The sequence below is a fragment of the endosymbiont of unidentified scaly snail isolate Monju genome (genome assembly GCF_000801295.1).
Taxonomy (GTDB): domain Bacteria; phylum Pseudomonadota; class Gammaproteobacteria; order Chromatiales; family Chromatiaceae; genus MONJU.
On record NZ_AP012978.1, the window covers coordinates 1,932,111 to 2,045,063 of the forward strand.

The 112,953-nt window shown below is 64.3% G+C and carries 108 protein-coding genes, 2 tRNA genes, 7 pseudogenes and 1 other annotated feature (2 of these 118 running past the window's edge); of the genes and pseudogenes, 54 read left to right on the forward strand and 63 right to left on the reverse strand.

The window, feature by feature from the left end:
* The 8 genes from dsrK to dsrA form a co-directional block, all read right to left on the reverse strand.
* Nucleotides 1-683, reverse strand: partial view of a sulfate reduction electron transfer complex DsrMKJOP subunit DsrK gene (gene dsrK / locus EBS_RS09245; protein ID WP_043108391.1) — the 5' end (the start) only. 862 nt of this gene lie to the left of the window's left edge; only the first 683 of its 1,545 coding nucleotides appear in the window; its start codon is at nt 681-683; its stop codon lies off the left edge, out of view.
* A gap of 21 nt (nt 684-704) precedes the next feature.
* Nucleotides 705-1,445 carry a respiratory nitrate reductase subunit gamma gene (locus tag EBS_RS09250; protein WP_171816232.1) on the reverse strand — a complete coding sequence of 247 codons (741 nt, stop codon included), beginning with the start codon at nt 1,443-1,445 and terminating at the stop codon, nt 705-707.
* Nucleotides 1,446-1,518: 73 nt separating this feature from the next.
* Complete coding sequence (locus tag EBS_RS09255) at nt 1,519-1,851, reverse strand: TusE/DsrC/DsvC family sulfur relay protein (protein ID WP_043108392.1); 333 nt, start codon at nt 1,849-1,851, stop codon at nt 1,519-1,521.
* Between the two features lie 47 nt (nt 1,852-1,898).
* Nucleotides 1,899-2,204, reverse strand: a complete 306-nt coding sequence (gene tusB / locus EBS_RS09260) for a sulfurtransferase complex subunit TusB (RefSeq protein ID WP_043108393.1) — start codon at nt 2,202-2,204, stop codon at nt 1,899-1,901.
* 9 nt (nt 2,205-2,213) lie between these two features.
* Complete coding sequence (gene tusC / locus EBS_RS09265) at nt 2,214-2,621, reverse strand: sulfurtransferase complex subunit TusC (protein ID WP_043108395.1); 408 nt, start codon at nt 2,619-2,621, stop codon at nt 2,214-2,216.
* A gap of 13 nt (nt 2,622-2,634) precedes the next feature.
* Complete coding sequence (tusD, locus tag EBS_RS09270; protein ID WP_043108397.1) at nt 2,635-3,027, reverse strand: sulfurtransferase complex subunit TusD; 393 nt, start codon at nt 3,025-3,027, stop codon at nt 2,635-2,637.
* Nucleotides 3,028-3,053: 26 nt separating this feature from the next.
* Nucleotides 3,054-4,127, reverse strand: a complete 1,074-nt coding sequence (dsrB, locus tag EBS_RS09275; RefSeq protein ID WP_043108398.1) for a dissimilatory-type sulfite reductase subunit beta — start codon at nt 4,125-4,127, stop codon at nt 3,054-3,056.
* Between the two features lie 93 nt (nt 4,128-4,220).
* Nucleotides 4,221-5,471 carry a dissimilatory-type sulfite reductase subunit alpha gene (gene dsrA, locus EBS_RS09280; RefSeq protein WP_043108400.1) on the reverse strand — a complete coding sequence of 417 codons (1,251 nt, stop codon included), beginning with the start codon at nt 5,469-5,471 and terminating at the stop codon, nt 4,221-4,223.
* 383 nt (nt 5,472-5,854) lie between these two features.
* Here dsrA and EBS_RS09285 point away from each other — a divergent pair, with 383 nt between their 5' ends.
* The 5 genes from EBS_RS09285 (at nt 5,855) to EBS_RS09305 (ending at nt 8,850) form a co-directional block, all read left to right on the forward strand.
* Nucleotides 5,855-6,751 carry a TauD/TfdA family dioxygenase gene (locus EBS_RS09285; protein ID WP_043108401.1) on the forward strand — a complete coding sequence of 299 codons (897 nt, stop codon included), beginning with the start codon at nt 5,855-5,857 and terminating at the stop codon, nt 6,749-6,751.
* A gap of 14 nt (nt 6,752-6,765) precedes the next feature.
* Nucleotides 6,766-6,954: a hypothetical protein gene (locus EBS_RS09290; RefSeq protein WP_043108403.1), complete on the forward strand. Its 189-nt coding sequence runs from the start codon at nt 6,766-6,768 to the stop codon at nt 6,952-6,954.
* Between the two features lie 12 nt (nt 6,955-6,966).
* Nucleotides 6,967-7,683 (forward strand): hypothetical protein, encoded by a 717-nt coding sequence (locus EBS_RS09295; RefSeq protein WP_043108404.1) that lies wholly within the window; start codon nt 6,967-6,969, stop codon nt 7,681-7,683.
* Between the two features lie 15 nt (nt 7,684-7,698).
* Nucleotides 7,699-8,397, forward strand: a complete 699-nt coding sequence (cas6, locus tag EBS_RS09300; RefSeq protein ID WP_043108406.1) for a type I-MYXAN CRISPR-associated protein Cas6/Cmx6 — start codon at nt 7,699-7,701, stop codon at nt 8,395-8,397.
* Nucleotides 8,398-8,499: 102 nt separating this feature from the next.
* Nucleotides 8,500-8,850, forward strand: a complete 351-nt coding sequence (locus EBS_RS09305) for a TusE/DsrC/DsvC family sulfur relay protein (protein ID WP_043108407.1) — start codon at nt 8,500-8,502, stop codon at nt 8,848-8,850.
* A 125-nt stretch (nt 8,851-8,975) separates the two neighbouring features.
* Here EBS_RS09305 and EBS_RS09310 read toward each other — a convergent pair whose 3' ends face one another.
* Together EBS_RS09310 and EBS_RS14880 are read right to left on the reverse strand one after the other, a co-directional pair.
* The gene (locus tag EBS_RS09310) at nt 8,976-9,464 is read right to left on the reverse strand and encodes a Fe2+-dependent dioxygenase (protein ID WP_331711268.1); all 489 of its coding nucleotides are present in this window, start codon (nt 9,462-9,464) and stop codon (nt 8,976-8,978) included.
* 11 nt (nt 9,465-9,475) lie between these two features.
* Nucleotides 9,476-9,643 (reverse strand): hypothetical protein, encoded by a 168-nt coding sequence (locus tag EBS_RS14880; RefSeq protein ID WP_331711226.1) that lies wholly within the window; start codon nt 9,641-9,643, stop codon nt 9,476-9,478.
* Nucleotides 9,644-9,740: 97 nt separating this feature from the next.
* Between EBS_RS14880 and EBS_RS14400 the strand changes: the two genes are divergently transcribed.
* From EBS_RS14400 to EBS_RS09340, 6 genes are all read left to right on the forward strand, one after another.
* Entirely contained in the window at nt 9,741-10,340 is a 600-nt protein-coding gene (locus EBS_RS14400) for a hypothetical protein (RefSeq protein WP_043108408.1), read from the forward strand.
* Nucleotides 10,340-10,723 (forward strand): hypothetical protein, encoded by a 384-nt coding sequence (locus EBS_RS09320; protein WP_043108409.1) that lies wholly within the window; start codon nt 10,340-10,342, stop codon nt 10,721-10,723. Before EBS_RS14400 ends, EBS_RS09320 begins: the two co-directional genes overlap by 1 nt.
* Nucleotides 10,720-11,655 carry a 4-hydroxy-3-methylbut-2-enyl diphosphate reductase gene (gene ispH, locus EBS_RS09325; RefSeq protein ID WP_043108411.1) on the forward strand — a complete coding sequence of 312 codons (936 nt, stop codon included), beginning with the start codon at nt 10,720-10,722 and terminating at the stop codon, nt 11,653-11,655. The genes EBS_RS09320 and ispH overlap by 4 nt, the downstream gene beginning before the upstream one ends.
* Nucleotides 11,656-11,738: 83 nt before the next feature.
* Complete coding sequence (locus EBS_RS14785) at nt 11,739-12,050, forward strand: GspH/FimT family pseudopilin (RefSeq protein ID WP_052199465.1); 312 nt, start codon at nt 11,739-11,741, stop codon at nt 12,048-12,050.
* Nucleotides 12,037-12,261 carry a GspH/FimT family protein gene (locus tag EBS_RS14790; RefSeq protein WP_043108413.1) on the forward strand — a complete coding sequence of 75 codons (225 nt, stop codon included), beginning with the start codon at nt 12,037-12,039 and terminating at the stop codon, nt 12,259-12,261. The genes EBS_RS14785 and EBS_RS14790 overlap by 14 nt, the downstream gene beginning before the upstream one ends.
* Nucleotides 12,258-12,452 (forward strand): type IV pilus modification PilV family protein, encoded by a 195-nt coding sequence (locus tag EBS_RS09340; protein ID WP_043108414.1) that lies wholly within the window; start codon nt 12,258-12,260, stop codon nt 12,450-12,452. The genes EBS_RS14790 and EBS_RS09340 overlap by 4 nt, the downstream gene beginning before the upstream one ends.
* Nucleotide 12,453: 1 nt before the next feature.
* Here EBS_RS09340 and EBS_RS09345 read toward each other — a convergent pair.
* Nucleotides 12,454-13,673 (reverse strand): IS3 family transposase gene (locus EBS_RS09345; protein ID WP_148307722.1). Its coding sequence is split into 2 segments (ribosomal slippage): nt 12,454-13,391 and nt 13,391-13,673, totalling 1,221 coding nucleotides; the frame shifts between segments, so codons are not numbered across the junction.
* Nucleotides 13,279-13,395: a sequence feature (AL1L pseudoknot), on the reverse strand. (Overlaps the previous gene by 117 nt.)
* Here EBS_RS09345 and EBS_RS09355 point away from each other — a divergent pair.
* The 5 genes from EBS_RS09355 to EBS_RS09375 all read left to right on the forward strand — a co-directional run bounded on the left by EBS_RS09355 (nt 13,608) and on the right by EBS_RS09375 (nt 17,764).
* On the forward strand, nt 13,608-14,972 hold the full coding sequence (locus EBS_RS09355) for a hypothetical protein (protein WP_148307723.1): 1,365 nt from the start codon (nt 13,608-13,610) through the stop codon (nt 14,970-14,972). The two genes, EBS_RS09345 and EBS_RS09355, sit on opposite strands and share 66 nt — an antisense overlap.
* A 41-nt stretch (nt 14,973-15,013) precedes the next feature.
* On the forward strand, nt 15,014-15,445 hold the full coding sequence (locus EBS_RS14625; protein WP_081999910.1) for a type IV pilin protein: 432 nt from the start codon (nt 15,014-15,016) through the stop codon (nt 15,443-15,445).
* A gap of 215 nt (nt 15,446-15,660) precedes the next feature.
* Nucleotides 15,661-16,761: a glycine oxidase ThiO gene (thiO, locus tag EBS_RS09365; RefSeq protein WP_043108417.1), complete on the forward strand. Its 1,101-nt coding sequence runs from the start codon at nt 15,661-15,663 to the stop codon at nt 16,759-16,761.
* Nucleotides 16,762-16,779: 18 nt separating this feature from the next.
* Nucleotides 16,780-16,855, forward strand: a tRNA-Thr gene (locus EBS_RS09370).
* A 21-nt stretch (nt 16,856-16,876) separates the two neighbouring features.
* Nucleotides 16,877-17,764 carry a 6-pyruvoyl trahydropterin synthase family protein gene (locus EBS_RS09375; RefSeq protein WP_052199467.1) on the forward strand — a complete coding sequence of 296 codons (888 nt, stop codon included), beginning with the start codon at nt 16,877-16,879 and terminating at the stop codon, nt 17,762-17,764.
* A 121-nt stretch (nt 17,765-17,885) separates the two neighbouring features.
* Here the strand turns inward: EBS_RS09375 and EBS_RS09380 are convergent, their stop codons facing one another.
* The 3 genes from EBS_RS09380 to hisI are packed head-to-tail and all read right to left on the reverse strand — an operon-like array spanning nt 17,886 to nt 20,426.
* On the reverse strand, nt 17,886-19,223 hold the full coding sequence (locus EBS_RS09380; RefSeq protein WP_043108418.1) for a dihydroorotase: 1,338 nt from the start codon (nt 19,221-19,223) through the stop codon (nt 17,886-17,888).
* The gene (gene gloB / locus EBS_RS09385) at nt 19,220-20,008 is read right to left on the reverse strand and encodes a hydroxyacylglutathione hydrolase (protein WP_043108420.1); all 789 of its coding nucleotides are present in this window, start codon (nt 20,006-20,008) and stop codon (nt 19,220-19,222) included. The genes EBS_RS09380 and gloB overlap by 4 nt, the downstream gene beginning before the upstream one ends.
* The gene (gene hisI, locus EBS_RS09390) at nt 19,998-20,426 is read right to left on the reverse strand and encodes a phosphoribosyl-AMP cyclohydrolase (protein ID WP_043109618.1); all 429 of its coding nucleotides are present in this window, start codon (nt 20,424-20,426) and stop codon (nt 19,998-20,000) included. Before hisI ends, gloB begins: the two co-directional genes overlap by 11 nt.
* A gap of 244 nt (nt 20,427-20,670) precedes the next feature.
* Between hisI and EBS_RS09395 the strand changes: the two genes are divergently transcribed.
* Together EBS_RS09395 and EBS_RS09400 are read left to right on the forward strand one after the other, a co-directional pair.
* Nucleotides 20,671-20,988, forward strand: a complete 318-nt coding sequence (locus tag EBS_RS09395; protein ID WP_043108421.1) for a DUF1820 family protein — start codon at nt 20,671-20,673, stop codon at nt 20,986-20,988.
* 3 nt (nt 20,989-20,991) lie between these two features.
* Nucleotides 20,992-21,945 carry a PDC sensor domain-containing protein gene (locus tag EBS_RS09400; RefSeq protein ID WP_043108422.1) on the forward strand — a complete coding sequence of 318 codons (954 nt, stop codon included), beginning with the start codon at nt 20,992-20,994 and terminating at the stop codon, nt 21,943-21,945.
* 208 nt (nt 21,946-22,153) lie between these two features.
* Here EBS_RS09400 and EBS_RS09405 read toward each other — a convergent pair whose 3' ends face one another.
* From EBS_RS09405 to EBS_RS09415, 3 genes and pseudogenes are all read right to left on the reverse strand, one after another.
* Complete coding sequence (locus tag EBS_RS09405; RefSeq protein WP_043108424.1) at nt 22,154-22,384, reverse strand: BolA family protein; 231 nt, start codon at nt 22,382-22,384, stop codon at nt 22,154-22,156.
* Nucleotides 22,385-22,625: 241 nt separating this feature from the next.
* Nucleotides 22,626-24,206 (reverse strand): peptide chain release factor 3, encoded by a 1,581-nt coding sequence (locus EBS_RS09410; protein ID WP_043108426.1) that lies wholly within the window; start codon nt 24,204-24,206, stop codon nt 22,626-22,628.
* A 175-nt stretch (nt 24,207-24,381) separates the two neighbouring features.
* A pseudogene (locus EBS_RS09415) lies at nt 24,382-25,511 on the reverse strand (NAD(P)/FAD-dependent oxidoreductase).
* 217 nt (nt 25,512-25,728) lie between these two features.
* On the opposite strand from EBS_RS09415, the gene EBS_RS09420 reads away from it, so the two are divergent.
* A complete protein-coding gene (locus EBS_RS09420; RefSeq protein WP_043108427.1) occupies nt 25,729-27,345 on the forward strand; it encodes an ATP-binding protein in 1,617 nt (538 codons plus the stop codon).
* Between the two features lie 79 nt (nt 27,346-27,424).
* Here the strand turns inward: EBS_RS09420 and secF are convergent, their stop codons facing one another.
* The 5 genes from secF to queA all read right to left on the reverse strand — a co-directional run bounded on the left by secF (nt 27,425) and on the right by queA (nt 33,062).
* The gene (gene secF / locus EBS_RS09425) at nt 27,425-28,357 is read right to left on the reverse strand and encodes a protein translocase subunit SecF (RefSeq protein ID WP_043108428.1); all 933 of its coding nucleotides are present in this window, start codon (nt 28,355-28,357) and stop codon (nt 27,425-27,427) included.
* Nucleotides 28,358-28,373: 16 nt separating this feature from the next.
* Nucleotides 28,374-30,227, reverse strand: coding sequence for a protein translocase subunit SecD (gene secD / locus EBS_RS09430; protein ID WP_043108429.1), 1,854 nt, complete (start codon nt 30,225-30,227; stop codon nt 28,374-28,376).
* A 40-nt stretch (nt 30,228-30,267) separates the two neighbouring features.
* Nucleotides 30,268-30,597, reverse strand: a complete 330-nt coding sequence (gene yajC, locus EBS_RS09435) for a preprotein translocase subunit YajC (RefSeq protein ID WP_043108430.1) — start codon at nt 30,595-30,597, stop codon at nt 30,268-30,270.
* Nucleotides 30,598-30,701: 104 nt separating this feature from the next.
* Nucleotides 30,702-31,817 (reverse strand): tRNA guanosine(34) transglycosylase Tgt, encoded by a 1,116-nt coding sequence (gene tgt / locus EBS_RS09440; RefSeq protein WP_043108431.1) that lies wholly within the window; start codon nt 31,815-31,817, stop codon nt 30,702-30,704.
* Between the two features lie 192 nt (nt 31,818-32,009).
* Entirely contained in the window at nt 32,010-33,062 is a 1,053-nt protein-coding gene (gene queA / locus EBS_RS09445) for a tRNA preQ1(34) S-adenosylmethionine ribosyltransferase-isomerase QueA (protein ID WP_043108432.1), read from the reverse strand.
* A gap of 196 nt (nt 33,063-33,258) precedes the next feature.
* Here queA and EBS_RS09450 point away from each other — a divergent pair.
* From EBS_RS09450 to EBS_RS09470, 5 genes and pseudogenes are all read left to right on the forward strand, one after another.
* Nucleotides 33,259-33,345 (forward strand) — tRNA-Leu (locus tag EBS_RS09450).
* A 480-nt stretch (nt 33,346-33,825) separates the two neighbouring features.
* Nucleotides 33,826-34,912: pseudogene (locus tag EBS_RS09455) on the forward strand (IS5 family transposase).
* Between the two features lie 288 nt (nt 34,913-35,200).
* Complete coding sequence (trpD, locus tag EBS_RS09460) at nt 35,201-36,547, forward strand: anthranilate phosphoribosyltransferase (RefSeq protein ID WP_081999911.1); 1,347 nt, start codon at nt 35,201-35,203, stop codon at nt 36,545-36,547.
* Between the two features lie 5 nt (nt 36,548-36,552).
* Nucleotides 36,553-37,269: an indole-3-glycerol-phosphate synthase gene (locus EBS_RS09465; RefSeq protein ID WP_043109622.1), complete on the forward strand. Its 717-nt coding sequence runs from the start codon at nt 36,553-36,555 to the stop codon at nt 37,267-37,269.
* Nucleotides 37,266-37,961, forward strand: coding sequence for a phosphoribosylanthranilate isomerase (locus EBS_RS09470; RefSeq protein WP_043108433.1), 696 nt, complete (start codon nt 37,266-37,268; stop codon nt 37,959-37,961). Before EBS_RS09465 ends, EBS_RS09470 begins: the two co-directional genes overlap by 4 nt.
* Before the next feature lie 456 nt (nt 37,962-38,417).
* Here the strand turns inward: EBS_RS09470 and EBS_RS09475 are convergent, their stop codons facing one another.
* From EBS_RS09475 to EBS_RS09550, 16 genes and pseudogenes are all read right to left on the reverse strand, one after another.
* Nucleotides 38,418-40,145 carry a TolC family outer membrane protein gene (locus tag EBS_RS09475; RefSeq protein WP_171816233.1) on the reverse strand — a complete coding sequence of 576 codons (1,728 nt, stop codon included), beginning with the start codon at nt 40,143-40,145 and terminating at the stop codon, nt 38,418-38,420.
* A 498-nt stretch (nt 40,146-40,643) separates the two neighbouring features.
* Nucleotides 40,644-41,264, reverse strand: coding sequence for a protein-methionine-sulfoxide reductase heme-binding subunit MsrQ (locus EBS_RS09480; RefSeq protein WP_043108434.1), 621 nt, complete (start codon nt 41,262-41,264; stop codon nt 40,644-40,646).
* Nucleotides 41,264-42,226 (reverse strand): protein-methionine-sulfoxide reductase catalytic subunit MsrP, encoded by a 963-nt coding sequence (msrP, locus tag EBS_RS09485; RefSeq protein WP_043108435.1) that lies wholly within the window; start codon nt 42,224-42,226, stop codon nt 41,264-41,266. Before msrP ends, EBS_RS09480 begins: the two co-directional genes overlap by 1 nt.
* 74 nt (nt 42,227-42,300) lie before the next feature.
* Complete coding sequence (locus tag EBS_RS09490) at nt 42,301-42,480, reverse strand: hypothetical protein (protein WP_043108438.1); 180 nt, start codon at nt 42,478-42,480, stop codon at nt 42,301-42,303.
* Nucleotides 42,481-42,669: 189 nt separating this feature from the next.
* Nucleotides 42,670-42,870 carry a SlyX family protein gene (locus tag EBS_RS09495; protein ID WP_043108439.1) on the reverse strand — a complete coding sequence of 67 codons (201 nt, stop codon included), beginning with the start codon at nt 42,868-42,870 and terminating at the stop codon, nt 42,670-42,672.
* Nucleotides 42,870-46,736, reverse strand: a complete 3,867-nt coding sequence (gene purL, locus EBS_RS09500; protein ID WP_043108440.1) for a phosphoribosylformylglycinamidine synthase — start codon at nt 46,734-46,736, stop codon at nt 42,870-42,872. The genes EBS_RS09495 and purL overlap by 1 nt, the downstream gene beginning before the upstream one ends.
* Nucleotides 46,737-46,792: 56 nt before the next feature.
* Nucleotides 46,793-48,028 (reverse strand): methyl-accepting chemotaxis protein, encoded by a 1,236-nt coding sequence (locus tag EBS_RS09505; protein WP_043108442.1) that lies wholly within the window; start codon nt 48,026-48,028, stop codon nt 46,793-46,795.
* A 117-nt stretch (nt 48,029-48,145) separates the two neighbouring features.
* Nucleotides 48,146-48,919, reverse strand: coding sequence for an MBL fold metallo-hydrolase (locus EBS_RS09510; RefSeq protein ID WP_070104736.1), 774 nt, complete (start codon nt 48,917-48,919; stop codon nt 48,146-48,148).
* Between the two features lie 13 nt (nt 48,920-48,932).
* Nucleotides 48,933-50,081, reverse strand: a complete 1,149-nt coding sequence (gene bamC / locus EBS_RS09515; RefSeq protein ID WP_043108443.1) for an outer membrane protein assembly factor BamC — start codon at nt 50,079-50,081, stop codon at nt 48,933-48,935.
* Between the two features lie 37 nt (nt 50,082-50,118).
* Complete coding sequence (dapA, locus tag EBS_RS09520; protein WP_043108444.1) at nt 50,119-51,003, reverse strand: 4-hydroxy-tetrahydrodipicolinate synthase; 885 nt, start codon at nt 51,001-51,003, stop codon at nt 50,119-50,121.
* A 64-nt stretch (nt 51,004-51,067) separates the two neighbouring features.
* On the reverse strand, nt 51,068-51,589 hold the full coding sequence (locus EBS_RS09525; protein ID WP_231892793.1) for a GlcG/HbpS family heme-binding protein: 522 nt from the start codon (nt 51,587-51,589) through the stop codon (nt 51,068-51,070).
* Nucleotides 51,590-51,609: 20 nt separating this feature from the next.
* Complete coding sequence (gene ispG, locus EBS_RS09530) at nt 51,610-52,827, reverse strand: flavodoxin-dependent (E)-4-hydroxy-3-methylbut-2-enyl-diphosphate synthase (RefSeq protein ID WP_043108445.1); 1,218 nt, start codon at nt 52,825-52,827, stop codon at nt 51,610-51,612.
* A gap of 213 nt (nt 52,828-53,040) precedes the next feature.
* Nucleotides 53,041-54,321, reverse strand: a complete 1,281-nt coding sequence (locus EBS_RS09535) for an NAD(P)/FAD-dependent oxidoreductase (protein WP_043108446.1) — start codon at nt 54,319-54,321, stop codon at nt 53,041-53,043.
* A gap of 292 nt (nt 54,322-54,613) precedes the next feature.
* Nucleotides 54,614-55,138 (reverse strand): DUF302 domain-containing protein, encoded by a 525-nt coding sequence (locus EBS_RS09540; RefSeq protein WP_043108448.1) that lies wholly within the window; start codon nt 55,136-55,138, stop codon nt 54,614-54,616.
* A gap of 83 nt (nt 55,139-55,221) precedes the next feature.
* Nucleotides 55,222-56,922: a potassium channel family protein gene (locus EBS_RS09545; RefSeq protein ID WP_043108449.1), complete on the reverse strand. Its 1,701-nt coding sequence runs from the start codon at nt 56,920-56,922 to the stop codon at nt 55,222-55,224.
* Nucleotides 56,923-56,937: 15 nt separating this feature from the next.
* Nucleotides 56,938-57,257, reverse strand: a pseudogene (locus EBS_RS09550) (DUF6394 family protein).
* A 112-nt stretch (nt 57,258-57,369) separates the two neighbouring features.
* On the opposite strand from EBS_RS09550, the gene EBS_RS09555 reads away from it, so the two are divergent.
* From EBS_RS09555 to EBS_RS09565, 3 genes are all read left to right on the forward strand, one after another.
* A complete protein-coding gene (locus EBS_RS09555; RefSeq protein ID WP_043108451.1) occupies nt 57,370-58,236 on the forward strand; it encodes a DMT family transporter in 867 nt (288 codons plus the stop codon).
* Nucleotides 58,237-58,353: 117 nt separating this feature from the next.
* A complete protein-coding gene (gene acs, locus EBS_RS09560) occupies nt 58,354-60,297 on the forward strand; it encodes an acetate--CoA ligase (protein WP_043108452.1) in 1,944 nt (647 codons plus the stop codon).
* 46 nt (nt 60,298-60,343) lie between these two features.
* Nucleotides 60,344-60,580: a hypothetical protein gene (locus tag EBS_RS09565; protein ID WP_043108453.1), complete on the forward strand. Its 237-nt coding sequence runs from the start codon at nt 60,344-60,346 to the stop codon at nt 60,578-60,580.
* Between the two features lie 145 nt (nt 60,581-60,725).
* On the opposite strand, the gene EBS_RS09570 is transcribed toward EBS_RS09565, so the two are convergent.
* Nucleotides 60,726-61,439 (reverse strand): hypothetical protein, encoded by a 714-nt coding sequence (locus tag EBS_RS09570; protein ID WP_148307726.1) that lies wholly within the window; start codon nt 61,437-61,439, stop codon nt 60,726-60,728.
* A 284-nt stretch (nt 61,440-61,723) separates the two neighbouring features.
* Between EBS_RS09570 and nifJ the strand changes: the two are divergent.
* The 3 genes and pseudogenes from nifJ (at nt 61,724) to EBS_RS09585 (ending at nt 66,802) form a co-directional block, all read left to right on the forward strand.
* A pseudogene (nifJ, locus tag EBS_RS09575) lies at nt 61,724-65,222 on the forward strand (pyruvate:ferredoxin (flavodoxin) oxidoreductase).
* A gap of 56 nt (nt 65,223-65,278) precedes the next feature.
* Nucleotides 65,279-66,229 (forward strand): annotated as a pseudogene (locus tag EBS_RS09580) (dihydroorotate dehydrogenase-like protein); the annotation flags it as partial.
* 48 nt (nt 66,230-66,277) lie between these two features.
* Nucleotides 66,278-66,802, forward strand: a complete 525-nt coding sequence (locus EBS_RS09585; protein WP_052199471.1) for a putative 2OG-Fe(II) oxygenase — start codon at nt 66,278-66,280, stop codon at nt 66,800-66,802.
* Here the strand turns inward: EBS_RS09585 and EBS_RS09590 are convergent.
* Nucleotides 66,780-67,271 carry a hypothetical protein gene (locus tag EBS_RS09590; protein ID WP_148307727.1) on the reverse strand — a complete coding sequence of 164 codons (492 nt, stop codon included), beginning with the start codon at nt 67,269-67,271 and terminating at the stop codon, nt 66,780-66,782. The two genes, EBS_RS09585 and EBS_RS09590, sit on opposite strands and share 23 nt — an antisense overlap.
* 29 nt (nt 67,272-67,300) lie before the next feature.
* Between EBS_RS09590 and EBS_RS09595 the strand changes: the two genes are divergently transcribed.
* Together EBS_RS09595 and EBS_RS09600 are read left to right on the forward strand one after the other, a co-directional pair.
* Nucleotides 67,301-67,957, forward strand: coding sequence for an ankyrin repeat domain-containing protein (locus EBS_RS09595; RefSeq protein WP_052199472.1), 657 nt, complete (start codon nt 67,301-67,303; stop codon nt 67,955-67,957).
* A 308-nt stretch (nt 67,958-68,265) separates the two neighbouring features.
* Nucleotides 68,266-68,556 carry a hypothetical protein gene (locus EBS_RS09600; RefSeq protein WP_043108458.1) on the forward strand — a complete coding sequence of 97 codons (291 nt, stop codon included), beginning with the start codon at nt 68,266-68,268 and terminating at the stop codon, nt 68,554-68,556.
* A gap of 253 nt (nt 68,557-68,809) precedes the next feature.
* Here EBS_RS09600 and sbcB read toward each other — a convergent pair whose 3' ends face one another.
* The 5 genes from sbcB to rpsP all read right to left on the reverse strand — a co-directional run bounded on the left by sbcB (nt 68,810) and on the right by rpsP (nt 72,371).
* A complete protein-coding gene (gene sbcB, locus EBS_RS09605) occupies nt 68,810-70,252 on the reverse strand; it encodes an exodeoxyribonuclease I (protein ID WP_043108459.1) in 1,443 nt (480 codons plus the stop codon).
* 112 nt (nt 70,253-70,364) lie between these two features.
* Nucleotides 70,365-70,718, reverse strand: a complete 354-nt coding sequence (gene rplS / locus EBS_RS09610) for a 50S ribosomal protein L19 (RefSeq protein ID WP_043108460.1) — start codon at nt 70,716-70,718, stop codon at nt 70,365-70,367.
* A gap of 51 nt (nt 70,719-70,769) precedes the next feature.
* Nucleotides 70,770-71,516 carry a tRNA (guanosine(37)-N1)-methyltransferase TrmD gene (gene trmD / locus EBS_RS09615; RefSeq protein ID WP_043108461.1) on the reverse strand — a complete coding sequence of 249 codons (747 nt, stop codon included), beginning with the start codon at nt 71,514-71,516 and terminating at the stop codon, nt 70,770-70,772.
* 13 nt (nt 71,517-71,529) lie between these two features.
* Nucleotides 71,530-72,078 carry a ribosome maturation factor RimM gene (rimM, locus tag EBS_RS09620; RefSeq protein WP_231892794.1) on the reverse strand — a complete coding sequence of 183 codons (549 nt, stop codon included), beginning with the start codon at nt 72,076-72,078 and terminating at the stop codon, nt 71,530-71,532.
* A 32-nt stretch (nt 72,079-72,110) separates the two neighbouring features.
* On the reverse strand, nt 72,111-72,371 hold the full coding sequence (gene rpsP, locus EBS_RS09625) for a 30S ribosomal protein S16 (protein ID WP_043108462.1): 261 nt from the start codon (nt 72,369-72,371) through the stop codon (nt 72,111-72,113).
* 121 nt (nt 72,372-72,492) lie between these two features.
* Between rpsP and EBS_RS09630 the strand changes: the two genes are divergently transcribed.
* Nucleotides 72,493-72,978 carry a DUF2452 domain-containing protein gene (locus tag EBS_RS09630; RefSeq protein ID WP_081999913.1) on the forward strand — a complete coding sequence of 162 codons (486 nt, stop codon included), beginning with the start codon at nt 72,493-72,495 and terminating at the stop codon, nt 72,976-72,978.
* Here EBS_RS09630 and EBS_RS09635 read toward each other — a convergent pair.
* The 3 genes from EBS_RS09635 to ffh form a co-directional block, all read right to left on the reverse strand.
* Nucleotides 72,923-73,153, reverse strand: a complete 231-nt coding sequence (locus EBS_RS09635) for a hypothetical protein (RefSeq protein WP_148307728.1) — start codon at nt 73,151-73,153, stop codon at nt 72,923-72,925. The two genes, EBS_RS09630 and EBS_RS09635, sit on opposite strands and share 56 nt — an antisense overlap.
* 82 nt (nt 73,154-73,235) lie before the next feature.
* Nucleotides 73,236-73,967, reverse strand: a complete 732-nt coding sequence (locus tag EBS_RS09640; RefSeq protein WP_052199473.1) for an OmpA family protein — start codon at nt 73,965-73,967, stop codon at nt 73,236-73,238.
* 10 nt (nt 73,968-73,977) lie between these two features.
* Nucleotides 73,978-75,351, reverse strand: coding sequence for a signal recognition particle protein (ffh, locus tag EBS_RS09645; protein ID WP_043108465.1), 1,374 nt, complete (start codon nt 75,349-75,351; stop codon nt 73,978-73,980).
* Nucleotides 75,352-75,470: 119 nt separating this feature from the next.
* Here ffh and EBS_RS09650 point away from each other — a divergent pair, with 119 nt between their 5' ends.
* Both EBS_RS09650 and EBS_RS09655 read left to right on the forward strand, forming a co-directional pair.
* Nucleotides 75,471-76,301 carry a cytochrome C assembly family protein gene (locus EBS_RS09650; RefSeq protein WP_052199474.1) on the forward strand — a complete coding sequence of 277 codons (831 nt, stop codon included), beginning with the start codon at nt 75,471-75,473 and terminating at the stop codon, nt 76,299-76,301.
* Nucleotides 76,298-76,642, forward strand: a complete 345-nt coding sequence (locus EBS_RS09655; RefSeq protein ID WP_081999914.1) for an AF1514 family protein — start codon at nt 76,298-76,300, stop codon at nt 76,640-76,642. The genes EBS_RS09650 and EBS_RS09655 overlap by 4 nt, the downstream gene beginning before the upstream one ends.
* Before the next feature lie 7 nt (nt 76,643-76,649).
* Here EBS_RS09655 and EBS_RS09660 read toward each other — a convergent pair whose 3' ends face one another.
* The 4 genes from EBS_RS09660 to EBS_RS13710 form a co-directional block, all read right to left on the reverse strand.
* The gene (locus tag EBS_RS09660; protein WP_043108466.1) at nt 76,650-76,958 is read right to left on the reverse strand and encodes a flagellar protein FliT; all 309 of its coding nucleotides are present in this window, start codon (nt 76,956-76,958) and stop codon (nt 76,650-76,652) included.
* Entirely contained in the window at nt 76,955-77,380 is a 426-nt protein-coding gene (gene fliS, locus EBS_RS09665) for a flagellar export chaperone FliS (RefSeq protein ID WP_043108467.1), read from the reverse strand. Before fliS ends, EBS_RS09660 begins: the two co-directional genes overlap by 4 nt.
* A gap of 115 nt (nt 77,381-77,495) precedes the next feature.
* Nucleotides 77,496-78,845, reverse strand: a complete 1,350-nt coding sequence (fliD, locus tag EBS_RS09670; RefSeq protein WP_043108468.1) for a flagellar filament capping protein FliD — start codon at nt 78,843-78,845, stop codon at nt 77,496-77,498.
* Between the two features lie 15 nt (nt 78,846-78,860).
* The gene (locus EBS_RS13710) at nt 78,861-78,971 is read right to left on the reverse strand and encodes a flagellar protein FlaG (RefSeq protein ID WP_081999915.1); all 111 of its coding nucleotides are present in this window, start codon (nt 78,969-78,971) and stop codon (nt 78,861-78,863) included.
* A gap of 23 nt (nt 78,972-78,994) precedes the next feature.
* Here EBS_RS13710 and EBS_RS13065 point away from each other — a divergent pair, with 23 nt between their 5' ends.
* Nucleotides 78,995-80,995: a putative bifunctional diguanylate cyclase/phosphodiesterase gene (locus tag EBS_RS13065; protein WP_052199476.1), complete on the forward strand. Its 2,001-nt coding sequence runs from the start codon at nt 78,995-78,997 to the stop codon at nt 80,993-80,995.
* On the opposite strand, the gene EBS_RS09680 is transcribed toward EBS_RS13065, so the two are convergent.
* Complete coding sequence (locus tag EBS_RS09680; protein ID WP_043109644.1) at nt 80,964-81,551, reverse strand: NUDIX hydrolase; 588 nt, start codon at nt 81,549-81,551, stop codon at nt 80,964-80,966. The two genes, EBS_RS13065 and EBS_RS09680, sit on opposite strands and share 32 nt — an antisense overlap.
* Before the next feature lie 257 nt (nt 81,552-81,808).
* Between EBS_RS09680 and EBS_RS09685 the strand changes: the two genes are divergently transcribed.
* From EBS_RS09685 to EBS_RS09705, 5 genes are read left to right on the forward strand one after another with little or no spacing between them, the layout of a single operon-like run.
* Nucleotides 81,809-83,311: a Ppx/GppA phosphatase family protein gene (locus EBS_RS09685; RefSeq protein ID WP_043108469.1), complete on the forward strand. Its 1,503-nt coding sequence runs from the start codon at nt 81,809-81,811 to the stop codon at nt 83,309-83,311.
* Nucleotides 83,311-84,219, forward strand: coding sequence for a hypothetical protein (locus EBS_RS09690; RefSeq protein WP_043108470.1), 909 nt, complete (start codon nt 83,311-83,313; stop codon nt 84,217-84,219). Before EBS_RS09685 ends, EBS_RS09690 begins: the two co-directional genes overlap by 1 nt.
* 35 nt (nt 84,220-84,254) lie before the next feature.
* Complete coding sequence (gene hemH / locus EBS_RS09695) at nt 84,255-85,328, forward strand: ferrochelatase (protein ID WP_043108471.1); 1,074 nt, start codon at nt 84,255-84,257, stop codon at nt 85,326-85,328.
* Nucleotides 85,328-85,771 carry a methyltransferase family protein gene (locus EBS_RS09700; RefSeq protein WP_052199477.1) on the forward strand — a complete coding sequence of 148 codons (444 nt, stop codon included), beginning with the start codon at nt 85,328-85,330 and terminating at the stop codon, nt 85,769-85,771. Before hemH ends, EBS_RS09700 begins: the two co-directional genes overlap by 1 nt.
* Nucleotides 85,772-86,158, forward strand: a complete 387-nt coding sequence (locus tag EBS_RS09705) for a gamma-butyrobetaine hydroxylase-like domain-containing protein (RefSeq protein WP_043108472.1) — start codon at nt 85,772-85,774, stop codon at nt 86,156-86,158.
* 118 nt (nt 86,159-86,276) lie between these two features.
* Here the strand turns inward: EBS_RS09705 and EBS_RS09710 are convergent, their stop codons facing one another.
* The gene (locus EBS_RS09710; protein WP_043108473.1) at nt 86,277-86,936 is read right to left on the reverse strand and encodes a hypothetical protein; all 660 of its coding nucleotides are present in this window, start codon (nt 86,934-86,936) and stop codon (nt 86,277-86,279) included.
* A 167-nt stretch (nt 86,937-87,103) separates the two neighbouring features.
* Here EBS_RS09710 and EBS_RS09715 point away from each other — a divergent pair, with 167 nt between their 5' ends.
* From EBS_RS09715 to EBS_RS09725, 4 genes and pseudogenes are all read left to right on the forward strand, one after another.
* The gene (locus EBS_RS09715) at nt 87,104-88,138 is read left to right on the forward strand and encodes a cytochrome-c peroxidase (protein WP_081999917.1); all 1,035 of its coding nucleotides are present in this window, start codon (nt 87,104-87,106) and stop codon (nt 88,136-88,138) included.
* Nucleotides 88,135-91,533 (forward strand): response regulator, encoded by a 3,399-nt coding sequence (locus EBS_RS13070; RefSeq protein WP_052199478.1) that lies wholly within the window; start codon nt 88,135-88,137, stop codon nt 91,531-91,533. Before EBS_RS09715 ends, EBS_RS13070 begins: the two co-directional genes overlap by 4 nt.
* A 15-nt stretch (nt 91,534-91,548) precedes the next feature.
* On the forward strand, nt 91,549-92,055 hold the full coding sequence (locus tag EBS_RS13075) for an Hpt domain-containing protein (RefSeq protein ID WP_269446349.1): 507 nt from the start codon (nt 91,549-91,551) through the stop codon (nt 92,053-92,055).
* A 3-nt stretch (nt 92,056-92,058) separates the two neighbouring features.
* A pseudogene (locus EBS_RS09725) lies at nt 92,059-92,391 on the forward strand (response regulator); the annotation flags it as partial.
* On the opposite strand, the gene EBS_RS14885 reads toward EBS_RS09725, so the two are convergent.
* On the reverse strand, nt 92,373-92,978 hold the full coding sequence (locus tag EBS_RS14885) for an MBL fold metallo-hydrolase (RefSeq protein WP_081999920.1): 606 nt from the start codon (nt 92,976-92,978) through the stop codon (nt 92,373-92,375). The pseudogene EBS_RS09725 and the gene EBS_RS14885 overlap by 19 nt on opposite strands.
* Nucleotides 92,890-94,110: an argininosuccinate synthase gene (locus tag EBS_RS09735; protein WP_043108476.1), complete on the reverse strand. Its 1,221-nt coding sequence runs from the start codon at nt 94,108-94,110 to the stop codon at nt 92,890-92,892. Before EBS_RS09735 ends, EBS_RS14885 begins: the two co-directional genes overlap by 89 nt.
* A 260-nt stretch (nt 94,111-94,370) precedes the next feature.
* Between EBS_RS09735 and EBS_RS09740 the strand changes: the two genes are divergently transcribed.
* The 6 genes and pseudogenes from EBS_RS09740 (at nt 94,371) to EBS_RS09765 (ending at nt 101,397) form a co-directional block, all read left to right on the forward strand.
* On the forward strand, nt 94,371-95,090 hold the full coding sequence (locus EBS_RS09740) for an efflux RND transporter periplasmic adaptor subunit (protein ID WP_052199482.1): 720 nt from the start codon (nt 94,371-94,373) through the stop codon (nt 95,088-95,090).
* Nucleotides 95,087-95,666 (forward strand): annotated as a pseudogene (locus tag EBS_RS09745) (ABC transporter ATP-binding protein). Before EBS_RS09740 ends, EBS_RS09745 begins: the two are co-directional and overlap by 4 nt.
* Nucleotides 95,653-96,858 (forward strand): ABC transporter permease, encoded by a 1,206-nt coding sequence (locus tag EBS_RS09750; protein WP_043108478.1) that lies wholly within the window; start codon nt 95,653-95,655, stop codon nt 96,856-96,858. Before EBS_RS09745 ends, EBS_RS09750 begins: the two are co-directional and overlap by 14 nt.
* Before the next feature lies 1 nt (nt 96,859).
* Nucleotides 96,860-98,059: an ABC transporter permease gene (locus tag EBS_RS09755; protein ID WP_043108479.1), complete on the forward strand. Its 1,200-nt coding sequence runs from the start codon at nt 96,860-96,862 to the stop codon at nt 98,057-98,059.
* An 83-nt stretch (nt 98,060-98,142) separates the two neighbouring features.
* A complete protein-coding gene (locus EBS_RS09760; RefSeq protein ID WP_052199483.1) occupies nt 98,143-99,684 on the forward strand; it encodes a bifunctional aminoglycoside phosphotransferase/ATP-binding protein in 1,542 nt (513 codons plus the stop codon).
* Nucleotides 99,685-99,699: 15 nt separating this feature from the next.
* Nucleotides 99,700-101,397 (forward strand): ribonucleoside-diphosphate reductase, encoded by a 1,698-nt coding sequence (locus EBS_RS09765; protein WP_052199484.1) that lies wholly within the window; start codon nt 99,700-99,702, stop codon nt 101,395-101,397.
* A gap of 24 nt (nt 101,398-101,421) precedes the next feature.
* Here EBS_RS09765 and typA read toward each other — a convergent pair whose 3' ends face one another.
* From typA to EBS_RS09785, 4 genes are all read right to left on the reverse strand, one after another.
* A complete protein-coding gene (gene typA, locus EBS_RS09770) occupies nt 101,422-103,233 on the reverse strand; it encodes a translational GTPase TypA (protein ID WP_043108480.1) in 1,812 nt (603 codons plus the stop codon).
* A gap of 263 nt (nt 103,234-103,496) precedes the next feature.
* Entirely contained in the window at nt 103,497-103,991 is a 495-nt protein-coding gene (locus EBS_RS09775; protein ID WP_052199485.1) for a tetratricopeptide repeat protein, read from the reverse strand.
* Between the two features lie 341 nt (nt 103,992-104,332).
* Nucleotides 104,333-106,408: a methyl-accepting chemotaxis protein gene (locus EBS_RS09780; RefSeq protein WP_081999921.1), complete on the reverse strand. Its 2,076-nt coding sequence runs from the start codon at nt 106,406-106,408 to the stop codon at nt 104,333-104,335.
* 81 nt (nt 106,409-106,489) lie between these two features.
* On the reverse strand, nt 106,490-106,939 hold the full coding sequence (locus EBS_RS09785; RefSeq protein WP_043108482.1) for an antitoxin Xre/MbcA/ParS toxin-binding domain-containing protein: 450 nt from the start codon (nt 106,937-106,939) through the stop codon (nt 106,490-106,492).
* Between the two features lie 170 nt (nt 106,940-107,109).
* Here EBS_RS09785 and EBS_RS09790 point away from each other — a divergent pair, with 170 nt between their 5' ends.
* From EBS_RS09790 to EBS_RS09800, 3 genes are read left to right on the forward strand one after another with little or no spacing between them, the layout of a single operon-like run.
* Entirely contained in the window at nt 107,110-107,994 is an 885-nt protein-coding gene (locus tag EBS_RS09790) for a phosphoribosylaminoimidazolesuccinocarboxamide synthase (RefSeq protein ID WP_043108483.1), read from the forward strand.
* Between the two features lie 3 nt (nt 107,995-107,997).
* Nucleotides 107,998-108,234, forward strand: coding sequence for a glutaredoxin family protein (locus EBS_RS09795; RefSeq protein WP_043108485.1), 237 nt, complete (start codon nt 107,998-108,000; stop codon nt 108,232-108,234).
* A complete protein-coding gene (locus EBS_RS09800; protein WP_043108486.1) occupies nt 108,231-109,205 on the forward strand; it encodes a serine/threonine protein kinase in 975 nt (324 codons plus the stop codon). The genes EBS_RS09795 and EBS_RS09800 overlap by 4 nt, the downstream gene beginning before the upstream one ends.
* 266 nt (nt 109,206-109,471) lie before the next feature.
* Here the strand turns inward: EBS_RS09800 and fba are convergent, their stop codons facing one another.
* From fba to EBS_RS09815, 3 genes are all read right to left on the reverse strand, one after another.
* Entirely contained in the window at nt 109,472-110,536 is a 1,065-nt protein-coding gene (fba, locus tag EBS_RS09805; protein WP_043108487.1) for a class II fructose-bisphosphate aldolase, read from the reverse strand.
* Between the two features lie 47 nt (nt 110,537-110,583).
* Nucleotides 110,584-112,029 (reverse strand): pyruvate kinase, encoded by a 1,446-nt coding sequence (gene pyk / locus EBS_RS09810; protein ID WP_043108488.1) that lies wholly within the window; start codon nt 112,027-112,029, stop codon nt 110,584-110,586.
* Nucleotides 112,030-112,129: 100 nt separating this feature from the next.
* Nucleotides 112,130-112,953 carry the 3' portion of a phosphoglycerate kinase gene (locus EBS_RS09815; protein ID WP_043108491.1) on the reverse strand. 367 nt of this gene lie beyond the right edge of the window, so 824 of the gene's 1,191 nt are visible here — the last part of the coding sequence; its start codon lies off the right edge, out of view; its stop codon occupies nt 112,130-112,132.

Consider the following 112,953-nt stretch of genomic DNA (forward strand, 5'->3'; position numbering starts at 1 on the left):
TCCAACGGATACTTGACCTCCACGCCGGTATCGTCGAGCACGTCTTCCTCGAGCCCCTCGAGGGTGTCGGCCAGTGCCGGCTCGGGCAGGCCCAGATTGTTGCCGACCTTGAATACCTTGCCGATGATCTCGTTGCAGTACTTCTGGCCCAGGCCGATGCGATCCATGATCTCGCGCGCGGCCATGGAGATCTCGGCGGTGTCGATGCCGTAGGGGCAGAACACCGAGCAGCGACGGCACTGCGAGCACTGGTGGAAGTAGCTGTACCAGTCCTCGAGCACTTCCTCGGTGAGATCGGTGGCACCGACCAGCTTGGGGAAGTACTTGCCGGCAAAGGTGAAGTAGCGGCGATAGACCTTGCGCAGAAGATCCTGGCGCGCCACCGGCATGTTCTTGGGATCCTGGGTACCGAGATAGTAGTGGCACTTGTCGGTGCAGGCGCCGCATTTCACGCAGGCGTCGAGGAACACCTGCAGCGAACGGTACTTGCCGAGCAGGTCGCCCATGTGCTCGATGGCCTTCTCCTGCCAGTCGTCGACCAGTTCGGCGGGATAGCCCAGGGGTTCCATGAACTCCGGGTTCTTCGCCACGAACGGCTTGCTGTGCGCCATCGAGCCCGGCTGAATCGGCGGGATCTCGGGATACTCTTTCAGCTCCGGAATTTCAAATTCTGCTTTTGCCATGCCAGCTAACCTTGCTCCGGATTATTGTTCCAGCTTGCGCGCCCACTCGACGATGTGACGCTGCTCGCGGGGGTTGTCCACCTGGTTGCGGGTCGGGCTGAAGAACACGCCCAGCGCATGCAACAGCTTGCTGATGGGGAAGATGATCATCAGCAGCGCGACCAGCCCAAGGTGCACGATCATCAGCGGATCGCTCGGCAGGTTGGGCATGGTCTCGAAATTGAAGGTCATCAGGTGACGGAAGAAGGACTTCACCGCCACCACGTCGGTATGCGCGACGAAAGTGGTCAGCGCACCGCTGGTGCCGATGCCCAGCAGCAGGAACAGCATCAGGTAGTCAGAAGGCGCCGAGATGTAGCGCACGCGATCGACGAAGATGCGGCGACCGAGCAGGCCCAGCAGACCGATGATCATGGCGAAGGCCAGGTATTTTTTGATGAGCGGACTGGTCCAGGACACGATACCCCACACCGGCTCCTGGAAGTAGCGCAGGTGCCGGAACAGCACCGCGAACAGTGCCATGTGGAAGATCCAGCCGAACAGCCAGGTCCATTTGGCGCCCTTGAAAAGGCTTTCGAAAAACACCACTTCGCGGAACATGCGCAGCACCACGCCACCGGTGGTGGTCGGTGCGGGCGTCGTGGGAATCTTCAGCGGCGCCGGGGTCTTCCAGTAGAGACGTATGCGACGCGCCAACCCTACCACCAGCAACAGCGTGGCGGCGTAGAACAATGCTGCAAATGCGACCGTCAGAAACGACATGTTTCCGAAAACCTCTTGAATAGGGTTGCAGGTCCGGGGGGCGCGAGCGCCCCCCGTTTGTCACCGGATGCGATCAGACGCAACCGGTCGGCTTCGGCAGACCAGCGTAGCGGCAGGCCTGCTTGCCGGGACCGTAGGGGAACAGACCGTACAGGTACTTGGAGTTGCCCTTGTCCTTGCCCAGCTTCTTGCCGACGGCCTTGGTCAGCACGCGCACGGCGGGAGCGATCTGGTACTCCTCGTAGTACTCGCGCAGGAAGTTGATGATGTCCCAGTGCTCGTCGGTCAGCTCCAGGTCGTCTTCCTTGGCCATGGCCTCGGCGACGGCCGGCTCCCATTCGTTGATGTTTGCCAGGTAACCCTCTTCGTCGGTCTCGAAGACCTTACCATTTGCTTCGATAGGCATTTCGCTATCTCCTGTTACAGTTCAATGTTTGACAATCAGACCAGGCCTCAGAGCCAGGCCTGGACCTTGTCGTGGTTCACGACGAGATCAACAAAACCGGCGTAATCGACCAGTTCGACGCCGTCGATCAGGCGATCTTCGGCAATTCCACGCGCCTTCAGGTCGGCCCGGAGTGCGTAGAACTTCCGGCCGGCGGCATTGGCCACCAGGTCGGAAACGGCGGTGCCCGCCATGGCACCATAGACACCGTCCTCGATCAGCAGGATGGACGCGCCCTCGCTCGAAAAGCGGATGGCGTCCTCCAGCGAGTTCTTCTCGAACGGTGATTTGCTCACGGTATACAGATCGGCCATTTCGCCACCTCAGAAGCTGAATACGACGTCGGATTCCTCGAGCTTCTTCGCAATCTCTTCGGAATCCAGGATCTCGACGATGTTGTCCACCTCTTCCTCGGTCTCCCAGTCTTCCCAGGCGACTTCGATGAGGTCGTCCTGGGTCAAGCCGCGAGCCTCGAGCGAGGCCTTGTCGACATACATGTGCCGTACGCCATAGTCGCCAAGGGTGCGATAGGTGGGGGTGAAGTTCTTCATGTCGGATTCGGAGGTGTCACTCCCCTTCACCAGCTGAGAAACCCCGTCGTCCACGAACATCAGGCTGACCTCCTGGTCGAAGGCCGCGCCGATCAGCACGACTTCCAGCGACTCCCAGGCATAGATGGTGCCGTAGGGAGCACGACGATTCAGATACATGAACTTCTTGACATCGGACATCGTTGTTCTCCCCTCAGTCGCCGAACACGACCAGACGGTCGCACTGGATGGCTGCCTCGATCAGCTGCCCGAGGCCGGAGATGCGAAACTTCGGCGCGATGTTGGTCGCGTCCTTGCCGTTGCGCTCGGCCTCGCCGTCGTCCACGATGCCGCGGCGCTGGGCCGCGGCAACGCAGAGGACGAGATCCAGGTCGTATTTCTCTGCCAGTTCCACCCAGCGGTTGACGATGTTGCGATCGTCCTGGGGCGGCGTGGTCAGGCGGGTCCCGTTCAGCACGCCGTCGTGATAGAAGAACACGCGGAACACCTCGTGGCCCTTCTCCAGCGCAGCCTTGGTGAAGTGGTACGCCGAGTCGGTAGCCTGATGCTGATAGGGCCCCTCGTTTACCTGTACTGCCAGTTTCATGACTTGACCTCGTCGTTACAGGCCGCTCAGAAGCGGATGTAGGCGGAAGAGTTCAGGCTCTTGCGCGAACCACGCCAGTTGTCGATGTGGTACTTGGTGAACGGCAGCTCGACCTCTTCGAAGAAGCGCGGCCAGCCGATACGCTCGATCCACTCGTTGATACGCTCCCAGTCCTTTGCGCCTTCATTGTAGGCCTTGAGGATACGCTTGACGATCGCGGTCGCCTCGGGCCAGCGCGGCGGGTTGTTGGGGATACCGGAAGCCACCAGCTTCTGGAAGGTGGGCTTGCCACGGGCGTTGGAGTGGTTGCCGCCAACCCAGATGGACAGCTTGGTGTGCTCGGCGTCGTTGATCTGCATCGGCGGGCAGGGCGGGAAGCAGGCGCCGCAGCAGATGCACTTCTTCTCGTCCACTTCCAGCGAGGGCTTGCCGTTCACCATGGCCGGACGGATGGCGGCCACCGGGCAGCGGGCCACGACGGAAGGACGTTCGCAGACGTTGGCCACCAAGTCGTGGTTGATCTTCGGCGGCTTGGTGTGCTGCACGTTGATGGCGATATCGCCCTGGCCGCCGCAGTTGATCTGGCAGCAGGAGGTGGTGATGTGCACGCGGTTGGGCATGTCGGCGTTGCGGAACTCGTCGATGAGTTCGTCCATCATCGCCTTCACCACGCCGGAGGCGTCGGTGCCCGGGATGTCACAGTGCAGCCAGCCCTGGGTGTGCGACAGGGTGGTCACCGAGTTCTGGGTACCACCAACGATGAAGCCGGCTTCTTCGAGCGCATTGATCAGCGGCTCGACACGTTCCTCCTCGGTCACGAAGAACTCGGGGTTGGAACGCAGGGTAAAGCGGATGTAGCCGTCGGAGTACTCGTCGGCAATGTCGCACAGCTTGCGCAGGCTGAACAGGTCGAGGATACGCTGGGTACCGGCCTTCACGGTCCACAGCTTGTCACCGTTCTTGGCGACGTGCAGCAGCACGCCCGGACGCGGGTGCTCGTGATACGCCCACATGCCGAAGTTGCGGCGCATGGTCGGGTGCATGTACTGGAACGGATCGGGACAACCGGACTCGATCGGTTCACGCATTTCTTTAGCCATTTTTACCTCCAGAAATCGGGTAAATGCCTCCCCGAATTCCCCGCCGGAAACAGTTGGCGGGGCCAGGGAAAGTCATATTCGGTTTGTGAACGATTAAGAAGCTTCGGCCTGACGGTCGAACCACTTGATGGCCTCCTCGTCCCAACCGTCCATGCGCACGTAGGAGCACTCGCGGGGGTGATTGACCATGTTCGGATCAACCTCGACGCCGATGCCCTCGAGGAAGTTCACCAGGCCGATACGCTCGATCATCTCGCCGCAGCGCTCGTGCTCCAGGGCATTCTCGGCCCAGAAGTCGATGATCTCTTCGGCCAGCTCGACCAGGGACTCCCAGTCTTCCTCGGTTTCAAGCTTCTTGAACGGCACCACCACGGTACCCATCAGGTCACCGATCTTGAGGGTGCGCTTGCCGCCGATCAGGATGGTGACGCCCTTGTCGTCACCCACACCCAGCGCCTTGGGCATGACGTTCAGGCAGTGCATGCAGCGCACACAGTCCTTGTTGTTCACAGTGATGGTGTCGTCATCGTTCAGCGAAATGGCATTGGTCGGACAACGGGTGATGACGTTGTCAATGACGTACTGACGACCCTTCTTCTCGACGAATGCCTTGACCTCGTCCTGGTTGACCTTCATGTCGTCGCGCCAGGTACCGATCACGGCGAAGTCAGCACGCTCGATAGCGTTCTGGCAGTCGTTCGGGCAGCCCGAGATCTTGAATTTGAACTTGTAGGGGAGCGCCGGACGGTGCACGTCATCGGTGAAGTTGTTCACCAGCAGACGGTGCGCCTTCTGCTCGTTGGTGCAGGACATTTCGCAACGGGCGGCGCCCACGCAGGACATGGCGGTGCGCACGCAGGGGCCGGCACCACCGAGGTCCCAACCGTAGTCGTTGATCTCGTCGAAGAAGTGCTGATACTGGTCGGAGTCGGCGCCGATGAACATGATGTTACCGGTCTGGCCGTGGAAGGTGATCAGACCCGAACCGTACTTCTCCCAGCTGTCGGCCAGCTGGCGCAGCATGGCGGTGCTGTAGTGGTTGCCCGCCGGCGGCTGCACGCGCAGCGTATGGAATTCCTTGGACTCGGGGAAGGCGTGACCGACTTCGGAGAAACGCGGGATGATGCCGCCACCGTAGCCGTACACGGAGATGGTGCCACCCTTCCAGTAGCCCTTGCGGGTCTCGTAGGAGTGCTCGAGCTGACCCAGCAGCGAGTTGGCCACCTTGTTGATCTTTTCGTTCGGGTGCTCGTCACGCAGGCGCTTGATGCCGCTGATGAAGCTCGGCCACGGACCTTCTTCGAGCTGGTCCAGCATGGGTGTGGGATACTTGTCGATCGCCATGTCGTTATCTCTCCTGACTAATCGGTTTTGACTTGAATCCGCTCTCGCGTGGTCGAATCCGGCCACACAAAAAGTGCTTCGGTGATCCGTGACGGAATCGCGCCGCAGACGCAAACCCCATCAATAGCCGCTAATATAGTCGAGTGCCACGCCCCCCAGAACCACACTAAGGAGGGAGGAGGTCAGCCCCAACCTATCCCTTTGGGGATAGACTGGCGCCACCCTGTACCGAAGGACTGGCCAAGTGACTGAAAATCAGGAAAACTCTCCCTTGGACAGTATTTCAGCGTATACCGATACAGCGAATTGCGGGCGATACTAGGCCTAATTCCCACACTCCGTCAACAGGTGTCGGTTACAGAAGACGATCCGGGAGCCACTCAATGAACACCAGTGCCAGTCCGTTTTCCCTGCACGACGACCGGACTTACCGGGAATGGCGCGCCCGCAAGCTCGCCGAACCACCGCACCCACCGGTGGTCGAGATCGACGACCCGGCCGCCCCTTCGACATCCGATCTGGCGACCCTCGCCGACCACTGCGAGCGCCACAACTTTGCCCTCTTCCGCTTCTGCGAGCCGCCGGCCGACCCGCAACCGGCCCTGCGGCAGCTCGGCCTGCATTTCGGACTGAACGACCTGGATGCCAATCTCTGCGCCGAGGACAGTGGAGTGACCGAGATCACGGTCAAGGACACCGGTACCGACAATCGCTACATCCCCTACACCGATCACCCCATCGGCTGGCATACCGACGGCTACTACAACCCCATGCACCAGCAGATCCACGGCATGCTGCTCTATTGCCACCGCCCGGCGATGGAGGGCGGCGTCAACGGCCTGCTGGACCACGAGATCGCCTATATCCGCCTGCGCGACCAAAACCCGGAATGGATCAGGGCATTGATGGCTCCGGATGCCTTTACCATTCCTCCGAACATCGAGGGCGGCGTGGAGATCCGTCCGGCGACGGTGGGGCCAGTGTTTACCGTGTCGCCCGACGGCAGACATCTGCACATGCGCTACTCGGCCCGGTCGCGCAATGTGGAATGGAAGGACGATACCGCCACGCGCGAGGCCGCTGCGGCGCTGCTGGAACTGTTCGCCAGCGACGACCCTTTCCTGCTCGAACGCCGACTGGCCGCCGGCGAGGGCGTGATCAGCAACAACATCCTGCACCGTCGCACCGGTTTCAACGATTCACCCGACCCCGCCCGCAAGCGCGTGTACTTCCGCGCGCGCTACCATGACCGAGTACGCTACATTCGCGACACACAATAACAAAGGAGCCCGCCATGCTGTATCTCAGCCAGGTCATGATCAGCAACCCCGAGCTGGAGAGCTTCGACGACCTCAAGCTGGTCATCAAGGAACTCGCTGCCCAAGGCGAGATGTTCCTGCGCTTCGACGTGAAACCTACCTACCCCGATACCCCACCCGATTGGGAAGATCAGCTGGAGGCGACCTTCAGCAGTCGCTACTGAGGACCTATTTAAATGGTAGATTATCTCGACCCCAACCAGCTCGAAGACACAGCCGCCGCCTCACTGCGCAAGCAGCTCGGACAGCATGCCGAGCTGGAAGGCCGCCTGGTGGAACTGCGCCAGCAACTCGAGCGCCTGCCCGAACATGCCCCGGCCAGCGAACGCGCGCGCCTGCAACTGGAGATGGCACGCGCCCTGCAGATCCTCGAGCGCGGCACCGAGGCCTGGCCGCTGGGTCACACCGCCTTCGGCATCTTCGCCCAGGTCCGCGACTGGGAAAACGCCGCCGATGCCTGCGACATCCTCTATCAGACCGGCGAGCCCGACGCCCTGGTGGCGCTGGGCCACGGCATCTGGATCGGCGTGACCTTCCCCATCGACCCCGAGATCACGGTACACCTGCTCAGCCACGTGGTGGACGACACCCCGGACGACTCTGACGGTGCCGCGGTAGCGGCGGCCACCGCCTGCTTCATCACCGACATCCGCGCCGAGGAAGGCCCCGACAAGGAACGCATCGCCTTCTTCTCGCAACAGCTGCTGGGCCGGGTGGCGCGACGTCATAGCCAGGTCGAGACCCAGCAGCAGTTCGAGGCGTGGATCGAGCGCCTGGAACTGAACGACCCCGACAAGTTCCTGGTGCGCCTGCGCAACGTGGTGGACGTACTGGTACAGGACCAGTGGTGGGTCGACCGCGAGGCCATACAGGCCGAGATCCCCGCCGACTGAACGAGGAAGCCAACAATGTTCTGGGAAGACGACGACACCCCGCAGGAGTTCCAGGTCCCCGACGACGTGATCGACCTGGCCTTCAGCATCCAGTGCCGGGAACTGCCGGTCGATCACCTGTACGCACTGGGCAGCGCCCTGTGCGAGGCCGCCCCGGTGCTCACCGAGGACCCGCGCGTGGCCATCCACGAGATCCACCTGGCTGGCTCGCAGAACGGCTGGGAACGCCCTGACCCGCAAATGGGCCAGAAGCTGGTGCTCTCGCGACGCACCAAACTGCACATCCGGGCGCCCAAGGAACTGCGCGAGCGCATCGAGCAGGCGCTCGACGGGCTCACCATCGAGATCGATGGCCACCCGATGACCATCGGCAAGGCCCGGGTGAAGACACTCTCCAGGCAGGGCACCCTGTTTGCCCGCCACATCGTGCTCGAGCCCGGTGAGGAAGACGACGAAAACACCTTTCTGATGCGCCTGGCAAAGCTCCTCCAGGCTCGCGGCATCCGCGTCAAGAAGGCCCTGTGTGACACCACGCAGAAGATCGCCACCCCCGAGGGACCGCTCACGACCCGCAGCCTGCTCCTGGCCGACCTCAGGCCCGAGGATTCAATTGCCCTGCAACAGGACGGGCTGGGCAGCCACCGGCACTTCGGCTGCGGCATCTTCCTGCCGCACAAGGGTATCGATCCAGTAAAAACGGCCGAAGATGAATGAATAACAATATTTGAATATAATCCCACATGTTTTTGCCTCTCGGCCACCCTCACGGGCCGCGGAGAATCCTGAAAATTCGCTTGCGAGAAGAGGAGCAACGACATGTCGACAATCGAAGTCAACGGCAAGACCATCGAGCTGGACGAGCACGGCAATATGGTCGACCCCACCCTCTGGGACGAAGACGTGGCCCGCACCCTGGCCGATATGGACGAGAAGTTCATCGGCGAACTCACCCAGGAGCATTTCGACGTGCTCAACTACCTGCGTGACCAGTACTTCAACAACAACCAGAACCAGCCCATGGAGCGCCAGATCCTCAAGGACATGGGCAAGATCTGGGGCAAGAAGATCAGCAGCAAGGACATGTACAAGCTGTTTCCCTTCGCACCGTCCAAGCAGGGCAACCGCATCGCCGGCCTGCCCTACATCGCGCGCAAGGGCGGTTACTGATCCCACCGCTTCGACGCAAAAGGCCCCGCCCAGGTGCGGGGCCTTTTGCGTTGAGGGGCCGGTTCTCTCGATGGCCCGCAGGAACGACCTCCTCGCCACGAATCTTCGGCCCGGGGACGGGCCTCCTACAACTCGGCCCACATGCGCAGCAGGTTGGCGTAGCTGCGATCCACCCGCTTTGCATGTTCGCTGTCGGGTTCGGTACGCAACAGGTGCTCGCGGGCCTGGTCCAGCTCGAACAGCAGCTCGCGGCGGTCCGGCTCGCGCACGAAGCTCTGGATCCAGGTCAGCGCCACCAGACGTTCGCCGCGCGTGACGTCAGCCACGTGGTGAACGCTGCGCGAGGGATAGACTACCGCGCTGCCGGCAGCCAGCTTCACTTTCTGGTCTCCGAAGGGGGTGCGGATCACCAGCTCGCCGCCCTCGTAACTGTCGGGTTCGTTGAGAAAGATGGTCATGGACACGTCGGTACGGAACTTGCCGCCACCCATGATGGGATCGTCCACGTGATCACCGTAGCGCATCCCCGGCTGGTAGCGGGCAAAGATGAAATCGGCCAGCCGATGCGGCAGTACCGCGCTGCGGAAACGGGCGTTCTGCCCCACGCTGGCCATCACGATGCGGTTCAGGCGTGCTGGATCTGCGGATCCTGTGCCAGCTCTTCGTTGGCCTTGACCCGGCGCGCAGCCATGCCGGCGGTGAGCCGCCCATCGACGAATTCGGCGCCTTCGAGGATCTCGCGGATCTTGTCGATCTGCGCGGGGTTGAGCAGTTCGGGGATCTCGATCAGCACAGTACTTCTCCCTGGAGACAACCCCGACGAACGCCCGGGGCATTGGCGGGACGCTCCCGCTAGAATGTGGCGCAAACCGCAACGCAGGAGCCTCGCCATGATACTCAAGGTCACCATCGCCGACCAATTGCTGGAGCTCAACGTCCCCGATGCGCTGATCGAGCAGGCGAGCGAGTTCTTCGACCGCATGGACGCCGACATGGACCAGGGCTGGCAGGTCAACCGCGAGTGGATCGACCAGGTCGACCTGCCACTGCGTGGCCAGATCGTGGCCAACAAGCTGCTCACCGCCATCGAGAACCGCGACGACAACCTGGGCCGCCTGATGGCCGGCTACCTGCTCTCGCGTTTTCCCGGCCTTGAACTGATCGAACTCTCCGAGGCCGGCGAGATCCGTGACCACGTGCTGATCATGAAATCCGGCGCCGAGGTACAGGCCAACCGGCCCAGCCTGTCGTTCAGCCACTCTGGCCTGCCCAGCGGCCTGAGCGAAGGCGAGGCCATGATGCAGGCCGACAAGGACATCAGCGGCGTGTTCAAGATGGGCCGACAGTACCGCTTTTCGGTCTACGACCATGCCAGCGGGGAATGGCAGCAGTCGCCTGCCTTCGGCAGCCAGGAAGACGCCGAGGCGGCACGCATGGAAGCCTACCGCCAGCGCTTCGAGGCCCTGCTGCGCGCTCCACAGATCCACTGATGGCGATCATCGACGAGGTCACTGCCCCGCTGGTACTGCGCGAGCCGGACGGCCGCGAGAAACTCATCGCCTGTGCCTTCACCCACCCGCAGGGCCTGCTGTATCTCGACCTCTGGTGGCATCTCTCCACTCCCGCCGAGGCAGCCCACCTGGTCCGCGGCGAGCTGCGTGGCGAGGGTCCCTGGCGCATCGGCAATCACCGGCTGCGCGTGCTCGGCTGCCACAACACCGACCCGCATCTGGCCGATGAATTCGCGCGCTGCCAGGAATATCTGCAAACCCATCCCGACGACTACCCGCCGCGCACACAGATCCTCGAGATCGCCCGCCGGCTCGGCGCCACGCCGCGTACCGGGGATGCCGGGTGTACAATGCCGTCATGAAGATCCTGCTCGCCAATCCCCGCGGCTTCTGCGCCGGCGTCGATCGCGCCATCGAGATCGTCGAACGCGCGCTGGAGAATTTCTGCGCCCCCATCTACGTGCGCCACGAGGTGGTGCACAACCGGTTCGTGGTCGAGGATCTGCGCAACCGCGGCGCGGTGTTCGTGGACGAACTGGCCGAAGTGCCGGATGGTGCCACCGTGATCTTCAGCGCGCACGGCGTCTCCCAGGCGGTGCGCAAGGAGGCCGAGGCGCGCGAACTGAGCGTCTTCGACGCCACCTGCCCGCTGGTCACCAAGGTCCATCTCGAGGTAGTGCGTCACTGCAAGGCCGGCAACGAGGTGATTCTGATCGGCCACCGGGGCCATCCCGAGGTCGAGGGCACCATGGGCCAGTACCGTTGCCGAAACGGCGAGGGCATCCATCTGGTCGAAAAGCCCGAGGACGTCGAACGGCTGGTGGTGCGCGACCCTGAACGCTTGGCTTTCGTCACCCAGACCACGCTGTCGATGGACGACACCGCCCAGGTGATCGCCGCCCTGCGCACCCGCTTTCCGGCCATCCAGGGCCCGAAGAAGGACGACATCTGCTACGCCACCCAGAACCGGCAGGACGCGGTCAAGCGCCTGGCCGGCCAATGCGACATCGTGCTGGTGGTCGGGTCGCCCAACAGTTCCAATTCCAACCGCCTGCGCGAGATCGCCGAAAAGCAGGGGAAGCCCGCCTGGCTGATCGACCGCCCCGAGGACATCCGCCGCGAATGGCTCGACGGCGTGGACATCATCGGCGTAACCGCCGGAGCGTCGGCACCTGAAGTGCTCGTGGACAGCGTGATCGCCCAGCTCCGGGCGTGGGGAGCGTCACAAGTCGAGGAAGACGGCGGTCAACCCGAATCCGTGATCTTCGCCCTGCCCAAGGCCCTGCTGGGCTGATCGTCTCGCGTTCCTCGGCGGAATCGACCCGCTCGTCGGGAACCGCACTCCACTGGACCAAAGTGGTCGCTATGCTTCAGCACATGAAGAATTCAGGCGTGACCTTGATCGAATTGCTCATCGCCGTCGCTGTACTCGCGATCGGCGCAGTGCTGGCCATCCCGTCGTTCACCGAGCTGGTCAAGAACAACCGGCTCACCTCCGCCAGCAACAACCTGGTTCGGGCCCTGCAGCTCGCCCGCTCCGAGGCCGTCAAGCGCAATGCGCCGGTCACCGTCTGCCGCAGCCAGGACCAGGCCCAGTGCAAGACGGGCTCGGGATGGACGGACGGATGGATCGTGTTCGTGGAAGACCCGCTCCGCAGGCAACGCGATCGGCAAGGTGGACAACAGTGAAAGCGCCAATATCGTAAGTACTCAGCAGGCCCTGGCGGGGGGACTGCAGATCACGGTCTTCGCAGACACCATCACCTTCAACCCCAATGGGCGACCCGCCGCGGCTGGCGACATCAAGGTCTGCGACGATCGCAAGGGGGCATACGGCAATACCGTAACACTCAACGCCACCGGTCGTGTTCGTCTCGAAAAGGGAAGCAACTGCACATGAACCGCATCGTGCACCACGGACGCCTTCAGGCCGGCACCACCCTGATCGAGGTGCTGGTCTCCATCCTGGTCGTGAGCATCGGCCTGCTCGGCCTGGCCGGACTGTTCGCCAACAGCCTCAAGAGCACCAACGAAGGCTACATGTACTCGCAGGTGAACCGCCCCGGATATTCCGGAGACTGTTTTGTTTGAGTCAGGCCGCCTTGGCAGACTCTTTCTGTTGGCGATAATACGCCGCTTCCAACTCCGCCGGTGGCACGTTGCCAATAGGCTCCAGCAGCCGCCGGTGGTTGAACCAGTCCACCCACTCCAAAGTGGCATATTCGACCGCCTCCCTATGCTTCCAGGGGCCTCGCCGGTAGATAACCTCGGCCTTGTACAGACCGTTGATCGTCTCTGCCAGAGCGTTGTCATAGGAGTCCCCTCGGCTACCGACCGAGGCATCAATGCCGGCCCCGGCCAGGCGCTCCGTGTAACGCACCGACAGGTACTGACAGCCTCGGTCACTGTGGTGCACCAGGCCCTCTGTGTCCTGGCGCGACCATAGCGCCTGCTCCAGCGCATCCAGCACCAGGTCGGTCTTCAGCGACCGGGAGACACGCCAGCCCACGATCCGTCGGGCATAGACGTCCACGACAAACGCCACATAGACAAACCCTGTCCAAGTCGCCACGTAGGTAATGTCCGCCACCCACAACTGATTCGGGCGGGTGGCAGTAAACTGCCGCTTCACCCGGTCCAGTGGTCGTTCCGCCGTCGTGTCGCCGATCGTTGTCCGGCAACGGCGGCCTCGCACCACACCCCGCAACCCCATGACACGCATCAGGCGTTCCACCGTGCAGCGGGCTACCTCGATGCCTTCCCGGTTGAGCTGCCGCCATACCTTCCTGGCACCGTACACCTGGAAGTTCTCTTCCCAGATCCGTCGAATCTCGTCTGACAGGGCGCGATCCCGCTGCAATCGCCGCGGCAGTCGCTGTGGATCGGCCTCACGGGCCTTGTGCTCATAGTAGGTGGACGGGGCGATCGGCAGCACCGCGCAGATCGGCTCGACCCCGTAACGATCCCTGTGATCGTCGATGTACGCGATCATCTCTTCAGTTTGCGGTCGAGCTCCGCCTGGGCAAAAAAAGCCGACGCCGTCTTCAGAATCTCGTTGGCCCGCCTCAGCTCCCGGTTCTCCCGTTCCAAGGCCTTGAGCCGCTCGCGCTCCGACGTCGTCAGACCCTCACGCAGTCCTTGATCACGCTCGGCCTGTCTCACCCATTTGCGCAGCGTCTCCGGCGTACAGCCGATCTTGGCCGCGATGGAGGTCATCGCCGCCCATTGGGAATCATGCTCGCTCTGATGATCAAACACCATGCGAACCGCCCGTTCCCGGACCTCAGGGGAATATCTCTTGCTCGTATCCATAGACTCTATCCTCTCAAGAAATGGAGTCTCCGGGAAACCCGGGGCGGTTCAATCACGCATGGCGGGGAGATCTGGTCCAACGAGATCAACCTGCTGACCGGAGGAAGTCCCTATCGCATCGTCTACGACATGAATGGTGACGGCAGCCTAACCACCGCCGACAACGTGGACGGCAACGGAGATGGCGACTTGGTCGATGCCGAAGACCAGATCACCGGCCTGCAACTGGGCTATGGTATCGTGGCCTCGACGCCAACCACTGCCACCCTGAGCAGTACCAGTGGCACCTTCTTCGTCAACCGTCAGTTCCACTCACAGCCGGTCACGCCTCCCAATACAGGGACTCCCAACGATCCCGGCTTGCTCGGCGGTCACTTCGATGTGGACACTACTCAGCTATTGTCCACCGCCCTGCCACAAGGCAGTGCAACCACCGATGGCCACATTCACCAGTACGACGACAAGCACAACGTCAAGGGTGTGGACTATTTCAATCTGCTGGACACCAAGCTGCATAACATCGATCTCGACATCACCAATCGGCAACAGAAGTTCAAGCTGATCATCGTCAATGCCGACAAGTCTCCGGGCGGCCGCTTGTCGATCAACCAGGCCTATGCCGAAACGAATTCGGCAACCTACGAACCGGTGACCAGCTATGCCGCGAAGCCGATCAGTTCGTTGCCGGTCTACTCCTTGGGTGGGGTATCAGGCAGCATCCCGTTGTCACAGCTGAGTATCTATTTCGATGTCAATGCCATCATCGATCGACAGCTGATCCCGACGCAAACCGGGTGCGTCAAGAAAAACATCCCGTCATCCGACGGCCGCTGGCGCAATGCCGCCCTGACCATCTGGGCAGTCAGGGTCAACGCCGACGGCAGCGACGCCTTTACCTTGACCCGGGACACTGCAGGGAACATCACGGGCATTACGGATGGTCTGCTATGGGAATCCACGTTGTTCTGGCACTGGAAGGGCCCCTGCGCCCACGAGTACAGTTCACTGGACGCCACCTATACGGACAGCAGTGGCAATACCGTGATCAATCCGAAAACCGGCAAACCCTATACCGTGTTCGAATACTGGCGCGACCAGACCATCCTGCAAGGCGAGAAAAAGAAAAAGAAAGACAAGAAGCGGGGAAAGAAAAAAGACAAAAAGAAAGATCACGATAAAAATAAAGATAAAGATGAGGAGGAAGATAATGGAACTATCGCGCCTGGCGGCACAACCGGCGGCAGCAGCGGCGGTGTTGGCGGCTGCAATGGCTGCCCCCCACCCCCCCGGGCTGGCTGACCGACCCGTCGCGAGCCTCGTGGAACGAGCTGCAAGACTGAATGACGACAACGGTGCAGATTTGCCGAGCCTGGCAGATCTGCACCCGTCGTCAGGCATCCGCATCTGAACGGAGAACACCTCTCGTGCGATCAAACTGGCAGATCTTTACAGGCAGATCATCGGGCTTCACCCTGATCGAACTCATGATCGTGGTAGCCATCGTCGCCATCCTGGCGGTGATCGCCATTCCAGCATATACCGATTATGTATTGCGCTCGAACCGGGTTGTGGCCAAGAGCTTTCTCAACAAGGTAGCGCTGGACGAGCAACGTTATTACATCAGCAACCGCAGCTACGGAAAGCTGAGCGCCCTGGGATATGGAGCCGATACCGTCGGCGTCGACGAGAACCAGAACATCGTAACCAAGGGAACGGGGCTGTATGATGTGACCGTCGCCGCCACGGCGACAGGCTTCACGGCCACGGCATAAGCCAAGAACCGTCAAACCTCGGACACCGGCTGCCTCACCCTCACACTGGATAACAACGGCAGCAAATCACCGGCCGCCTGCTGGAACAAGTAGCCTCGAGGCCTCGTCTGCAGGTGGCGTGGCAGGCCAGCATTCCAATCGACTTACCAGATTGACGCCGGAACAGGATGTTAGACTGTCGCTCTCCCGACAGTAGTTTCCGGCGAAGGCGACTCTTGAAATCGGATCGACACATCCTGGTCATCGGTGGCGGGGCCATCGGCCTGCTTACCGCGCGTGAACTGGCGAGTGCCGGCGCGCAAGTCACTGTGCTCGAACGCGGCCAACCCGGTCGCGAGTCGAGCTGGGCCGGCGGTGGCATCGTCTCGCCGCTGTTTCCCTGGCGCTATCTCGACAGCATCACCGCACTAGCGAGCTGGAGCCAGACGCGATATCCCGAGGCCTGCGCGCAACTGGCACGCGATACCGGCATCGACCCCGAGTTCACCGTCAACGGCATGCTGATGGTGGCCGAAGACGAGATCGACACGGCCCTGGCCTGGGCCGCCCGACATGGCCGCCGACTGGAGACGGTCGATGCCGCCACCTTTCGTGCACTGGAGCCCGCTGCAGCCCGCCCGCCAGAGACCGGGCTGTGGATGCCCGAGGTGGGCCAGCTGCGAAATCCCCGACTGCTGGCCGCCCTGCTCGCTGATTTACAGGCCCGGGGCGTTACGCTGCGCTCTGACACGCCGGTGAACGGACTGTGGATACGCAACGGCGTCTGCCGGGGCGTGACCACGCCCAGGGGCCATGTCGAGGCCGACCGGGTGATCGTCTGCGCCGGCGCCTGGAGTGGCGAGCTGCTGGGCGATCTTCCCGCTCCGCCGGCGGTGCGTCCGGTACGCGGCCAGATGCTGCTGTTCCAGACCACGCCAGACACCATCTCGCGCATCGTGCTCGAAGACCAGCGCTACATCATCCCACGCCGCGACGGCCACGTGCTGTTCGGCTCCAGCATGGAAGAAGTCGGCTTCGACAAATCCACCACCGAGGCCATGCGCGAGGAACTGCTGGCGCTGGTGCGCGAACGTTTCCCGGTGATGCGCGACGCCCCGCTGGTAAAACACTGGGCCGGCCTGCGTCCCGGCTCACCGGCAGGTGTGCCCTACATCTCGGCGCATCCCGAGATCGGGGGGCTGTACGTCAACGCGGGACAGTTCCGCAACGGGATCGTCATCGGTCTGGCTTCGGCGCGACTGGCTGCCGACCTGGTGCTGGAACGCCCGCCCATTCTCGATCCGGCACCCTACGGCTGGAACGCACCCCGGGGCTAGCCTATAATTGCCGCCCGCGCCACTGTAGCTCAGTCGGTAGAGCAACTGATTCGTAATCAGTAGGTCGGCGGTTCGATTCCGCCCAGTGGCTCCATTTTCCCCCGACGGTCTGCCCATGCCCCAGCTCTTCGTCAATCGGCTGACCATCCTCGACTTCTCTTATCTGCATGCCGAGCGCGGCCTGCTGGGCGAAAGCTGGCTGCTCGACGTGGTGCTCGAAGGCGGCCTCGACGAGCAAGGCATGGTGCTCGACTTCGCCGAGGTCAAGCGCTCCATCAAGGCGCTGGTGGACGAACGCTTCGACCACCGGCTTCTGCTGCCGATGCGCTACGAGGGGCTGGTGGAGCAGCCACGACGCGGCATGTCGCACCTCAACTTCCACACCCGTGCGGGCTGGATGCTGCAACACAGCAGCCCCGAAGAAGCGATTTGCCGCATCGATGCCGAAGCGATCACTCCCGATACCGTGGCCGAGGCCATCGTCGCCGCCCTGTTGCCCGGCATGCCGAGCAATGTCGAGTCGTTGAGCATCCGCCTGCGCCCAGAAAGCATCGACGGCGCCTTCTACCACTACAGCCACGGCCTCAAGCACCACTGCGGCAACTGTCAACGCATCGCGCACGGACACCGTTCGCGGCTGATCATCGAGCGTGACGGCATACGCGCCCCCGAACTGGAGGCCGACTGGTGCGAACGCTGGCGCGACATCTACATCGCCACCCGCGCAGATCTCTGCAAGGAAGAAGACGGCCAGTACCTGTTCGGCTATGAAAGCGCCCAGGGACGCTTCCTGCTGCGCATGCCGGTCGAGCGCTGCTACCTGGTCGATACCGACTCCACCGTCGAGAACCTCGCCGCCCACATCGCCGAGACACTGGCTGGCGAACACCACGGCCACCATTTCCGCGTGCACGCCTTCGAAGGTGTGGACAAGGGGGCCATCGCCGAGGCGCGGCGTCCTCACCTCGAACGGTGCGGTTCGGGGACGGACCGCCTACGGTAGGAGCGGCGTCCCCGTCGCGAACAACGTCCCCTCGCGAACGGTTCGGCCCGAGGACGAGCCTCCTACCGGTGGGAGCGGCGTCCCCGTCGCGAACGGCGTCCTCGCCGCCTTCAGCTCCGCTTCAGTCTGCCGCGAACTCGAGCCGCGCGCCGTTGGGCCCACCGAGGAAATGGCCCCGGTCGTACTTGAGTTCGCCATTGACGAAGGTGGCGATCACGCTGGAACGCAGGGTACGCCCCTCCAGCGGGCTCCAGCCACACTTGTAGAGCACATCCTCGCGACGCACGCTCTGCGGGGCATCGAGGTCGACCAGCACCAGGTCGGCGTGATAGCCCTCGCGCAGGAAGCCGCGGTCGCGGATGCCGAACAGGCGCGCCGGAGCGTGCGCCACCTTGTGCACCAGTTGCGGCAGGCCAAGCAGGCCGTCGTGTACCAGTTCGAGCGCCATGCACAAGGCATGCTGCACCAGTGGCAGGCCGGCGGGGGCCTTGAAGTAGGAAGGGTCCTGTTTCTCTTCCCAGGTGTGGGGCGCGTGATCGGTGGCGATCACGTCCAGACGGTCCTCGGCCAGGGCGGCGCGCAGGGCAGCGCGGTCTTCGGCGGTCTTGATCGCGGGATTGCACTTGATCTGGCTGCCCAGCGCCTCGTAATCGGCATCGCTGAAGTACAGGTGATGCACGCAGGCCTCGGCGGTGATGCGCTTGCCTTCCAGGGGACCGGCCTCGAACAGCGCCAGCTCGCGCGCGGTGGTCAGGTGCAGCACATGCAGGCGGGTACCGTGACGCCGCGCCAGGTCCACCGCCATCGAAGACGATTTCCAGCAGGCCGCCTCGCTGCGGATGGCCGGGTGGAAACGCATCGGAATCTGCTCGCCGTACTGCTCGCGGTAACGCGCCTCGTTGGCAAGGATGGTGGGCGTGTCCTCGCAGTGGGTAGCGATCAGGGTCGGACAGTCGCGGAAGATGGCCTCGAGGGTGGCCGGGTCGTCCACCAGCATGTTGCCGGTGGAGGCACCCATGAACACCTTCACGCCGCAGGTCTGGCCCGGCGCCAGGCGGCGAATCTCTTCGATGTTGTCGTTGGTGCCTCCGAGATAGAAGGCGAAATTGCCCCAGGCACGCCCCGCGGCCAGGCGGAACTTGTCTTCCAGGGCCTCGAGGGTGACCGTCTGCGGGCGGGTATTGGGCATATCGAAGAAACTGGTGATGCCGCCGGCCAGCGCCGCCTTCGACTCGCTGGCGATGTCCGCCTTGTGGGTCACCCCCGGCTCGCGGAAGTGCACCTGGTCGTCGATCATACCGGGCATCAGCACCCGGCCGGCGGCATCGATCACCTCGGCACCATCGGCCAGGATCTCGCCACCGATGCGCGCGATACGCCCGTCACGCATCAGCAGGTCACCTTCGCGCACCTCGCCCTCGTTCACCAGCCGGGCGTTCTTGATCAGGATATTCATCAGTCGTAGTCCTTGTCTTTCCAGGTGCGCAGGGCGGTGAACACCGCGCTGGGATCATCCAGCGTCTGCCCTGCCCAGCGCTCGGCGGCGGCGATCACCGTGGGCTCCCCGGTGCGCAGGAAAGGATTGGTCGCCAGCTCTTCGGCCAGCGTGGACGGCACGCTGGGCTCGCCGCGCTCGCGCAATACACGCACCTGCTGCTCGCGCGCGGCCAGATCGGGGTTGTCGGGTTCGACCCACTTCGCGAAGCCGATGTTGTCCAGGGTGTATTCATGGGCGCAGTAGACGCGCGTCGCCGGCGGCAGGGCCGCCAGCGCGCGCAGCGAGGCGGCCAGCTGCTCGAAGGTGCCGGAGAACACTCGCCCGCAGCCACAGGCGAACAGGGTGTCGCCGCAGAACAGGACACCGTCCCCAAGGTAGGCGATGTGGCCCTCTGTATGGCCGGGCACGTCCAGCACCTCGAACGTGACGCCAGGCCCCTCGAGCACCACCCGCTCGCCGCCGCGCAGACGCCGCTCCAGGGCACGGATGGGTTCGTCGGCAGGGCCATAGACCACAGCCTGCGGCCAGACGGCCTTGAGCGCGGCAATACCGCCGACATGGTCTCCGTGCTTGTGCGTGATCAGGATGCTCTCCAGCCGTAGGCCACGTTCGGCCAGGGCCTCGCGCACCGGTTCATCGTCACCCGGGTCGACTACAGTGCAACCGGCGTGACCCTCGCGCCACAACAGCCAGATGTAGTTGTCGTCGAAGGCAGGGATGGGCTCGATGTGCAGTTCAGCGGCCATAGAGGGTCTCCGGGTCGATCAGCGGGGCCTTGTCGATCACCAGTCGGTCACCATCGACCTTCAGGTAGAAGCAGTCGCGCCGCCCGGTGTGGCAGGCCGGCCCGGTCTGGTCGACCTTGCACAGGATGGTGTCGCCGTCGCAGTCGAGCCGCAGCTCCACCAGCCGCTGCACCTGTCCCGAGGACTCGCCCTTGCGCCACAGCCGCTGGCGCGAACGCGACCAGTAACAGACCCGGCCGGTCGCCAGCGTCTCGCGCAGTGCGGTCTCGTTCATCCAGGCCAGCATCAGCACTTCGCCACTGTCGTACTGCTGGGCGACCGCCGGCAGCAGGCCGTCGGCGTTCCATGGCAACGCAGCGATGGCGTCTTCCAGCGGTACCGTCTCGCCGGCAGGGCGTTTTTCCAGTTCCTTGAACAGGCTCATGTCACCACCATTGTCTTAAAGAACCTCTGAGTAGTATTTTCCCTTCCCCGATGCGTGGAGGAGGCCGGGAGGATCCTGCATCAGAGGGGCCGCATCGACGTACATTCTCCTCCCCCGCAAGCAACGGAGGAAGCTGAGCGGAGATTCCTTCAAGTCACGCTCATCATAGCGCAGCGACAGTTTCCGCTGCACTGCCTGTCATCCAGCCGTAAAACAGCGGTGTTATCCTGAGGTCACCATGCAGATATTCCGTATCCTGTTCCACAACAACGGCAAGCTCTACCAGTTGCACGCACGCCAGGTGTCGCAAGGCGACATCTATGGCTTCGTCGAGATCCGGGACCTGCTGTTCGGCGAACACACCGCGCTGGTCATCGACCCGGCCGAAGAGAAGCTCAAGGCCGAATTCGAGGGCGTGGAGCGCATCCTCCTGCCCATGCACGCGGTGGTGCGTATCGACCAGGTCGCAGCCCAGGGCCAGAACAAGATCCTCGACATCGACGGCATCGGCAGCAACGTCACCCCCTTCCCGCTGCCGGGAAAACGCACGGACTGAACCATGAACGCCCCGACCGAATCGCCCCTGCAACAACGCATACGTCGCCAGCGCGCCATGCTGCACAACATGCTGGTAGACCCCATGCACCGGGCCGCCAACCGGGTGGCGCAGGTGTGGGACGACCGCACAGCCCTGGATACCGAACTGCAAGACTCGATGCGCAAGGTGCCCTATGTCGCCTACCTGTATGCGCTGGAAACCAGCGGTGTGCAAATCAGCGCCAACGCCTCCGAGGACGGTCTGATGCCCGAGGACCTCGGACGCGACCGCTCCACCCGGCCCTATTTCCAGCAAATCGACCCCGAATTGGACATGACGCTCTCCGAGGCCTACATCAGCCTGCGCGCCAACCGCCCTTCGGTCACTGCGCTGCAGAAGGTCTGGCAGGACGGTGAGCACATCGGCTGGCTGGGCGCAGACTTCGACCTGCGCAAGCTGCCGATCACCAAGGACATGTACAGCGACCCCTCGCGCTGGCGTCAGATCAAGGGCGACCCCGCGATCCGCGGCCAGGTGTTCCAGCAGACCCGGATACCCAGCCGGCTCGACCGGCACATCAACCAGATCCTGCCCGTGGTCGAGGAACTGATCACCGACAACGGCATCTTCCACCTCAAGCTGCATTTCTCCAGCAGCCGGGCCACGGTATGGACCCTGGACGACCCCTACCGCTACCAGGTCATCGAGTTCGAGGACCTGGTCGATCCCGATATCTGCCTGGCTTTCCCGCACCGGGACTACCCGGCCGACGCGGTGGTTCCGAAGGAATCAATCAAGCCCATCTTCGAGACCTTCCGGCAACTGCGCTTCGCCGACGAGACCATCTACCTGCGCGCCGGCTCGATCAACATCTTCAACGGCATCGTGGGGCTGAACTTCTCCTGCGACGGCTCGCACTACATCCCCTTCGACCAGTTCCTGGCCAAGGATTCGGAGTTCTGGGAAGGGATGTGATGTCCGTTCGGCCCGGGGACGGGCCTCCTGCAGGCAGCACCGCGAACGATCTGCACAGCCCGCAGGATGGGCAAAGCGCAGCGTGCCCATCCCGTTCCCCGATCCGACTGGCCTTGATGGGTGCGATCGATGAAGGTTTGACTATCGATGGGCACGGCCCTTCGGGCCTTTGCCCATCCTGCGATGTCGGGTATATCGATAAAAACGCTCAACCCGCCTCGGCCGGCGTCTTCGCCTTGATCGACAGGGCGTGGAGCTCGTCGCTGGCGATCTGTTCGTTGACCGTATTCATCACCATGCGGTGACGCTGGACCAGGCTCTTGCCTTCAAAGGCCTCGGAGACCACCAGGGCCTCGAAATGGCGGCCGTCACCAGTGACCTCGACCCGCGCGCCGGGCAGACCGGCCTCGATGAATTGCTTGACCTTCTCGGGTTCCATCGGTTTCCTCCAGGAATCGAATGCCTGCGTGGCTCAAGTTTTTTCGCCACGCAACGACATGAAAGGCATCATTGTAGCGAGAGAAACCGCCGATGAAGCCATTTCCACGCAAATTGCCCGAGTGGTGGCACCTGATCGTGACCCTCGGGGTGATCGCCCTGCACCTGAGCGGTTACGCCGGCACCTGAACGGACAGGCGCCGGAGCCAGACCCTACCCAGTCCGGGACACCGGGCAGCCCCTCAAAGCTCCCGCGTGGCCAGGAAGCGGATCTCGGGCCAGCGCTCCTCGGTGAGCGACAGGTTGACCCGGGTGGGAGCAAGATAGACGAGCTGGCCGTCGCCATCGAGCGCCAGATTGTCGTGCGCCTTGTCGCGGAAACGCGCCAGCAGCTTGTCGTCGTCGCAGGCGATCCAACGCGCCAGTTGCACCTGCACCGGCTCGACAATGGCCTCGACACCGTATTCGTGCTTCAGGCGGTGCGCGGCCACCTCGAACTGGAGCACGCCGACCGCGCCGAGGATCAGCTCGTTGTTGCGCAACGGGCGGAACACCTGGGTGGCCCCTTCCTCGCACAGCTGCAACACGCCCTTCTGAAGTTGCTTGAGCTTGAGTGGATCCTTGAGCACCACGCGACGGAACAGTTCCGGGGCAAAGTACGGTATACCGGTGTACTTGAGTGACTCGCCCTCGGTGAAGGTATCACCGATCTGGATGGTACCGTGGTTGTGCAGGCCGATGATATCGCCGGGAAAGGCCTCCTCGACAGCCTTGCGGGCATCGGCCTGGAAGGTGATGGCGTTGGCCACGGTCACCGTCTTGCCGATGCGTACCTGGTGCATCTTCATGCCCTTGTGGTAGCTGCCGGAGCAGACGCGAAGAAAGGCCACCCGGTCGCGGTGCTGAGGGTCCATGTTCGCCTGGATCTTGAACACGAAGCCGGTGAACCGCTCCTCGGTCGGTTCCACGCTGCGCTCGACCGCCGCGCGCGGCAGGGGCGGCGGCGCATATTCGGCCACCGCGTCGAGCAACTCTTCCACGCCGAAATTGTTGATCGCCGAGCCGAAGAACACCGGGGTCAGCTCGCCGCGCCGGTAGGCATCGAGATCGAAAGCATGGCTGGCGCCGCGCACCAACTCGATCTCCTCGCGCAGTTCCTCGGCCTGATCGCCGAGCAGTTCGTCGAGGCGCGGATTGTCCAGGCCCCGGATCTTTTCACCCGTGGAACGCCGCCCGCCGTGCTCGGGATCGTACAGGTGCACCGTCTCGTCGCGCAGGTCGAACACCCCCTTGAGACGCTTGCCCATGCCGATCGGCCAGGTCACCGGGGCGCAGCGGATCTTGAGCACCTCCTCGACCTCGTCCATCAGCTCGATCGGATCCCGGCCCTCGCGGTCGAGCTTGTTGATAAAGGTGATGATGGGCGTGTCACGCAGGCGGCAGACCTCCATCAGCTTGATGGTGCGCTCTTCCACGCCCTTGGCCACGTCGATCACCATCAGCGCCGAATCCACGGCGGTGAGCGTGCGGTAGGTATCCTCGGAGAAATCCTCGTGGCCAGGCGTGTCGAGCAGGTTCATCACGCAGCCCTTGTGCTCGAACTGCATCACCGACGAGGTCACCGAGATGCCGCGCTCCTTCTCCAGCTCCATCCAGTCGGAAGTGGCATGCCGCGCGGCCTTGCGTCCCTTCACCGTGCCGGCAAGCTGGATGGCGCCACCGAACAGCAACAGCTTCTCGGTGAGCGTGGTCTTGCCCGCGTCGGGGTGGGAGATGATGGCGAAGGTGCGGCGCCTCGCGGTCTCGGTCTGCAGGTCGGTCATGACAACGGATACGGCAAAGGGCGGCAGATTATAGCGTGATGTTCGGCCCGGGGACCGACCTCCTACGTGTAGGAGCGGCGTTCCCGACGCGAACATTCGGCCCGGGGACGGGCCTCCCACCTGTGGGAGCGGCGTCCTCGCCGCGAACGATCCGCACAGGGGGGTACGATGCCGCTCAGCGATACTGCCGCAAATACCACCACTCGAAGAAACGCTTGGCCCAGTGGAACACCACGCTGCTCGGCAGCACCACCCCCCCCTTCTCGCTGCGACTGATGAACATGCCCTTGTCGCGGCTGTCCACGATGCACATCAGCTCGGCCTTGAAAGTCTTGTCAGGCTCGCGACCGGCCAGTTCGGCCAGCAGATTGTGCGCTGCCGCTTCGGCCTGGAGATCAGCCATATGCGCCTGCTTGGGCAGCCAGTCCGGCCCTGGGAAGCTGCCAGAATCGCCCGCCACGTAGACTCGCTCGGCCCCCTCTGCCTGGCACAGGGTATTGGCCTTGAGCAGCCCGCCCTCGGAGCGAGCCAGTGCGGTATTGTCGAACCACTTGTTGCCGGTCATGCCGGGCATGAACAGGATCAGGTCGGCCTCGAACTCACCACCTTCGGTGATCACCTTGTTGGCCTCGAAGCCCTTCATCTTGTGGCCCAGGTGGGTCTCGATGTCGCGCTTTGCCATCTCGCGCAACAGGCCCTCCACGGCCTTGGGCCCCAGGCGCGCGCCGGGCTTGGGGGGCGGGGTGAAGAAGATCAGCTTGAAACGATCACGCCGTCCCTGCTTGCGCAGCCAGGTATCGATGCCGAACAGGAACTCGAACACCGGGCCGCCACGCATCGCGGCCGGCTCCTTCGGGTTGCCGGCAAAGCCGAAGGCCAGGGTGCCACCTTCCAGCGCGGCCAGGCGGTCGCGGATGGCGGTGGTGGCGGGGATGCCGCCGCACGGTACGATGGCGTGCTCGATACCCGGCAGCTTGCGCATGAACTGCCCCCCGAGGCGATGATGATGCCGTCGTTGGGGATATCCCCGGCGCTGGTGCGCAGGGTGCGCCCGTCCTCGCTCAGGCCGGTGGTCTCGGCCTGGTGGTAATCCACCCGCATGCGCCGGAAGAAGTTGTCCAGCGGGATCACCAGGTCTTCGGGCTGGCGCAGGCCGGTGGGAATCCAGATGGTGCCGGGGTAATACACAAACTCGGGACGGGGGGCGACCAGATCGATCCGCAGGGCGGCGTCCAGGGCACGCAGCTTGCGGATGGCCGTCAGGGCGCCGAAACCGGCACCAACCACGGTGACTCTGTTGCTCATGACGCTTCTCCGGAACAGGAACTCGTTGCATTCTAACCTCTACGGCACAGACTGTAGTGCCGGCATCCGGTAAGGAAATGCCTTTTCCTGCCGTCATGCCGAAACGAGGACACGTCACGTGAAACTGTGATGAATGGCCTTTGCCCGACACGCGACCAACGGCTTATGATCACGGCAGAACAATCATACGTCGCCATAGCCAAGGGAGTATCGAGGATTGATCAACAGCGACCCTGACCTGATCGGTCGAGTCACCGACGTCTCCGCCCGCCACCTGACGGTTACCCTGAACGCCGATCTGGAGGACAGCCCCGCCGCGCGGGACAACAGCAGCATCACCCATTCAGGTGCCCACCTCATCATCCGCTCACGGGGGATGCAGTTGCTGGTGCGCGTGGTGCGCTCCTGGTCCGAAAGCGACCGTACCCTGTTGCAACTGATGCCCCTGGGCAATATCACCAGCGACGGCAGCTTCAGCCGGGGAGTCAACCAGTTTCCCTCGCTGGGCGCCGGAGTCTATACCATCAACACCAACCAGCTGGCGGCCTTGTTCGACACCTTCCGGCGCTACGGCGTCCATCTTGGACGCCACAGTCAACATCCCGAGCTGAAGGTCTATTTTGACCCCAACCCCCTGTTCGGACGCCACCTGGCCATCCTCGGCCAGTCCGGCGCGGGCAAGTCGTGGACAGTCGCCAGCATCCTGCAGCGTACCGTGGAGGCCCTGCCAAAGGCACATATCGTACTGCTGGACATCCACGGCGAATATGGCTGGCGCGACGCCGACGGCAAGCTGCACAGCGCCTTTCCCGAGGACATGGCACGGCACGTGGACGCACGTGCGCTGGAGATCCCCTACTGGCTGCTGACCTATGCCGAACTGATCGACCTGCTCATCGACCGCTCGGACCCCAATGCCTCGCTGCAGATGGCCTTCATGCGCGAGGTGCTCTACAGCCTGCGCAAGAAGGCCAACCGCGACCTGGGTATCGACAGCCTCTCGGTGGACTCGCCGGTGTACTTCTCGATCAAGGAGATGTACCTGCAGTTCAAGAAGGCCAACGAACAACAGTCCGATTTCGGCAAGACGCGCGGCCCCCTGTTCGGCACCTTCGACGAGTTCCTGGTGCGCTTTCAAGCGATGTTCAACGACTCGCGCTACAGCTTCCTCTTCAAGCCGAAACGGCGTACCGAATCCGCCCACCTGGAATCGCTGCTGCGGGACTTCGTCGGCCTGGGCGAGCCCAAACGCCCGATCACCGTGATCGACCTGAGCGTGGTCCCGCACGACGTGCGCCCGACCATCACCGCGCAGATCGCCCGCCTCGCTTTCGAGTTCAACTACTGGAACCCGCAGCGACGCGAATTCCCGTTGCTGCTGGTCTGCGAGGAGGCCCACCAGTACATCCCCCGCGAGAACGATGTGCAGCATTCGGCCACCCGTCGCGCGGTGGAACGCATCGCCAAGGAAGGCCGCAAGTACGGCGTGGGGTTGTGCGTGGTCAGCCAGCGCCCGCTGGAGCTTTCCGAGACGGTGCTGGCACAGTGCAGCAACTTCATCTGTCTGCGCATCACCAACCCGGACGACCAGGCGTATGTGCGCCGCCTGATGCCGGAAGGAGAACAGGACCTGACCGACACTCTGGCCTCGCTGCGCCGGGGCGAGGCGCTGGCGGTCGGCGAGGCCATTCCGCTGCCCACCCGCCTCCAGGTCTACAAGCCCGACCCGGCACCCTCGAGCCAGGACGCACCGGTGCACCAGGCCTGGCGTGGCGGACCCGACGACCTCGACGTGGGCAACATCGTGCAGCGCTGGTGGCGGCAGCAGCGTTGACCCCCTCCCCCGCCTGAACGACGAAGGGCCGACAGCGCACGCTGCCGGCCCTTGTCTTTGAGCGCCTGCACCGGCGGGATCAGGGCATGTCGTCTACCACGCCCTCCTTCTTGACCGGCATCAGGTCAGCCTTGCTCACACCGAGCATGAGCGCGGCGGTGCTGGCCACGTAGATCGACGAATAGGTACCAATGAAGATGCCGACCAGCAGGGCGAAGGCAAAGGCGTGGATGATCTCGCCGCCCAGGAAGAACAGCGCCAGCAGCACCAGGATGGTGGTGAAGGAGGTCATCAAGGTACGGCTGAGCGTCTGGTTGAGCGAGATGTTGATAACCTCTTCCGGCGTGCCCTTCCGCAGCTTGCGGAAGTTCTCGCGTACCCGGTCGAACACCACGATGGTGTCGTTGAGCGAGTAGCCGATCACCGCCAGCACCGCGGCCAGCACCGTGAGGTCGAATTCGATCTGCAACAGGGCGAACAGGCCCAGGGTGAACAGCACGTCGTGGACCAGGGCAATCACCGAGCCGAGGGCGAAACGCCACTCGAAACGCAACGCCACGTAGATCAGGATGGCCATCAGCGCCACCAGCACTGCCAACGCGCCATCCTCGGTGAGCTCATCCCCCACCTGCGGTCCGACGAACTCCACCCGTCGCAGTTCGACCTGGCCACCAGCTGCCTTCGACAGGCTGGCGAACACCTGGTCGCTGACCTTGTTCTGGCCGCTGTCCTGCTGTTGCAAGCGGATGAGGATGTCCCGCGGGGTGCCGAACCGCTGTACCGAGGCGTTCTCGAAACCGGCCTCGGCCAGCACCTTGCGCACCTGGGCGATATCCACGTCCTGGCGATAGCTCACCTCGATGAGCGTGCCACCGGTGAAGTCGATGCCGAGATTCAGGCCACGCAGCACGATGGCGATCACCGCCACCACCATCGCCGCACCCGAGAACACCAGGGCCAGCCGCCGCTTGCCCATGAAGTCGATGGTCGACCCACTCTTGATGAAACGCATGCCTGCTGTCCTCGGGTCAGATAGCGAGCGCCTTGACGCGCTTGTTGCCGTAGATCAGGTTGATGAGTGCGCGGGTACCGACGATGGCGGTGAACATCGAGGTCACGATGCCGATCGCCAGGGTGACCGCGAAACCGCGCACCGGCCCGCTGCCGATGGCGAACAGCACCACTGCCGCGATCAGGGTGGTGATGTTGGCGTCCATGATGGTGCTGAAGGCCTTGGCGTAACCCGCATGGATGCTGGCTTGCGGCGTGCTGCCATTACGGATCTCCTCGCGGATGCGCTCGAAGATCAGCACGTTGGCATCCACCGCCATACCCACGGTGAGCACGATACCCGCGATGCCAGGCATGGTCAGCGTGGCCTGGAGAATGGACAGAGCCGCGACGATGAGTACCAGGTTGGCGAGCAGTGCCAGATCGGCGATCAGACCGAACACCTTGTAATAGACGGCCATGAAGATCACCACCAGCGCCAGGCCGACCATCACCGAACGGAAGCCCTGGTCGATGTTGTCCTGGCCCAGGCTGGGCCCGATGGTACGTTCCTCGACGATGTCGATGGGTGCGGCGAGCGCCCCGGCCTTGAGCAGCAGCGCCAGTTCGTGGGCCTCGGCCGGGCTGTCCAGGCCGGTGGTCTGGAATCGCCGCCCGAAGGGCTCGCGGATGGTGGCCACGTTGATGACCTCCTCGACCCACTTCTTGATGGGCTTGCCGTTCTCGTCACGCCCCACAGTACGCTTTTCCTTGAACACGACCGCCATCGGCTTGCCGACGTTTTCGTTGGTGACGTTGCGCATGCGCCGCGCACCCTTGCCGTCGAGGGTGACGAACACCGCCGGGGTGCCGGACTGCTGGTCGAAGCCCGACGAGGCGTTGATCATCTGGTCACCGGTGACGATCAGCTGGCGCTTGAGCAGGATGGGCTGCCCCTGACGATCGTGGTACAGGCGGGTGCCCGGCGGGACCTTGCCGGTGCGCTCGGCCTGCAGGGCCTGCGCCGGATCGCCCGCCACCAGTCGGTATTCGAGGGTGGCGGTCGCGCTCAGCAGGTCCTTGACCTTGCCCGGGTCCTGCACGCCGGGCAGTTCCACCACGATCCGCCGCTCACCCTGTTGCTGGATGATCGGCTCGGCCACGCCCAGGGCATTCACCCGGTTGCGCAGGGTGGTGATGTTCTGCGACAGGGCCTGCTTGCGGATCTCGCGCTCCGCCGCCTTGGTAATCTGGGCGCGGAAGTAGTGGGCATCGCCTTCGTCACGCGCGCTGAAGTCGAGATCGCGGAATTCCTCGGCGGCCGCGGCCATGGCCTTGTCACGCACCTCCGGATCGCGGAAACGCACTTCCACACCATTGCCGACGGCCTTGGCGGTCACGTAGCGGAAGCGGTTCTCGCGCAGAAAAGTGCGCATGCTGCCCACCTGCAACTCCATGTGCTTCTTCAGCGCCGCGTCCATGTCCACGTCGATCAAGACGTGGATGCCACCCCGCAGGTCCAGGCCCAGGCTCATGGGCCTGCCACCCAGCGCGCGCAACCAGTCGGGCAGGTCGGGCGAGAGCGTCAGGGCATGGGTAAAGCCTCCCGGCAGCTTGCGCGCGATCACGTCCTGACCACGCAGCTGATCTTCGGGACGTTCAAAGCGAATCCGCAGACGCCCCTGCTGGCGCTCGATACGCTTGTAGGGCGCCTTGGCCTCGTCCAGCGCCTTGCGCAGCGTATCCACCAGGCTGTCGCTGACCGTGGCCCCACGGGTGCCCGTAACTTCGACCACCGGATCCTGGGGAAAGACATTGGGCAGGGCGTAGAGCAGGCCGCCCAGGATGACGAGGATGACCAGCAGGTTCTTCCAGAGGGGATATCGGTTCATGGTGTCGGTCTGTCTGGGGCCGCGGGCAGACGCGGCAGGCTCACATTTCCTTGAGGCTGCCCTTGGGCAGTACGGTCTCGACCGCAGTACGGCGGATGGTCACCACGGTGTTGTCGGCAATCTCGACCTTGACGAAGTTCTCGCCGACCTCGGTGATGCGTCCAACCAAGCCGCCCATGGTCTGCACCTCGTCACCCTTCTTGAGCGCCTCGACCAGCTTCTTGTGCTCCTTCTGACGCTTGACCTGGGGACGGATCATGAAGAAATACATGATCACGAACATGCCGATCAGGAACAGCAGCGGCAGGCCGCCGGGGTCGGCCGGGGCAGGCGTCGGGGCGGCCAGGGCATCGGATATCAGAAAACTCATCGAAACACTCCAAACCAGGATCGGAATCGGAAAATCGACCGCCGGATCAGATACGGCGGACATTACTGGCCGCGCATTATGCCACAGGCAGCCGCACCCCGGCTTCAGGGCGGCGCCGGCAGGCCCTGACGCGCATAGAAGTCCTCGCGGAAACGCTCGAAGCGTCCCTCGGCGATGGCCTCGCGTATCTCGCGCATCAGGTTCAGGTAGAAATACAGGTTGTGGATGGTATTGAGTCGCGCCCCCAGGATCTCGTTGCAACGGAACAAGTGGCGCAGGTAGGCACGGCTGTAGTGGCTGCAGGTATAGCAGTCGCAATGCGGGTCCAGCGGTCCGGTATCCTCGGCATGAACCCGGTTCTTGATCCGCACCACTCCCTCGCGCACGAACAGGTGGCCATTGCGTGCATTGCGCGTCGGCATCACGCAGTCGAACATGTCGATACCGCGACGCACGCCTTCCACCAGATCGGCCGGCGTGCCCACCCCCATCAAGTAACGTGGACGATCGACCGGCAGACGTTCGGCCAGGAAATCAAGAATGCGCAGACGGTCTTCCGGCGGCTCACCCACCGACAGCCCGCCCACCGCGTAGCCGTCGAAGCCGATCTCCCGAAGCCCGTCCAGCGAGCGTTCACGCAGCGATTCGTACATGCCACCCTGCACGATACCGAACAGGGCATTGGGATTGTCTCCATGCGCCTTGCGACTGCGCGTGGCCCAGCGCAGCGACAACTCCATCGAGGTACGCGCCTCGTCCTCGCTTGCCGGATAGGGCGTGCATTCGTCGAAGATCATGACGATATCCGAGCCCAGCTCGCGCTGGATCTGCATCGACTCTTCCGGCCCCATGAACACCCGCGCCCCATCCACCGGGGAACGGAAATGGACCCCTTCTTCGGTGATCTTGCGCAGCCCCCCCAGAGAATACACCTGGAAACCGCCGGAATCGGTGAGAATGGGACCCTCCCAGTGCATGAAATCGTGCAGATCACCGTGCGCACGGATGACCCCGGTACCCGGACGCAACCAGAGATGAAAGGTGTTTCCCAGGATGATCTGCGCCCCCATGCCGGTCAGCTCTTCGGGTGTCATGGCCTTGACCGTGCCGTAGGTGCCCACCGGCATGAACACTGGTGTCTCGATCTCGCCACGCGCCAGGCGCAGGCGCCCCCGACGGGCATTGCCGTCACTCTGGATCAGCGTGAACTCGAAAGACATAGAACCCTTTTATGAGTGAGTGTTGACATCTTTTTTAGAATATTAGAGAATAAACGTGTGCTGAGACCTAGCACATCTCCTCCATCCTCCTTTGGTGGTATTTGGCGCGGCGCCCCCTGCCGCGCCTTTTTTTGTCCGCCTCCGGCAGACAGGCCGAACATGTCAGGCGACACCGCCGATCCCCGGACGGGCTCACCTCCACCTCTCCCTCTCGGTCAGGGCATCGGCCGCCCTCTCCAGCAACATGGCATCACCATAGCTGTAAAAGCGGTAACGCCGGGCAACGGCATGTCGATAGGCGGCCATGACCCGCTGATGCCCGGCAAAGGCAGAGACCAGCATCAGCAGGGTCGATTTCGGGAGATGAAAGTTGGTGAGCAACACATCCACGATCCGAAAGCGGTAGCCCGGACGAATGAACAGGCGGGTGTCACCACGAAAGGGTCGCAATTCGCCATCGGCGGCGGCCGACTCCAGGCTGCGCACACTGGTCGTGCCCACGGCGACCACCCGACCACCACGCGCCCGGGTCTGGCTTACCTGCTCGCAGACCGCCTCATCCACCTCCAGCCACTCGCTGTGCATGACATGCTCATCGAGATTCTCCACGCGCACCGGCTGGAAGGTGCCCGCCCCGACGTGCAGGGTGACACGCGCGGTCTCCACGCCCATCGCCTCCAGGCGCTCGAGCATGGCCTCGTCAAAGTGCAGGCCGGCGGTCGGAGCCGCCACTGCACCCGGGCGACGTGCATAGACCGTCTGATAGCGCGTCTCATCCTCCGGCGCGTCTTCCCGGCGAATATAGGGAGGCAACGGCATGTGGCCATGCGCGGCCATCAACGCATGGAAATCGCCCCCCATCTCGATCTGCAGCAGAAACAGACCCTCCTGGCGTTCGATCACTCGCAGACGCCATTCGCCGATCGTCAGCGCCCCACCCGGCTTCGGCGATTTGCTCGCGCGAACATGGGCCAGCGCGCGATCGGCACCCACCACCCGCTCGATCAGGATCTCGACCTGTCCTCCCGTGACCTTGCGACCATACAGGCGGGCCGGCATCACCCGGGTGTCGTTGAATACCAGCAGATCCCCACGACGCAACAGACCGGGCAGCTCGCCGAACCGGCGATCGACAGGCTCACCGTTCGCTGGCAGATGCAACAGACGGCTGTCGCCGCGCCGTGCGCAGGGGCGCTGGGCGATCAGCTCCTCGGGAAGGTCGTAGTCGAAATCGGATAATTGCATGGGCGCGCGATCTTAGCACAGCCCCCAGGATGGGCAGTTCGCCAGGGGCGGGCTCCTTGCCCCATTCCCATCGGCCACAGGGATTCATCACCCCCCCAAGGCAACGCAATCGGCGTGGAGTTAACCCCCTGGCCCCTGGCGCGACATCCGAGCTGGTTGCGTCCTGACCGGGTGGCGTTATACTCGTGCGGCCCATGCCGGGGTGGTGAAACTGGTAGACACAGGGGATTCAAAATCCCCCGCCCTCACAGGCTTGCGGGTTCGAGTCCCGCCCCCGGTACCACAAGCAATCCAGCCAGTTACGCCATACCCGTAACTGGCTGTTTTTTTTGAATTTTTGTTTTTGCTTATCCGCGCACATTCGCTATTATCCGCCCATATCTGTCACAAATTGTCGTCACAAATTGTCATAAATTTGTCACGCGGAGCGGTGGAGATGGCCACGATCTGGAAGCGGAAAACAGGCCAGAAAACGGGCTGGACAGCCCGTGTTCGGCGAGCTGGTCACAGCGTCTCGAAAACCTTCCGAACCCGGCGCGAAGCCGAGGCCTGGGCGGCCAACATCGAGCGCGACATCGAGACGCGCCGCGCCGGTATCGCACACACAGTGCGCCAACCTTTCGCCGACGCGGTCCATCGCTATCGCAGCGAGGTATCCGAGCCCCCCCACCTTCTCGCCGCTGGCACTTGCTAACAGGCTGTTGAAAAACTCCCGGATTTCCGCAAGATCACCCCAGACCCCGATGCGTAAGTTGGATTGACGATGCGAGGCCCCGACATACAGCAAGAGACGCTGTTCAGCACGGTAAGCCCGGAACAGCGGGTCCCGAAGGACCATCCGCTGCGCCCCATCCGACGGATGGTCGATGAAGCCCTCAAGGCGCTGGACGGAGAATTCAATGCCCTGTACGCCGACAGGGGGCGGGACTCGATCCCGCCTTCGATGCTGCTGCGGGCGCAGCTGCTGATGGCGCTCTATACCATCCGCAGCGAACGGCAGCTGGTCGAGCAGATCGACTACAACCTGCTGTTCCGCTGGTTCGTGGGTTTCTCCATGGACGACGAGGTTTGGCACCACTCGATCTTCACCAAGAACCGGGATCGGTTGCTCGAAGGCGAGGTAGTGCACAAGTTCTTTGCCCAGGTGCTGGAACAGGCCCGTGCCGCCGATCTGCTCTCGAAGGAACACTTCAGCGTGGACGGCACGCTGATCGAGGCCCTGGCTTCGCTCAAGAGCTATCGTCCGAAGGACGAAGACGCCCCCCCACCCAGGGCGGCGGGCGCAATCCCACAGTGGACTTCCGTGGCGAGAAGCGCCATCGGGAAACACATGAATCCAAGACCGCCCCGGATGCCCTGTTGTTCAGGAAGAGCAAAGGCACCACCGCCAAGCTAAGCTACATGAGGCACCTGCTGATGGAGAACCGCCATGGGCTGGTGGTTGATGCCCAGGTGACCCAGGCGACCGGCACAGCTGAACGGGAGGCCGCCATCGCCATGGTCGAAGCGCTCGCCGGCACGCACTGGGCGACGGGGCCGGCGCGGACAAGAACTACGACACGAAGGGCTTCGTGGAGGCGATGCGCTGTACCAACGCTACCCCTCACGTCGCCCAGAACGACACCAACCGCTCATCGGCCATCGATGGACGCACCACCCGCCACGCCGGTTACCGAACCAGCCAAACTACCGCCAAGCGGATCGAAGAATGCTTCGGCTGGCTCAAGACCATCGGCGGGTTGCGCAAGAGCCGGTTTGTGGGACGTGAAAAGCTGGACTTCCACTTTGTGCTGGGAGCAGCCGCCTACAACCTGGTTCGGATGCGCAATCTGGGGGTGGCGGCATGTTGATGGCCGCGATCCGAGGGGTTGGTGTGCCTGGAAACGGACAAATCGGACGAAATTGGCCAATTTCTTGCCAGAGGGCGGGAATCGCCGTGCTTCGTCCGCTGCTCACCACCAGGAAGGCTGCATCAGTCGGGTTGTTTTCAACGGCCTGCTAGCAAATATCCCGCTGCGGAAGGTCGCGAACGTCTGGGATCCATCGATATCGAGTGGCGGTTTTGAAAGACGGGCCTGGCATGGTTTGAGGAAGGTTTCATTGTTGCAGGGCAGATTACTCAGAGGAGACTGAAAACGATGATTACAGCACTGGTATTGATCAAAGCGGAAAAGGGTGAGGCATCGAATCTCGCGGCCAGGCTTGGAGAGATCGATGAAGTGGTCGAGGTTCTTTCAGTTGCGGGCGACTACGATCTGACTGCCAAGTTGCAGGTGAAGGAATATGAGCACCTCTCCGATATCGTGTCGGATGAGATCCAGCAACTCGATGGCATCGCATCCACCAGGACCATGATGGCCTTCAAGACCTACAAATTCAGCGGGCTGGAAGAAAGCGCGCCTGTCACTTCCGAGGCAGCACCTGCCCAAAGCGGTCCGGCCGCGGTATTGGAGGACGGGAAGAAGATCATCAAGCCCGTTTTGTCCCAGTTGACGCAGGGGTTCGACCTGGAAAAGAACGAAATCCATTCCCTGATCGATGCCATTGGAAAAGATCAACTCTCCGATGTTCAGATCGCAGGCTTTCTGGTCTCGCTGCTTTCCAAGGGCCCCAGTATCAAGGAGGTGGCCCATATTGCGCAGGCCATGCGTAACAACTGCATCCCGTTCCAGCCCCAAGTGGAAGGAGAAATCACCGACACCTGCGGCACCGGGGGCGGGTTGACCACCTTCAACATCAGCACGGCGAACTCGATACTCGCGGCCTCGGCAGGCATCCCTGTCGCCAAGCATGGCAGTCGTTCGATTGCTTCATCGTCTGGGAGCGCAGACGTGCTGGAAGCGCTGGGTGTAAAGATCGACCTGTCCATCCCACAGGCGACGCGTCTGATTGAGGAAATCGGCATCAGTTTTCTTTATGCGCCCAATTTCCACCCGATCATGTTGAAGGTGTTCGGGCCCGAGAACCAACTGGGGATCAAGACCATCTTCTTCACCATCATCGGCCCCCTGATCAATCCGGCAGGCGCTCGCAACCATACGATGGGCGTATACAAGCCCGAGCTCGTACACATGGTGGCTGAAGTTGTGAAGGAGATGGACTTCAATCACGTCATCGTGGCGCATGGCCTCGACGGCCTCGACGAGATCTCCCTGCTGGGCAAGACCGCCATCGCCGAAGCCAAGGACGGCACCATCAAACGCTATGAAATCAGCCCGGAAGATTTTGGCATGAAGCGCTGCTCCATCGAGGACATTGCAGGCGGATCACCGGAGTTCAATGCGCAGGTCATCAGGGATATCTTCTCCGGCGCCGACAAGGGACCGCGAAGGGATGCGGTGGTCCTCAACAATGCAGCGACTTTGTATGTGAGTGGCCTGGTTCCCAGTATTCAGGAGGGTATCGAGATGGCCAACTCGCTGCTGGATTCCGGTGCCGCCATGAACAAGCTCGAAGAGCTTATCCGGGTATCCAATCAGGTGTGACGAACATGCCCATCAATAAAAGACCGTCTTTGGCGGCCTCCATCAGGGAACGTCAGAAGCAGGGTCACTTCCCTGTCATCTCCGAGTTGAAACCGAGATCGCCGAAAGAAGGCGATCTGTTTCGGGGTCGGGACCCCCTGACCCTGGTTTCGGAGATGGGCACCTGCCCGGTCGCCGGCATCAGTGTGGTTACGGAACCGCTGCATTTCGGGGGGAGTATGGATCTGTTGCGGGATGTGATATCTCATGTTTCGCTGCCGGTTCTGCACAAGGATTTTGTCACCGATCCAGAGCAGGTGAAGGAATCAGCGAAGGCTGGAGCTTCAGCCATACTGATCATCACCTCCATGTTGGATGATGCACAGATCGAGCTCCTCGTCGCAGCGTCAAGAAGGCATGGCATAGAGTCCCTGGTTGAGGTGCATACGGCTTCCGAAATGGAGCGGGTGGCGGATCTCGATTACGACCTGCTCGGGATCAACAACCGGGATATCACGGTGCTTGAAGTGGACGACATGGATGTCAGTTGGACCGAAACCCTGGCGCCGCTGAAAGGAGTAGACAGGCCGCTGATCAGCGAGAGCTCCATTTCCGGCCCTGAAGATATCGTCCGTGCCGGCAGGGCGGGGGCGGACGCCGCGCTGGTTGGCACTGCCGTGTTGCGGGCACCGGATATTTCGCAGTTCCTGAATCAGCTCATCGGGGTCGGCTGGCCGGTATGACTCGAATCAAGATCTGCGGCCTGACAAACGAACAGGACGTTCACCTGTGCGCCTCGGCTGGTGCAGATGCACTCGGTTTCGTGGTGGAGTACCCGGTGGAGGTTCCTTGGAATCTGAATCGTGAAACCGCCCGCAGACTCATGGCCCGGATGCCGCCCTTTGTCACCAGTGTTGCGGTGGTGGGTGACGACCCAGACCAGGTTCTCGGCATTGCCGAAACAGTGAAACCGAACGTGGTGCAACTGCATGGTCGGGAGCCGTTTGCGGTCACCGCAGAGATGATCCGGGGGCTGAAATCACTCGGGATCGGGGTTATAAAGGCCCTGCGCTTTTCAACCGACAGCGGTGAGCTCGATTACGACCTGGCCGATCCGATCGAGGCCTGTCACGCCCTTGCCGAAGCGGGTGCCGACGCCATCGTCGCCGATTCCTTCACCAGGTCCCGGCCGGCGGGAACAGGCAAGCGCTTCGACTGGAAGGTGGCGCGTTTTCTTGGCGACAAGACACCGATTCCCCTGATCCTCGCTGGCGGCCTGACCGCAGAGAACGTGGGCAGGGCCATTGTTGAGGTGAACCCCTACGGGGTGGACGTCATATCGGGCGTCGAAGGCAGGGATCATAAAAAGGACCCTGACAAGGTGAGGGCATTTGTCCAGGCGGTAAAATCAACGCGTTGTCGAGCCGGTGATTAACAGGCCGTTGAAAACAACCCGACTGATGCAGCCTTCCTGGCGGTGAGCAGCGGATGAAGCACGGCGATTCCCGCCCTCTGGCAAGAAATTGGCCAATTTCGTCCGATTTGTCCGTTTCCAGGCACACCAACCCCTCGGATCGCGGCCATCAACATGCCGCCACCCCCAGATTGCGCATCCGAACCAGGTTGTAGGCGGCTGCTCCCAGCACAAAGAGGCTGAAGCTGGGGCGAGAACACCACATCGGATTGAGCAAATGCCGATTCGTCAAAGGCAGCAAGAAGCTGAAATAGAGCTCTGACAGTGTCGCAGGCGTGTCACAAGATATGATTAAGTGATTGATTTGACGTGAATAGATGAGTCCCGCCCCCGGTACCAATCTCTGGCCGCATCCAGGCCGCCTCGCAAGAAAACGCCCGGGATTCCCGGGCGTTTTCTGAGTGGGCTTGCCGAGCCTCAACGATTGCTCTCGGATACGATCATCCAGCGACCGTTCTCGCGACGCAGGCGCAACACCTTGTTACTGACGTCACGGTAGTTGTGCGCCCGGTAACGCTGGCGGAACCGTGCAGTCGCATTGTCTCCCTGCACGCTCACCTCGATATCGTCAATATCCACCTGGATATTGTGAGCACGGCCAATGACGCGACGCCGGGCCGTGCGCCAGGCCGAACGACTGCCCTTCGCTGGCTTGAAGGCACTGGAATAGAAACTGAAATAGTTGTCCACGTTACCCGAGGCCCAGGCTGCGGCCCAGTCCTGGATCCTGTTGACCACTTCTCCCCCCGGCGTGATGTCCGCCTTGACTGTCGTCGGTGCTGCCGATTCCGTGACCTGTTGACGGGGGATAGCCGGCCCAAAATCCTCCACCTTGAGATCGTAGGCAGCGTATTGTCCGAAGGACTTCAGCTCTTCATCGCCCCGACCCGGTCCCTGGGGCATCTCGGCACCCAGCACACCGAGCAACCGTCCCATGCCGGCCAGAATACGGTACTGGGCATAGAGGTTGTCATATCGGGTCTCGACCAGGGACCGCTTGGCCTCGAACAGCTCGTTCTCGATGTTGAGCAGATCGACCAGGGTTCGCTTGCCGATATTGAATTGCTTCTCGTAGGCCTTGCGGGTGGCAGTGGTCGCCCGGACATAATCGATCAACGAACCCAGTTGCGAACGAGTCGCCTGGTAGGCTGACCAGGCCAGGCGCAGGCTCTCGACGACTTCCCGGTAGGTCTGGTTGCGCACTTCCTTGGCTTCGTTGAGCAGGTGTGCCGTCTGTGCCTTGCGGGCCCTGTCACGCCCCCCGGAGTAGAGGTTGTAGCGCAACCGGATCAGGGCACTCAGGTCCTTGTTGGTCCCCTTCAATCCGTTCTGGTCGTCACCCCAGTTGCTACCCAGTTCCAGATCGAGCTTCGGGTAGTCGTTCTGGCGGGCAGCCTCATGCTGGGCCAGCGCGGCCTTCACGTCGGCCTTGGCCGATCGGAGCGTGGGGTGTTCGGCCAGCGCAATCTCCATGGCCTCGGCCAACGACATCGGCAGATTGCGCTCCAGACCCGAAACCGGCTGCAATTCGGCGGGGGCTGGCATGCCGACAGTACGCAGATAACGGGTCTCGACGTCTTTCAGGTTGACCAGGTCGGAGAGACGACTGGCCTCGGCATTGGAGCGCCGGCCACTCACCTGGTCGAGGTCGACCGAGCTGCCGATACCGGCCTTGTAACGTAGGCGAATCTGGCTCTCGGTGCGCCGATGCGCCTGCAGGTTGTCTTCCGACAGGCGCAGAAGCTCACGATGCCGCAGCACATCGAGATAGGCCTTGATGGCATCCAGCGCCACATTCTGGCTCACACCCTCGGGCCGCCGGGCTACCGACTCGTAACGGGCCTGCTGACGCGCCACCTCGCTGTCGGTGGCATAGCCATCGAACAGCATCTGGGAAAGCCTGGCCCCCGCCTCCTTGCGGATCAGACTGCGACCGTCCTTGTAACCGGCATTACGGGTGGCCGCGTTATCGTTCCACTCCCACCCCCCGGCGGCCGTGATGTCGATTCGCGGCTTGTAACCGGCCTTCGCCTGCTCTATCTGCTGCGCGCGCGCCTGCAATTCGTTGCTCTGTACGCGAACATCGGGATGCGTTGCCAACGCCTCGCGCACCGCGTCATTCAGCGTCACCATCTCGCTACCCATGGCGGCATCCGTGCCAGCCAATCCCGCGCACAAGAACAGGACGATTAGAACCCTACGCATTCCTCGCCCCCCAAGGTCGTTTTGTTTTCCGACCGACTCCCGGTCGAATCCATTACCGCGATGCATCCGATGCAAATGACACACCACCTTTGCGGACACAAGCCGCCGGGAATGCCATCACGCACCCAGATGTGTGGCCACTGCCACAAAACCGCGCCACAAGGCGTGAAGGTCGTCACAAAACGACAGTCATACCCTTCCCAAATTATCCAGACCCGGGAAACCAAAGGCACGGCCTCGACGACAGCGAAGAGACCGGTCCACGACTACCCACCTCAGGAGCCCGCAGCAAGACGGGCGCACGCAAAAAAAAACGCCACGTCATGCAACGGGGCGTTTCCATCCTCCTCCGGGCTTGTTCTACGCAAGTCTCGAAGTTGATACGGAGTATACCCGTTCCTCATCCTCGCGCAACACAAAATGTCGCCTGCGACAGGCTCATCCGGGCGATTCTCTGCTCAGTTGCCGAACAAACCGGCTGCGCAGGTCCAGACGCGACAATATCAACGAGGCAAGGACCAGGCCGTAGAGACCCGGCTCCAGCCAATCGGCCTTGACCAGCCACCAGAAGTGCAACACGCCCAGCGCGGCCATCGGATAGACCAGCCGGTGCAGCCTGGCCCATCGTCGCCCCAGCCGGCGCATCGCCGCTCGCGTGGAGGTGAGCGCCAGCGGCACCAGCAGCAACCAGGCAGTGAAGCCAACGGTGACATAGGGTCGCTTGGCGATGTCTTCCCACATCGAGGTCCAGCGCAGTTCCTGGTCGAGCACCGTCCAGATCAAAAGGTGCACAGTGGCATAGAAGAATGCGTAGAGCCCCAGCAGGCGGCGCAGGCGCAGAGGCCAGGCCTGTCCCAGCAGACGCCGCAGGGGCGTCATGGCCAGGGTGATCAGCAGAAAACGCAAGGCCCAGTCGCCGGTGACATGGGTGACCGTCTCCAGCGGGTTGGGCCCCAGATCGTCGAGCACCGCGCCGCGCACCAGCAGCGCAAAGGGCAGCAGGCAGGCGACAAACAGCAGCGGCTTGAACAGCCAGCGGAACAACCAGCCGGGTCGCATCAGTAGAACCGCCGCAAATCCATTCCCTTGTAGAGGTGCGCGACCTCCTCGGCATAGCCGTTGAACATCAGGGTCTTGTGCTTGCGCGCGAACAGGCCCTCGCCGATGCGTCGCTCGTATTTCTGGCTCCAACGTGGGTGATCGACGTTCGGGTTCACGTTGGCATAGAAGCCATATTCCTCGGGCTGGAGCACCGCCCAGGTGTTGCGCGGCTGCTGCTCGGTGAAGCGGATGGCGACGATGGACTTGATGTTCTTGAAGCCATACTTCCACGGCACGATCAGGCGCAGCGGTGCCCCGTTCTGCCCCGGCAGCTCCACCCCGTACACCCCCGTGACCAGCAAGGTCAGGGGATGCATGGCCTCATCGATGCGCAAGCCTTCGACATAGGGCCAGTCGACGATCGGGCGCCGCAGGCCGGGCATCTGCTCGGGATCGGCCAGGGTCTCGAAGACCACGTATTTCGCTTTGGAAGTGGGTTCGAAGCGTGCGAGGAGGCGCGCCAGCGGAAAACCGTCCCAGGGCACGATCATGCTCCAGGCCTCGACGCAGCGAAAACGGTAGATGCGCTCCTCCTGCGGGATCTTCAGTACATCCTCGATATCGATCACCCCCGGCCTGGCGCACTCACCTTCCACGCGAATCGACCAGGGTCGGGGACGCAAACGGTGGGCATTGCGCGCCGGTTCGCGCTTGCCCGAGCCCAGCTCGAGAAAGTTGTTGTAATGGGTGATGTCGTCGAAATCGGTGGGCTCCAGGTCCTTGCCCCAATCCGTGTCCTTCAGGCCGGGCAGGCGCCGCCCCTCGGATGGCGGCGTCACCAGGGCGCGGGCCGAGGGCAATGCCGCGCCGATACCGGCCGCCGCAGCCATCGCCAGCAGCTGGCGACGCTGGCGGAAATACCGCTCGGGCGTGACGTCGGATTCCTTGAGATCGCCGGGGCGCCGGATACGAATCAGCATGGGGTACCTCTGTGACGATGGACTTCGATTTCGTCCGGTTCTGACCGTCTGCCGACAGGAAATATTGCAGGCGGTCAGCGCTGACGATCGCGCACGTACCACAACACCGGCAGCAAGGCGCCGAAGAAGGTCACCAGCATGGACAGGCCGCCAGGACCGAAGCGCATCGCCGTGGCATAGCCCCCGACCCCGCCGAGCAGGACCGAAAGCAGGAAGGTGCGCGCCAGCAGGCAGATTCGGCAGGAAGTTTTCATATTTCTAGTCTAGCCGAAACACAGACAACCGAACGCTTTGTCAGACCACACGATACGGGCCAGGGTTCAGGGTATACACGCCTACGAAATCCACTGTTTTGTCCAGCGCTCCTACGGGTAGGAGGCCCGTCCCCGGGCCGAACCGTTCGCGGGAAGGACGCCGCTCCTGCGGGTAGCGGGAAGTATGAATCAATAATGCGGTGGCGGAGCGTCCTCGACCGCCTCGCCGACCTGCTCGGACAGCTCGCGCAGCTGCGTCTCGAGCTGGTCGATGCGCCGGATCAGTGCCGCGATGCGTTCGTCCTGCGCCAGCGACTGGCGGGTGAACTCGTCGATGGCCGCCTCCTGGTGGGCCAGCCGCTCCTGCAGATCGACGATCACCTGGTCCATCAGCCCACCCAGCGCCGGGCATTGCGGAACAGGCGCATCCAGGGGCCGTCCTCACCCCACTCGTCGGGGTGCCAGCTGTTGGTCACGCTGCGGATCACCCGCTCGGGGTGCGGCATCATGATGGTGACCCGGCCATCGGCATTGCACAGGCCGGTGATACCCTCGGGCGAGCCGTTGGGGTTGGCCGGATAGCGCACCGCCACCTGGCCGTCGTTATCGATGTAACGCAGCGCCACCTGCCCCGCCACCGCCTCGAGCTGTGCCGGATCGGCGAACTCCGCACGACCCTCGCCGTGAGCCACGGCAATGGGCATGCGGCTGCCGGCCATGCCCTCGAGCAGGACAGACGGCGAGTCGGCCACCTCCACCATCACGAAACGCGCCTCGAACTGCTCGGAACGATTGCGCACGAAGTGCGGCCAGTGTTCGGTTCCAGGAATCAGCTCCTTGAGGTTGGAGAGCATCTGGCAGCCGTTGCACACACCCAGGGCGAAGCGGTCGTCCCGCTCGAAAAAGGCGGCGAACTGTTCACGTGCCCGCGCATTGAAAAGGATGGATTTGGCCCAACCCTCCCCGGCACCGAGCACGTCGCCATAGCTGAAGCCGCCGCAGGCGACCAGCCCTTGGAAATCCTCGAGGCCTGCGCGCCCGGCAAGGAGATCGGACATGTGCACATCCACCGCCTCGAAACCGGCCTTGTGGAAGGCCGCGGCCATCTCCACCTGGCCGTTCACCCCCTGCTCGCGCAGGATGGCCACCCGCGGCCGGGCACGCTCGATCCAGGGCGCGGCGATGTCGTCCTCGGGGTCGAAGGTGAGTTGCGCATGCAGCCCCGGATCCTCGGCGGTGATGCGCTCGAACTCCTCCTGCGCACAAGCCGGGTTGTCGCGCAGCGCCTGCATCTCGCGGGTGGTCTCCGACCAGTACTGTTGGAGAACGGCGCGCGTGGAGTCGAACACCGGCCGCTCGCCATGACGGATGACGATGCGATCATCCTCGCGCAAGGTACCGATGATCTGCGAGCAATGCCCCAGCCCGGCCTGCTCGAGGCGCAGCAACACATCGTCGGCGCCCTCGTGGTGGACCTGGATCACCGCCCCCAGCTCCTCGTTGAACAGCACCGCCAGATCGTCGGTGGACAGGCCCGCCAGGTCGATGTCCAGGCCGGCGCGACCGGCAAAGGCCATCTCACAGAGGGTGACGAACAGGCCGCCGTCGGAGCGGTCGTGATAGGCCAGCAGCAGGCCTTCGGCGTTCAGTTCCTGGATGGCCGCGAAGAAGCGCACGAGCAGTTGCGGGTCGTCGAGGTCGGGCCCCTGCTCGCCGATCTGCTCGAAGACCTGCGCCAGGGCGCTGGCGCCGAGGCGGTCGCGGCCCTCGCCCAGGTCGATCAGGATCAGGTCGGTATCGCCCCGGTCGCTGCGCAGCTGCGGGGTCAGGGTGGCGCGCGCATCGCGCACCGGGGCGAAGGCGGAGACGATCAGCGACAGCGGTGCGGTCATCTCCCGCGGCTGTCCATCCTGCTGCCAGACGGTCTTCATGGACATCGAATCCTTGCCCACCGGGATGGCGATACCCAGCTGCGGACAGAGTTCCAGTCCCACCGCCCGCACCGTGTCGTACAGGCGCGCGTCCTCGCCGGGATGGCCAGCAGCGGCCATCCAGTTGGCCGACAGCTTGATGTCACCCAGCCGCTCGATGGCCGCCGCGGCGATGTTGGTGATCGCCTCGCCGACCGCCATGCGCCCCGAGGCGGGCGCATCGAGCAGCGCCAGCGGGGTGCGCTCGCCCATGCTCATGGCCTCACCGGTGTAGCCGTTGTAGTCGCTCAGCGTGACCGCCACATCGGCCACCGGCACCTGCCAGGGCCCGACCATCTGGTCGCGCGCCACCATGCCGGTGATGGAACGGTCGCCGATGGTGATGAGGAAGGTCTTGTCCGCCACCGTGGGCAGGCGCAGCACGCGCGCAGCGGCCTCGGCCAGATCGACTCCCTCGCGCGCGAGCGGCGTGGCCGGATAGGGCTCGTGCTGCACTTCGCGGGTCATCTTCGGCGGCTTGCCCAGCAGCAGCGAGAGCGGCATGTCGATGGGCCAGTTGTCGAAGTGCCGGTCGTGCAGGCGCAGCACCTGTTCTTCGGCGGCCTCGCCGACGATGGCATAGGGACAGCGTTCGCGCTCGCACAGGGCCTTGAACTGCTCGAGCCGCTGGGCATCGACCGCCAGCACGTAGCGCTCCTGCGACTCGTTGCACCAGATCTCCATCGGTGACATGCCCGGGTCGTCGCTGGGTACCTCGCGCAGTTCGAAGCGCCCGCCGCGACCGCCATCGTTCACCAGCTCGGGCAGGGCATTGGACAGGCCGCCGGCGCCCACGTCGTGAATGAACAGGATGGGATTGTCCTCGCCCATCTGCCAGCAGCGGTCGATGACCTCCTGGGCACGGCGCTCCATCTCGGGGTTGGCGCGCTGCACCGAGGCGAAGTCCAGGTCCTCGGCCGAGGTGCCCTGTGCCATCGACGAGGCAGCGCCTCCCCCCAGACCGATGAGCATCGCCGGGCCGCCGAGCACCACCAAGGGCGTTCCCGCCGGGAAGGCGCCCTTCTCGATGTGTTCGGCACGGATGTTGCCCAGGCCGCCGGCGAGCATGATGGGCTTGTGGTAGCCGCGCAGCTCCTCGCCCACCTGCTGTTCATAGGTGCGGAAATAGCCGCACAGGTTGGGGCGGCCGAACTCGTTGTTGAAGGCTGCCGCACCGATCGGCCCCTCGAGCATGATGTCCAGTGCCGAGACGATACGCCCCGGGCGACCGAAATCACGCTCCCAGGGGCGCTTGAGGCCGGGGATGCGCAAGTTGGAAACCGAGAAGCCGCACAGCCCGGCCTTGGGCTTGCCGCCACGCCCGGTGGCACCCTCGTCGCGGATCTCGCCGCCGGCGCCGGTGGCCGCCCCCGGATCGGGTGAGATCGCCGTGGGATGGTTGTGGGTCTCGACCTTCATGAGGATGTGGATGTCCTCGTCGTGGTCGGCATAGACGCCACTCTCGGGCATGGGAAAGAAACGCGAGCCCTCGTGGCCGGTGATCACCGCTGCGTTGTCCTTGTAGGCCGAGAGCACGTTGTCCGGCGAGGACTGCGTGGTGTGGCGGATCATGCGGAACAGCGAGTGCTCCTGTGGCTCGCCATCGATCACCCAGTCGGCGTTGAAGATCTTGTGCCGGCAATGTTCCGAGTTGGCCTGCGCGAACATCATCAACTCCACGTCGCTGGGATTGCGCCCCAGCGCGCGAAAACTGTCCACCAGGTAGTCGATCTCGTCGTCGGACAGCGCCAGCCCCAGCGCAGCATTGGCCTGCTCCAGCGCGGCACGCCCACCTTCGAGCACGTCCACGGTGGTCATGGGCCGCGGCTCGGCGCTCTCGAAGAGCACTTCGGCCTGCGCCAGATCATCGAGCACCACCTCGGTCATGCGATCATGCAGCAGCGATGCCACCTGCGTGCGTCGCCCGGCATCGAGTTCAGCATCCTCCAGGTAGTAGGCAATACCGCGCTCGATGCGATGCAACGCCGCCAGCCCGCAATTGTGCGCGATATCAGTGGCCTTGGAGGACCAGGGCGAGATGGTGCCCGGGCGCGGCACTACCAGCAGCAGTTCGCCTCGCGGCTCGTGCGCAGGCAGTGCCGGACCATAGCGCAGCAGGCGATCAAGCACCTGGCGCTCGGCGTCCTCCAGTGGCCGCTCGAGATCGACGAAGTGCACGAACTCGGCATACAGCGACAACTCGATACCGGTCGCCTCGGCGATCCGCCGGGTCAGCTTCTGCAGGCGAAAGTCGGACAGCGCAGGCGCGCCACGCAGTGTGAGCATCACAGGGCCCTCGGGCGATCTTGTGGAAGGGCGCCATGATACCGCCGGCGGCTGTCTCAGAACAGGTCGATACCGCCGCTCTCGTGTTCAGCAGGCGAGGAGGTTTCCAACTGCACCGCCGGTTTCTCGAGGCGCGGACGCATGGACTCGTCCCAGCCGTCCTCGGAGAGCACGAAGTACGAAACCTTCTCGCGCAACGCCGCACCCAGCTTGCGCAGATCGGCCTCGGAGACGGCATGCACACCGTTTTCTGCCACCACGCTCTGGTTCAGTTCGACCAGGGCCAGAACATTCTGGCTGGCCTGGTCGGCCACCGCCTGCTGTTCCTGCATGGCCTGGGTAATGGCGTCCGAGAGCTTCTTGATCTGTGCCACGGCCGAGGCGATGTCCTCGATCTGGCTGCTGGCCACGGCCATCTGCTCGCGGGTACGTACGGCACTGTCACGGGTCTGGCGGATCTGCCCCACGGTGCGCTCGGATTCCGCTCCCACCGAGTCGGCCAGTTCACGGATCTGCGCCGCCGCCCCCTGGCTCTGTGCAGACAGCCGTCGCACCTCGTCGGCCACCACCGCAAAGCCGCGACCGTGTTCACCGGCGCGCGCCGCCTCGATGGCCGCGTTCAGTGCCAGCAGGTTAGTGTTCTCGGCGATCTCGGTAATGGTCTGGGCGATGCTGCGGATCTCGGTGTTGACGTTCGCCAGCACGTCGATCTGGCTCGCCGCCTGGTCGGTGGCACTGGCCAGTTCTTCCATGCTGTCCGCTGTCAGCCGCACCGTCTCCAACGAGTCGTCAGCTGCCGCCACCGCCTCGCTGACCGCCTGGCCGATTTCCTGGTTCTGTTCGTGTACCCGGATCCGCATCTGCTCCAGGGCTTCGACCGAAGCGGCAACCTCGCTGCCATATTGGTTCTGCAGGTGCGACTTCTGCTGGATCATCATGTAGCCATCGGCCAGCTCGCGCGACATGGGTACCAGGCGGCTTGCCGACCGGGCGATCTCGGTCAACTGGCGATCGGCCGCAGCCAGAAAGCGGTTGAAGCTCTCGGCCACCTGTCCAGTGAGGTGGCAACGACGATCGAGATACACACGTTCGCCGCGGTGCAGGCCGTCGATGAAACGAGCCAGCGGGGCCGGCACGTCCGGGCGCGGCAACAGCCAGCCCGAAAAGGTCGCCACCATCACCCAGGAGGCCAACGCAAGCGCCTGCCAGCCATCGACCAACCAGAAGGCCGGTGCTGCCAGCACCAACCCCACTCCGAAGGTTGCGATAACACGGTACGGCTTGTTCTTCATTCTTCCGCTGCACTCCAGGAAAGGGACGCTCTTTGAAGCGGCCTGTCCGCCTGAAGCTTTAACGAAAAGTCGAAAAAATCCATCGCTCACCGTCAACAGGCGTGCGAAGAAAGCGGTTCAGGGGCCTCCCAGCTCGAACCAGGCACTGACCTGATCCTGCGCCAGCAACGCCAGGCGAGCGGCAATATCGGGAACTGCCCGGCACAAGACCTGGCTGGCCAGCCCGGGGCGGTTGTTCTTTTCGCTCAGGTGACCCACGACCAGGTGTCGCAACGCGGCATGGTCGATGCGGCACAGAAAGTCCGCCGCCTGGGCGTTGTTCAGATGGCCGTAGTCGCCGCCGACGCGCGCCTGCAAGGCCGGCGGATAGGGACCGTTGGCCAACATCACCGGGTCGTGGTTGCATTCCAGCAGCAGGGCATCGAGTTGCCGGTAACGTGCGGCGACGTACGGTGTATGACTACCGAGGTCGGTGAGCAGGCCGAGCCGCAGGTCACGGTGCTCGACGACGAACTGAGCCGGCTCGCGTGCATCGTGCGGGACCGGCACCGGCTCGATCCGCAGCTCACCCACGCGGATCGACCCGCCGTGGCTGTTGAACAGGTGCAGTTCGGGAAGCGCGCCATAGTCACGCGCGTGCCAGGTCCCATGACTCATCCACACCGGCACGCCCAGGGCGCGCGCCACCGGCCCCACTCCCCGGGTGTGATCGCCATGCTCATGCGTCACGAACACGGCGTCGATGGCATCGGGATCGACCCCGAGCAGGGCGCAACGCCGGCGCAGTTCCTTTAGAGGGTATCCACAATCGACCAGCACCAGGGTGTCGCCACCCTGCACCAGGATGGCATTGCCCCGACTGCCACTGCCTAGCGAGGCGAAGCGCAGCATACCGGGCCGGTACTCAGCGGATCTGTTCCTTCAGCAGGTTGAGAATGCGCTTGGCCGTGGGCGTGGCGTCGCGCTGCCCCTTGGCGTCGAGCACGACCACCTCGGTATTGCCACCCTGCTCACGCAGCTGCACCTGGTACTCGATGTTGCGATCCGGCTTGTCGTCACCCCAGAACTTGAGCCTGGAGAAGAAGCCCTTGCTCTCCTGCTCGGCCGCGGGGTCGTTGTAACGCACGTAGTAGATGCCAGCGGAGCGGTTGCGGTCCTCGACAGCGAAGCCTACGCGATCCAGCGCCAGTCCGACCAGGCGCCAGGCACGGGTGAACTGGTCGCCGATGATCAGCTTCACCCCGTCACGTCCCTGAACCAGTTGCGACTGTGGCTTGTGACGGCGCGCCCGGGCCGCCACCCGCTCGCGCTCCTCGGTGGCGCCAAGGAAGACCTTGATTCGGCGCAGCATCACCGCCTCGAGGTTGGGATCGCGCGGGCGCGGTTTCCAGACGGTGTTCTCGGCATCGCCCCTCGAATCGGTGACCAGCTTCTCCTGCATGCCGTAGTGCGTCAGGTAGATCTCGGTCTGGTTGTCGCCGGCCTTTTCCAGGCGCACCCGATACTGGTCGCGCAGGCTGGTCTCGTAGAGACCGTCGAAGGTCTTGCGGATGAAGTCGGTGACAAAATCACGCGTGATGTTGGCCCGGTTCTCCAGCCAGGCGGTGCGCATGATGCCCAGTTCGGGGTCCTGCTCCTCGAGCAGAATGCCCTGGTCTTCCCAGAAGGCGAGCAGCTTGTCCCACACCGCGTCGGCCGGTCCTTCGACCACCAGCCAGCGCGCATCGCCATCACGCATCTCGCGCACCTTGGGATGCTCGGGCAACACCGCGTCACCGGCACGGCGACCACCTTCCACACCACGCAGCCTGCGGTCGGTAACATACTCGGAATAGTTTGTCGCCACCCCGGCCGTGTTGTCGGGCACGCTCATGAGGTCGTTCATCCGGGTCGAGGTGAGATCCGGCGGCACCTCCAGGTTCTTCGATGCCTGTTTTTCGCGCTTGTATTCCACGGCCTTGTCCGGCACCAGCTCCTCCGTATCGATGCTGCTGCAGGCAGTAACGACCAGGGAACACAGGGTCAGGACCAGGAGTCGGCGGGTATTGTTCATGTCGAGTCTTTCTCCACGCGAGCCTTCGTCTCGCGCCTCAGGATTTCCGGGATAGGCCCGCCCGTTGCAAGGCCTCGGCGAGGGCCGCCTCGTGTTCGGAAGACAGCCAGGTGAGCGGCAGGCGAATGCCCTTGTCGATCATGCCCATCCACCACAATGCCCACTTCACGGGGATGGGGTTGGACTCGACGAACAGGGTGCGATGCAGGGCCGAGACCCCGGCGTCGAGCTCTGCCGCGCGCGCGGCATCGCCAGCCAGCGCGGCAGCGCACATGGCGTGCATGGCCGCCGGCGCCACGTTGACGGTAACCGAGATGTCGCCGTCCGCACCGGCGAGGATGGCCTCGCGCGCGGTGGCGTCGTCCCCGCTGTAGATGGCGAAGCCCGGTCCGGTCAGCTCGCGGATGCGGGTGATGCGTGACAGGTCACCGGTGGCCTCCTTGATGCCCGTGATGTTGGGCACCTCCGCCAGGCGCGCCACCGTCTCGGCCAACATGTCCACCGCGGTACGCCCGGGAACGTTGTAGAGGATCTGCGGAATATCCACCGCCTCGGCGACCGCCTTGTGATGCTGATACAGACCTTCCTGAGTCGGCTTGTTGTAATAGGGCGTGACCAGCAGGCAGGCATCGGCACCCGCGGCCTTGGCGCAGCGGGTGAGCGCGATGGCTTCGCTGGTGGAGTTGGCGCCGGTGCCGGCGATCACCGGGATACGCCCGTCCGCCAGCTCGACGGTACGACGGATCACGTGACAATGCTCTTCCTCGTCCAGCGTGGCCGACTCGCCGGTCGTGCCGACCGAGACAATGGCGTCGGTCCCCTGTTCGACGTGCCAGTCCACCAGGCGGGCGAGCGCCTGCTCATCGATGGCGCCGTCCGGCGTCATCGGGGTCACCAGCGCAACGATGCTGCCGCGGATCATGAGCTACTCCGAATTCGATGCAAGGTCAGGATTCTAGCAGGGACGAAAGGCCGCGGGGAGCCGCTCAGCCATCGTCCATCTCCAGGTCCTCACGCACTGCCTCGATACCGGCACGCGCACAGGCCTCATCGGTCTTGCCGCTGGGCGCCCCAGAGACCCCCACCGCACCCAGCAGGACCCCGCCAACCTGTACCGGCACCCCGCCGGCGGACATCACCAGGCCGGGCACCCGCCCAATGGGCGTATTGGCACGACTGCCGAGTTCCGACGTTGGCACACCGAACATGGCGGCCGCATAGGCATTGCCCTGGCTGATCTCCAGGGCAATGCGCGGCGCGATGCTGTCGCGCAGCACCACCTGGGGGATGCCGTCACGATCGACCACGGTGACGGCGACCTGAATGCCCTTGTCGCGACAATCGGCCAAGGCCGCATCGGCGATCTGTCTCGCCGTCTCCAGCGACAGACGCTTGAGCGATACTGTCAGACCCTCCTCGGCTGTCACGCCTCCGGAGAACACCATCATCCCGGCCGCCAGGCCCGCAAGAAACCGTTTGATCATCTCCCCCTCGAAAGGTTTGCTCATCTTCTTCTCCTCCTCAATGCTTACCGCTCGCCACCATAATGCGAACGTACATAGTCTTCGACAATCGCCTGGAACGCCTCGGCGATACCTTCCCCCTTGAGCGTCACGGCCTTCTCGCCGTCGATGTAGACCGGCGCGGCCGGACGCTCGCCAGTCCCCGGCAGGCTGATGCCGATATTGGCATGCTTGCTCTCGCCCGGACCGTTGACCACGCAGCCCATCACCGCCACGTCCATGGTCTCGACCCCCGGATAGCGCTCGCGCCATACCGGCATCTGCTCGCGCAGGTAGGACTGGATGTCCTGCGCGAGCTGCTGGAAATAGGTGCTGGTGGTGCGTCCACACCCCGGACAGGCGATCACCGCCGGCATGAAGGCACGCAGCCCCATGGATTGCAGGATCTCCTGTGCCACCCGCACCTCCTCGGCACGGTCACCGCCCGGCTCGGGCGTGAGCGAGATGCGGATGGTATCGCCGATGCCTTCCTGCAACAATACCGCCAGCGCGGCGGTGGAGGCAACGATGCCCTTGGAGCCCATGCCGGCCTCGGTGAGCCCCAGGTGCAGCGCATGATCGGTGCGCTCCGCGAGCAGGCGATAGACCGCAATCAGGTCCTGCACACCGCTCATCTTGCACGAGAGGACGATATGGTCACGCGACAGGCCGAGCGCTTCGGCCTTGTGTGCGCTCTCCAACGCCGAGGCCACCATGATTTCGCGCATCACGGCATCGGCATCCAGCGGTTCAGCGCGCTGCGCGTTCTCGTCCATCATGCGCGCTACCAGTGCCTTGTCCAGCGAGCCCCAGTTGACGCCGATGCGTACCGCACGGTCATAGCGGATGGCCGTCTCGATCATGGACGCGAACTGGGCATCCTTCTTCTCACCACTGCCCACGTTGCCAGGATTGATACGGTACTTGGCCAGCGCCTCGGCGCAGGCCGGGTGTTCTGCCAGCAGGCGATGACCGTTGAAGTGGAAGTCCCCGATCAGCGGCACCTCGACCCCGGCCGCGTCCAGTGCATCACGAATCCGCGGCACTGCCTCGGCTGCTTCCGCCGTGTTGACAGTGAGTCGAACCAGTTCGGAGCCGGCGCGTGCCAGCGCCCTCACCTGTGCGACTGTGGCCTCGACATCCGCCGTGTCGGTGTTGGTCATCGATTGCACCACCACCGGCGCACCACCGCCCACCGCCACCTTGCCGATGCGCACCTGTACTGTCCTGTGACGCGAAATCATGCCGAGTGCTCCCGAACGGGCTGGAAAGGGCGAAAAGTGTAGCAGCGACCCGCCCGGGGCGTCACCGTGCTCTCCGTTTGTGTTGGGTTGTTCGCGGCGAGGACGCCGCTCCTGCGCATAGGAGACCCGTCCCCGGGCCGAATGTTCGACAGGTCCAATAAAAAACCCGGCGCCCTCGCGGGTCGCCGGGTTGGATCATCGGGACGCGAACCGTCAGTTCTTGTCCTTCAGGCGGTTGATGCCCAGCAGGCTGAGGATGTACTTCTCGTAGATGGGCTCGGAACTGCCCTTCTTCATCTTGCGCAGGAAGTACTTCTCGAAGGCGATCTTGGCCAGGTGCACCCACTTGCCCTTCTTGAACCAGGCAACATTGCGCGGCGGGATCTGCGGCAGGGCCACGAAGGCCGCACCGGTATCACCCATGTCAGCCAGGCAGATGGCATTCCAGGTGCCCTTCTGGTCCGGCTCCTTGCCCTCCAGCTCGTTGGCGATGTTGCGCACGATGGCAGTGACCATGGACTCGATCATGTGGCCGGTCTTGGGGGCACCGGTCGGCACCGGCGTAGCCTCCACCGGCGGGATGGCGATGCAGACACCAGCCGAGTAGATGCTGGGGTACTTGGGGTTGCGCTGGAAATCGTCCACGAACACGAAGCCGCGCGGGTTGCACAGCTCGAGCACGTCAACCACGGCACCCACGCCCTTGAAGGCCGGCAGCATCATGGCGAAGTCGAACTCGATCTCGTGCTGTTTCTTGACCTCGGCGTCCTCGGAGAGCTCGTCGCAATAGAGCTTGCCCTCTTCCACCTTGGTGGTCTTGGCGTTGACGATCCAGTCGATGTGGTGACTGCGCATCTCGGACTCGAGCATGCCCTTGGAGTCGCCCACACCACCCAGGCCGAGGTGGCCGATGTAGGGCTCGGAGGTGACGAACCTGATCTTGTAGCGATCACGTACCTTGCGCTTGCGCAGGTCGGCATCGACGATGAAGGCGAACTCGTAGGCCGGGCCGAAGCAGGACGCGAACGGCATGGCGCCGATGACGATGGTGCCGCTGCCCTTCTCGAGCAGCTTCTTGTAATTCTCGTATGCCTTTTCGGCATGATCGACGGTACAGATGGAATCGGTGTGGGCGTCCGGACCAGAGCCCTCGACCTCCTCGAAGGCCAGGCGCGGGCCGGTACAGATCACCAGGTAGTCGTAATCGAGCGTCTCGCCCCCCTCGAGCTCGAGCTTCTTGTTCTCGGCATCGACCTTCTCACAGCGCTTGGCGACGAAGTTGATGCCCTTGCGCTCCAGACGCGGCTTGATGTCGAAGGTGATATCGCTGCGGTCACGCCAGCCAACGGCGATCCAGGGGTTGGACGGCACGAACTGGAAGTACTCCCGTTCGTTGACCACGGTGATCTGGTGTTCACGACCGAGCGCGTCCCTCAACTCATAGGCGGCCGGCATGCCGCCGGTACCCGCACCTAATACAACAATATGTGCCATTGATATTGACCCTCCAAAAATGCCAACAGGGTGGCCATGGCGCGGCAGGCACCATCGCGAAGCCACCACAAAGTTCTACAGCGCTGATCCTCGGGCGATTACAAACGGCGTCTGGAGACGCTTCTTAAGCTTTCCGGCAACGTCCCTGCACCGGGGCTCGCCTGTTGTCGTTATGTACTTTGTGACCGGATCCAGCGATACCCGATCCCGGCCGATACTACCACAAAGCCCTTTCGTCGGGCACGGAAATTCTGACACATCTGACAGAAAAAGTGGCGCCGGCCGGCGTCATTCACAGGTCGCCGTTCACTCCGGCATCGATGATGCTGTAGATGGTATCGCGCACCTGCTTCGCCAAGGGCTTGAGGTCATCGGGAAGGTCCACCGCATGCAACATCATGTCCATGTTCATGGTCACCAGCCAACCCTTTCCGTTCTCGTCCTCGAGCACCGCGATACGGCAGGGCAGGAAACCGGCGAAGATCAGATCGTGCTCGACCATACGCTTGGCGATCAGCGCGTCGCAGAAGGCCAGGATACGTATGTAACGGGACTCCTCGCCCATTGCCTTGACCTGCTCGGACAGGGGCAGGTCGGCCACCAGCTTGAAGTTGAGCTGGTTGGCGCGCAGCTTCATGGAGTCGATGGCGTCCTCGATGGTCACGTCCTCGGCCAGGGGAAAACGCTGGATACTGTTGGCGACCATTTGACGGGCGACCGTCTCGTCGAACGGCGGAGTGTCGATCCTCTGTTTCTCGGCCGCCTGAACGTTCAGCATAACCAGCAGCAACAGGGATAATAGGGCAGCGATTCTCATGGCCTCTCCTTGTACTCGGCAGGGTAGATGCACGCAGTATGCCGCAGATTCACACGACGGGTAACGCGGACAAACCCTGACCTTCAGCGGGATCCCCGGGTCAACCGCCGCCACAACCAACCCTGGGGCGCCGGCTGGCCAGTGCGCACGTAGTCCAGCGCGGCATCGTGCCCCAGGTTCCAGGCCAGGCGGGTAAAGGCGGATTCCTGGCCCACCAGCAGCAGGTGATCACCCGCCGCCAGGCGGAAATCGTCGCCCGGCACCAGGATACGCTCGCCGCGACGCTCCACCATCAGCGCCATGCAGCAGAGACTGCGCTCGCGCGTCCAGGGATCGCGCAGCACCTCGCCCAGGCACACCGGCTCACCCTCTTCCAGGCGGCGCAGCAGGGCATCGGCATGTCGGGCATCGACCTCCAGCTCGCGCACGAGGGGGACCTGATCACCCAGCAGGGCGATAAGCCGGGCGACCAGTTCGCAGGCCCAGTCGTTCTCGCGATGCGCCGCCAGAGAGAAGAAACGCGAGAGCATGGGCGTAGCCAACAGGACACGGATGCGCTCGGCGATGATGGCGCTGGGCTGCATCACCATGTCCGCGCTCACCGCATGCACCAGGTCGCGGTTCTCCGACTGGTTCTGGCGCAGGATCACGAACAGGTCGGGACGCAGCTCGCGCGCGGTCATGACGATGGACAGGTTGTTGGCGTCGTCGTCGGTGCCGGCGATCAGGCCCACCGCCTCGTCGATGCCGGCCTCGCGCAGGGTCCGGGCCTCGGTCCCGCGCCCCAACACATAACCCGGCGGGGGCTCGCCGGTGATGTCGGGCCGCGCCTCGACCACGGTGAACTCGATACCCTCGCGCGCCAGCCGCGCCACCATGGCCTTGCCGAAACGGCCATAGCCACAGACCAGCCAGCGCCCCTCGGCCGGCGGATAGACCGGCTCTTCCAGCGCCGCACCACGTTCCCCTCCCACCCAACGCTGCAACAGGTAGAGACAGGGCATCTGCAGGGCCAGCACCAGGTACCGGGCGAAGGTCTCGAAGGGATCGACGATCTCGTCGGTGCCGAAGGAGGCCATGTTGTCCTCGACGTCACGCGAATCGGCGCGGCAGATCACCTTGATGTTCGGATGCAACAACTTGCTGGTGATGGCGATCTTGAGGTTGATCAGGTTGTCGTCGGTGACCGCCACCACCCCGGCGCAGGCCGGGTGCGGCAGGCCGGCCTCCTGCAGGTGCAACGGATGGCGCGCGTCGGCGGCCAGCGCCGGGACATAGTCGCGCAGGTCCTGCAGCTGGATCATGGCGATGCGCTCCTCGTCGCAGTCGAGCACCACCACGTGCTGTCCCCGCTCGGTGAAGGCGCGCACCAGGGTCTGCCCGGTCTCGCCGTAGCCGCACACCAGGTAGAAGGGCTCGCGCATCTGGCGCACCTTGCGTGCAAACAGGCGCTCGGCCACCGCGCGCTGGAAGGTCTTGTCCTGCAACAGCGAGATGATGGTGCCGATGGCATATAGCCAGGCAATGACCGTGACGTAGATGGAGAAGGTCACCCACAGGCGCTGGGCATCGGAAAAGGGATAGGGGATCTCGCCGAAGCCGATGGTGGTGGACATGAAACTGACGAAGTAGAAGGCATGGAAGATGTCCATGTACCAGACGTTGCCGTCGGCATCCTGCCCCGGGATCAGCGTCATCCCCAACACCGTGATCGCGTACACCGCGACCAGCGTGAGCAGCGGCAGGCGCATGCGCCGCATGATGAGGAAGACGATGTTGTTCATGGCCCCGGTCCGGCCTCAGCGGCGCAGCATCACCGTCTCGATGATGAGCAGGATCACCGAGACCACGTTGGCCAGCATGGCGCCGGCCGACAGCGAGACGATGCTGGCGGTGACCGTCTCGGTCAGCCCCCGCCGTTGACGTGTACCGCCATCACCCAGACCAGCACCGCGGCGAACAGCTGCATGATCGCCACCAGGCTGGTGGCCAGCAGCACCGCGAACAGCTCGTAAACATGATGATGTGCCGGATCGTCGATCCCACCCAGCACGAAGCCGAAGTTGAGCGTCAACGACAGCACGATGAAGAAGCCGAAGATTACCTTTTCCGGATTCATCTGTCCCCCGTCCCCATTTGGTATCTTCCACCGATCCTAGCAAACCCCCGCGCGGGGGGCTCGTGCACATGCAGGATGCCAGACCGGACGCTTCCGACCAGACAGAGAGGCCATGCCAAGCGACACACCATCACGACCGCTACCCGCCATCGTCCTGGTGATCACCGCATGCGGCGTGCTCGCCGGCATGGATGCCCTGGGCAAGCACCTCCTGCAACACCTGCCGGCGGCGCAAGTAGTCTGGGCACGCTATACCTTCCACACCGTGCTGGTGAGCCTGCTCTTCGGACTGCGCCACCACCACGCGTTTCTGCGCCCGACCCATCCCTGGCTGCAATTGCTGCGCGGCCTCTGCCTGCTGGGCGTCACCCTCGGCATCTACCTGGCACTCCGCCGAGTACCGCTGGGTGACGCGACGGCCATTCTGTTTCTCGCCCCGGTACTGGTGACCCTGCTCGCCGGGCGCTGGCTGGGCGAGCCGATACGCACACTGCACTGGCTGGCCCTCGGCCTGGGCCTGGCCGGCGTGCTGGCGGTGATCCGCCCCGGTTTCCGCGCCTTCGACCCGGCACTGCTGTTGCCGCTGGGCTCGGCACTGCTGTTGGCGGTGTATTTCGTGCTCACCCGCTGGTTGCACGGGCGCGACCGCACCCTCACTACCCTGTTCCACACCACGGTGGCCGGCAGCCTGGTCCTGAGCTTAACCGCGCCCCTCTACTGGGTGCCACCGCAGCCCGGGGAATGGCCCCTGCTGGCGGCCATGGGCCTGCTTGGGGCGAGCGGCCACCTGATGCTGATCCGCGCCTTTCACCTGCACCAAGCCTCGGCCCTGTCGCCCTGGCTGAACGCACAGGTCCTGGCCGCCGCGCTGTATGGTCTGTGGCTGTTCGGCGAGCCACTGGGCCTGCCCTTCCTGCTCGTCGCCAGCCTGATCGTGGCCGCCGGCCTGCTCTCGCACCGTGCCTCCCGCCCATCTTAGACGAAGGTCGAATGTCGCAGCCGCGCGCCTTGACCTACGATAGGCGGTTACACTGCAGGCGCGCCGATGCCCTATCATTCGGCGACGCATCCATAAAGAGGACGCGAGGAGGCATCCATGTCCAAGGTCTATCCCGTCCCGGCAGACTTCGCCGCCCGGGCCCATGTCAATGCCGAACAGTACCAGGCGATGTACCAACGCTCGGTCGAAGACCCCGAGGGCTTCTGGGCCGAGCAGGCCGAGCAGTACCTGACCTTCTTCGACAAGTGGGACAAGGTGCTCGACTGGTCCTACATGGAAGACGACCTGCACATCGAATGGTTCAAGGGCGCGAAGCTGAACGTCAGCTACAACTGCCTGGACCGTCACCTCGACACCCGCGGCGACCAGACCGCCATCCTCTGGGAGCCGGACGACCCCAACACCGAGGGCCGCGCGGTCAGTTACCGCGAGCTGCACGCGGATGTCTGCCGATTCGCCAACGCGCTCAAGGCACGCGGCGTGAAGAAGGGGGACCGCGTCTCCATCTACATGCCGATGATCCCCGAGGCGGTGGTGGCCATGCTCGCCTGCACCCGCATCGGCGCAGTGCATTCCATCGTCTTCTCCGCCTTCTCGCCGGACTCGCTGGCCAGCCGCACCCTCGACTCCGACTGCCAGGTGCTGATCACCGCCGACCAGTCGATCCGCGGCGGCAAGGTGCTGCCGTTGAAGGCCAATGCCGACAAGGCACTGGAACAGTGCCCCAATGTTCATAGCTGTTTCGTGGTGCGCCGCGGTGGCGAGCCGGTGGAATGGAACGACGATCGCGATATCTGGTACCACGAGGCGCTCGAAGCCGCCGAGCCGGTCTGCGAGCCCGAGCGGATGGACGCCGAGGACCCCTTGTTCATCCTCTACACCTCCGGTTCCACCGGCAAGCCCAAGGGCGTGCTGCACACCACCGCCGGCTACCTGCTGCAGGCAGCCATGACCCACAAGCTGGTGTTCGACTACAAGGACGGCGAGGTCTACTGGTGCACCGCCGACATCGGCTGGATCACCGGTCACAGCTACATCGTCTATGGCCCGCTCACCAACGGCGCCATCTCGCTGATGTTCGAGGGCGTGCCCACCTGGCCCGATGCCGGGCGCTTCTGGCAGGTCTGTGACAAGCACAATGTCGCCAGCTTCTACACCGCGCCGACTGCGATCCGCGCCTTGATGGCGCAGGGCGACGAGCCGGTCAAGGCAACCTCGCGCAAGAGCCTGCGCCTGCTCGGCACCGTCGGCGAACCCATCAACCCCGAGGCCTGGGAGTGGTACTACCAGGTGGTCGGCGACGGACGCTGCCCCATCGTCGACACCTGGTGGCAGACCGAGACCGGCGCGCACATGATCACCCCCCTGCCCGGCGCCACTCCGCTCAAGCCGGGCTCGGCTTCCTGGCCCTTCTTCGGCGTGCAGCCGGTACTGCTGGACGATCAGGGCAACGAGATCGAAGGCAACCCCGCCCAGGGCAACCTCGCCATCAAACACCCCTGGCCGTCACAGATGCGCACCGTCTACGGCGACCACAAGCGCTTCTACGACACTTATTTCTCCATGTACAAGGGCTACTACTTCACCGGCGATGGCGCACGCCGCGACGAGAACGGCTACTACTGGATCACCGGGCGGGTCGACGACGTGCTCAACGTCTCCGGCCACCGCCTGGGCACCGCCGAGATCGAATCGGCGCTGGTGCTGCACGAGAAAGTCGCCGAGGCCGCGGTGGTCGGCTATCCCCACGAGATCACGGGGCAAGGCATCTACGCCTATGTCACCCTGATGAAGGGCGTAGAGGGCAGCGACGCGCTGAAGAAGGAACTGATCGAGCTGGTGCGCAAGGAGATCGGCCCCATCGCCAAGATCAACCTCATCCAGTGGGCGCCGGGCCTGCCCAAGACCCGTTCCGGCAAGATCATGCGCCGCATCCTGCGCAAGATCGCCGCCAACGAGCTGGACAACCTGGGCGACACCTCGACCCTGGCCGACCCCTCGGTGGTGGACAACCTCATCGAAAACCGCCTCAACCGCTGACCCTCCGTCGCCCGCCGGGCAATTCCGGCGGGCGACCCCCGAGACCATGGCAGAAGAGTTTCATCGCAAGGCACTCGCCCTCTTCGAACAAGGTAACTGGGACGCCGCGCACCGGCTGATCCAGTCGCACGGCGACCGTCTCTCCTGCCTGATCCACGCCTGGCTGCACCGCGAGGAAGGCGACCACGGCAACGCCGTCTACTGGTACGCCCGCGCCGACGAACCCTTCCCCGACAACAGCCTGGAAGAAGAACTGGAACGCCTGCGCGGGCTGATCGGCTGAGCGGCATTGCGGCCTCCACCCTGACAGGGTCATGGACCCGGCTAGAGTGGAATATCCGGGCCAGCTCGCTGTTTCACCGGCTACCCGGATAGACAGGCGCCGAACCTTCGCGGCGAGGACGCCGCTCCCACCTATCCGCCAGCGCTCAGGTCGCCTGTGGCGCAGAGGCGGCTGCCTTGGACTCTTCTGTGGGTGCCGCCGCACCCGCCCCCTTTTCGGTCTTCGGCGGTACAGGCTTGGCGGGCCTGGTGTCGAGCGGCACGCTCTTCGCCGCTTCGGCCTTTTCCGGCCCGGCTGAGGAGGAGGACGGTTTCTGCGGACCCTTGCCCGGTTTTGCCGGTGCGGACGGCACTACGGACCCCGGTGGCGGGACGGGATAGGGACGCCAGCCCGGTGGCGGCACATAGCCCGGTCCAGGCGGCGGTGCCCAGCCCCAGGCGGGATACGGCGGATAGGGATAAGGATAACGCCCTCTGCCCCAGCGGTCGCCGAAGGAGGGAGTCCAGCGATCACCGAAGTGGAAACGCTGCGGCCCGAAACTGAAACGACTGGTATTGTCGTCGCCCCAGTCCCCGAAGCTCCAGCTGCGATCCCAGCCCTTGCCCTTGTCTTCCCTGGCCTTGGGGCGCGGACGGGAGTCAAAACGCCAGGTGGAGGGCTCGTCGCGAGTCCCCCAATACCAGCGAGGGTTGTAATCCCGGTAACCCGGCGGTGGATACCCCCAGGGATAGTGCTCGGGATCGTAGTCGTAAAAGCCGTTGTCGGAGTCGAATCCGAAACCGAAACCGGCATAAACCAGTGATGGCAGTACCGCCCCCATGACCATCAGCCACCGGACCTTGCGCAAGCGATCGTTCATGGCACCTCCCGGTTCGTTGTTCACCGGCCCACATATAGGTGCGATGGTCCCGGAAATCAATTCTTCGCCCCGGGGACGCGGGTGGCCTCGATGCCTGGCTGACCTGGATCAACCCCCCGCCTTCACCGAATTGACCTGCATCAACCCCGGGAGCGCCAGCGCTTGCGCGCAGACCGACAGCCTCCCAAGCTGAGGGCAGCGACATAAAGTGGCTCGAAGAGCAGATCGCGACCTCTCGTTCCAGGGCCATTGTCGAATCCCCAAACCATCGCAAGACGGACACCATGCTGACCATCGACGGCAACGAGGCGGCGGCGCGCATCGCCTATCAGACCAACGAGGTGATCGCCATCTACCCCATCACTCCGGCCTCGCCCATGGGCGAATGGGCCGACGAATGGGCCGCCACGGGACGGCGCAACCTGCTGGGCGTGGTGCCGCAGGTGATCGAGATGCAGAGCGAGGCCGGTGCGGCCGGCGCCACCCACGGCGCCCTGCAGGGTGGCGCCCTGGCCACCGGCTTCACCGCCTCCCAGGGCCTGCTGCTGATGATCCCCAATATGTTCAAGATCGCCGGCGAACTCACGCCCACAATCCTGCACGTCGCCTCCCGTTCCATCGCCGCCCAGGCCTTGTCGATCTTCGGCGACCATTCCGACGTGATGGCCGTGCGCAGCACAGGTTATGCCCTGCTCTGCTCGTCCAGCGTGCAGGAGGTGATGGACTTCGCCCTGATCGCACAGATGGCTACCCTGCGCACACGCGTGCCCTTCGTGCACTTCTTCGACGGCTTCCGTACCTCGCACGAAGTGAACAAGATCGAAGACATCCCCGAGGCACTGATCCACCACCTGCTCGACGAACAGGACGTCATCGCCCACCACCGCCGTGCCATGACCCCCGACCGCCCGGTGCTGCGCGGCACCTCGCAAAACCCTGATGTCTATTTCCAGGGTCGCGAAACGGTCAACCCCTTCTATGCCGCCACACCCGGTATCGTCGAGGACTGCATGCACGCCTTCGCCGAGGCCACTGGACGTCACTACGGGTTGTTCGAGTAGCACGGTCACCCTGAACCCGAACGTGTCCTGGTGCTGATGGGGTCGGGCCTGGGCGCAGCGACAGAGGCAGTGGATACCCTGGCAGCGCGCGGTGAGCCGGTCGGCCTGATCAAGGTCCGGCTGTTTCGCCCGTTCTCGCCAGAACACCTGCTGGCGGCGATCCCCGAGAGCGTGCGTGCCATCGCGGTGCTCGACCGCACCAAGGAGCCGGGCGCCGACGGCGAGCCCCTGTACAAGGATGTCTGCACCGCGCTGATGCAGGCCTTCGGCGACGGCCTGCGCGCCGATCTGCCGCGGGTGATCGGCGGGCGCTTCGGGCTGTCGTCCAAGGAGTTCACGCCGGGCATGGCCGCCGCCGTGCTCGAGGAACTGAAGAAGGCGCAACCGAAGAACCACTTCACCATCGGCATTCACGATGATGTGAGCCACAGCAGCCTGGCCTGGGACCCGAACTTCCGCTCCGACGCGGTGGCGCGCATGACCCAATGCGTGTTCTACGGCCTGGGGTCGGACGGGACTGTCTCGGCCAACAAGAATGTCATCAAGATCATCGGCGAGCAGACCGATCTGCACGTGCAGGGCTATTTCCAGTACGACTCCAAGAAGGCCGGGGCGGTGACCGTCTCGCACCTGCGCTTCGGCCCCGAGCCCATCCGTTCGACTTACCTGATCGAACCGGGACAGGCGCAGTTCGTGGCCTGCCACCAGCCCAATTTCCTCGAACGCTATCCCATGCTGGATAAAGCCGCACCGGGAGGCACCTTCCTGCTCAATACGCCCCACCCACCGGAACAGGTCTGGGACAACCTGCCGCGCGAGGTACAGCAGCAGATCATCGACAAGGACCTGCGGCTGTTCGCCATCGATGCCTACCGCATCGCCCGCGAGACGGGCATGGGGCGGCGCATCAACACCATCATGCAGACCGCGTTCTTTGCCATCACCGGCATCCTGCAGATCGGCATTGCCATCCGCGAGATCAAGACCCTGGTGGAGAAGAGCTACGGGCGCAAGGGCCGGCGCCTGCTGGAACGCAACTTCGCCGCCATCGACCGTACCCTGCCCAAGTTGCACGAGATACCGGTGCCCGAGGCGCCATCCAGTCGGCACCGCATGCCGCCGGTGGTGCCCGCCGAGGCCCCTGACTTCGTGCGCCGCATCACCGCACCGCTGATCGCCGGGCGCGGCGACGAGCTGCCGGTCAGCGCCATCCCCGCCGACGGCACCTGGCCGCTGGGCACCGCCGCCTGGGAGAAGCGCCGACTGGCGCTGGAGCTCCCGATCTGGGACGAGACCCTGTGTACCCACTGCGGAAAGTGTCCGCTGGTCTGTCCGCACGCGGCGATCCGTTCCAAGCTGTTCCCGGAGGCGGCGACGGCCGAAGCACCCGAGACCTTCAAACATGTGCCGGTCAAGGGCGGGGGCAAGGAGCTCCCGGCCGGCATCCACATCAGCTACCAGGTGGCGCCTGACGACTGCACCGGCTGCGGCCTGTGCGTGGATATCTGCCCCATCCGCGACCGTAACGACCCGGAACGCAAGGCCCTCAACATGGCCCCTGTCGGCCCCCATCGCGAGGCCGAACGCGCCAACTGGGACTTCTTCCTGAAGCTGCCGGAGTTCGATCGCCGCCGACTCAAGGTCACCACCCTCAAGGGTGCAATGGTGATGCAGCCGCTGTTCGAATTCTCCGGCGCCTGCGTGGGCTGCGGCGAGACGCCCTACATCAAGCTCGCCACCCAGCTGTTCGGCGACCGCATGCTGATCGCCAACGCCACCGGCTGTTCCTCGATCTATGGCGGCAACCTGCCCACCACCCCCTATACCACCAACCCCGAAGGACGCGGTCCGACCTGGAACAACTCCCTGTTCGAGGACAACGCCGAGTTCGGCCTGGGCCTGCGCGTCGCGGTGGACAGCCGTGCCGCTCACGCCCGCGAGCTGCTGACCCGCCTGGCCAACCGGCTCGACGGCAAGCTGGTGGAAGCGCTGTTGCATGCCCGCCACCTGCTGGAGGTGGCCGACTACCTGGTACGCAAGAGCGTCTGGGCCATCGGCGGCGACGGCTGGGCCTATGACATCGGCTACGGCGGACTGGACCACGTGCTGGCCTCGGGCCGCGACATCAACCTGCTGGTGCTCGACACCGAGGTCTATTCCAATACCGGCGGTCAAACCTCCAAGGCCACGCCACTGGGCGCGGTGGCCAAGTTCTCGGCCGGCGGCAAGCCGGTGATGAAGAAGGACCTGGCACTGATGGCCATGAGCTACGGCAACGTCTATGTTGCCCAGGTGGCATTCGGCGCCAAGGACGTACAGACCCCTGCGCGCCTTCCTCGAGGCCGAGAGCTACCCCGGCCCCTCGCTGATCATCGCCTACTCGCCCTGTATCGCCCACGGCGTGGACCTGTCGAACAACATCCGCCAGCAGAACCTGGCGGTGAATGCCGGTCACTGGCCCCTGTTCCGCTTCGACCCGCGCCGTATCGAACGCGGCGAGAGTCCACTGCACGTGGACAGCAAGCCACCGAGCATCCCCTACGAGGAATTCACCAGCAGCGAGACCCGTTTCTCGGTATTGTCCCGCACCCATCCGGAAGCCGCACAACGCTTTCTCAAGCAGGCACAGCAACATGCGCAAGAAAAATTCCGGCTGTACGAGCAACTGGCGCACATCAAGCTGACCGGCGAAGCCGGACCGGAGGAGAGGAGACCGTCATGAACCTGAAGACCCAATGGCTGGGGTTGCATCTCGACAACCCCTTCGTTCCCTCTGCCTCGCCGCTGAGTCGCAGCCTGGACATGGCCCGCGCGCTCGAGGATGCCGGCGCCAGCGCCCTGGTGATGTATTCGCTGTTCGAGGAGGCGATCACCGCCGAGGAAGAGACCATGGTGCGTTTCCTGCACCACCAGGACCACGGTCATGCCGAAGCCGGTTCCTACCTGCCCGATCACATGGACTTTCCCGGCGAGCTGGACCGTTACCTGGAGCAGCTCGCCGCGCTCAAGGCCAGTCTGGACATCCCGATCGTCGCCAGTCTCAACGGGGTGACCGACGGCGGCTGGCTGGACATCGCGAAACTGTTGCAGGAGGGTGGCGCCGACGCCCTGGAACTCAACGTCTACTACATCGCCTCGGCGCCCTGGGAGGAATGCCATACCGTCGAACAGCGCTATATCGATCTGCTCAAGCACCTGCGCGAGGAGATCGACCTGCCGATCAACATGAAGCTCTCGCCCTTCTTCAGCTCCATCGGCCACATGGTCAAGCGCCTGGAGAACGCCGGAGCCCGAGGCGTCTCACTGTTCAACCGCTTCTACCAGCCCGACATCCATATCGACAACCTGCAGCTGCAACACAGCCTGCACCCGTCGAATTCGGCCGACGCCCTGTTGGCCATGCGCTGGATTGCCATGCTGCACCGCCGGGTAGGGGTGTCCCTGGGTGCCACGGGCGGCATCCATACGACCGAGGACGCCATCAAGCTGTTGCTCGCCGGCGCCGACGTGGTACACCTGTGCACCGCCCTGCTGCAAAAGGGCCCCGCCCACCTGGCCGAGATCATCACGGGTACACGGGAATGGATGGAGCAACAGGGCTTCGAATCCATCGACGAGTTCCGCGGCCGGGTCAGCCAGTATGCGGTCACCGACACCTCAGCCTTCGAGCGCACCAATTACATGCACATCCTCGACAGTTATACCTTCCGCCCCAGCGTCTGGAGCTGAAACATACGGCCTGGGAAAATACCGGAAACAACCACCCGCCTGTCCACCATGAGTCAGCTGTACCTGTATGCCGAACCTCCCCTGCACCTTGGCAAGGTGGAGGGACATCAGCCCATTACCCAGTCACTCATTGCCGCCTTCGAGCGCGAATTCGGCGGTCCGCACATGCGCCAGTCACACCTCGAGCTGGGGCGCCTGGAGAACACCTGGATCGCACGCGAGGCCATCCCAGAGATCGAGCCCTTGCTCACACTGGCCAACCAGGCGGCCCAGGCCATCCTCGGCCGCGAAGACCTGCGTACCGCCTTCTGGTTCAATCGCATGCTGCCAGGCGACCGCACGGCGCGACACAACCACGAGGAGGGTGGCGAACTGCTCTCCGGTGTCTATTACCTGGAAACACCACCCGACTGTGGCGATCTACTGGTCTATCACCCGGGCGGGCCGACCCGCATCGCCCCGTGCGAGGGGCGCTTCGTGTTCTTCGCGCCCCGCCTGGCGCATGCCGTGGAGGAAAACCGCAGCGGCCGGCGGCGACTCTCGGTCGCCTTCAATTTCGGGCCGGCGGGATAGTACTGGTCTCCAGTCGCTCGGTATCGGCCAGGCGCACCCGTACCCCGTCAGTGGTGATGAACTCGCGGTCGTCGATGTCGCCCCGGTAGGCCCGGTAGTGGGTCACGTGCCCGGTCCCGGCATCGACCACCCGCACATACAGCACGTCGTGCGCCTCGCGCCAGCTCTCGCGCCAGCTCGAATACAGCCAGAAAGCCGCCACCCCCAGCATCAACACCACCACCGCACTGGCCAGCCAGCCGATCGGCAACGCGCTCCGCGGGGCGCTCGGACCCACGGGGGGGCTTACCCGCGGCAGTCGCGCCTGCGCACGCGCGCGCAGCACCAGCAAGGCACCGGCAATGACAATCACGGTCAGCAGAATCTTGCCCAGCAATCCCACGTCGCAGCCCTCGAAAATGGAAAAGGCACAGCATAGCCGATCCACCGACAGGAGGCCCCTTCCGTTCAGCGCGCTGTAATGACACACCCGACCTCTTCTGGTGGTATCGTGGTGCCATGAAGAAATGCCTCATCCACTACCTGCTGCCGCTGCTGCTCGCCCTGCTGAGCACGGGATGTAGTGCGCCCGACGAACCGACCATCTCGCTGTACCTGGCGATCCAGCGCAGCGACATCGAACAGCTCGAGCGCCACTTGCACTGGGGCACGCCGGCGGACCAGCCGTTGCCCAATGGCCGATATCCGCTGCACGAGGTCGCCGCGCACGGACGGGTGGTGATGCTCAAGATGCTGCTCAAGCACGGCGTTCGCATCGACTCGCGGGACCCCGACGGCCAGACGCCGCTGGATGTCGCCATCCTCAACGGCCGCACCCAGGCCGCGCAGGTCCTGATCCGCGCCGGCGCCACCTTCGATCCATCGCAATTGCTGCTGGAGGCGGCGCGGCGCAAGGTCAGCGACCGCGATGTGGTTCGCCTTCTCAAGCGCCACGGCGCTGACATGGAGGTACGGGACGAACAGGGCAACACCCCGCTACTGATCGCGGCAGCCAACGGCAACCATCGCCTGGTGCACTATCTGATCGAGTTCGGTGCCGACACCAATGCGCGCAATGCTGCCGGCGAAACGGCGCTGATCATCGCCCGACGCCTGAAACGACCGGAGCTCGAAGAGTTCCTGCTCGCCAATGGCGCCATCGACTCGAAGCCCTGAGCCCAACCCGCTAGCCCGGATGTCTCACCGGCATACCGAGAGCCGGCGGAATTCGCAGCCGCTGTGGCGCCGGTTTGGAGCGAAAGGGATGGCTGCCGCTATCGCTTGAGTGAAAACCAAGCCACAGCGAGCGAGAAACCGCCGGAATCGGGATAGAACAACGCAGGCTACAAGCTGTAACCGACGATTGGCGTCCCTTTTTGCCATTCTTACTCGATCATTCAGCCTATTGGGCTTCGAGCGTTGTTCGGCCGGTGAAATATTCGGGCTAGAATACCGCCATCATTACAGCAATCACGGAAACCGACATGGCCAGTACGCCGGACGAACTCACCATCAACTACAGCGAGGGCGGCATCGACCTCGTCAAGGAACTGGACAAGCGCGTACTCTCCAAGGGCGCCTGGACCACCATCCTTTTTCGCTACCAGGAATGGGACAACGCCAAGCAGGCCTACGGAAAGGACAAATACTCCATCCGCCGTTACCAGAAACGCAACGGTGAATACCAGCAGAAGTCCAAGTTCAACATCTCCAGCCCCGACCAGGCGCGGCAACTGATCGAGGCCCTGCAGGAATGGGTGGAGGACGCTGGTTGAATCGGTGTTCGCGACGGGGACGTCGCTCCTACCCGTAGGAGGTCCATCCCCGGGCCGAACTGGTTCGCGACGGGGACGTCGCTCCTACCCGTAGGAGGTCCATCCCCGGGCCGAACTGGTTCGCGGCGGGGACGCCGCTCCTACCCGTAGGAGGTCCATCCCCGGGCCGAACTGGTTCGCGGCGGGGACGCCGCCCCTACCGTAGGAGGCCCGTCCTCGGGCCGAATGTTTGCGGTGGGGACGCCGCTTGTGTTCAATCCAGGCCGACCAGACCTGGCCATTCGAGCAACTCATCGACCACGCGGCGGCGGTCTTCGGCCAGCGAGGTGTCGACCGCCAGGCGCGCCAGTTCACGGCGGTACTGTTCGAGGGTGATACTGGAGGGACCCTCGGGGTCGCGCACCCGCGCCCGACGCCATTCGTCCCAGCGCGCGCGCTCCTCGCGGTTCAGGGTCTCGGGCCAGTTGCGCGCACGGTAGCGGAACAGCAGCTCCTGATAGCGCGGATCATCGAAGCGCAGATCGAGACGACCCAGTTCCTCGGGCGGGGTCGCGCGCACCCGTTCGCAGCGACGCCGATCGGCCTCGCTGGGGAAACCGCCATACAGATCGAGATCAGGGTCGCGCGGCGGATATTCCCGTTCGGCGAACACCTCGGCGAGCTTTTGCTGCACGGTCTCACGATGAGCGAGCAACTGGTCGCGGTGACGCTGTTCGGCGGCGGCATCCATCTGCCAGCGCTCGCGTGCGGCATCGGTCAGCGTGTTCATGGGCACCACCACCGGCGCCTTGTTGATGTGGACCTCTTTCAGCGCGATGCGCTCGACGCCCTCGGGCAAATCCTCGGCACGGGTGTAGAGACGCTCGCGCAGCGCCTCGGCGTCGAGCTCCAGCAACGGCGCGGGATCGACCCGCAGGTCATAAACGATGACGCTGTTGCGGTTGCGCGGGTGCCAGGCCAGCGGCAGCACCGCGGCGATACAGCCCAGGCGCGCAGGATACCGCGACGAGACGTGCAGCACCGGGCGGCCGGCGGCCGGTTCGAGCATGCCGGCGAGCGTCTGCTTGTCGCGGTGGTTGAAGACATAATCGAACAGGCGCGGCTGACGCTCGCGCACCAGGCGCGCCAGGGCGATGGTGGCGCGCACATCGGCAAGCGCATCGTGCGCGCCCGTGTGGGCGATGTCGTTGGCCTCGGTGAGCTTCTCCAGGCGAAAGGTGGTCACCCCGGGTTCCTTCTCGGGCCATTCGATGCCCTCGGGACGCAGCGCATGGGTGAGACGCACCACGTCGATCAGGTCCCAGCGCGAATTGCCGTTCTTCCATTCGCGCTCGTAGGGATCGAAGAAATTGCGGTACAGGCCGTAGCGGGTGACCTCGTCGTCGAAGCGGATGGTGTTGTAGCCCAGCGAGCAGGTGCCCGGCTGCATCATCTCGGCATGGATGAAGCGGAAGAAATCGGCCTCGGGCGCGCCTTCGGCCAACGCGCGCCGCGGCGAGATGCCGGTGACCATGCAGGCGCCGGGCTGCGGCAGCATGTCGTCGGCCGGTCGCGCGTAGATCACCAGCGGCTCGCCGATGGGGTTGAAATCGAGATCGGTGCGCAGACCGGCGAACTGGGCCGCGCGGTCACGCGCGGGATCGGCGCCCCAGGTCTCGTAGTCGTGCCAGTAGAAGCTGGTGGTCTGGCGGCTCATGCGCAGCCTCCCCCGTGCAGACGCCATCCGGCAGACACGCGAAAGGCCACCCGGCATGCCGGATGGCCCTGTCGCTGCACGACGCGACCGTCTTGCCGGACGGTCTGCGACATCACTTGGTGGAGATCTTCTCCTTGATGCGCGCCGCCTTGCCGGTGCGACCGCGCAGGTAGTACAGCTTGGCGCGACGCACGTCGCCACGACGCTTGACCTCGATGGAGGCGATCTGCGGGCTGTAGGTCTGGAACACCCGCTCCACGCCCTCGCCGTGGGAGATCTTGCGCACGGTGAACGAGGAGTTCAGGCCGCGGTTGCGCTTGGCGATGCAGACGCCTTCGAAGGCCTGCAGGCGCTCGCGGTTGCCTTCCTTCACCTTGACCTGCACGACCAGGGTGTCGCCCGGACCGAAGGCCGGGATCTCCTTGTTCATCTGTTCTGCTTCGAGTTCCTGGATGATGTTGCTCATCGCCCTTGCTCCTGACCCAGTTGGGATTGGGTGCCTCGCGGCACGTTCGTTTCAGTCGGTCGGCCCGCCCTCGCAGACGCGCCGGAATTCGTCGAGCAGTGCCTGCTCCTCGTCATCGAGCGGCCGGCCTTCCAGCAGCTCGGGGCGCCGCAGCCAGGTTCGGCCCAGCGCCTGCTGCAACCGCCAGCGGCGGATGCGCTCGTGGTCACCGGAGAGCAGCACCTCCGGCACCCGCCGGCCGAGGATCTCCTCGGGCCGCGTATAGTGCGGGCAGTCCAGCAAGCCCTCGGAGAACGAGTCCTGCTGCGCCGAATCCGCATGTCCCAGCGCCCCCGGCAGCAGACGGATGACCGCATCGATCATCACCATCGCCGGCAGCTCGCCACCGGACAGGACATAGTCGCCGATCGACCATTCCTCGTCCACGCAGGCCTCGACGATGCGCTCGTCGATGCCCTCGTAGCGGCCAGCGAGCAGGATCAGCCCCGGACGCTGCGCCAGCGCGCGTGCCGCCGGCTGGTCGAAGCGCCGCCCCTGCGGGCTGAGGTACAGCACCGGGCTGTCCGGTGCCTGTGCCCGCGCCGCCTCGATGGCGGCCAGCAGTGGCTCGACCTTCATCACCATGCCCGGCCCGCCGCCATAGGGACGGTCGTCCACGGTGCGGTGGACATCGTGCGTGTAGTTACGCGGGTTCCACAGCACCAGTTCGGCCAGGCCCTGTTCCAGGGCGCGCCCAGGGATGCCCGCGCGCAGCGCCTCGAACATTTCAGGGAACAGGGTGACGACATCGAAGCGCATCGCTGTTCCCTTCTCAGAAATCCGGATCCCAGTCCACCCGCATGCGGCCGGCCTCGAGATCCACCTCGCGCACTACCTGTTCCCAGAGGAAGGGGATCAGGCGTTCGCGTTCACCCCGGACCACCATCACGTCGTTGGCACCGGTCTCGAACAGGTGATCCACCCGCCCCAGATCGACCCCGTCCAGGGTCTCGACCCGCAGTCCTTGCAGATCGGTCCAGTAGTAGTCGCCGGGCGCCTCCAGCTCGGGCAGCTGATCGCGAGTAATGGCGATCTGTGCGCCGACCAGGGCTTCGGCCGCGTCGCGGTCGTTGCAGCCCTTGAGCTTGAGCACCACGGCCTTGCCCTGGCGCCGCCCGGAAGCCAGCTTCCAGCGTTGCCAGCCATCGCCCCGATCCAGGTACAGGTGACCATAGCGGGCGATGTTCTCGCGGGGCGCGGTGTCGGAATGGACCTTGATCCACCCCTGCAACCCGTACGCCCCGGTAACGCGACCGAGGGTGACGAGTGGTTTCCCGTCACCCCCGACGATCTTCCTGCCGTGTTCGTCCGATGCGTTCACGATCGGCGCGAACCCACCGACATCGCGGCGTATCAGGCGGCAGCCTGGGTGTCCTTGCGATAGGACTCGACCAGCTTGCGCGCGCGGTCGGTGAGCTGGGCGCCAACGGACACCCAGTAGTCCACGCGTTCCAGGTCGATGCGCAGGGCCTCTTCACCCTCGACCGCGATCGGGTTGAAGAAACCCAGGCGCTCGATGTAGCGGCCACCGCGGGCACGACGCGAATCGGCGGCCACGATGTGGTAGAAAGGACGCTTCTTGGCGCCGGTTCTGGCAAGACGAATCGAAACCATGTCTGTTATCTGCCTGTAGGTTCGTTACCATTTCCGGGCCACCACCGGACACAAGCCAGATGGCCCCCGAAGGAAACCGGGCATTTTACGCATATTTGCGGTTTTGTGAAGTACCGATTACATGAACGACGACCGAGAGCAGCATCCCGATCCCATTCACCGCGGCGAGGCGCGCAGCAGCCCCTACCCGGTGAGCCGACTGGCCCCGGCCTTCGGCCTGGTGGACCTGGCTGCCGAGCTGGAGCGCGCCGACCAGGCCATCGCCGGCCAGACCAATGCCCAGCTGGAACTGATCGCCGAGCAGATTCGCCACTTGCAGGCCCAGGCGCGGCAGATCCTGGAGAAGGCGCACCAGGATCTGGAACTGCACAAGGCCCGCTGCACCTTCGCCAAGCGCCCCGGCCAGATCTACCATCTGTATCGCACGGCCTCGGGTGAATTGCAGTTCTCGCTGCTCTCGCCGGCCGACTGGGGCGGCCGGCCGCCACACGACTATCAGGGCGCCTGGCGGTGGAGCCCGACCAGCGCTGGACGCGCATGGACAGTCCCGCTCAGGCGGACTGATCGCGTTCGAAGCGACGACGGATCAGCACCGCCTGGTCGCTGATCTGATCGGAAACCACCTCCAGCTCCGCGCGCACGGCCTCGGCAATGGCCGCCTCGATGTCTCGCTCCAGCTGCTTGCGGTGCTCACCGACCAGACGGGCACGCAGGGCCGGCTCGAGTCGGTCGAAAAACACCGCCACCACCGCGGCCGCCCGTTCAGCATGCCGTTTACCCATGTCGTTCCCGAGTCGTCCCGCTTGCCCGCCCAGTATGCCGCTGCATCGACCGGACGACCTTGACGGGCATCAACGCCAGGATTCAGCGTTCGAAAGCCAGGTGCAGCTCGATGCGCCGATTGCGCCGATAGGCAGCACGGTTCCTGCGCTCGTCCAGCGGGCGGGTAGCGGCCAGCGCCACCCCTTCCAGGCGTCTCTCCGGCAGGCCGTTATGCACCAGATAACGTACCACCTCGGTGGCACGCGCGGCAGACAGCTCCCAGTTGGTGGGAAATTCCCGGTTACTGCGCAACGGGCGCCGGTCGGTATGCCCCTCCACGCGCAGGCGCCAGGGCAGTGCCGCCGGCAACTCACCGGCCAGCTCGCGCAGGGCACGGGCCAGGGGTTGCAGGCGCGATTCGCCCTCGGCGCCGAGCTGGGCACGCGAGAACACGAACACCAGGTCGGCCGGCACGACGACGCGATCGCCGCGGATCTCGTATACCGGCGAGAGGGGCAGGCGCTCGCCCAGGGCGGCAAAGAAACGCCGTCGCAGGCGTTCCTGCTCATCCGGATCCTTACCCTGCCGGGCCGCCAACTGCTTCTCGAGACGGTCGATCTCCTCGGACTGGCGACGATTGCGCGCCTCGGCCTCGGCCAGTGCCTTCTCGAGCTGGCGGACACGTTCGCTCACCTGAGAGACGAATTCGCGCAGCCGGGCAAGCTGATCGCGCTCCTGCTCCAGCGCCGCATCGGCGGCCCGCGCCGAGGCCCACCACAAGCCCACCAGGATGAGCGAAACAGCTACCGCCAGGGAGCGCATCAGTCGTTCCATTTCCGCCCCCTCAGAACGGCAGCCCCCCGCCCGGCGGCATGCCGGGGAAGCGCCCCTTCATGCCGCGCATCATCTTTTCCAGCCCACCCCCCTTCATCTTCTTCATCATCTTCTGCATCTGGGTGAACTGCTTGAGCAGCTTGTTCACGTCCTGCACCTGCACACCGGCGCCGCGCGCAATGCGCTTCTTGCGTGAACCCTTGATGACACCAGGGAACTCGCGCTCTTGCGGGGTCATGGAGTTGACGATGGCAATCATGCGCCGGGTCTCGCGATCGCCCATCTGCGCCTTCACCGCATCGGGCACCTTGTTCATGCCAGGCAGCTTGTCCATCAGGCTGGAGATGCCGCCCATGGCCTGCATCTGTTCCATCTGTTCCTTGAAATCGGTCAGCGTGAAGCCCTGTCCCTTCTGCAGCTTGCGCGCCAGCTTCTCGGCCTTCTTCTGGTCGATCTTCTGCGTGACTTCCTCGACCAGCGAGAGCACGTCGCCCATGCCGAGAATACGGGAAGCCACCCGGTCGGGATGGAAAGGTTCGAGCGCGTCGGTCTTCTCGCCCACCCCGAGGAACTTGATCGGCTTGCCTGTGATCTGTCGGATCGACAGCGCCGCACCGCCGCGTGCGTCACCATCGGTCTTGGTGAGAATGACGCCGGTCAGCGGCAGCGCCTGGTCGAAGGCGCGCGCGGTAGTGGCCGCGTCCTGACCCGTCATGGCATCGACCACGAACAGGGTCTCGACGGGGTTCACCGCAGCATGCAGCTCACGGATCTCGTCCATCATCTGCTCGTCGACGTGCAGGCGACCGGCGGTATCGACCAGCAGCACGTCGAAGAAGCCCTTGCGTGCCGCATCGATCGCGGCCCGGGCAATGGCGACAGGCTTCTGCATGGCATTCGACGGGAAAAACTCCACGCCCACATCGGCGGCCAGGGTCTTGAGCTGCTCGATCGCCGCCGGGCGGTACACGTCGCAACTGACCACCATGACCTTCTTCTTCTCGCGCTCCTTGAGCATACACCCCAGCTTGGCCACGCTGGTGGTCTTGCCCGAACCCTGCAGGCCCGCGACCATTACCACCGCCGGCGGCTGCACGGCCAGGTTGAGCCCCTCATTGGCCTCGCCCATGACCGAGACCAGTTCGTCGTGCACGATCTTGACCAGCGCCTGGCCAGGCGTGAGGCTCTTCGTCACCTCCTCGCCCAGGGCCTTCTCGCGCACCTGGTCGACAAAGGTCTTGACCACCGGCAGGGCGACATCGGCCTCGAGCAGGGCCATGCGCACCTCGCGCAGGGTGTCCTTGATATTGGTCTCGGTGATGCGGCCCTGGCCGCGCACTTTCTGCAACACTTCGCCGAGACGGTCGGAGAGGTTCTTGAACATGGGTGCCTGTCTGTCGGATAGGGAAACCAGTCCCAATTATAAGGACTCGCCCCCCGGCCTGCGCGAAAAACCGGCCCACGGATGCAGCCCTGCCGCCGCTATGCGATTATCATGTCACCATGAACATCACCCTGCTGACCTATCCGGCCGCCGCCCTGTACCTGCTGACCGCCGTGCTGACCGCCGTGCTGACCGCCGTGCTGATCGCCGCGCGCCTGTTCGGCGGGCGCGACGCCCGTGATCGGCGCCCGCTGGTGCTGGGACTGGGGTTCATGGCACTGGCCCTGCACGGCGCCGTGCTCTACAGCGAGCTGGTGACCGAGGCCGGCATCAACCTCGGCTTCTTCAATGCCGCCTCGCTCACCGCCTGGATGATCGCCGCCCTGCTGCTGGTCTCGGCGCTGGGCAAACCAGTGGAGATGCTGGGACTCGCAGTATTCCCCCTGGCCGCGCTCACCATGCTGCTGGACCTGCACAATCCGGGACATCATCTCCTGGACAACAAGGCCGACTGGACCCTGGGGGTACACGTCACCGTCAGCATCCTCGCCTACGCCATGCTCACCCTGGCCACCATCCAGGCCCTGCTGCTGGCAGTCCAGGACAATCACCTGCGTTCGCATCATCCCGGCGGTTTCATCCGTGCCCTGCCGCCCCTGCAGACCATGGAGGCCCTGCTGTTCGAGATGATCGGCCTGGGCTTCGTGCTGCTCAGCCTGTCGTTGCTCAGCGGCTTCTTCTACCTGGAAGACATGTTCGCCCAGCACGTGGCACACAAGACCCTGCTGTCACTGATCGCCTGGATGGTGTTCGGCGCATTGCTGTGGGGCCGTTATCGCTTCGGCTGGCGCGGCACCACCGCCATCCGCTGGACGCTGACCGGCTTCGTGGTGCTGATGCTGGCCTACTTCGGCAGCAAGGCCGTGCTCGAACTGGTGCTGCACCGATGAACGCGGAAGATGACACTCCCGCCTGCCCCCTGCCCAAGCCGCCCGACTTCGCTAGCGTCGAGCGACTGAGCCTGCACCCCGATCCCGCACCCGCCGACTACCGCGAGGCGATGCGGCTGGCCGATGCCGAGGCGCGCGCCCGTTTCGGCGAGGACTGGATGCTGTTGTCCTGGTACGACCGTGACCGCGATTTCGAATCACCGCAGCACGCCAGTGAATGCCACGCGGACAGCGCGATACCCGGCTACGTGGACTACGGCCTGAACCACGGGGCACGTCTGATGGTGGATATCGGCGACGGGCGCTTCGTGTTCTTCTACCGGCCCGTGGAACTGGACTGAGTGCGGATCAGGCGCTTGCCCGGTAGGCACGAGTGCCACGGCGCCCCTTGTGCAGCTGACCGAGTTCCTCGCCCACCTCGTCGCGGATGCGCATCGAGGCCTCGAGCAGGACCTTGTCCAGGTCCAGGATCTCGCGCACCCGCTCGGCCAGTGACTCGGTCAGCGGCTCGCGGGTGGCGAACGCCTGTTCCAGCAGGCTGCGACGCCGGGCCTCCAGTTCGACCACCGCCTGCCACTCCTGGCAGGCAGCCAGCTCCAGCATGCGATGGGTGTACCGCAGCGCCTCTTCGAGCAAGGCTTCCCGATCGTTCATCATCCATTGGCCTCCACGGCCGGCCGGCCCAGGCGGATGTGCTCGGGCATGGCGTCCCAGGCACCCTTGATCTCCAGCATCAGGCCGATTACCTCGTCCATGATGGCAACATCGTTGGCCACGTTGGCATCCACCAGGCGTTGCAACATATAGCTGTAGAGATCGTCGAGATTGGCCGCGATCTCGCCACCACGCTCGGGATCGAGGCTGGCGCGCAGCCCGTTGATGATACTGGTCGCCCAGGTGATCTGGGCGCTCTTGCCTTCCAGGTCGTTGCGCTGAATGCAACCCTTGGCAGTGGCCATCTTGTCCAGCGCACCCTCCATGAGCATCTGCACCAGGCGATGCGGACTGGCGTACTCACCCTCGGACTGTGCTGCCACCTTGCCGTACTGGGAGAGCGCGCGCTTTTTGCCATAGGTCATCTTCGAGAGGCTCCGCAAGAGGTTGTTATTGCTGCTCTTGAGATCGGCAAATCAGAGGGAAACTTTAAGCCTTGAAGGCATGAATCCAGAGGAAAGAGAGGCACGCGAAGCGCGATCAACGCGTGGGAGGATTCAGACGCGCAGCAAGGAAATCGCCGGTGGAACGCAGGCTGCCTACCAAGGCATCCAGCGAGGCAAGCTGGGAGCGCAGGGCCTTCTCGCGCAATTGCAATCGCCATTCGTAGTTGGACTGGCGGGCCTGCAAGGTATCGATCTGATCGTTGAGCGAACCGACCCGCAATTTAAGCAATCCGTTGCCGGCATCGAGCAACCCGGTGGCCACCGCGTCGAAACGTACCGCATAGCCATTGGTGGTATCGGTAAAGATGGCAGCCACGTTGTCGAAATCGGCGTCCAATGCAGCTTGAAAGACTGTCTCGTCAAGTTCCAGCTCGCCGGTCTTGGCATTGGTGCGGATGCCCAGCTCGGTGAGCGAGGCATTGCCGCCGTTCAATCCGGTCACCGGGGTATTCACCACTGAACGGAACTGGCTGAGGATGCGGCGCAGACCGCTGTCGTTGCCCAGGGCGCCGGCCTTCAGTTCCTCCACCTTCTTGACCACTGCGTTGTAGGCATCCACGAAGCTTTTGGCTGAGGACAGGATCGTGGCGGTATCACGTCCGACATCGAGCGTGGCCGAACCCGTACCCTTCAATTCGAACGTCAGCCCATCGACCACGCCAGTGACCTTGTTGCTGGCACTGATGACTGCGTAACCGTCCACGGTAAAGGCCGCGTCGAGCTGGGTCAGGTCGGTCAGCGTCGCCCCGCTGGCGTCCTGGTTGAGCGTCGAAAAACCGAAGGTGCTCGCACTCAGGCTGCCGCCGTAGCTCAGCTGCACCCGCTTGGCGTAACCGGAGTCGTTGGCGCTGAGCACCAGGTGCTGGTTGCCGCCGCCTACGTTGATCAGGGTGGCGGTGACGCCCGGGTTGTCAGCGGCGTTGTTGATGGCATCACGAATATCGGCCAGCGTGCTGGCGGTGGACAGATCGATGGTGCTGCTCGCACCGTCGACCGTCAGGGTCAGGCTGTCACCCACGTTGCCGCCAAAGGTGGCGGTATCTGCAAAGGCTGCCGAACCGAGCTTGTGGTGCTGGGCGATGCGCTGCACCACGATCTCGTAGCTACCCGTCGCGGCATTCACATCGGCCGTGGCGGCCATGACGGTATCGTCGCTCGAGTTCGCAGTGAACACCTTGAACTTGTCAGCGGAACCCAGTGCCTGCATCGCGTCCTGGAACGACGAAATGCTGCTCTTCAGGGCACCGTAGGCACTGATCTGCGCCTGGACCTGCGATTCCTTGCGTTGCAGCGCGTAGAGCGGCTGGCGCTCGATGGACATCAACTGGCTGACAATGTTCTCGATATCCAGCCCGGAACCGACACCCGCCGCTGTAATTGGCATCTCAAGCCTCCGTGTTCAGACCGCACCCTGGAACAATAGCCCGGACGCCTCTTCCAGGCGCCGCCGCAGACGCATGATCTCCTCGGACGGGATCTGCCGAACGATTTCGTGAGTCTCGCTGTTCATACCGTCACCGGATTCCCATGAGAATGTTGCGTTCCTTCAAGGTGCGGATCGTTGTCACCATCCTGCTGCTGGAACTGGTGATGCTGTCACTGGTGCTGGGGTTCACCCAGACCAGCGCCTTCGAACGCACCCGCGAGCAGATCGCCGCCCAGGACGACATCATTCTCGACCTGCTCGGTGAGGCCGGTCTCACCGCCCTGCCGACCAGGGAATTCTCGGAACTCGCTCCCCTGTTCCGCCAAGCGGCAACCAATCCACACATCCAGCAGATCCTGCTGCTCGACGACCGCCAGCAGGTGATTGCCGCCTCCGATCCCCAGCTGATCGGGCAACATCTGGAAGAACGTCCCACGCCGCCCGACACCTACCTGCGGGCACGCGAGATCCGCAGCGGCCCGCACTCACTGGGCAAGATCCTGGTGACCTTCTCCAACCGCGAACTCGAAGCAGCCTATGCCAGCACCCTGTCGCTGGGGATTGGCATTGCCTTGATAGGCACGACCACCGTGGCGATCGCCGGGCTGCTGCTGGGCCTGTTCCTCACCCGTCGCCTGCAACGCATCATCGACCAGACCCGGCGCTTTGCCAGCGGCGACCTGCAAGCTCGGGTCCACATCGACGGCGACGACGAACTGGCCGAGCTGGGCAATGCCTTCAACCAGATGGCGACCCAGATCAGTGGCAGCCTGCGGCACATCCAGCACCTCGCCTATCACGATTCGCTCACCGGCCTGGCCAACCGCATGGTGTTTCACCAGCGCCTGCGCAAGGCAGTGAACTCTGCGCTGCGTTCAGACCACCAGCACGTGCTCATGTATCTGGACCTGGACCAGTTCAAGATCATCAACGATACCTGTGGGCACGACGCCGGTGATACCCTGCTGATCGAGATCACTCGGGTCATCGCCTCACAATTGCGCGCACGCGACACCATCGCCCGCCTCGGCGGCGACGAGTTCGGCATCCTGCTGGAGAACTGCAATACCGATCAGGCCCGCGCGGTGGCAGAAAAGATCCTGCACGCGGTGCGCGAATACCGTTTCGACTGGAACGGGCATGGCTTTCGCATCGGGGTGAGCATCGGCGTGGTGCCCATCGGGCACCACACGCCCGACATGGAAAAGATCCTCAGCCTGGCTGACATGGCCTGTTACGCAGCCAAGGACAAGGGCCGCAACACCATCCACCTGGTGAGTGAACAGGACAACGAAATGTCGCGTCGCTCGCGGCAGATGCAGTGGATGGCGCGCCTGCAGGAAGGCATGGAACGCCACCTCTTTGTCGTCCACTGCCAGTGGATCGCCAACACCAACGACACCCAGCGTCGTCCGTTCGCGGAGTTCCTGTTGCGGCTGGTCGGCAGCAATGAGGAGCTCATACTGCCGGACGACTTCATCCCCGCGGCCGAGAGTTTCCACCTGATGCCCGCACTCGACCGGCATACCATCGAACTGGTATTCAAGGCCCTGGCCGAACTGGCACCGGAGCATCGCCCACAGATGGCCTTCATCAACCTCTCTGGCCAGTCACTGGCCGACGAACGGCTTTCGCGCTTCATCGAGGACCGGCTGTTGGCCTGGCAGCTGCCGCCGAGCGCCTTCTGTTTCGAGATTACCGAGACGGTGGCAGTGGCCAACCTGGAACAGGCCGACGGCTTCATCGCCCGCATCCAGGCACTGGGCGCCAGCGTGGCGCTGGACGACTTCGGCAGCGGCATGAGCAGCTTCGTCTACCTGAAGCACCTGCGCGCGGACTTCGTGAAGATCGACGGCGGCTTCGTGCACAACATCGTCGCCAGCGAGCTGGACCGGCACATCGTCGCCGCCATCGACCGGGTGGCGCACCATGCCGGCTTCCGCACCATCGCCGAATCGGTGGAAGACCGGGCCACGCTGGAGATCCTGCGCGAACTGGGTGTGGACTATGTGCAAGGCCACGCCATCGACCGTCCCCGCCCGGTGGAGCAGACCCTGGGGCCCAGGCCCCCCCATCTCAGTCCGCAGCCGGCGTCTCCACCAGCCTGACCCGGTAACCGTGCGGACTTTCGGGATCGCGCAGGATATCGGCCATACGCATGGGATAGCTGCCCGCCTTTCGATCACGGAAATACTGTTCCAGCGCCAGGCGCACCGTGGCAAAGGCAAGCTGCCCCCAGGGCACCTCGGCCTCGGTGAACAATGCCACTTCCTCGCTCTCCTCGCCGGGCGAAAAGGCCTCGTCCAGCAGGCGTGCACGAAACAGCAGGTAGACCTGGTCGATGTGCGGCAGATTGACCGTGTAATACAGGTCCTCGATGGCGACCCGCGCATTGGCCTCTTCCAGCGTCTCGCGCATTGCGCCTTCCCAGGTGGTCTCGCCGTTCTCCATGAAGCCCGCCGGTACCGTCCACAGGCCCCGACGCGGCTCGATGGCACGCCGACAGAGCAACACCCGATCCCCGTGATGCACGATGCATCCGGCCACGATCTTGGGATTGTGATAGTGGATGGTGCCGCAGGCGTCGCAAATATGCCGTTCGCGGTTGTCGCCGGCGGGGATCCCCAGCCGCACCGGGTGACCGCAGTGACTGCAGAATCTCATCTTCATCACGCCATCATAACCCCGATTTCGTTCGCAGCGGGGCCGCTGCTGCCTGATCAGATTGTTCGCGGCGAGGACGCCGCTCCTGCACGGGGATAGGTGCCTGTCCTCGACAATGCGGCAGATACCCCGTCTCCGAGCCGACCCTCTGGCCAATCAATCCAGGTTGTGCAAACAGACACCCGAAAGCGGTAGCATTGCCGGGGACCCCCGTGGCGGTCGGCCCGGCGGTCCTCCCTTCAGCAGGACAACCCGACATGACTGACCCCAGCAGCGCCTCGCCACAGACCTACGCCGCCATCGATCTGGGCTCCAACAGCTTTCACATGGTGGTCGGACGACAGGACGGCGACCGCCTGGTGCTGGTGGATCGCCTGCGCGACCCGGTACGCCTCGGCGAGGGCCTGCTGCCCGACAAGACCCTGGACAACCGCGTGGCCAGGCGTGCCCTGGCCTGCCTGGAACGCTTTGGCCAGCGCCTGCGTGACCTGCCGCCCGAAGCGGTACGCGCGGTCGGTACCAACACCATGCGCCAGATCGCCGACGACGGCGCCTTCCTGCGCGCCGCTGAACTGGCGCTGGGACACCCCATCGAGATCATTTCCGGCGACGAGGAGGCGCGCCTGATCTACCTGGGCGTGGCGCATGGACTGGCCGCAGGCGACGAACGCCGCCTGGTGATCGACATCGGCGGCGGCAGCACTGAACTGATCCTCGGCCGCGGCATGGAGCCCGGCTGCCGCGACAGCCTGTACATGGGCTGCGTGAGCATGAGCCGGCTGATGTTCAGCGACGGCCGGATCACCGAGGACGCCATGAACTCCGCCCTGCTGCGCGCCGCACTGGAGATCCGCCCGGTGCGCCACTTCTACCAGGCCGGCAACTGGGAACGCGCGGTGGGCAGCTCGGGGACCATCCGTTCCATTCGTGCGGTAGTCAAGGCCAACGGCTGGAGCAGCGAAGGCATCACCGCCGAGAGCCTGCGCAAGCTGCGCAAGAAGCTGCTCAAGGCCGGGCACATCGACAAGGTCCAGCTCGACGGTCTGTCCGAGGACCGGCGGCCGGTGTTCGCTGGCGGCGTAGCCGTGCTCTCCGCCCTGTTCGAACGGCTCGGCATCGACCGCCTGCGGGTATCCGACATGGCCCTGCGCGAGGGCCTGCTCTACGAGATGATCGGCTATGTCCGGCACCAGGACATCTGCCAGCGCACCGTGGACTCCCTGGCCACCCGTTTCGGCATCGACCGTGCACAGGCGCAGCGCGTGCAGGCCACTGCTCGTTCGCTGCTCGATCAGGTCGCGCGCCAATGGGGGCTGGACATCAACGACTGCGGGCGCATGCTCGCCTGGGCCTGCCAGCTGCACGAAATCGGCCTGAGCATCTCGCACGCCGGCTTCCACAAGCACGGCGCCTACATCCTGGCCAATGCCGACCTGCCGGGTTTCTCGCGCCAACAGCAGGCGGTGCTCGCCGCACTGGTGCGCAATCACCGCCGCAAGTTCAGCGAGTCGGCCTTCCGCAACCTGCCCGAACACCTGATCGAGCCGACCCGCCGTCTGTGCGTGCTGCTGCGCCTGGCGGTACTCCTGCATCGGGGACGCTCGCCCGACAGCAAACCCCTGCTCTCCCTGGAGGTTTCCGGCCACAAGCTCCGCGTCGACCTTCCCGAGGGCTGGCTGGATCGCCACCCGCTGACCCATGCCGAACTGGAGCGCGAGGCCGACTACCTCGCCCGGGCGGAGTTCAAGCTCCAGTTCTGATGCGCCGCTACGCCCTGCGCCAGCTCAATCCTTTCGACGGCGTGCTGCAGGTGGTCGAGAGCGGGCAGGCCCGGGCCTTTACCGCCAACGGCGTGCTCTGGCGCATGCAGGTGCAGGCCGAGCGTCCCGAGCATACCTGGCGCAGCGACGACCATCGGCCGGTCCGCCAGTATTTCAGCTGGGGCCTGTGGTCGGCCGAACGCGGCATGCAGCGGGTCACCGCCAACCCCATCCTCGACATCGGCGCCATGCAACAGGCAGCCGACGACCTGGCTGCCGCCCTGCCCGAACAGCTCGAAGCCCTGCCTTTTGCGCTGGTCGACCGCTTCGAGTACTGGGCCTGCGACCATCGCGGCCGACCGGTGGCCCTGATCGCCAGCACGGCCGACGCCGACTTCGCCAGCGGCAGCCCGGCGCCGGCCTGGTGTGCCACGACCCATGCCGAGCACGGCTTCGTGAGCCCTGCCCTGCTCGCCGCCGGCGAACCCACCCACGACGGCTTCAGCCCGCGCGCCCATGCCCAGCGGCTGGAGAGCGCGGTGCGCCACCAGGCCCAGGACCGCTGCTGGATCGAGCGCCTGGACGACGGCAGCGGACGCCGTCTGCGCGACGGTGCCGGACTATCCGCCGACGCCCTTCCCCTGTTGGGCCTGCGCACCGACTGGAACGATCCCTTGCTGGGCCGCCTGGCCGCCGATTACCACGAATGGCTAGCCCCCCTGCTGCTCACCCTGCCCGACCTCGACCGCGACACCCGGGCACGGCTCGAACGTGCCGCCATAAAACGGCCGACGCTCGTGGCCGACCTGTTCCGACTCTATCCCGAGATCGTCGACGTCGACATCATCACCCGCGCCCGCGTCGAAGCACGGCTGCGGCGGGCACACGCGTCGTCCACGGCGGACTGATACAATTGCGGCATCCCTGCTGTTCGGACCCGCGCATGAACCAGCCCGTCCATTGCCATGACCAACCCGAGCGCATCGGCGTACTGCTGGTCAACCTGGGGACCCCGGACAGCCCGGACCGGCAGGCGGTGCGACGCTACCTGAAAGAGTTCCTGTGGGACCCGCGGGTGGTCGAGGCCCCGCACCTGCCCTGGTGGCTGGCGCTCAACCTGGTGATCCTCAACACCCGCTCGGGCCGCTCGGCCGAGGCCTACCGCAAGATCTGGAGCGAAGAAGGCTCGCCGCTGCTGGTCATCTCGCGCCGCCAGCAACAGGCCCTGCGCGAACGGCTCGCACGAGATCACGGCGACGGCCTGGTAGTGGAACTGGCGATGCGCTACGGCCAGCCATCGATCGGAGAAGGTCTGGCGAAGCTGCGCGAACAGGGAGCGCGCCGCGTGCTGGTCTTCCCGCTGTATCCACAGTACTCGGCCACCACCACGGCCTCGGTGTTCGACGCAGTGACCGAGGAACTGCGCGGCTGGCGCTGGCTACCGGAACTGCGTTTCGTCAACCACTATCACGACGAGCCGGCCTACATCAGCGCACTGGTCGAGAGCGTGCGTGAACACCGCGCGCGGCACGGCACGGCCGAACGGCTGCTGCTGTCCTTCCACGGCATCCCGCAGGAATACTTCGAGCAGGGCGACCCCTATTTCTGCGAATGCCAGAAGACCGCCCGCCTGCTTGCCGAAGCACTGGAGCTGGGCGACAACGCCTGGACGCTCAGCTTCCAGTCGCGGCTGGGACCCAAACAATGGCTGCAACCCTACACCGATCAGACCCTGCACAAGCTGGCCGGAGAAGGGGTGAAATCGGTGCAGGTACTCTGCCCCGGCTTTTCCGCCGACTGCCTGGAGACCCTGGAAGAGATCGCCATGGAAAACCGCGAGATCTTCCTGGAAGCCGGCGGGGAACGCTACGAATACATCCCCTGTCTGAATGATCGGCCAGCGCACATCGAGGCGCTGGCTGCCGTCATCGGACGCCACCTCGCCGGCTGGGGCATTGACAACGAATCCAACGAAGACCGGGTGCGCCGAGCCCGCGACATGGGAGCCCCCTGCTGATGCGCAAGTCCATCGCCAGTCACCTTCTGGTTGCCCTGCAATTCACCGCCATCGGCATCGGTCTGGTACCCTGGGACGGCAGTCCGCAGGGAGCACCGGCCTGGCTGCTGCTGTCCGCGCTCGGTGGCCTGATCGGAATCTACGCCCTGGCGCACAACCGCCTGGGCAACTTCGCCATCTACCCCGAACCGCTGGAGCAGGCGCGCCTGATCACCAGCGGACCTTATCGCTGGGTACGTCACCCTATGTACCTGGCGCTACTGCTGTTCATGGCGGGCATCGCTGCCTGGAACGGCACGTGGTACAACCTGGCTTCGCTGCCCGTCCTGTTGGTCGACGTCCTCGGCAAGATGCAGCGCGAGGAGCGCTACCTGCGCGAAAAGTTCACCGACTACGCCGACTACTGTCGCCATTGCAAGCGACTGATCCCCCTCATCTACTGAATGACCATGACCCAGATCCGCCCCACCGACATCATCCTGCACCAGCAATCACACGAACTGGAGATCCGCTTCAATGACGGCCAGACCTATCACTACCCGGCCGAATTCCTGCGCGTGTACTCACCCTCGGCCGAGGTGCGCGGCCACTGGGGACAACGGGCAAAACTCGAGGTGGACAAGCAGGACGTGAACATCACCGAGCTGATCCCGGTGGGCCAATACGGGGTCAAGATCGTGTTCGACGACGGTCACGACTCGGGAATATACGACTGGGACTATCTCTACGATCTGGGCCACAAGCAGGCGCTGTACTGGACCAAATACCTCGAAAAACTGCACGAGGCCGGGCACCAGCGCCGCCCACCGGCACATCGAGAAGGCAGCTGAGGGAACTGAACCGGAACCTTGTTCCTCCCCGTGCGGGAAGCAGGCGGCAGCAAACATCAGGACAGGCACCTGTCCCCTGCCGACTTTCCCCCGCAAGCAGGGGGCAGGAAAGGTAAACTCAGACTGATCCTCGCGCCAGCGGACTATTGACGTACATGGCCTCATACTCGGCCTTCAACGCCTCGTAGGCCTCGTTGGCCTGCAAGGCGGCCACCTCCTTTTGCCGGGCCTGGGCGCGCAGCCGCGAGATCTCGCGCTTCTGCTGCTCCTGCACCTGCAGCAGCGACTGGATCTGCTCCTGCAGATGATGCACCCGCTCACGGGCCAGCTCGTTTTCCTTTTCCAGCACCTCGATGTTGTGCAGGTGCATCCGATTCTGCTGCTCCATCTCGTGTAGCCGACGCGCGCTCTTCTCCAGGGCATCCTTCTGCATGTCGATGATCTGCTGCAGCTCGGCACGCTCGGCCAGGTCATCGTCTATCGCCAACAACTGGCGCATCAGGCGCTGATTGGTCTGTTCCAGGACCCGGTACTGCAGCTTGAGCTCCTCGTAATCCTCGGCGATCCGTTTCAGTTCGACCAACCGTTTCGCCTGCCGCGCCAGCTGCTCGCGGGCATGCTCCAGCTCGTCCAGCACCGACTGCGAGATCTGCGTCGCAATCTTGCCAGGGTCACGGGTGCCATGACGCACCACGTCCACTGCCCGACTCAATACCTTTTCATGCACACGCAACAGGCGCTCGCGCTCGCGATGAATTCGTTCCAGATCGGCAGGCATGACATTACCCCAAAACAGCTCGTGCCCCGGTGGCACGGAAAAACCTGACGGGATTATCGGCCCTCCACCGGGATTCTTGAGAAAGAAAAACAGGACTCGGAGCCGTCCCTAAAGTTCGCGGGACGCCTGCCGACTCCGCACATGCATTCTGGCCAATTTACCGACACATGAATCACCTCCCGCGCAAAGACCATCACGAGTCAGGGAAGCGGCCTGGCGGGACCTTTATCCTGGCAGCGGCCCTTTGGGTCTTGCTGCCCCTTCTTGCCACGGTCTCTCTATCCGGCGAACCGAAGAACGTCGCCAAGAGATACCGGAACGAACCCATACGCCCCATTCCTGCGATCGTCGACGTCGACCGCCGCAAGGCGGCACTGGGCCGCAGACTGTTTCACGATCCACGCCTGTCCCACGACAACACCGTCTCCTGCGCCCGTTGCCATCCCCTTAAACGGGGCGGGACCGACGGGCTGCCCAGGTCCGTCGGCATAAAGGGCACACTCGGCGATATCAACACCCCGACCGTGCTCAACAGCAGCCTCAACATTGCGCAATTCTGGGACGGTCGCGCCGCCACGCTGGAGGAGCAGATCGATGGACCGGTACACAATCCCAAGGAGATGGGCAGCAACTGGAAAGAAATCGTCTCCAAGTTGTCCCGGGACAAGGAATATCACAGGCTCTTCGAAGAACTCTATGACACTGGCATCAATGCAGCGAATATCAAGGACGCCATCGCAACCTTCGAACGCACCCTGCTCACACCGGACTCGAGGTTCGACCGGTTCCTGCACGGCGACGAGCAGGCGATCACCGACGATGAGAAAAAGGGATACCTGCTGTTCAAGTCGTACGGCTGCGCCTCCTGTCACCAGGGCATGGCTGTCGGCGGGAACATGTACGAGAAGATGGGCATCGTGCAGGGCTATTTCGCCGAGCGGGGGAACATCACGCGCGCGGACTACGGACGTTTCAACGTCACGGGCCTGAAAGAACATCGTTTCGAGTTCAAGGTCCCCGGCCTGAGAAACGTCGAGCTCACCGCACCCTATTTCCACGACGGTGCGGTCCCGACGCTGGAGGAGGCCGTGTCCAAGATGGCCTATTACCAGCTCGGCCGTGAGATTCCTCCGCGCGACCGTGACCTCATCGTCAAGTTCCTGAAAACCCTGACCGGAAGACTTCCGGAGACAAGTCCATGATGCCCGAGAGCAGGGAATGGCGACTCACGAGGAGCCAATGGACGGTCGGCCTGGCACTCGTCCTGCTCATTCCCTTTCTCTACATCATGAGCCACGGGGTCGATCCTGCCGAACACGCGCGAATACTCCACGACCTGAACGAGATAAAGAACCGGCACGCCTTGCTGGAACAGACGCTCATGGAGACCCGGGCGGGAATCATCCCGACATACGACGACCTCACCGAAGCCGGGCGCAACCTGCTCGCTGCGGAACAGACATTCAAGCAGCGCCTGCCTCCCGAGCTGACCGGGACGATCGCCCCCCACCTGTCCCGCTACGAGCGCCTGATGGAAGAAAAGCGCCTGCTCGTGGAACAATTCAAATCACACCATGCCGTACTCAGGAACTCGCTGAACTACCTGCCGATCGCTGTCGACGACTTCCTCTCCCGTTTCTACCCCGTGCCTGGGAAGGAGGTCCTGAAGGCCGACCTGGAAAAGCTGGTACACGTCATTCTCCAGTTCAATCTGACCGCCGATCTCAACGCAAGGATCACGGCCCGAAAGATCCTCTGGAGCCTGCCCGCCCCCTCGAACGCCTTTCCCGAGAAGGAGAGAAAGGCCTTCAACATGCTCCTGACCCACGCGCACATCGCGATCCTTTACAAGGACCACGTCGACAACATCATAAAAGCCATTCAGACCATACCCTCCGCCGACGCAATCAGGGAAATAACCGATGCCTACTTGACGAAATACGACCACCTGGAGAAAACGTCCTCTCGCTACAAGAGCGCCCTCCTGGTGATATCCAGCATGCTGGTCGCATGGGTACTGGTCTCCATGATCCGTCTCACCGTGACATCACGCAAGCTCTCGGAGACCGTCACCCAGTTGAATTTCCAGAAGTTCGCCCTGGACCAGCACGCCATCGTGAGCATCACCGATGTCAAGGGCAACATCACCTATGCGAATGACAATTTCTGCAAGATAAGCAAGTACAGCCTCGAGGAACTGATCGGGAAAAACCACCGGATAATCAAGTCCAATGAACACCCCAGATCGATGTTCAGGAAAATGTGGCGCACCATCGCCAGAGGAAAGGTCTGGCACGGTGAAATAAAGAACAAGGCAAAGGACGGGAGCCATTACTGGGTCGCCTCCACGATCGTCCCCTTCCTGGACGAGAACGGAAAACCCTTCCAGTATGTCTCCATCCGCACCGACATCACCCGGCGCAAGCAGATGGAGGAGGAGATCTCCAAGGCCCATCAGTTCCTCCAGGCGGTCACGGATGCCATGGGCGAAGGGCTGTACGTCCTGGGCAGGAATGGCAAGTGCATCTTCCTGAACTCCGAGGCGGAGAGACTGCTGGGATGGTCCAAGGACGAACTGTACGGGAAGAACGTGCACGACATCATTCATTACCAGGATGCCAACGGACAACACATTCCCGCGCACGAGTGTCCCGCCTTCCTGAGCATCCAGCAGGGCAAGACCTTCCGCTCCGACACCGAGGTCTTCACCCGCAAGGACGGCACCATCTTCCCCATTGCCATCGTGGTCGTCCCCTTGCGAGAGAAGGGTCAGGTCACCGGCTCGGTCGCCGTATTCCAGGACATCACCGAACGCATCCAGAACGAACAGCGACTCAAGTCGGCCATTCAGCAGGCAAAGGAGGCAAACCGCGCAAAATCCCATTTCCTGGCAAACATGAGCCACGAGATCCGAACCCCGATGAATGCCATCATCGGCATGTCCCATCTCGCCCTCCAGACCGATCTCGACAACCAGCAGCGCAACTATCTGGAAAAGATCCATCGATCAGCGGAATCCCTGTTGAACATCATCAACGACATCCTGGACTTCTCGAAGATAGAGGCCGGAAAGCTCGAGATGGAGGAGGTCGAGTTCCATCTGAACGACATATTCAACAACCTCACCTCTGTCCTGGAACTGCGCGCCGCGGAAAAGGGACTGGAATTGCTCTTCGACATCGCCCCGGACGTCCCCCGCGCGCTCGTTGGCGATCCCGGCCGGCTCGGACAGGTACTTCTCAATCTGTGTGGCAATGCCATCAAGTTCACGGAACGAGGCGAGATCATCGTGTCCGTCCGCCTGGACCGGAAGGACGAGGACACACTGCGTCTCCACTTTGCCGTCAAGGACACAGGTATCGGCATCACCCGGGAACAACAAGGCCGCCTCTTTCAATCCTTCAACCAGGCAGACACCTCCACCACCCGGAAGTACGGAGGTACCGGACTTGGCCTGGCGATCAGCAAACGCCTGGTGGAGCTGATGGGCGGCGACATATGGGTGGAGAGCACGCCCGGCCAGGGCAGCACCTTCCATTTCACCGTCGTGCTGCGTGAATGTACGGAGGACGCATCGGCCTCTCTGTCGGCGCTGGCCACCGACAAGCTGCAAGGACTGAAAGTCATCGTGGTAGACGACAACGCCAGTGCCCGGACGATCCTGTCGTCCCTGCTCCAGGCACACGGGATCGAGGCCGACGTCGCGTCTGGCGCCGCGGAGGCCGGCGACCGACTGGCCAGCACCGGAGAGGGCGAAGATCCGCCTTACGAGGTGATGCTACTGGACTGGCAGCTGGCGGATATCGACGGGGTGGAATTCTATGCACAACAACAGAAGCGCCTGGGCCAGCGGATGCCCGCCGTCGTGATGATGACCGCACACGGCGCCGACCGCCTCAGGCGGGCCCTTCACAAGCACGGCCTGGAACCCAGCGACATCCTGGTGAAACCGATCATGCCCTCGGCACTCCTCGATGCGATATCCAGGGCCGTGGGGCATAGCATCATCCGGCAGGACAACGACTCGGTGAACGAACGCGATTACCGGAGGGCGCTCGGCCGATTGCGGGGCAGCCGCATTCTCCTGGTGGAGGACAACGAATTCAACAAGGATCTGGCGCTGGAACTCCTCACGAACGCGGGCATTCATGTCGATCTGGCCGAAAACGGTGAAGAAGCGATCGAGATGGTGGAAAGAAACCGCTACGACGCCGTACTCATGGACTGCCAGATGCCTGTCATGGACGGCTACGAGGCCGCCCGCCGGATCCGCGAGAACCCGCGCCTGAACCATCTTCCCATCATCGCCATGACGGCGAACGTCATGAAATCGGACATTGCCGAGGCCCTGGCCGCCGGCATGAACGACCACATCGGCAAACCGATCAACATCCGGGACATGTTCACCAAGATCGCCAGATGGATCGAGCCGACGCGCCGGGAAGAGGGATTCGACATGTCCGGTCATGCCCCCGATCCCTCCCCGGAACCCCTTGCCGAAGAACTGGCGCACATCGATACGGCCGCCGGTCTCGAACGGGTGGCCCACAACACGGACACCTACCTGCGCGTGCTGGAGAAATTCGCCGACAACTAGGCCGACGCCATTGCCATCGCATCAAAGGCCCTGGAAGACGGCGACCCGGAGACGGCCCTGCGCACCCTGCACACCTTGAAGGGTTCCGCAGGCACCATCGGGGCCACCAGGCTCTATGGACTGGCCGCGGACGCCGAGAAAAGGCTGCGCGAGGCCACTTCCCCGGAGGGATTGCCAGAGAAGGAAGCATTATTCGAGGAGATGACCGGCGTTCTCGAAGACATTCGCGGCTTGCTGGCAGCTGTGCGGGGTGCGCAATCAGGTGAATCCCCGGCGCCTTTGGAGGCCCCCGGGGAGCTGCTCGAGAAGTTGCGGGAGCAGCTGGAAAGCTTCGATACCGAGGCCCAGAAAACAGTGAAGACACTGACGTCTTCCTTCCACGACGACAACACCGCTCCACTGCTGGATGAACTTTCCAGGGCCGTTGGCCGATACGATTTCGAAAAGGCATTGGAACTGCTCGAGCGGTTGAACGACACGCTACCAGCCCAACGGCCGGAAACGAGCACCGAGGCTGTCTGAGAGATAAAGGACACCGCCACGAAACCCACGATCCTCGTGGTGGACGACACCACCGAGAACATCGACGTACTGCAAGGTGTCCTGGGATCCCGCTACAGCGTGCGCGCGGCGACCAGCGGACAGCTGGCCCTCAAGATCGTCAACAAGATAAAGCCGGACCTCATTCTCCTCGATGTCATGATGCCCGGCATGGACGGCTACGAAGTCTGCCGCATTCTCAAGTCCAACCCGGAAACGGCCAGGATACCCGTCATCTTCGTCACCGCCATGTCGGAAATCGAGGAAGAGGAAAAAGGGTTCGAGGCCGGGGCGGTCGACTACATCACCAAGCCCATACACCCGGCCTTCGCCTCTTCGATCATCTTCGGGTGTGCGTAGATCACGGCCTGTGGCCAGGCCTCGACGATGGCCTGATTGCCCAGCCAGTGATCGCCGTGCACATGGGTGTTGAACACCGCCAGAACGGGTTTGTCGGTGGTGGCGCGGATCTTGCCGACCAGCATGCGACCGGCCTGCAGGGTACCGCCCGGATCGACCACCACCACGCCCTGCTCGGTGACCAGGAACGAGGGGTTGTTCATGAAGCCCTGGTTGTCGGCATTGGGCAGTTCACGCGGACCGTGCACCACGTACACCCCGGGCGCGACCCGGTCGAGCGGATATTGCTTGCGCAACGGCGGGCCTTCGACACCGGCCAGTACATTGCCCGCAAGGGCGAGGATCAGGATCAGGGCGATACGGTGCATGGCGGTCTCCAAAGAAGCGAGGGCTTGGCAGTTGCGTGGTACGAAACTGCCTGACGTCAGCAGCCCCGCTTTATTCCCGAGCAGCAACTCAGTTGCGCCTGCGCGCACCCACGCGCAGGCGCAGCGCATTGAGCTTGATGAAGCCGGCAGCGTCCTTCTGGTCGTAGGCACCGGCATCGTCCTCGAAGGTGGCAATGGACTCGTCGAACAGGCTGTCGCTCTCGGAGCGGCGGCCAACCACGCTGACGTTGCCCTTGTACAGCTTGACGCGCACCTCGCCGTTGACCGTCTGCTGGGTCTGGTCGATCAGCGCCTGCAGGGCCTCGCGCTCGGGACTCCACCAGTAGCCATTGTAGATGATGCTCGCATAGCGCGGCATCAGCTCGTCTTTGAGGTGCGCGGCCTCGCGGTCGAGGGTGAGCGACTCCATGGCGCGATGCGCCTTGAGCATGACGGTGCCCGCCGGGGTCTCGTAGCAGCCACGCGACTTCATGCCCACGTAGCGGTTCTCCACGATGTCGTCACGGCCCACACCATGGCTGCCGGCCACGCGGTTGAGATACGCCATTACCTGCGCCGGGCTCATGCGTTCGCCGTCGATGGACACGATGTCGCCGCGCTCGAAGCCCAGTACCAGGTACTGCGGCTGGTCGGGGGCCTTTTCGGGGGCCACGGTCCAGCGCCACATGTCCTCCTCGGGCTCGGCCCAGGGGTCTTCGAGGATGCCGCCCTCGTAGGAGATGTGCAGCAGGTTGGCGTCCATCGAATAGGGCGACTTCTTGCCCTGCTTGGCATAATCGATGGGGATGCCGTGCTGCTCGGCATAGGCCATCAGCTTCTCGCGCGAGAGCAGATCCCATTCGCGCCAGGGCGCGATCACCTTGATGTCGGGATTCAGCGCATAGGCGCCCAGTTCGAAGCGCACCTGGTCGTTGCCCTTGCCGGTGGCACCGTGGGCGATGGCGTCCGCGCCGGTCTCGGCGGCGATCTCCACCAGCCGTTTCGCGATCAGCGGGCGGGCAATGGAGGTGCCCAGCAGGTACTCTCCCTCGTACACCGCATTGGCGCGGAACATGGGGAAGACGTAGTCGCGCGCGAACTCCTCGCGCAGGTCCTCGATGTAGATCTCGCGGATGCCCAGCGCCTCGGCCTTGGCGCGTGCCGGCTCCACCTCCTCGCCCTGGCCGATATCAGCGGTGAAGGTCACCACCTCGCAGTCGTACACGTCCTGCAGCCACTTGAGGATGATGGAGGTATCCAGTCCGCCGGAATAGGCCAGGACCACCTTCTTGATGTCCGATTGCGCCATGTCTTGCCCCTGCGTGAGAAAGTCGGAATAGGAGAGAAACGCGGCATTATACTGGAAGCGCACACTGGAGAGCCGCATGAAGTCCTTCAAGCGCCTGTTGTCCGTCCTCCTGATCACCGCCCTGCTCGGCACCTGGCTGTGGTGGAGCACCCGGCCGCAACCGGTACGGGTCGCCACGGCCGTCGTCGAGCGCAGCCTGGTCGAGCGCACCGTGGCCAACACCCGCGCCGGCGGCGGGTGGGCAGATCGTACGCCTGCCAGTGCGCGAGGGGCAACGGGTCAAGCAGGGGCAGCTGTTGCTCGAACTGTGGAACGACGACCTGCACGCCCGGCTCGACCTGGCACGACGCGAAACCGAGGCACAGCTGAGCAAGACCCGCCTCACGGCGCCCTTCGACGGCGTGGTGGCGCAGATCAACGGTGAGCTGGCGGAATACGTCACCCCCTCGCCGATCGGCATCGCCACCTCGCCGGCCATCGACCTGCTCGACGATCGCTGCTTCTACGTCAGTGCCCCCATCGACGAGGTGGACGTGGGCAAGGTGCGCCCGGGCCAACCAGCGCGCATCACCCTGGACGCCTTCGGCGAGCGCCGCTTCGCGGGCCAGGTACGCCGTATCGCCGACTATGTGCTCGACCGCGAGAAACAGGCACGCACCGTGGAGGTGGAGATCGCCTTCACCGACGTGCATGACCTGCCCAGGCTGCTGGCCGGTTACTCGGCCGACGTGGAGATCCTGTTCGAAACCCGCCGTGACGTGCTGCGCATTCCCAGCGAGGCCCTGGTCGAGAACCGTTACGTGTTCGTGCTGCGCGATGACGGCATCCTCGAACGCCGCGAGGTGACCGCGGGGGTGGGCAACTGGGACTACACCGAGATCCGCGACGGTCTGCGCGAGGGCGAACGGGTGGTCACCTCGCTGGACCGCGAGGGCCTGGCCGACGGTGCGCCGGCGCGGCTGGAGAGCGAGCCGCGGTGAGGATCGAACTACGCCAGGTGGACCGCCACTTCCGGGTCGGCGACGAAACGGTGCACGCCCTGGCCGGCATCGACCTGAACATCCCCGCCGGTGACTACCTGTCGGTGATGGGGCCATCCGGCTCGGGCAAGTCCACCCTGCTCAATGTGCTCGGCCTGCTCGACCGGCCGAGCAGCGGCAGCTACTGCTTCGAGGGCACCGAGACTACTACCCTGCCCGAGGAGGCGCGGGCACGCATCCGCCGCGAGCGCATCGGCTTCGTGTTCCAGGCCTTCCACCTGATCGGCCGGCTCAGCGCTGCCGAGAACATTGCCCTGCCCCTGGTGCTGGCGGGCGTGCCGCCGGAGGAGCGCCGGCCGCGCGGTGGTGATGCGCCCGGCCCTGCTGCTGGCCGACGAGCCCACCGGCAACCTCGATCAGCGCGCCGGCGCCGAGGTCATCGCCCTGCTGGAACGTCTCAATGCTGAGGGCATCACCCTGGTGGTGGTGACCCACGATGCGGCCATCGGCGAACGCGCGCGCCGCCGCGTGCGCATGCTCGACGGCCGTATCCACAGTGACCATGCGCACGTCTGACCAGTTGCGCTTCGCCCTCGATGCCCTGCGCGGCGCGCGCACGCGCAGCCTGCTCATACTGCTGGCGATGAGCATCGGCGTGGCGTCGGTGATCCTGCTCACCGCCCTCGGCGAGGGCGCGCGACGCTACGTGATCGGCCAGTTCGAGCAGCTCGGCACCGACCTGCTGGTGATGCTGCCGGGACGCAACGAGACCACCGGCGGCCCGCCGCCGCTGTCCGGCGAGACCCCGCGCGACCTCACCCTGGAAGACGCACTGGCCCTGCGCCGCCACCGCAGCATCCTGCGCATCGCCCCCATCAGTCTGGGCACCGCGCCGGTCTCCTGGCGCAACCGCGAACGCGAGGTGACCATCATCGGCAGCACGCGCGACTTCTTCCCGGTGCGCCGCATCCGCGTGGCACGGGGACGGCCGCTGCCGGCCATCCCGCCGGAACGCCAGCTCAACGTGGTGGTGCTGGGCGCCCGCCTGGCGACCGCGCTGTTCGACCGGCAACGCGCCCTGGGCGAGTGGGTGCGCATCGGAGACCGCCGCTTCCGGGTGATCGGCGTGCTCGAGCCGGCCGGCGAGTCGCTGGGACTGGACCTGGGCGACATGGCGCTGGTGCCGGTGGCCTCGGCCATGCAGCTGTTCGACACCGCCTCACTGTTCCGCATCCTCATCCAGGCACGTGGCAAGGGCGCCATGGCACAGGCGCGTCGCGATGCCTTGTCCACCCTGCGCAACCACCACGACGGCGAGGAAGACGTGACCCTGATCAGCCAGGACGCGGTGCTGGGCACTTTCGACCGCATCCTCGGCGCCCTGACCTGGACGGTGGGCGGCATCGCCGGCATCAGCCTGGCCGTGGCCGGCATCCTGATCATGAACGTGATGCTGGTCGCTGTCTCCCAGCGGGTGCCCGAGATCGGCCTGCTCAAGGCCCTGGGCAGCCCGGGCAGGCTGGTGATGCGCCTGTTCCTGATCGAGGCGTTGCTGCTGGCCGCGCTCGGCGCACTCGGCGGTCTGCTGATCTCCGGAGTCGGGCTGCTGCTGATGCGCCACCTGTTCCCCGACTTTCCCCTGCAACCGCCACTATGGGCACCGCTGGCGGCAGTGGCGGTGGCCCTGGGCTGTGGCCTGCTGTTCGGGGTGCTGCCGGCACGTCGTGCCGCCCGCCTCGATCCGGTGCAGGCGCTGGCGGGGCGCTGAGATGCGAACCACCGATCTGCTGCGGCTGACCGGCGGTGCCATCCGCGCACAGCGCCTGCGCAGCCTGCTCACCGGCCTGGGCATCGCGGTGGGCATCGCCTCGGTGGTACTGCTGACCGCCATCGGCGAGGGCATCCAGCGCTTCGTGCTCGCGGAATTCACCCAGTTCGGCACCCATCTGCTGGCGGTCACTCCGGGCAAGACCCAGACCTTCGGCCTGTCGGCGGCGGTGATCGGCAGCACCCGCCCGCTCAGCCTGGAAGACGCCCGCGCCATCGAACGCCTGCCGGAGGTACGCGCCGTAGTGCCACTGGTGCAGGGCAATGCCGCGGTGGAATGGCAGGGGCGCAGCCGCCGCGTCTGGGTGTTCGGCACCGGGCCGGACGTGCCCGAGGTCTGGCGCATCCGCCCGACCATCGGCCGCTTCCTGCCGCGCGACGAGCCCCGCCATGCCCGGGCCTTCGCGGTGCTGGGCAGCAAACTGCGGCGCGAACTGTTCGGCAACCACTCCCCACTGGGCGAGCGGGTACGTATCGGCGGCGAGACCTACCGCGTGATCGGCGGCATGCAGCCCAAGGGGCAGATGCTGGGCTTCGACCTGGACGACAGCGTCTACATTCCGGTCGGCCGCGCCCTGGCCCTGTTCGACCGCGAAGGCCTGATGGAGATCGACGTGCTCTACCGCGCCGAGGAACCCGTCACCAAGGTGGTCGAACGCATCCACCAGTTGCTGCTGCAACGCCACGGGCACGAGGACTTCACCCTCACCACCCAGGACCAGATGCTCGAAGTGCTCGGCTCGGTGCTCGACGTGCTGACCCTGGCGGTGGCGGCGCTGGGCGCGATCTCGCTCGCGGTGGGTGGTATCGGCGTGCTCACCATCATGACCATCTCGGTCAACGAACGGGTCGCCGAGATCGGCCTGTTGCGCGCACTGGGCGCCAGTCAGGGACAGGTACTGGGCCTGTTTCTGGGCGAGGCCCTGGTGCTCGGCATGCTCGGCGGTCTGAGCGGCGTCGGCCTGGGGCTGGGTGGCGCGCTCGCCATCGGCTGGCTGATCCCCGCCCTGCCGGTGCACATCAGCTGGCCCTATGTCGGGCTGTCGCTGGGTGTCGCTCTCGGCATCGGCCTGCTCGCCGGGGTCCTGCCCGCGCTGCGCGCCGCCCGTCTCGATCCTGTCGAGGCCCTGCGCGGAGAATGATCCGCCACGATTCGGCCCGGGGACGGGCCTCCTACCCGCAGGCGTCATTGCCGCACCGCGCCACTTCTGGAATAGTCAGGGACATGCAAGGAAATGCACAGCCACCACTGATCGCCGGTCTGCTTGCGGGCCTGCCCGGCGCGCGCCTGATCGAGACGCACATCTCCTGGGTGATCCTTCACGACAGGTACGCCTGGAAACTGAAGAAGCCGCTGGACCTGGGCTTTCTCGACTTCTCCCGGCTCGACCAGCGCCGCCTCTTCTGCGAGGAAGAAATCCGCCTGAACCGTCGCCTGGCCCCGGACATCTATCTCGGGGTGGTGCCGATAACCGGCACGCCCGAGTCCCCGCGCTTCGGTGGCGAAGGGCCGATACTGGAGTGGGCGGTACAGATGCGCGCCTTCGATGCCGACGCCACCCTGGACCGCGCGCACGAGATCGCCCCGGCGCAGATCGACGCCATCGCCGATTGCCTGGCGCATTTTCACCGGGACATCCCGAAGGCGCCGCCGGAGAGCGACTACGGCACGCCCGCCGCGGTGCGCGCACCGGTCGAGGGCAATTTCGCGGCCCTGCGCCGGCTCGATCCACCGCCCAGTTCGCGCGCCCTGCTCGACGTGCTGGAGCCCCGGCTGCAGCGCCTGGGGGAACGCCTGGAACCCCATTTCAGCGCACGCCGCGAGGCCGGCCACATCCGCGAATGCCATGGCGACCTGCACCTGGGCAACATCGCCTGGATGAACGAGGCCCCGCTGATCTTCGACGCCATCGAGTTCGATCCGGGGCTGCGCTTTATCGACCCGGTCAACGAACTGGCCTTCCTCGCCATGGACCTGCACCACCGCGGCCAAAGCGCACTGGCCTGGCGCCTGCTCGACCGCTGGCTGACCCACACCGGCGATCATGCCGGTCTGGCCGCCTGGTCCTACTACCTGGCCTACCGCGCCATGGTGCGCGCCAAGATCGCGGCCATCCGCGCACGCCAGGCGGACGACGACTTCACGCCCACACGCGACCTGCTGGCGCTGGCCGACGCCCTCTCGCGTCCCGGCCGCCCGGCACTGGTACTCATGCACGGCGTCTCCGGCAGCGGCAAGACCCACCTCTCACAGGCCCTGCTCGAAGACCTGGGCACAGTGCGCCTGCGCTCGGACGTGGAACGCAAGCGCCTGTTCGGGCTGGGAGCGCAGGACGACAGCCGCCGCAACGGCACCGACATCTACACCCCCGAGGCCAGCCGCCGCACCCTGGCGACCCTGCTGCAGAAGACCGAGGCCCTGCTCGATGCCGGGCTGCGCGTGATCGTGGACGCGACCTTTCTCGCGCGAAGCTGGCGCGAGCCCTTCGAGCAGCTGGCCGAGGCACGCGGCCTGCCCTGGTGCATCGTCTCTCCACAGGTGCCCGAAACGCTACTGCGCGAGCGCGTGAGCGCGCGCCACCATCAGGGGGAAGACGCCTCCGAGGCCGACCTGGCGGTGCTGACCTCACAACTGGCAAACCAGCAGCCCCTCGCACCCGACGAACTCCCCCGCACCCTGCAGCCCACACCGGAGACCTCGCTGCCGGAACTGATCGAACAGGTACGGCAAAGGCTGCGCCCTCGCAAACGGAGCACCGCCGACTGAGCCATACTTGGCGGCATGGATGCACTGGCACAAGCCGTGTGGACGGCCAAGTACCGACAACCCGGCGAACGCGTGCTGGCGGACAGCCGGCGGCGGGTGGCGCACGCCCTGGCAGCGGTGGAAGGCGACGCGGCGAGCTGGGCTGCCCGCTTCGAGGCCCTGCTGCACGACGGCCGTTTCCTGCCCGGCGGGCGCATCCTCGCCGGGGCGGGCACAGCGCGCCATGTCACCCTGTTCAATTGCTTTGTCATGGGACGCATCGAGGACGCCATGGACGGCATCTTCCAGGCCCTCAAGGAAGGCGCCCTGACCATGCAGCAGGGTGGCGGCGTGGGCTACGACTTCTCCACCCTGCGACCGGCCGGCACGCGTACACGCAGCGCTGCCGGCATCGCCACCGGACCGCTGTCCTTCATGCGCGTGTGGGATGCGATGTGCGGCACCGTGCTCTCGCAAGGCGCTCGGCGCGGCGCCATGATGGCCTGCCTGCGCTGTGACCATCCCGATATCGAGGCCTTCATCGAGGCCAAGCACCAACCCGGGGCGCTGTCCTGTTTCAACCTGTCGGTGCTGGTGAGCGAAGATTTCCTGCGCGCCGTGGACGCGGACGCAGACTGGCCACTGGTGTTCCCCGCCGAGGCCATCGAAGACGACGGCAAGTGCATCCAGCGCGCCTGGAGCGGCGACCTCTCGCCCCGGCCCTGCCGTGTGCTGCGCACTGTTCGTGCACGCGCCCTGTGGGAAAAAATGATGCGCAACGCCTGGGAGACCGCCGAACCCGGGGTGCTGTTCATCGACCGCATCAACCGCCTGAACAACCTGGGCTGGCGCGAACGCATCAGTGCCACCAATCCCTGCGGCGAGGTGCCACTGCCACCCTGGGGGGCCTGCAACCTCGGCTCCTTCGACCTGACCCGATTCGTGCGCCGACCCTTCACACCCGAGGCGCACCTCGACCTGGAAGCGCTGGCAGCGGCGGTGCCCACCGCGGTGCGCCTGCTCGATGACGTGATCGACGCCTCGCGCTACCCGCTCGAGGCCCAGCGCGAGGAAGCAAAGGCCGCGCGTGCCCAGGCGGCTGCGGCGCTGCGGACCCTCCGCGACGCGGCCTATACCGCCTCGGTGGAACTGGCACGCGAGAAGGGGGCCTTCCCACGCTGCGACAACGAGCGCCTGGCCGAACGCCCCTTCGTCCGCACCCTTCCTGCAACGCTGCAAGGGGCGATCACCCGTCACGGTCTGCGCAACAGCCACCTGCTGGCAATCGCCCCGGCCGGCAGCATCAGCCTGCTGGCGGGCAACGTCTCCAGCGGGCTTGAGCCGGTGTTCGCCGCGCGCATGCGCCGCGAGGTGCGGCTGAACGCCGGGCAGGTCGAGACCTTCGAGATCGAGGACGCGGCAGTGCGCGCCTGGCACGACGCTGGCAACGAAGGCCTGCCACCGGCCTTCGTTGCCGCCGCCGATATCGGCCCGCTGGATCACCTGCGCATGCAGGCGGCCTTGCAACCGCTGGTGGACCAGTCCATCGCCAAGACCATCAACGCAGCGCCCGACACGCCCTTTGCAGACTTCGCCGCCCTCTACCGCGAGGCCGATCGTCTGCAACTGAAAGGCTGCACCGTGTTCCGGCCCAATCTCCTGCGTGGCAGCGTGCTGTCGCCGATCGGCAACGAAGACGATCTGCCGCAGCAGTGCGAATGGTGCGTGGGCTGAGTAATCAGAGGCTCCTGAAGCCCCTCAGCCGCGATTGGCGCGTTTGCGCTCGTGCTCCTTGAGCAGCTTCTTGCGCAGGCGGATGGCACTCGGGGTGACCTCCACCAGTTCGTCATCCTCGATGAATTCCAGCGCCATCTCCAGGGTGAACGGGATGGGCGGGGTGAGCGTGATGGCGTCGTCCTTGCCGGCGGCGCGGACATTGGTCAGCTGCTTGCCCTTGAGCGGATTGACCACCAGGTCGTTCTCCCGCGAATGGATGCCGATGATCTGACCCTCGTAGACCTCGTCGCCCGGAGAGGCGAACAGGCGCCCGCGCTCCTGCAGATTGAACAGGGCATAGCCCAGCGCCTTGCCCTGGCCGTTGGAGATCAGCACCCCGTTCTTGCGCTTGGCAATGCCGCCGGACTGCGCCGGACCGTAATGATCGAACACGTGGTAGATCAGGCCGGTACCCGAGGTCATGGTCATGAAGTCGGTCTGGAAGCCGATCAGGCCGCGCGAAGGCACGATGTAGTCCAGACGCACCCGGCCCTTGCCGTCGGGGACCATGTCGCGCAACTCTCCCTTGCGCTCGCCCAGCGCCTCCATCACCGCCCCCTGGTGTTGCTCCTCGACGTCCAAGGTGACCTGCTCGTAGGGCTCGCAGACCTCGCCGTCGATCTCGCGGAAGATCACCTCGGGACGCGAGACGGCCAGCTCGAACCCCTCGCGGCGCATGGTCTCGATCAGCACCGACAGGTGCAGCTCGCCGCGCCCGGAGACCTTGAACTTCTCCGGGTCGGTGCCCTCCTCGACGCGCAACGCCACGTTGTGGATCAACTCGCGCTCGAGCCGCTCCTTGAGCTGGCGCGAGGTCAGGTACTTGCCTTCACGCCCGGCGAAGGGCGAGCTGTTGACCTGGAAGGTCATGGACACCGTCGGCTCGTCCACGCTCAACGGCGGCAGCGCCTCGACGTGTTCCGGGTCGCACAGGGTGTCGGAGACATTCGGTGCCTCGATGCCGGTGATGGCGATGATGTCCCCGGCACTGGCCTCGGCCACCTCGTTCCGCTCCAACCCCAGGTAGCCGTAGACCAGCCCGATCTTGGCCTTGTACGTGGAACCATCGGGCTTGACCACCGTGACCACCTGGTTGGGCCGCACCGTGCCGTGACGGATACGGCCGACCGCGATCGCCCCCACGTAACTGCTGTAATCGAGGTTGGAAACCTGCATCTGGAACGGGGCATCCGGGTCCACCTGCGGCGCCGGGCAGTGCTCGACGATGGCCTCGAACAGCGGCGTCATGTCACCCTCGCGCACGCTGTCGTCCAGCGAGGCGTATCCGTTGATCGCCGAAGCATAGACGATGGGGAAATCCAGTTGTTCGTCCGAGGCGCCCAGGTTGTCGAACAGCTCGAACACCTGGTCGATCACCCAGTCCGGGCGTGCGCCGGGCTTGTCGATCTTGTTCACCACCACGATGGGCCGCAGCCCGTGCTGAAAGGCCTTCTGGGTGACGAAGCGGGTCTGCGGCATGGGGCCTTCCTGCGCGTCCACCAGCAACAGCACCGAATCGACCATCGACAGCACCCGCTCCACCTCGCCGCCGAAATCGGCGTGTCCCGGCGTGTCGACGATGTTGATTCGGTAATCGTTCCAGTCGATCGCGGTGTTCTTGGAGAGGATGGTGATCCCCCGCTCCCGCTCCTGGTCGTTGGAATCCATCACCCGCTCCACCTCACCGAAACGCTCGCCGAGCGTGCCGGACTGCTTGAGCAGCTCATCCACCAGGGTGGTCTTGCCATGGTCGACGTGGGCGATGATGGCGATGTTGCGCAGATTCTGGATCACGGGGAATACCGGGGGCAGGGGAAAGGGGGCGCGATTATAGCGGGCGACGGGAACAGGAACCATTGCGACTTACGGGGGAGTTGCGCGGACGTGCGCAGAAAATAAAACCACCAAGGGCACAAAGCACACCAAGACTGGACTGCTGATGCAGGACCACGACCGGCACGATGGCGTGCCGACTGACAGTCGGCTCCTTGCCCTTTGTGCGCTTCGCGTACTTTGTGGTTGGCAGCGTCCCTTGCGATGCCTCCCGCCCAGTGCCCTCAGTCCTCGAATCTTGCCAGATAGTCCGCCGCATCGACCTGCCCCGAGCGGGCTGCGCGCCGAAGCCAGCGCAGCGCTGCGGTGCGGTCGACCGGGCCGCCGAGCCCTTCGGCGAGCATGACACCGTAGAGAAACTGGGCGTCGGCCATGTCCTGTTCAGCAGCCCGTCGCATCCACCGACGGGCCTCGGCAGGGTCGGTGGTGCCATCGCAGCCGGTGACCAGGCAGTGGGCCAGGTTGAACTGGGCCTTGGCCAACCCCTGTTCGGCGGCGCGGCGATACCAGATCACGGCCTGCCGCGGGTCGCGTGGCATGCCGGCCAGGCCATGGTCGTAGGCGGCGCCCAGGTTGAGCTGTGCCCAGGGAGCACCGGCCTCGGCAGCGGAACGCAGTTCCTCGGCGGTGGGCAGGCCAGCCGCCTGCGCGCCGGTGATCAAGCCGGCGCCGAAGACCAGAATCGCGATCCATGTCAAGGTCGGATGCTTGACGCTCATACCCCCAAACCTGTGGATAACTCTGTGGAGGAATCTACGGGGACTTGTTGAACAACACAAGCAGGATCGAGCAAGACCGACACGCAAAAGAAAAAATTCCTTTTAACACCGTGTTTTATTGGTCTTTCAGGAGGCGAGACTTGCACAATTGGGGCTAACCGGCGCTGACGGGTGCCTCGATGTGTTGTGTATAAGTGGGAACGGCGTCCTTGCTGTGAAAGGTCCGGCCCGGGGACGGGCCTCCTGCAGCAGGCGCGGTGTCCCCGCCGCGAACCTTCAGGGACAGGATGGGCAGGCTGCGCCTTGCCCATCCTGCGATGCCGGAGTGTCGCGTCGGGAGACTACACCCGGAACGAGCCGACCAGGCCGTGCAGGCGTGCAGCGATGTCGTGCAGGGCGCCGATGCCTTCGTCGAGCTCGGCCGCTCCGTCGCTGGTGCGCTGGGCTACACCGCTGATGGTGACCACGTTTTCGCGGATGCGCTCGACCGATTCCACCTGTTGGCCAGCAGCCCCCGCGATGCGGTTGATGAGCTGGTCGATCTGTTCGACCTGCTCGTTGATCTGGCGCAGCGCCTCGCTCGTGGCACGTGCCTGGCCCACCGTCTCCTGGGCATGCCCGGTACTGGCGCGCATCACCTCGGCGGCATTGCGTGCCGCCTCTTGCAGGCGCTCGATCATCGACTGGATGTCCTGAGTGGACTCCTGGGTACGGCTGGCCAGGGTACGCACCTCGTCGGCCACCACCGCGAAACCGCGTCCCTGTTCACCCGCGCGTGCCGCCTCGATGGCGGCATTCAACGCCAGCAGGTTGGTCTGTTCGGCAATGCCGCGGATCACGTCCAGCACCCCGCCGATGCTCTCGCTGTCCTGCTCCAGACCCTTCATCACCCCGGCGGCCCGTTCCACGTCGGCGGCCAGGCGATCCATTGCGGCCTGGGTGGCCTGCAAGGTGGCATCACTCTCGCCGGCGGCGGCCCGTGCCGCGCACGAGGCCTGCTTGCCCTGATCGACCATCTCCAGCACGTTGCGCGCGGCATCCGACAGCTCGGTGGTGGAGGCGGCCACGCCGTCGGTCTGGCGCTGCTGTTCCACCGTGCCCTCACGCGCCGCCTCGCTCACCCGGGCCATGTGCCGGGCCGCCTCGGAGAGTTGATCGACTGCCTCGGCCACCGCCATCACGGTGCCGCGGATCTTGCCCAGAAAACGGTTGAAGGCATCGGCCAGGCGCGCCATCTCGTCATGGCCGCGCAGGTCCAGCTCACGCGTGAGATCCCCCTCGCCTTCGGCGATGTCCTGCATGGCAGCGACCGCACGTTCCAGCTTGCTGCGAATCGAGCGGGTCAGCAACCAGCCCAGGGCACCGGCGAGCAACACACCGAAGACCGAGATCACCAGCATCATGTCGCGCGCCGAGCCCACATCGGTGGCCAGACGCTCGCTCTCCGAACGGGTACGTTCGACCAGGGTATCGAGCAGATCCTGCAGGCGGGCGGACAACCTGGCCGCCAGCGGCCCCAGCTCGGTACGCACCAGGTGCACGTCCCGATAGGCCTGATCGCCGGAATGCAGGGCCAGCACCTCGTCGAGCGCACTCACATAGGCTTCGCGTGCTGCCAGCAGGCGTTCGAAGGCGTCAGCCTGCTCGAAGGTGAGCAGATCCTCGGCGGCCCGCAGCTTGTCGAGCGCGGTCTGGTTCTGCTCGAGATACATCTTCAGGTTTTCCAGGAAGGCCGGAGTACGGTTGGCCAGATAGCCACGCAAGGCGTTGAGCACCCCCAGGCGTCCCTGGATGTCGGCCGCCGGGACGTCGCGCGCCGCTGGCACCCACTGGCCGGGCGACTGTTCGACGAAGGACGGACGCCAGTTCGCCAGCTCTTCGGCCAGTTCGCTGTCCACTTCCTGCTCCAAGGCCAGCATCTCGGACAGGGTCTGCAAGATAATCATGTTCTGCGGATTGAGACGCTCGCTGGCCATCGCCAGTGCCGGCATGTTGGCCGCGTCCGAGGCGGACAGTGCCACGATCCGGGGCTCGAAGGCCTGGAAGCGGCGAATGAGGTCGGCAATCTCCTGCTGCTGCTCAGGTTCGCTGCTGCCAACCGCCTGCAAGGCCGTCTCCAGCGCCGCGAGACGCGCGTCGAGTGCCTGGTTGGCCTGGCGATAACGCTCGAGATAGGTCGGCTCGCGGACTTTCAGATACAGGCCCAGGGCGGCATTGGCCTGATACACCTGGCGCACCAGGTCCTGGGCAGCCGTTGCAGCCGGCTGGATATGGTTGACCACCTCATTCACCCGCCGCTCGGTAGCCTGCAATCCATTGAGCCCAACCAGCGACACACCGACCACCAGGGCCAGCATGAACCCGAAGGCAATGTGCAAGCTGTGGCTTATCGACAGCCGGAAAAACAACCTGTCCATACCTCACTCCTGCCCACCCCTGGATATCGGGCGGGACGACCGATGACTGTAGCGAGGTTAACGGCAGGAAGGACGGCGGCTTTAGGAGTTGCCAGCGGGGCGGCAAGACGTGCCTTTCGAACCGGTGAGATCCCAGGAGAAAGTGCAGTCGAGTTCGGAGAGTACGGCAATCATGCCGCCCTCGCCGCCTTCGAGGATGATCGACAGCGGTGAGCGCCGACCAAAGCGACGGTGGGCCTGCTTGATCCAGCGGCCGGACATGCGCGGATTGCGCGGATAGGTCGTACGCAGGGCATCGGCGATGCGCAACAGATAGCTGGCGCGGCGCAGCACGTCCGCATCGTCGGGCAGCACGTCCTTGCCGTCGCGGTATTTCTGGAAGGCTCGCGCGCGCACATTCGAGGGCAGCAGCAGCAAGGCCTGCATCTGCTGGATGTTCAGTTCCCAGGCGTCCATCAGGCGCATTACCGCCTGGGTGATCTGCACCAGGGCCTCGCGCTTGTCCTCTGCGGCTTGCTTGTCTTCACTCATCTTTGCTGTCCTCGTGCCGGCGGCCGACCGGACACTATTGCTGATCGTAGGTCTGAATAGTTGACTATTTTACTTGGATTCATGGAAAAATCCATCGGAATCGCTCACAGCTCACCCGGCTGCCGCCCGGTCCCCTATAATCAGCGCCTGTCCGATCCGCGGGGAACACCATGAACGCCCTTTTCGAAACCGACCTGCCCGAGCTGGAACTGCTGCACCGCGGCAAGGTGCGCGACATCTACGCCATCGACGAGCAGCGCATGCTGATCGTCACCACCGACCGCCTGTCGGCCTTCGACGTGGTGCTGCCCCAGCCCATCCCCGGCAAGGGCGAGGTACTGACCCGGGTGGCGAAATTCTGGTTCCGGCGCATGCAGCCGCTGATCCCCAACCACCTGCTGGATGACGATCTGAGCGAGGTGCTCCCCGAAGCGGCCACCCGCGAGCGTCTGGGCGACCGCACCATGATCGTGCGCAGGCTGCGCCCGCTGCCGGTCGAGGCCATCGTGCGCGGCTATCTGATCGGCTCGGGCTGGAAGGACTACCAGGCGACAGGAAAGGTCTGTGGCATCGAACTGCCACCCGGCCTGCAACTGGCCGACCGCCTGCCCGAGGCCATCTACACCCCGTCCACCAAGGCGGCAGTGGGCGAGCACGACGAGAACATCGACTTCGCCGCCACGGTGGATCTGCTGGGGCGCGAACTGGCCGAGCAGGTGCGCGAGACCAGCCTGCGCATCTACAACGAGGCGGCGGCCTATGCCCGCGAACGCGGCATCATCATCGCAGACACCAAGTTCGAATTCGGCCTGGACGAGGACGGCCACCTGCACCTGATTGACGAGGTACTGACTCCCGATTCCTCACGCTTCTGGCCCGCCGACCAGTACCGTCCGGGCATCAGTCCGCCCAGCTTCGACAAACAGTTCGTGCGCGACTACCTCGAGACGCTCGACTGGGACAAGACCCCGCCCGGCCCCGAACTGCCTGCCCAAATCATCGACAAGACCGCCGAGAAATACCACGAGGCCGAGCGCCTGCTCACCGGCGCCTGAGTCATGGCCCGGACGCCGCGCATCACGCTCTACAGTACCCGCCGCTGTCCGCACTGCCGGCAACTCAAGGCCTGGCTGCAACAGCGCGGGCTGCGCTTCCAGGAATTTGACATCGAGACCAATCGCCGCGCCTTCAAGGCGTTCCAGCGCCTGGGCGCGCGTGGCGTGCCGGTGCTGCTGGTCGGCGAACAGCGTATCGACGGCTTCGACCGCCAGCGCCTGCAACGGCTGCTCGGATGAGCCATCCCTACGACCGCCTCTCGCCCGATCGGGTGCTCGACGCCATCGAAAGCGCAGGCTTTCTGCCCAGCGGGCACGTACCGGCGCTGGGCAGCTACGAGAACCGCGTCTACCAGGTCGGCATCGAGGACAGCCCGCCAGTGATCGCCAAGTTTTACCGCCCCGAACGCTGGGACGAGGCGACCATCCTGGAAGAACACGCCTTCAGCAGCGAACTGGCCGCCGCCGAGATCCCGGTGGTCGCCCCGCTGGCGCGGGCGGGCCACACTCTGTTCGAACACGCCGGCTTCCGCTTCGCGCTGTTCCCGCGCCAGGGCGGCCGCGCACCCGAGCCAGGCGACCTCGACCAGCTCGAGTGGATCGGTCGCTTCCTCGGCCGCATCCACCAGGCTGGCAGCGCCCGGCCCTTCCGGCATCGCCCGGCACTCGAAGTACACCGCTACGGTCATGCCGCGCGCGCGGCGGTGCTCGAAAGCCCCCTGCTGCCGAACGCCTTCCGCGAGCGCTACGCCGGGCTGAGTCAGGCACTGCTGGACACGATAGACGAGGCCTTCCGGGAGATCGAACCGGCGGCATTGCGCCTGCACGGCGACTGCCATCACGGCAACATCCTGTGGACCGACAGCGGCCCGCATTTCGTGGACCTGGACGACTGTTGCCAGGGCCCGGCCATGCAGGACCTGTGGATGCTGCTGCATGGCGACCGCCACGAGATGACAGGACAACTCGATGCTCTGCTCGAAGGCTACCGCGTGTTCCGCGACTTCGACCTGCGCGAACTGGCCCTGATCGAGCCCCTGCGCAGCCTGCGCCTGATCCACTACACTGGCTGGCTGTGCCGCCGCTGGGACGATCCCGCCTTCCCCCGCGCCTTCCCGTGGCTGGCCGAGGCCAACTGGTGGGAGGGCCATCTCAACGACCTGGAACAGCAGGGCCTGCGCATGGCCGAACCGCCATTGCAGCTGTACTGATCTCCACGGTTATTCGGCCCGAGGACGGGCCTCCTACGGATAGGAGCAGCATCCTCGCCGCGAATGGTGGTTTCTGGCCCGGGAGGGGAAAGTCGATAGCTTGGAATGATGGGACACCCAAATCCAGTCAGGTGTTGGCAGATCTGGGCTAACCCTGACAGGGTCTGGGGCCCTGAGGGTATCTGCGGGTGGGCCGTCCACGGGCGGGGGAGCAGGAAAAAGAAAGGGGCGCCGAGGCGCCCCTTTCGTTGCCGGGAAGATCGAACTCAGTTGATCTTCGGGTCCAGCTCGCCGCTCTGGTAGCGCTTGACCATGTCCTCCAGCGAGATCGGCTTGATCTTGGAGGCATTGCCGGCGGTACCAAAGGCCTCGTAGCGGGCCTTGCAGATGTCCTTCATGGCGGCGGTGGCCGCAGCCATGAACTTCCGCGGGTCGAAGTTGGAGGGGTTCTCCTTGAGGTGCTTGCGGATGGCACCGGTGGAGGCCATGCGCAGGTCGGTGTCGATGTTCACCTTGCGCACGCCGTGCTTGATGCCTTCCGCGATCTCCTCGACCGGCACGCCATAGGTCTCGCCCATGTCGCCACCGTATTCGTTGATGATCTTCAGCCATTCCTGCGGCACCGAGGAAGAACCGTGCATCACCAGGTGGGTGTCGGGGATGCGCGCGTGGATTTCCTTGATGCGGTCGATGGCGAGGATGTCGCCCGTCGGCGGACGGGTGAACTTGTAGGCGCCGTGCGAGGTGCCGATGGCGATGGCCAGGGCGTCCACGCCGGTCTTCTTGACGAAGTCGGCGGCCTCTTCGGGATCGGTCAGCAGCTGGCTGTGGTCCAGCTTGCCTTCGGCGCCGATGCCGTCTTCCTCACCGGCCATGCCGGTCTCCAGCGAACCCAGGCAGCCCAGCTCACCTTCCACCGACACACCGCCGGCGTGCGCCATGTCGACCACGGTACGGGTGACATCGACGTTGTACTCGTAGGTGGTCGGGGTCTTGCCGTCCTCGCCCAGGGAGCCGTCCATCATCACCGAGGAGAAGCCCAGCTGAATGGAACGCAGGCAGACCGCGGGAGAGGTGCCGTGGTCCTGGTGCACGCACACCGGGATGTCCGGCCACTCTTCGATGGCGGCCTGCATGAGGTGACGCAGGAAGGGGGCGCCGGCGTAGCTGCGGGCACCGGCCGAGGCCTGCACGATCACCGGGGAATCGGTCTCGGCCGCTGCTTCCATGATGGCGCGCATCTGCTCGAGGTTGTTGACGTTGAACGCCGGAATGCCATAGCCGTGCTCGGCGGCATGGTCCAGCAGCTGACGAAGGGAAATCAGTGCCATCTGTTAGCTCCTCTCTCTTGATTCACGTTTGTAAGTCGTTGTCCGCATCACTTGGTGATGATGTGTTCGCCCACGCGGATGATCTTCATCACGTTGGTACCGCCGGCCACGCCGTTGAGGTCGCCCTTGGTAATGATGACCAGATCGTCGTCGCGTACCGCGCCCCGGCGTTGCAGCTCCTCGATGACCTCGGTGTTGGCCTGCTGCGAGTCGATCCCGGCGGCCAGTTCGAAGCTTACCGGGTAGACGCCGCGGAATATCGTGACTCGGCGTCGGGTTGAAACCCGGTTGGTCAGCGCGTAGATCGGGATACCCGAAGAGATACGCGACATCCACTTGGGCGTGGAACCCGATTCGGTCAGGCAGGCAATGGCCGCCACGCCCAGGTGGTTTGCGGTGTACATGGTGGCCATGGCGATGGCCTCGTCGATACGTCCGAACACCGAGTGCAGGCGGTGATCGGACTTGCGCGCCTTGGACTGCTTTTCGGCCTCCTTGCACACCCGGTCCATGGCCTCGACGGCCTTCACCGGGTACTTGCCGGCGGCGGTCTCGGCCGAGAGCATGACCGCATCGGTGCCGTCGAGTACGGCGTTGGCCACGTCGAACACCTCGGCACGGGTCGGGATGGGATTCTGGATCATGGATTCCATCATCTGCGTGGCGGTGATGACCACGCAGTTCATGGACCGGGCCTTGTGGATGAGTTCCTTCTGCACCGCGGGCAGCTCGGCGTCGCCGATCTCTACCCCCAGGTCGCCTCGCGCCACCATGATGACATCGGAGGCGTCGATGATCTCGTCGATGTTGTTCAGGGCCTCTGCGCGCTCGATCTTGGCCACCACGCCGCCGTGCCCTCCGGCGTCACGCAGCAGATTGCGCGCGACCTGCACATCGTCGGCCGAGCGCACGAAGGAGATCGCGATGTAATCGGCCTCGATGCGCGCCGCGAAGAGGATGTCTTTCTTGTCCTTTTCGGTGAGCGCAGGCGCGGACAGGCCACCGCCCTGCTTGTTGATGCCCTTGTTGTTCGAAAGGGTGCCGCCGATCACCACCTTGCAGCGGATCTCGGTGCCGACCACTTCCTCGACCCAGAGCACGATCATGCCGTCGTTGAGCAGCAGGGTATCGCCGCGCGTGCATTCCTCGTGCAGGGGGGGATAGGTGACGCCGACCCGCTCCTGGTTGCCGGCGTTCTCGTCCCAGGCGGTGTCCAGGATGAAGCGCTCTCCCGGCTGGAGCTGGATCTTGCCATCGGTGAAACGGCCGATGCGGATCTTGGGCCCTTGCAGGTCCACCAGCACGCCGACCTGGCGACCGCTGGCGCGCGCCCGGTTGCGTACCAGCTCGGAACGTCGCTCGTGTTCCTCGTAGCTGCCGTGCGACATGTTCAGCCGCACCACGTCCACACCGGCGGCAATCAGCTCGTCCAGCACCTTGGGGTCGTCGGTCGCCGGCCCCATCGTGGCCACAATCTTGGTTCTTCTCTGCATGCTCTCTCAGTCTGTCGGTAGCGTCCTGGCGATGCCCTGACCGGAATGCCCGGCGGCGTCTCGATACGGCCGGGGCAGCCCGCAGGCTGCCCCTGTGCGATCACTTGCCGAGCTTCTGCGCGGCCTCTTCCAGCATGGCCACGGCCGGCAAGGTCTTGCCTTCCAGGTATTCCAGGAAGGCCCCGCCGGCAGTCGAAATATACGAGATCTTGTCGTAGATCCCGTACTTCTGAATGGCGGCAATGGTGTCACCGCCGCCGGCCAGGCTGAAGCCCTTGGCCTCGGCGATCGCCAGCGAGATGGCCTTGGTGCCCTCGCCGAACTGGTCGAACTCGAACACGCCCACCGGACCGTTCCACACGATGGTGCCGGCCTCGGCGATGATCTCGGCCAGGACCTTGGCCGAGTCGGGACCGATGTCGAAGATCATGTCGTCGTCCTCGACCTGATCCACCGGCTTGAGGGTGGCCTCGGCGTCTTCGGAGAATTCCTTGCCGCACACCACATCGGTGGGGATCGGGATGTTGGCGCCACGCACCTTCATCTTCTCCATCAGCGCCTTGGCGGTGTCCACCAGGTCGGCCTCGCACAACGACTTGCCCACGTTGTAGCCGGCTGCCTTGATGAAGGTGTTGGCGATGCCGCCGCCGACCACCAGCTGGTCGACCTTCTCGGACAGGGCCTCGAGCACCGTCAGCTTGGTGGAGACCTTGGAACCGCCGACGATGGCCACCATGGGACGCGCCGGCTCGGCCAGGGCCTTGGCCAGGGCATCGAGCTCCTCGGCCAGCAGCAGCCCGGCGCAGGCCACCGGCGCGAACTTGCCAACGCCGTGGGTGGAGGCCTGGGCGCGGTGCGCGGTACCGAAGGCGTCCATCACGAAGATGTCACAGAGGGCGGCGTACTTGCGGGCCAGCACTTCGT

Bases quoted from the DNA above. Each gene is read 5' to 3' on its own strand.
- EBS_RS13710 (WP_081999915.1), bottom strand. From the start codon at position 78,971: ATGAACAGCGAGACTCACGAAATCGTTCGGCAGATCCCGTCCGAGGAG.
- EBS_RS14785 (WP_052199465.1), top strand. From the start codon at position 11,739: ATGAAGAATTCAGGCGTGACCTTGATCGAATTGCTCATCGCCGTCGCT.
- trmD (WP_043108461.1), bottom strand. From the start codon at position 71,516: ATGCGCTTCGATGTCGTCACCCTGTTCCCTGAAATGTTCGAGGCGCTG.
- EBS_RS09660 (WP_043108466.1), bottom strand. From the start codon at position 76,958: ATGATGAACGATCGGGAAGCCTTGCTCGAAGAGGCGCTGCGGTACACC.
- EBS_RS09310 (WP_331711268.1), bottom strand. From the start codon at position 9,464: ATGGCCAGCGTGGGGCAGAACGCCCGTTTCCGCAGCGCGGTACTGCCG.
- EBS_RS09305 (WP_043108407.1), top strand. From the start codon at position 8,500: ATGTCGACAATCGAAGTCAACGGCAAGACCATCGAGCTGGACGAGCAC.
- EBS_RS09685 (WP_043108469.1), top strand. From the start codon at position 81,809: ATGACTGACCCCAGCAGCGCCTCGCCACAGACCTACGCCGCCATCGAT.
- EBS_RS09565 (WP_043108453.1), top strand. From the start codon at position 60,344: ATGGCAGAAGAGTTTCATCGCAAGGCACTCGCCCTCTTCGAACAAGGT.
- EBS_RS09555 (WP_043108451.1), top strand. From the start codon at position 57,370: ATGCCAAGCGACACACCATCACGACCGCTACCCGCCATCGTCCTGGTG.
- EBS_RS09540 (WP_043108448.1), bottom strand. From the start codon at position 55,138: ATGAGAATCGCTGCCCTATTATCCCTGTTGCTGCTGGTTATGCTGAAC.
- EBS_RS09650 (WP_052199474.1), top strand. From the start codon at position 75,471: ATGAACATCACCCTGCTGACCTATCCGGCCGCCGCCCTGTACCTGCTG.
- dsrB (WP_043108398.1), bottom strand. From the start codon at position 4,127: ATGGCTAAAGAAATGCGTGAACCGATCGAGTCCGGTTGTCCCGATCCG.
- EBS_RS09735 (WP_043108476.1), bottom strand. From the start codon at position 94,110: ATGGCGCAATCGGACATCAAGAAGGTGGTCCTGGCCTATTCCGGCGGA.
- tgt (WP_043108431.1), bottom strand. From the start codon at position 31,817: ATGTCTTTCGAGTTCACGCTGATCCAGAGTGACGGCAATGCCCGTCGG.
- secD (WP_043108429.1), bottom strand. From the start codon at position 30,227: ATGAACCGATATCCCCTCTGGAAGAACCTGCTGGTCATCCTCGTCATC.
- dsrA (WP_043108400.1), bottom strand. From the start codon at position 5,471: ATGGCGATCGACAAGTATCCCACACCCATGCTGGACCAGCTCGAAGAA.
- bamC (WP_043108443.1), bottom strand. From the start codon at position 50,081: ATGAACAATACCCGCCGACTCCTGGTCCTGACCCTGTGTTCCCTGGTC.
- EBS_RS09595 (WP_052199472.1), top strand. From the start codon at position 67,301: ATGAAGAAATGCCTCATCCACTACCTGCTGCCGCTGCTGCTCGCCCTG.
- EBS_RS09570 (WP_148307726.1), bottom strand. From the start codon at position 61,439: ATGAACGATCGCTTGCGCAAGGTCCGGTGGCTGATGGTCATGGGGGCG.
- EBS_RS09340 (WP_043108414.1), top strand. From the start codon at position 12,258: ATGAACCGCATCGTGCACCACGGACGCCTTCAGGCCGGCACCACCCTG.
- purL (WP_043108440.1), bottom strand. From the start codon at position 46,736: ATGCTCACACTGCGTGGCGCGCCTGCGCTGTCCGACTTTCGCCTGCAG.
- ispH (WP_043108411.1), top strand. From the start codon at position 10,720: ATGAAGATCCTGCTCGCCAATCCCCGCGGCTTCTGCGCCGGCGTCGAT.
- EBS_RS09410 (WP_043108426.1), bottom strand. From the start codon at position 24,206: ATGACCGACCTGCAGACCGAGACCGCGAGGCGCCGCACCTTCGCCATC.
- EBS_RS09780 (WP_081999921.1), bottom strand. From the start codon at position 106,408: ATGGACAGGTTGTTTTTCCGGCTGTCGATAAGCCACAGCTTGCACATT.
- EBS_RS09405 (WP_043108424.1), bottom strand. From the start codon at position 22,384: ATGGAACCCGAGAAGGTCAAGCAATTCATCGAGGCCGGTCTGCCCGGC.
- tusC (WP_043108395.1), bottom strand. From the start codon at position 2,621: ATGTCCGATGTCAAGAAGTTCATGTATCTGAATCGTCGTGCTCCCTAC.
- ispG (WP_043108445.1), bottom strand. From the start codon at position 52,827: ATGATTTCGCGTCACAGGACAGTACAGGTGCGCATCGGCAAGGTGGCG.
- fliS (WP_043108467.1), bottom strand. From the start codon at position 77,380: ATGACCTATGGCAAAAAGCGCGCGCTCTCCCAGTACGGCAAGGTGGCA.
- gloB (WP_043108420.1), bottom strand. From the start codon at position 20,008: ATGGCCGCTGAACTGCACATCGAGCCCATCCCTGCCTTCGACGACAAC.
- trpD (WP_081999911.1), top strand. From the start codon at position 35,201: ATGATTACAGCACTGGTATTGATCAAAGCGGAAAAGGGTGAGGCATCG.
- EBS_RS09715 (WP_081999917.1), top strand. From the start codon at position 87,104: ATGAATCACCTCCCGCGCAAAGACCATCACGAGTCAGGGAAGCGGCCT.
- EBS_RS09775 (WP_052199485.1), bottom strand. From the start codon at position 103,991: ATGAGCGTCAAGCATCCGACCTTGACATGGATCGCGATTCTGGTCTTC.
- EBS_RS09400 (WP_043108422.1), top strand. From the start codon at position 20,992: ATGAACGCCCCGACCGAATCGCCCCTGCAACAACGCATACGTCGCCAG.
- secF (WP_043108428.1), bottom strand. From the start codon at position 28,357: ATGCGTTTCATCAAGAGTGGGTCGACCATCGACTTCATGGGCAAGCGG.
- EBS_RS09630 (WP_081999913.1), top strand. From the start codon at position 72,493: ATGAACGACGACCGAGAGCAGCATCCCGATCCCATTCACCGCGGCGAG.
- EBS_RS14625 (WP_081999910.1), top strand. From the start codon at position 15,014: ATGACGACAACGGTGCAGATTTGCCGAGCCTGGCAGATCTGCACCCGT.
- yajC (WP_043108430.1), bottom strand. From the start codon at position 30,597: ATGAGTTTTCTGATATCCGATGCCCTGGCCGCCCCGACGCCTGCCCCG.
- EBS_RS09495 (WP_043108439.1), bottom strand. From the start codon at position 42,870: ATGGACCAGGTGATCGTCGATCTGCAGGAGCGGCTGGCCCACCAGGAG.
- EBS_RS09545 (WP_043108449.1), bottom strand. From the start codon at position 56,922: ATGAACAACATCGTCTTCCTCATCATGCGGCGCATGCGCCTGCCGCTG.
- EBS_RS09505 (WP_043108442.1), bottom strand. From the start codon at position 48,028: ATGAAGAACAAGCCGTACCGTGTTATCGCAACCTTCGGAGTGGGGTTG.
- EBS_RS13065 (WP_052199476.1), top strand. From the start codon at position 78,995: ATGTTGCGTTCCTTCAAGGTGCGGATCGTTGTCACCATCCTGCTGCTG.
- cas6 (WP_043108406.1), top strand. From the start codon at position 7,699: ATGTTCTGGGAAGACGACGACACCCCGCAGGAGTTCCAGGTCCCCGAC.
- acs (WP_043108452.1), top strand. From the start codon at position 58,354: ATGTCCAAGGTCTATCCCGTCCCGGCAGACTTCGCCGCCCGGGCCCAT.
- EBS_RS09470 (WP_043108433.1), top strand. From the start codon at position 37,266: ATGACTCGAATCAAGATCTGCGGCCTGACAAACGAACAGGACGTTCAC.
- EBS_RS09525 (WP_231892793.1), bottom strand. From the start codon at position 51,589: ATGAGCAAACCTTTCGAGGGGGAGATGATCAAACGGTTTCTTGCGGGC.
- EBS_RS09585 (WP_052199471.1), top strand. From the start codon at position 66,278: ATGAGTCAGCTGTACCTGTATGCCGAACCTCCCCTGCACCTTGGCAAG.
- EBS_RS09655 (WP_081999914.1), top strand. From the start codon at position 76,298: ATGAACGCGGAAGATGACACTCCCGCCTGCCCCCTGCCCAAGCCGCCC.
- EBS_RS09375 (WP_052199467.1), top strand. From the start codon at position 16,877: ATGCCCCAGCTCTTCGTCAATCGGCTGACCATCCTCGACTTCTCTTAT.
- dapA (WP_043108444.1), bottom strand. From the start codon at position 51,003: ATGATCCGCGGCAGCATCGTTGCGCTGGTGACCCCGATGACGCCGGAC.
- msrP (WP_043108435.1), bottom strand. From the start codon at position 42,226: ATGCTGATTCGTATCCGGCGCCCCGGCGATCTCAAGGAATCCGACGTC.
- EBS_RS09465 (WP_043109622.1), top strand. From the start codon at position 36,553: ATGCCCATCAATAAAAGACCGTCTTTGGCGGCCTCCATCAGGGAACGT.
- EBS_RS09285 (WP_043108401.1), top strand. From the start codon at position 5,855: ATGAACACCAGTGCCAGTCCGTTTTCCCTGCACGACGACCGGACTTAC.
- rpsP (WP_043108462.1), bottom strand. From the start codon at position 72,371: ATGGTTTCGATTCGTCTTGCCAGAACCGGCGCCAAGAAGCGTCCTTTC.
- EBS_RS09640 (WP_052199473.1), bottom strand. From the start codon at position 73,967: ATGGAACGACTGATGCGCTCCCTGGCGGTAGCTGTTTCGCTCATCCTG.
- EBS_RS09480 (WP_043108434.1), bottom strand. From the start codon at position 41,264: ATGCGACCCGGCTGGTTGTTCCGCTGGCTGTTCAAGCCGCTGCTGTTT.
- tusB (WP_043108393.1), bottom strand. From the start codon at position 2,204: ATGGCCGATCTGTATACCGTGAGCAAATCACCGTTCGAGAAGAACTCG.
- rplS (WP_043108460.1), bottom strand. From the start codon at position 70,718: ATGAGCAACATCATCCAGGAACTCGAAGCAGAACAGATGAACAAGGAG.
- EBS_RS09785 (WP_043108482.1), bottom strand. From the start codon at position 106,939: ATGAGTGAAGACAAGCAAGCCGCAGAGGACAAGCGCGAGGCCCTGGTG.
- EBS_RS09680 (WP_043109644.1), bottom strand. From the start codon at position 81,551: ATGAGATTCTGCAGTCACTGCGGTCACCCGGTGCGGCTGGGGATCCCC.
- fliD (WP_043108468.1), bottom strand. From the start codon at position 78,845: ATGCCAATTACAGCGGCGGGTGTCGGTTCCGGGCTGGATATCGAGAAC.
- ffh (WP_043108465.1), bottom strand. From the start codon at position 75,351: ATGTTCAAGAACCTCTCCGACCGTCTCGGCGAAGTGTTGCAGAAAGTG.
- EBS_RS09600 (WP_043108458.1), top strand. From the start codon at position 68,266: ATGGCCAGTACGCCGGACGAACTCACCATCAACTACAGCGAGGGCGGC.
- sbcB (WP_043108459.1), bottom strand. From the start codon at position 70,252: ATGAGCCGCCAGACCACCAGCTTCTACTGGCACGACTACGAGACCTGG.
- tusD (WP_043108397.1), bottom strand. From the start codon at position 3,027: ATGAAACTGGCAGTACAGGTAAACGAGGGGCCCTATCAGCATCAGGCT.
- EBS_RS09635 (WP_148307728.1), bottom strand. From the start codon at position 73,153: ATGGGTAAACGGCATGCTGAACGGGCGGCCGCGGTGGTGGCGGTGTTT.
- EBS_RS14400 (WP_043108408.1), top strand. From the start codon at position 9,741: ATGATACTCAAGGTCACCATCGCCGACCAATTGCTGGAGCTCAACGTC.
- EBS_RS09320 (WP_043108409.1), top strand. From the start codon at position 10,340: ATGGCGATCATCGACGAGGTCACTGCCCCGCTGGTACTGCGCGAGCCG.
- queA (WP_043108432.1), bottom strand. From the start codon at position 33,062: ATGCAATTATCCGATTTCGACTACGACCTTCCCGAGGAGCTGATCGCC.
- EBS_RS09765 (WP_052199484.1), top strand. From the start codon at position 99,700: ATGGATGCACTGGCACAAGCCGTGTGGACGGCCAAGTACCGACAACCC.
- EBS_RS09250 (WP_171816232.1), bottom strand. From the start codon at position 1,445: ATGTCGTTTCTGACGGTCGCATTTGCAGCATTGTTCTACGCCGCCACG.
- EBS_RS09760 (WP_052199483.1), top strand. From the start codon at position 98,143: ATGCAAGGAAATGCACAGCCACCACTGATCGCCGGTCTGCTTGCGGGC.
- EBS_RS09705 (WP_043108472.1), top strand. From the start codon at position 85,772: ATGACCATGACCCAGATCCGCCCCACCGACATCATCCTGCACCAGCAA.
- EBS_RS09395 (WP_043108421.1), top strand. From the start codon at position 20,671: ATGCAGATATTCCGTATCCTGTTCCACAACAACGGCAAGCTCTACCAG.
- EBS_RS09355 (WP_148307723.1), top strand. From the start codon at position 13,608: ATGATCAAACACCATGCGAACCGCCCGTTCCCGGACCTCAGGGGAATA.
- EBS_RS09295 (WP_043108404.1), top strand. From the start codon at position 6,967: ATGGTAGATTATCTCGACCCCAACCAGCTCGAAGACACAGCCGCCGCC.
- EBS_RS09700 (WP_052199477.1), top strand. From the start codon at position 85,328: ATGCGCAAGTCCATCGCCAGTCACCTTCTGGTTGCCCTGCAATTCACC.
- EBS_RS09710 (WP_043108473.1), bottom strand. From the start codon at position 86,936: ATGCCTGCCGATCTGGAACGAATTCATCGCGAGCGCGAGCGCCTGTTG.
- EBS_RS09490 (WP_043108438.1), bottom strand. From the start codon at position 42,480: ATGAAAACTTCCTGCCGAATCTGCCTGCTGGCGCGCACCTTCCTGCTT.
- EBS_RS09510 (WP_070104736.1), bottom strand. From the start codon at position 48,919: ATGCTGCGCTTCGCCTCGCTAGGCAGTGGCAGTCGGGGCAATGCCATC.
- pyk (WP_043108488.1), bottom strand. From the start codon at position 112,029: ATGCAGAGAAGAACCAAGATTGTGGCCACGATGGGGCCGGCGACCGAC.
- EBS_RS09755 (WP_043108479.1), top strand. From the start codon at position 96,860: ATGCGAACCACCGATCTGCTGCGGCTGACCGGCGGTGCCATCCGCGCA.
- EBS_RS09795 (WP_043108485.1), top strand. From the start codon at position 107,998: ATGGCCCGGACGCCGCGCATCACGCTCTACAGTACCCGCCGCTGTCCG.
- hemH (WP_043108471.1), top strand. From the start codon at position 84,255: ATGAACCAGCCCGTCCATTGCCATGACCAACCCGAGCGCATCGGCGTA.
- EBS_RS09750 (WP_043108478.1), top strand. From the start codon at position 95,653: ATGCGCACGTCTGACCAGTTGCGCTTCGCCCTCGATGCCCTGCGCGGC.
- EBS_RS09800 (WP_043108486.1), top strand. From the start codon at position 108,231: ATGAGCCATCCCTACGACCGCCTCTCGCCCGATCGGGTGCTCGACGCC.
- EBS_RS14885 (WP_081999920.1), bottom strand. From the start codon at position 92,978: ATGCCGGTGCCTACGACCAGAAGGACGCTGCCGGCTTCATCAAGCTCA.
- EBS_RS09255 (WP_043108392.1), bottom strand. From the start codon at position 1,851: ATGCCTATCGAAGCAAATGGTAAGGTCTTCGAGACCGACGAAGAGGGT.
- EBS_RS09475 (WP_171816233.1), bottom strand. From the start codon at position 40,145: ATGGGTAGCGAGATGGTGACGCTGAATGACGCGGTGCGCGAGGCGTTG.
- EBS_RS09535 (WP_043108446.1), bottom strand. From the start codon at position 54,321: ATGGCACATATTGTTGTATTAGGTGCGGGTACCGGCGGCATGCCGGCC.
- EBS_RS09690 (WP_043108470.1), top strand. From the start codon at position 83,311: ATGCGCCGCTACGCCCTGCGCCAGCTCAATCCTTTCGACGGCGTGCTG.
- EBS_RS09290 (WP_043108403.1), top strand. From the start codon at position 6,766: ATGCTGTATCTCAGCCAGGTCATGATCAGCAACCCCGAGCTGGAGAGC.
- fba (WP_043108487.1), bottom strand. From the start codon at position 110,536: ATGGCACTGATTTCCCTTCGTCAGCTGCTGGACCATGCCGCCGAGCAC.
- EBS_RS09790 (WP_043108483.1), top strand. From the start codon at position 107,110: ATGAACGCCCTTTTCGAAACCGACCTGCCCGAGCTGGAACTGCTGCAC.
- EBS_RS13070 (WP_052199478.1), top strand. From the start codon at position 88,135: ATGATGCCCGAGAGCAGGGAATGGCGACTCACGAGGAGCCAATGGACG.